Genomic DNA, 115,343 nt, shown 5'->3' with positions numbered 1-115,343 from the left:
CCCTTCACCATCTGCATCTTCGATGGCGAAGAAGTTGTTATCCCGAATTGTCAATCCAGAGCCAGAGTCAACGAGCGTCGGCCAATGTGACACCGCGTCGCCCCTTGGCGCCGGTCGAGGAAGCGGACCGGTCAGGAATCGAGAAGCGGGTGGGAGCGGGCCGCTCCTAGCGTGGCCTCCATGGAGAACAAGGTGGAGGTAGACATGGCGCAGGAGCAGCAGGAGGGCGAGCGTAGGAGCGGGACGCCCGGAGCCTTCTCACGGTGGATGCAGCAGCGGATGAACGCCCGCGTGAACCGCAAGGTGCGGCGGGGCCGAAAGAGGTTCATGGGGATGGACGTGCTGATCCTTAACACGGTCGGGAGCCGGAGCGGGCGGCATCGCGAGACGCCCGTGGCGTGGTTCGCCGATGGGGAGGACGCGCGGCTGATCGTCGCGTCCGGCGGCGGGAGCCGGCACCCGGACTGGTACGTCAACCTGATGGCGCACCCCGACCAGGCGGCGATCGAGCTGCCCGGGCAGGACGCCGTGCCCGTGACGCCGCAGCGGCTTGAGGGCGCGGACCGCGAGCAGGCGTGGCGGCGCATCGCCGCGGCCCAGCCGCGCATCGCGAAGTACCAGAGCAAGTCCGACCGGCGGTACCCGGTGATCCGGCTCGTCCCTCGGTGAGGACCCTCAGCGCCGCGCGTGGCGGATCTTCAGGCGTCCGAAGCCCATGGTGCCGGAGATCAAGATCTTCGGCCCGCCGGGGCGGGAGCGCCGCGGTGGTGTGTAGGCCGAGTCCTTCCACACGGTCTGCAGACCTTCGACGTCGACCTCCGCGTCGCGGGGCACCGTGATCTTCGCCTCGCCGGTGGTGAGCTGCAGCTCGATGTCGACCACCGGATGCTCGATGACAGCCCGGGACAGGTCCAGATGCACCCGGCCGAACGCGGACTCGACCTTCAGCACCCGCGGCACCCGCCATGCGCCGCGCCGCCGGATCCGCCCGCTGACGGCGGCGATCGTGGACGTGGTGGGCGCCTTCTCCGCGGGGAGCGAGGCCAGCGCCGTCACCAGCTCGCCGTGCGTCCCGGCGTCGAACACCCGATTGAGAAGCTCGTCCATCTCCTCATGCGAGATGTGCCCCTGGGTATAGGCCTCCTGCAAGCGCCGCACGGCCGTCTCACGATCGTCTTCGCTGATCCGCGACGACGGGTCTTCCGCCAAGGGGCCCACGACCTCACTCTAACGCCGCCCCGACGACCGTGATCAGCCTGACCTTTGGTGGATCCGGCGATGGGCCCATACGCGCTGGATGCGCCAGGCTCGGTTACTGCAATCTGCGTTCGAAAGGTGACGCTCTGCTCGTAGGCTCGTGCGCGAGGAGGGGAGCAGAGCATGACTGTCATGGTTGATGAGCCCCCAACGCAGGGCGACAGCGGTCTCCTGGACAGATTCCTCGCCCTCGATACCCCCGAGGGTCTCCGAGCCGAGCTGATCGACGGAGAGATCGTCGTGTCACCACCCCCCGGTAGCAGGTACGAGCGGACGATCGCCAGGATCAACCGCCAGGTCATGCTGCACAGTTCGACCGCGTTCGACTTCTCCGGGAACATGGGCCTCGTCCTGCCCAGCGACGGCGGTCTGCCGAACTACGTGATCCCGGACGGGACGTTCGCGCCTCTCGACCTTGATGTCTACGACAACGACGACTCCTGGTCGGAACCGGATGGAATCGCCATGGTCGTTGAGGTGACGTCATCGAGACCGAGAGCGGATCGCGAAGGCAAGCGGCAGGCCTACGCGCGTGCGGAGATCCCGCTCTACCTTCTCGTCGATCGCGACGAGAAGCGGGTGACGCTGTTCAGCAGGCCGGACGGCGAGGACCATGCGCGCACCGATCAGGTGACTGTCGGCAACGGCCTGGCACTCCCGGAGCCGTTCGGGTTCGAGTTGGACACGACCGACTTCGTCTGAGGCATCTCTTCGCGATCTTTGCCGAACACCTGGGGCGCGGGTGGCGTCTGAGGGGGTGTGGAGGCTGAGTGTGAGCGGTGTGGTGGGGCGTTGGTCCCGGTGGAGTACGGCATGCCCGTGGGCGACGAGCTGTATCGGCGGCATGAGCGTCGCGAGATCTACTTCACCGGGTCGTGCATGGGCGGGCCGGAGCCGTGGTGGTGCTGGTCGTGCGAGCGGTTCGCCGACCCCGAGCCGCGGCCTCCGCGGACGCTGACCAGGGAGGGCTACCAGCTGTCGCTGCTGGACGACATGCGCGACATGGCCCCGGGGGCCGTGCTGGAGCCGCCGGCGCCGTATGACGATCCGCCGGCCGGTCTGGTGGAAGAGGCCGGACGGTGGCGGGGCCTGCGCGATCAGAAGATCGCCGATCTGGCGGCGATCCTGGGTGATCCGGTCAGTGGTGGGTCCTCGCGGCACCGGTTCGCGCTTCCGCTCTGGCCCGATTTCTGGCTTGAGCACACGACCCTCGACACCGAGGTCGGCGGATACATCATCGGTCGGAAGTTCGTGCGGCGGTCGGGGACGCCGATGCGGTCGCCGGAGGAGATGCGCCCCTGGGCCGTCCTGCTGTCCGAGGCGCGGGACTTCTTCGGCTTGGGGGTGAACCGGATGCCCAATGCGATCTGCCAGGTCGTGCCCTTCGAAGTCAGGGGGCGGCGGATGGAGGCGGTGTTCGTCTTCGACCTGCTCCAGCACGTCTCGGAGGCCTGAGTGTCCGTTCGGGTCACCGGGGTGGTCATCGAGGACGGGCACGTTCTGCTGCTCGACCAGGACACCGGGGGCGGGCGGTCGTGGTCGCTGCCCGGAGGGAAGGTCGAGGCGGGGGAGACCCTGGCCGGCGCGCTGGTCCGGGAGATGAGGGAGGAGACCGGCGCCGAGGTCGAGGTCGGGCGGCTGCTCTACGTCTGCGACCACGTGCCGGCGGGCGTCGTGCACATCACCTTCGAGGCCCGGCGGGTCGGCGGGGTGCTCGGCGATGTGGCGGGCACTGACACCAGGCCGATCAGGGCCGTGGCGTTCGTCGCTCTCGCGGATCTGCCGGGGCTCGGGTTCGGCGAGCGGTTCGTGGAGCTGGCCCGCGCCGGGTTTCCCGGCGCGGGCTCCTACATGGGGGAGAAGGCCGCCATCGGCCTCTGATCACTGCGCGGTCCAGCCGCCGTCCACGGCGACGAGGGCGCCGGTGATGAAGCTCGACGCGTCCGACGCCAGGAAGGCGACGGTCTCGGCGACCTCCTCGGGGCGGCCGATGCGGCCGATCGGGTGGGCCGGGCCGAAGGAGGCGAGCATCGCGCGGCCGTTCTCGACGACGCCCTCCATGATGTCGGTGTCGATCACGCCGGGGAGGACGGCGTTGGAGCGGATCCCCTTCGGCCCGCCCTCGATGGCGAGCACGCGCGTCATCTGCGCCAGCGCGCCCTTGGACGCGGCGTAGGCCGTCTGCGTCTCGAACGCCACGACCGAGGAGACGGACGCGATCGACACGATCGCGCCGCCGCCGGCCTCCATGGCGCGGAACGCCTCGCGGGCCTGGACGAAGTTGCCGCGCGCGTTGACGCGCAGGATGTCCTCGAAGTCCTCGACCGTGGTCTCGGTGATCGGCTTGTTCAGGGTCCGGCCGGCGTTGTTGACCAGGATGTCGAGGCGCCCGAACCGGTCGAGGGCGAGGCGCGCGGTCGAGCGCGCGAGGTCCTCGTCGGCGACGTCGCCGACCAGGGCCGCCACGGTGTCGGACGCGAGGTCCTCGACGGCGTCGGAGCGGTCGGTGACGACCAGGCGGGCGCCGCGGTCGCGGAGCAGCAGGGCCGTGGCGCGGCCGATGCCGCGGGCGGCGCCGGTGACGACGGCGACGCGGCCGGTGAGGTCCCAGGTGGACGGGAGCGACATGGTGGGTTCCTTCACGGTCGTTGGCGGGACGGGCGGACGACGATCTCGTTGACGTCGACGCCGTCCGGCTGGGAGAGGGCGTAGGAGACCGCCTCGGCGATGGCGTCCGGGGCGATGGCGTTCGCCCGGAAGGTGCGCATGGCCTCCGCGGCTCCGGGGTCGGTGATGGAGCCGGCGAGTTCGGACGTGACCACGCCCGGCGAGACGGTCGTGACGCGGATCGACGGGTCGCACTCCTGGCGCAGCCCCTCGGTGATCGCCCACGCGGCGTACTTGGTGCCGCAGTAGACGGCGCCGGTCGGGACGACCTCGTGCGCGCCGACGCTCGCGACCGTGACGAAGTGCCCGCCGCCCTGTGCGGCGAAGACGGGCAGGGCGGCGGCGATCCCGTGCAGGAGGCCCCGGACGTTCACATCGATCATCCGGTCCCACTCGTCGACGAGGAGGGAGTCCAGCCGCGACAGCGGCATGACCCCGGCGTTGCCGATCAGGACGTCCACCCGCCCGTGCCGGTCGCGGGCGCCTTGGACGAACGCGGCGACGTCCGCGCGGTCGGTCACGTCCAGCCGCACCGGGTCCAGGCCGGCGCCGCAGCGGTCCGCGAGCGCCTGGAGGCGGTCGGTCCGCCGCGCCCCCGCGACCACGCGGTGGCCCTCCTTGACGAGCCGGGCGGCGACGGCCTCGCCGATACCGCTGCTGGCGCCGGTGACCAGGACGACCTTCGATGAATTCGTTGCCATGGCCACCACCGTGGCCGGTCCGCGGGCTATGTGGCAGGTCGCGGGGTTCCTGGGAGTGCCGCACCCAGGAACCCCGGCGCACCGCGACCTACCATGGCGGCATGACGCGCACCGAACTCGGCGCCTACCTCTCCGCCCGGCGGGCCCAGGTGACACCGGACGAGGTGGGTCTTCCCGCCGCCGGGTTCCGCAGGGTCCCCGGGCTGCGGCGCGAGGAGGTCGCGATGCTCGCCGGGGTCAGCGTCGACTACTACGTCCGCCTCGAACAGGGCCGGGAGCGGGCCCCGTCGGCGCAGGTGATCGACGCGCTGGCCGCCGCCCTCCGGCTGGCGGAGGACGGCCGCTCGCACCTGTTCCGCCTGGCCGGGCTCAGCCCGCGCTCGCGCGCAGGCGCGGGCAGCGACCACGTGGATCCGGGCCTGCTCCAGCTCATGGACGCGTGGCCGGACAACCCCGCGATCGTCTACAACCGCGCCTACGACGTGCTCGCGTCGAACGCGATCGCCGACGCGCTGTTCCACGACTGGGCGCACTCGCGCAACCTCATGCACGTGGTCTTCACCGACCCGGCCGCCCGGACGTTCTACCAGGACTGGCACGAGGTCGCCCGCAACAGCGTGGCCGGTTTCCGGCTGGGCCACGGCGAGGCGCCCCACGACCCGCGGGTCCGCCGAGTCCTCGCCGAGATGCTCGAACGCAGCCCCGAGTTCGCCGAGCTGTGGGCGCGGCACGACGCCCGCGGCAAGGCGCTCGAACGCAAGCGGTTCCGGCACCGCGAGGTCGGGCCGCTGACGCTGACCATGCAGACGTTCGACGTCCGGTCGAGCCCCGGGAAGGAACTCGTCGTCTACCACGCGGAGCCGGGGTCGGCGAGCAGCGAGGCCCTGGCCCTTCTCGGGTCCCTCGCCGCCACCGGGCGTCAGCCGTAGCGCTTCATCTCGTGGAAGAAGCCCGGGACGGTGTTCAGCGTGCCGGACGACGACACGTGGTCGTACACATACTTCGCGACGGCCAGGTCCAGGACGCCCAGCCCGAACGGTGAGAACACCACCGGCTTGCCGGCGGGCGGCGTGGTCTTCCCGGTGAGGACGTCGTCAAGCGTCCCGTCGACGAAGTCGCGGTTGCCGACCCGCTGCTCCGCCAGGTGCGGGGACGTGTTCGCCTTCATGCAGTGCTCGACGTCGTCCACGATGTTGCAGGACGCCAGGATGATCTCGGGGGAGAGGTCGCGGAGCGACACGTGCAGGACGAGCGGGTCGTGCGCGAACCAGGCCGGGTCGTGCACGTGCGGCTCGCCGGCGACGGTCGCGAAGACGACCAGGTCGGACGAGCGGATCAGCGACTCCGCCGAATCGTGGATCGTGATCCCGCCCTTCTCCGACCGCTCCAGGTACCCCCGGAAGCCCTCGGCGTGCTCGCGGGAGAGGTCGTGGATCCCGAGCTCGTCGAACGTGAAGCCGTTCCCCGCGAGGTACGTGTGGATGTAGCGGGCGATCAGGCCGACCCCGACGAAGCCGACGCGGCGCGGCCGGGACCCGCGGGCATCGGCGAGGGTGGCGGCGGCGAGGGCGGCGGACGCCGCGGTGCGCGCCGCGGAGATGATCGAGCTCTCCAGGCACGCGAACGGGTAGCCGGTCTCGGCGTCGTTGAGGATCAGCACCGCCGACGCGCGCGGGATGCCGTTCGCGACGTTGCCGGGGAAGCTGGAGATCCACTTGATGCCGTGCACGCCGACGTCGCCGCGCACCGACGCCGGCAGGGCGATGATCCGGTCGGACGGCCGGTCGGGGAACCGCAGGAAGTAGGAGTCGGGGTTGACGGTCCGGCCCTCGCCGTGCAGCCGGTAGGCCGCCTCGACCATCCGGGTGACCTCGCGCTCCCGCCCGGCGACCGCGTCGTGGACCTGCGCGCCGGAGATCACGGCGAACGTGGGGGCCTGCGTCATGGAAACTCCGTGTCGTCTAGATGATCAGTCGCCGAGGATAGCGGCGAGGTCGCCGAAGTGCTCGCGCACCCAGCTCTCCTCGTAGAGGGAGTCCAGGTACCGTTCGCCGAGGTCGGGGGCGATGGCCACCGCGATCGGGTCCTCGCCGGGGTACTTCTCCGCCAGCCAGCGGGACGCGCCCGACACGACGGTGCCGGTGGAGCCGCCGAACAGGAACCCCCGCGCGGCGAGCGCGTGCACGGTCCGGATCGTGTCGGTCTCCGGGACGTGCACCACGTCGTCGATGTAGGCCTCGTCCACCAGCGCGGGCTTGCTGCTGGTGCCGAGGCCGGGCACCATCCGGCGCTCGGGGATGCCGCCGAAGGTGACCGAGCCGACCGCGTCCACCGCCACGATCGTGACCGGGCGCCGGTGCTCCCGGAAGTAGCGGGCGCAGCCCATCAGGGTGCCGGTCGTCCCGGCGCCGACGAAGAGGACCTCCAGGTCAGGGAACTCGCGGTCGATCGATGGAGCGGTCCCGCTGTAGTGCGCCAGCCAGTTGTTCCGGTTGGCGTACTGGTTCAGCCACACGTACCGCGCGTCCTCCGCGCACAGCTCCTGGACGTACCTGATGCGCCCCCCGAGGTAGCCGCCGTTGGCGTCCGTGCCGGACACGACGCGCACCTCCGCGCCGAGCGCCCGCATGACCCGCATCGACGCCGGGTTGCAGCGCGGGTCGGTGACGCAGACGAACCGCAGCCCGCGGCTCGCGGCGATCAGGCTGAGCGCGATCCCGAGGTTGCCCGACGACGACTCGACGATGATCGATTCCGGGGTGATCGCGCCCTCCCGGACGGCCGCCTCCACCATCGCCGCGGCCGCCTTCAGCTTCACCGATCCGGCGAAATTGAAGCCCTCACATTTGAGGTAGAGCGGATGCTCGATGACATGCCGCAGATCGACGTAAAGGTCGTCGACATTGAAATCCTGCGGCGAGGTTATTATCGGCACGCTGCCACCCTGAAATGAAGAAGCAATTCCCTCATCTTCCCCCGAAGTTCGCCGCGGGCTTCACGCCAGAGCCATGGCGGCTCATCACGGTACCTTCGCGCATCTTGCCGCCGCAACCCCCCGATTACCCGCCGGTAGGGCACAATGCGAGGTGCTTCTGCCGGACGCCGGACATAAGCTATGGCCCCGCTTGTATTGCTGTTACAGCGGAGAAGTTCTACATCACGGAGAGTAATGATGAGCGCTCGCGGACCCGCCGTGGACCGGCTGCTCCCCCTGGCCGGGCTGCCCGCCCTGGACGTGTCCGCGGCAGAGGCCCGGCGGGCCCGCGAGCTGGCCGCGCGGCACGGGATGCTGCGCGAGCAGGACGTCGACCTGGCCGATCCCGTCATCGCCCGCGTGGAGCGGTTCGCCGCCGAGCGGGACCGTCCCGCCGTGACCGACGAGTGCCGGTCGCTCTCCTATGGGGAACTGGCCGCCGAGGCCCGGCGCCTGGCCGCGCTCCTGGAACGGGAGGGCGTCGAGCCCGGCACGGTGGTCGGCGTCGGCGGCGAGCGGTGCGCGTCGGTCATCGCCGCGTTCCTCGCGATCGAGCTGGTCGGCGCCCTCTACGTCCCGGCCGACGAGACCTGGCCGGCGGGGCGCGTCCGCGACGTCCTCGACCAGGCGGGAGCGTCCGTGCTGGTCACGGTCGATGCCGGGGCGACCGCCCCCGCCCTGCTGGAGGGCGCCGCCGAGGCCGGCTGCCGCCTCGTGCGCGCCGCCGAGGCGGAGGGCCTCGCCCCCTGGACGGGCGAGCCGCGGCTGACCTCCCCCGACCAGCCCCGGTACGTGCTGTTCACCTCGGGTTCGACGGGGCGCCCCAAGGGCGCGGTCGTCGAGCACCGCGGCATGCTCAACCACCTCTGGGCGAAGAACATCGACCTGGAGCTGACCGGCGCGGACGTCCTCGCGTTCACCGCGCCGCTCGGCTTCGACATCTCGATCTGGCAGATGCTCAGCCCGCTGCTGCTCGGCGGCCGGGTGGACGTCATCGGCGACGGGACGGGCCATGACCCGGAGGCGTTCGCCCGCGCGGTGGACGAGCGGGGCATCACGGTCGTCGAGCTCGTCCCCACCATGGTCAGGCACCTCCTGGACGATCTCGCCCCGGGGTCGGCTCATTCCGGGGGGACGGCCCCCCAGGCCCCCCGGCAACGGCCCTTGCCGCACCTCAGATGGATGATCGCCACCGGCGAGGAGCTGCCGGTCGAGCTGTCCCGCCGCTGGCTGGAGGCGATGCCGCACGCCCGGCTCCTCAACGCCTACGGCCCGACCGAGTGCTCCGACGACGTCACCCACCACGCCGTGACGTCCGGTGACCTGGAGCTTCTGCGCCTGCCGATCGGCACTCCGATCGTCAACGCGCGCCTGTATGTGCTCCGCGCGGAGGACGACGGCACGTGGACGGCGTGCGACGTGGGGGAGACCGGTGAGCTGTTCGTGGGCGGCCTGGTCGTCGGGCGCGGCTACATCGGCAACGACGAGCGGACCCGCGAGGCGTTCTACCGCGACCCGTTCGGCGCGTCCCCGACCGGGCGCCTCTACCGGACGGGCGACGCGGTGAAGCTGCTGCCGGCGGGCGCGGGCGGCGAGGACCGGCCCACCCTGCAGTACCTGGGGCGCGTCGACCGGCAGGTCAAGATCGCCGGGGTGCGGATGGAGCTGGGCGAGATCGAGGCGGTGCTGCAGCGGCATCCGGCGGTGCGGGCCGCGGCGGTCGTGGTGCACGAGTACCCGCCCAGGTAGGGCCCCCGCAATTCACGCTGCGTAATCGGACTGACCGGATTCGGTTGCCAACCTTTGTCATCGGGTGAGCGTCGGGCCCCGCCGCATACGCGCGTCCGACCGGCCGTTTTGTCACTCCTGTTAGCAATGGGACGGGCCAAGTTCTGCTTTTGAGGGGATTGCGAGCCATGTGACAGGCTGGTTGACTGTGACCCCGCTACTCCTGAGTAGAACGTGGGTCGAGGGCGGGTCCGATCGAGTACGGAAAGCGGCGGCGCTCCGTATTGGCGGGAACACAGGGCGTTGACTCCGGGATCGCGCGGGCCGATCGCGTACCCGGAAGGGACTCGGGGTGAAAGGGGACGGGGAAACCCGGTCAGTTCTGTGGTCATTCTCTTTGAATTTCTGCATCCCGGCGCCTTGCCGGTTCCGATGCCAGGCGTAATGCGAACCCCCTGCGACCCCGAAAGTGCCGCTTGATGTCCACCGAGTACGTTCCCCTTTCGGCCGCCCAGAAGAGCGTCTGGTACGCGCAGCAACTGGCGCCAGAGACGCCGATCCACATCGCGCAGTACATCGAGATCGAGGGCCCGGTCGACCATGAGCTGTTCGACCGGGTGGCGCGCAGCGCCGTCCACGAGGTGCCGGCCCTCACCGCCCGGCTGGCCGAGCGGGACGGCCTGCCGCACCAGATCCTGGACCCGGACGCGACCGCGACGATCCCGCTCGTCGACCTGTCCGGCGAGCCCGACCCGGAGGCCGCCGCGCGGGCGTGGGTCAGGGAGCGGATGGCGGCGCCGCTGCCGCTGGACGCCGACCGGCTGTACGTCACGGCCCTGCTGCGCCTGTCCCCGGACCGGCACTGGTGGTTCATCCGCGCGCACCACGTGATCCAGGACGGCCACAGCGGCTCGCTGATCAGCCGCCGCGCCGCCGAGGTGTACACGTCGCTGGCGAACGGCGGCGAGTACGTCCCCGCCGAGCTGGGCGACTACCGGAAGGTCCTGGCCGACGAGGAGGCCTACCGGGCGTCGGAGAGGTTCGAGCGGGACCGCGCCTACTGGACCGAGCGGTTCGCCGACAAGCCGGTCGCGGTATCGCTCGCGGAGGAGATGGCCGAGCCGACCGCCGACTACCTCAGCCTGGTCACCGTCGTCCCGCCGGACGAGACCGCCGGGCTCGCCGCGGGCGCCCGCCGGCTGCGCACCGCCACGCAGGGCCTCGCGATCGCCGCGACCGCCGCGTACGTGGCGCGGATGACGGGCACCGAGGACGTCATCCTCGGCCTCGCCGTCACCGGCCGCACGTCCCAGGTCGCGCTGGACACCCCGGCGATGCTGGCCACGATCCTGCCGCTGCGGGTGCGCGTCCGCCCGGACATGACGGTGGACGACCTCGTCCGCACGGTGACGCGGGCGACCGCGCGGGCCCTGCGCCACCAGCGGTACCGGCGCGAGGACCTGCTGCGCGACCTGAAGCTCCTCGGCGAGCGCCGCCGCCTCCACGGGCCCGTCATCAACGTCATGGCCTTCGACTACCGGCTGGACTTCGCGGGCCTGCCGGCGAGGATGCACGCGATCACGATCGGGCCGATCGACGACCTGTCGATCAACATCTACGACAACTTCGACGGCGCCGGCATGCGCGTCGACTTCGAGGCGCACCCCGACCTCTACACCGAGGACCAGGTCTCCACGCACCTGGACCGCTACGTCCGGTTCCTGCGCACCCTCGGCGACGCCGACCCGTCCACGCCGCTCCGCGAGGTCGAGCTGCTGGACGACGCCGAGCGCTCCCTCGTCCTGGAGAAGTGGAACGACACGGCGGTGCCCGTCGCGCCGGCCGTCGTCCCCGAGCTGGTCGAGGCGCAGGCCGCCCGGACACCGGACGCCACCGCCGTCGTCGACCGCGGCACCCGGCTCACCTACGCCGAGCTGAACGCCCGCGCGAACCGGCTCGCCCGCCACCTGATCGGGCGCGGGGTCGGCGCCGAGGACTTCGTCGCCCTCGCGCTGCCGCGCGGCGCCGGCCTGGTCGTGGCGGCGCTGGCCGTGCTGAAGGCGGGCGCCGGGTACCAGCCGATCGACCTGGCGTACCCGCCCGACCGCATCGCCTACATGCTGGGGGACGCCGCCCCCGCCTGCGTCATCACCACCGGCGACGCCGCACTGCCCGGCGGGACGCCCCGCGTCGAACTCGACGCGCTCTCGCTCGACGGGCTCTCCGGCGAGGACGTCACCGACGCCGAGCGCGTCCGGCCGCTGCGTCCCGCCAACCCGGCGTACATCATCTACACGTCCGGTTCGACGGGCCGCCCCAAGGGCGTCGTCATCTCCCACGCCAACGTCGTGGACTTCTGCGCCGAGTCGATGGAGCGCTACGGGCCCGGCAGCATGCGGCGGGTCCTGTTCTCCACGTCCCTCAACTTCGACGTGTCGGTGTTCGAGTGGCTGGTGCCGCTCACCGCCGGCGGCGAGATCGAGGTCGTCCGCGACCTGCTGGAGATCGCCGAGCGCGGCGGCTGGTCCGGGTCGCTGATCAGCGGCGTCCCGTCGGTGGTCGCGGTGCTGCTGGCGCGCGTCGGCCGGCACGGCGCCGGCGCCGCGGGGGCGTCCTCCCAGGTCCGGCTGGAGGCCGACTACGTGGCGCTCGGCGGGGAGGCGCTGCCGCCGCAGCTCGTCCGGGACCTCCGGACGCTGCTGCCGGACGCGCGGATCTCCAACATCTACGGCCCCACCGAGGCGACGATCTTCGTCACCGGCTGGCACGACGACGGCAACGCCGAGGGGCTCGCGCCGATCGGCCGCCCGATGGCCAACACCCGCGCCTACGTGCTGGACGACCGGCTCAAGCCCGTCCCGGTCGGCGTGCCCGGCGAACTCTACGTCGCGGGCGACGGCCTGGCGCGCGGCTACCTGAGCCGCCCCGGCCTGACCGCGGACCGGTTCGTCGCGTGCCCGTACGGCGGACCCGGCGAGCGCATGTACCGGACGGGCGACCTCGTCCGCTGGAACCGCGCCGGGCACATCGAGTACCTGGGCCGCCTCGACCACCAGGTGAAGGTCCGCGGCTTCCGCATCGAGCTGGGTGAGATCGAGGCCGCGCTGTCGGCCCACCCCGCCGTGGCGCAGAGCGTGGTCGTCGCCCGCCGGGACGCGGTCGGCGACACCGTCCTCGCGGGGTACGTCGTCGGCCCCGCCGGCCCCGCCGAGCTGCGCGCGTTCGTCGCGCGGACGCTGCCGGACTACATGGTGCCGTCCGCGATCGTCGTGCTGGACGCCATGCCGCTCACGCCGAACGGCAAGCTCGACCGGGCCGCGCTGCCCGAACCGGACTTCACCGGCGGCCTCACCGCCCGCGGCCCGCGCGACGCCCGCGAGGAGATCCTCTGCGGGATCTTCGCGAGCGTCCTCGGCCTGGAGCGCGTCGGCGTCGACGACGGGTTCTTCGACCACGGCGGCGACTCCCTGAAGGCGACCCGCGTCGTCGCCCGCGCACGCGCCGCGCTGAACGTGGAGCTCCCGGTCCGGGCCCTGTTCGAGGCGCCGACGGTCGCGGGCCTCGCCGAGTACATCGCGTCCGCCGGCGCCGCGGAACGCCCCGCGCTGCGAACGGCGGAACGCCCCGTCCCGCTGCCGGTGTCGCACGCGCAGGAGCGGCTCTGGTTCCTGAACCGGCTCGAAGGGCCCACCGCCACCTACAACCTGCCGATCCCGCTGCGGCTCACCGGCGCGATCGACCAGGACGCGCTGCGGGACGCGCTGCGCGACGTCGTCGCCCGGCACGAGTCGCTCCGCACCCTGTTCGGCGAGGTCGACGGCGAACCGTGCCAGGTGATCCTTCCGCCGGACGAGGCCGGGCCGCGGCTGGAGGCCGCCGAGCCCGACGACCTCCAGAGCGCGCTGTTCGTGGACGCCACGCGCGGCTTCGACCTCGCGAACGACCTCCCGGTGCGCGCCCACCTCTACCGCCTCGGCCGGGACGAATCGGGCAGGAACGAATCGGGCGGGGACGAGCACCTGCTCCTCATCGTCCTGCACCACATCGCCGGCGACGGCTGGTCGATGGCGCCGCTCGCCCGGGACGTCATCACCGCCTACCTGGCCCGCCGTGACGGCGGCGCCCCCGAGTGGGCGCCGCTCGGCGTCCAGTACGCCGACTACGCGCTCTGGCAGCGCGAGCTGCTCGGCGACGAGACCGACCCGGGCAGCCTCGCCGCGCGCCAGATCGCCTACTGGAAGGACGCCCTCGCCGGGCTGCCCGACCAGATCAGGCTGCCGCACGACCGCCCCCGCCCCGCCCGCGCGTCCTACCGGGGCGGGCAGGTCGCCTTCGAGCTCCCGGCGGAGCTGTCGGAGGGGCTGCGCACGCTCGCCCGCGACCACCAGGTCAGCGTGTTCATGGTCCTGCAGGCCGCGCTCGCCGCCCTGCTCACCCGCCTCGGCGCCGGGACGGACGTGCCGATCGGCTCGCCGATCGCCGGACGCACCGACGAGGCCCTGGACGACCTGGTCGGCGTCTTCGTCAACACGCTGGTGCTGCGGACCGACACCTCCGGCGACCCGTCGTTCGCGGAGCTGCTCGCCCGCGTCCGGGAGACCGACCTCGCCGCCTACGCGCACCAGGACGTCCCGTTCGAGCGGCTCGTCGAGGTGCTCAACCCGGTCCGGTCGCTGGCGCGGCACCCGCTCTTCCAGGTGATGCTGACCCTGCAGAACAACCCCGAGGCGACCGTCGAGCTGCCCGGCCTGAACGTCGCCGTCGAGCCGGTGGACCCCGGCGTCGCCAAGTTCGACCTGGAGTTCCTCCTGGAGGACGCCGCCGACGGCTCGGGCGGGTTCGCGGGAACCCTCGAATACGCGCTCGACCTGTTCGACCGGGGCACGGCCGAGCGTCTCACCGGCCTGTTCCGGCGGACGCTGGAGGCCGCCGTCGCGTCGGGCGGCGCGGTCACCGTCGAGGGGCTGGACCTGCCCGGCGTCGAAGCCGCCGAGGCCGCGGGGGAAGGCCCGGCGGAGAAGCGGCTCGTCGCGTACGTCGTCGCGGCGCCCGGCATGACGCCCGACCCGGAGGAGCTGCGCGCCCACATCCGCGAGAGCCTGCCGGAGTCGATGGTGCCCGCCGCGGTCGTCGTCCTGGACGAGATGCCGCTGACCCCGAACGGCAAGGTCGACGTCAAGGTGCTCCCGAAGCCCGAACTGACGATCGCCCCGGCGACCGCGTACCGCGCACCGGCCGGGGAGACGGAGAGCGCCGTCGCCGCCGTCTTCGCCGACCTGCTCGGCGTGGACCGGGTCGGCGCCGACGACGACTTCTTCGCGCTCGGCGGCAACTCGCTCGTCGCGATGCGGGTCGTCAGCCGGATCCGCCGCGCCCTCGACGTCGAGCTGCCCGTCCGCGCGCTGTTCGAGGCCCCGACCGTGGCGGGCCTCGCCGCGGTGCTCGGCGGCGGCGCCGCACCCGGGCGCCCGCCCCTGAAGCCGCGGGAACGCCCCGAGGTGATCCCGCCGTCGTACGCGCAGCAGCGGCTCTGGTTCCTCAGCCGGTTCGAGGGGCCGTCCGCGACCTACAACATGCCGGTCGCGCTGCGCATCCGCGGGCCGCTGGACGCGGACGCGCTCCGCGCCGCCGTCGGCGACCTCGTCGCCCGGCACGAGTCGCTCCGCACGATCCTGCCCGACGGCGGGGGAGTGCCCCGCCAGCTCATCCTGGACCCGGCCGCCGCCCGGCCCGAGCTGGAGGTCACCGAGACGACCGAGGCGGAGCTGCCGGCGCGGCTGGCCATGGCCGCCGGATACGCCTTCGACATCTCCGCCGAGCCGCCGCTCCGCACCCACCTGTTCCGGGTCGGGCCGCGGGAGCACGTGGCGCTGCTGCTCATGCACCACATCGGCGGCGACGGCTGGTCGATGGCGCCGCTGGCCCGCGACTTCATCACCGCCTACGCCGCGCGGGCCGGGGGCCGTGCGCCCCAGTGGGCGCCGCTACCGGTCCAGTACGCCGACTACACGCTCTGGCAGCAGGAGCTCTTCGGCTCCGAAAACGACCCGGACAGCCTGATCTCCGAGCAGATCGCCTACTGGCGGGACGCCCTGAACGGGCTGCCGGAGGAGCTGGCGCTTCCCAGCGACCGGCCGCGTCCGGCGGAGGCGTCCTACCGGGGCGGGACGGCCCGGTTCCGGCTGGGCGCGGACGTCCACGCCGGCCTGCTGAAGATCGCGCAGGAGACCGGGGCCAGCCCGTTCATGGTCGCCCAGGCCGCGTTCGCCGCCCTGCTCACCCGCCTCGGCGCGGGGACGGACGTGCCGATCGGCTCGCCGATCGCGGGCCGCACCGACGAGGCCCTGGACGACCTGGTCGGCATGTTCGTGAACATGCTCGTCTTCCGGACCGACACCTCCGGCGACCCGACGTTCCGGGAACTTGTCGGGCGGGTCCGGGAGACCGGTCTCGCGGCGTACGCGCACCAGGACGTCCCGTTCGAGCGGCTCGTCGAGGTGCTGAACCCGCCGCGCCACCTGGCCCGCCACCCGCTGTTCCAGGTCGGGCTCACCTTCCAGAACAACCCCGAGGCGCGGCTGGAGATGCCCGGGTTCAGCGCCGAGCCGGAGCCGCTCAGCGCGGGCGTGTCCCGGTTCGACCTGCTGATGATCCTCACCGAGCGGGAGGACGGGCTCGACGGCGAGCTGGAGTACGCGCTCGACCTCTACGACCCGTCCACCGCGCGACGCCTCATCGAACGTTTCGAGCGGTACCTCGCGGCGCTTGTCGCCGACCCGGACGCGCCCATCGGATCCGCCGACGTGCTGGCGCCGGAGGAGCGGTCTCTGATTCTCGGCGAGTGGGCCGGAGGCGACGCGGCAGCCGTGGAGCGGGCGACGATCCCGGCGCTGTTCGAGGCGCAGGCGGCGGTTCGTCCGGGGGCGGTGGCGGTGTCGTTTGAGGGTGTGTCGTGGACGTATGCGGAGGTGAATGCGGGGGCGAATCGTCTTGCGCGGCGGCTGGTCGCGCAGGGTGTGGGGCCGGAGCGGTTCGTCGCGCTGGCTCTGCCGCGTTCGGTGGATCTGGTGGTGGCGATCCTTGCGGTGTTGAAGGCGGGTGCGGCGTATGTGCCGATCGATCCGGACTATCCGGAGGATCGGATCGCCTACATGGTCGAGGACGCCGAGCCGGTCCTGACCCTCGGCCCGGAAGACCTCGATGCGGTCGGGTACGACGAGACGAACCTTGGTCTCGACATTTCGCCGGACCATCCGGCGTATGTGATCTATACGTCGGGTTCGACGGGGCGTCCCAAGGGTGTGGTGGTTCCGCATCAGAATGTGGTGCGGCTGCTGCGCTCCACGGAAGGCTGGTTCGGTTTCGGGTCGGATGATGTGTGGACGTTGTTCCACTCCTACGCCTTCGACTTCTCGGTGTGGGAGCTGTGGGGCTCGCTGCTGTACGGCGGTCGGCTCGTGGTCGTGCCGTACCTGACGTCTCGTTCCCCGGAAGACTTCCTCAGCTTGCTGGAGCGGGAGCGGGTCACGGTTCTGAACCAGACGCCGTCGGCGTTCTACCAGTTGATGGTCGCCGACAAGGAGCGTCCGGGCGTTGATCTGGCGTTGCGGTACGTGGTGTTCGGTGGTGAGGCGCTGGATCTGGGGCGTTTGGAGGAGTGGTACTCCCGGTATGAGGAGGACGCTCCGAGGCTGGTCAACATGTACGGGATCACCGAGACGACCGTGCACGTCTCCTACCTCGCGCTCGACCGTGCCTACGCGGCGACCGCGCCCGGCAGCGTCATCGGTGTCGGCATTCCCGACCTGCGCGTCTACGTCCTGGACGACCGTCTCCAGCCGGTCGCGCCCGGTGTCACCGGTGAGCTGTACGTGTCGGGTGCGGGTCTGGCGCGCGGTTACCTCAACCGTCCTGGCCTCTCGGCCGAGCGGTTCGTCGCTGACCCGTTCGGTGAGTCCGGAACCCGTATGTATCGGACGGGTGACCTCGGGCGGTGGTTGAAGGACGGTCGCCTCGAATATCTGGGGCGCGCTGACCAGCAGGTTCAGTTGCGCGGTTTCCGGATCGAGCCGGGCGAGATCGAGTCGGTCCTGACCAGGCACGAGACCGTCCAGGGCGCTGCCGTGATCGTCCGTGACGACCGGCTCATCGCCTACGTGGTGGGCAACGGGGTCGACACCGCCGAGCTGCGTCGAATTGCCGGACGGTCGTTGCCCGGCCACATGGTTCCCGCGGCCGTCGTCGAACTGGACGCCCTGCCGCTCACCGCGAACGGGAAGCTGGACCGCAGGGCGCTGCCCGATCCCGACTTCACCGCGAAGGTGTCGTCCCGCGCCCCCCGCACCCCGGAGGAAGAGACCCTCGCCGGGTTGTTCGCCGAGGTGCTCAACCTGGAGCGGGTGGGGGTAGACGACGGGTTCTTCGATCTGGGCGGTGACTCGATCATCGCGATCCAACTGGTCTCCCGCGCCCGGCAGGCGGGCCTGGTGATCACGCCGCGCGATGTGTTCCAGCATCAGACCGTCGAGGAGCTGGCCGCGACCGCCACGCCGGTCGGCGAGGGCGAGCGGATCGAGACGGAACCGCCCGGCGCCGGCGTCGGGCCCGTCCCGGTCACCCCGATCGTCGCCTGGCTCCGCGACCGGGTCCGCGGCGACGCGTCGCTGATCCGGGGCTTCCACCAGTCGATGCTGCTGCGCACCCCGCCCGACCTTGGCATCGAGCGGCTCACCGCCGCCCTCCAGACCCTCCTCGACCACCACGACATGCTCCGGCTCCGCCTGGACGTGGACGGCGGGCACTGGCAGCCGGTCGTCCGCCCGCCGGGCTCGTCCGACGCGCGGGACCTGGTCACCCGCGTCGACGTCGCGGGCCTGGACGCCGACAAGCTCACCACCGTCATCACCGAGCAGGCCGCCGCCGCCCGCGACCGCCTCGACCCGTCCTCCGGAACGGTCGCGCAGCTCGTCTGGTTCGACGCGGGCCAGGAGCAGGGCCGCCTCCTCGCCGTCCTCCACCACCTCGTAGTGGACGGAGTGTCCTGGCGGATCCTCCTGCCCGACCTCGTCACCGCCTGGGCCGGGGGAGAGCTCCAGCCCGTGCCGACGTCGTTCCGCCGCTGGGCGCAGAAGCTCGCGGCCGTCGAGCGGAGCGCGGACCAGGTGGAGGACTGGCTCGACATCGTCGACGGCCCGCCCGCGAAGCTCGCGCCCCGCGCGCTCGACCCGCGCAGGGACATCGCGGACCGCGCCCGCTCGCTCACCCTCGACCTGCCCGCCGACGTCACCGGGCCGCTGCTCACCGACGTCCCCGCCGCGTTCCACGGACGGGTCAACGACGTGCTGCTCACCGGCCTCGCCGTCGCCCTCGCCCAATGGCGCAGGCGGCACGGCGGGCGCGGCACCGGCGTTCTCGTCGACCTCGAAGGACACGGCCGCGACGCCGCCGTCCCCGGCGCCGACGTCTCCCGCACGGCCGGGTGGTTCACCTCGCTCCATCCCGTCCGGCTGGACGCGGGCACCGCGACCGGCGGCGCCGCCGTCAAGAAGGTCAAGGAGCAGCTCAGGGCGGTCCCGGACGCCCCCGGCTACGGGCTGCTGCGGTACCTGGACGCCGACGCGGAACTGGCCGAGATCCCGCCCGCGCAGATCGCGTTCAACTACCTCGGCCGCGTCGACGGCGGCGGGGACGGCGGCGACTGGACCCTCGCCGCCGAGGAACTGCCCGCGGGCGAGGACCCGCGCATGCCGATGGCGCACGTCCTGGAGATCAACGCCCTCACCCGCGACCTGCCCGGCGGACCCGTGCTGTCGGCGACCTGGACGTGGCCGGGCGGGCTGCTCGACCCCGGTGACGTCCGGGAGCTGGCCGAGGGCTGGTTCGCGGCGCTGCGCGCCCTGGTCGCGGACGTCACCGACGGTGCGGCCGGCGGCTTCACCCCGTCGGACCTGCTCGTCGACCTGGACCAGGGCGAGATCGACAAGCTGCAGACCGCGTGGAGGCAGAAGTGGTGAACCGGGGTGACCTTGAGGACATCCTGCCGCTGTCACCGCTGCAGCAGGGGTTCTTCTTCCACGCCCTGTTCGACTCCGGCGACGGCGACGTCTACACGGCGCAGATCGTCCTCGACCTTGAGGGGCCGCTGGACGCCGCCGCGCTGCGGACCGCCGCCGGGACGCTGCTGCGCCGGCACGCCAACCTGCGCGCCGCGTTCTGGCACGAGGACCTGTCGCGTCCCGTCCAGGTCGTCCCGCGCACGGTCGGCCTTCCGTGGGAGGAGATCACCGCGTCCGGGGCCGAGGCCGACGCCGTCGTCGCGCGGGAGCGGGCGCGCGGCTTCGACATGACCGCGCCGCCGCTGCTGCGGTTCGTGCTCGTCCGGATGGGGCCGGAGCGGTTCCGGCTCGTCCTCACCAACCACCACATCCTGCTGGACGGCTGGTCCACGCCGATCCTCGCGACCGAGCTGTTCCTGCTCTACATGCAGGGCGGCCACGACACGGGGATGCCGCGCGTCACCCCGTACAAGGACTACCTGGCGTGGCTCGCGCGGCAGGACCGGGCCGCCGCCGAGGACGCGTGGCGCCGCGCCCTCGACGGCGTGGACGGACCGAGCCTCGTCGCCCCCGAGGCCGCCGCCCGTGCCCCCCAACGCCCCGAGCGGACCGTCACCGAGCTGGACGAGCGCACCACGCGCCGCCTCACCCGCGCGGCCCGCCGCCACGGCGTCACGCTGAGCACCGTCCTGCAGGGCGCGTGGGGCCTCGTCCTCGGGCGCCTCCTCGGGACGAACGACGTCGTGTTCGGCGCGACCGTGTCCGGCCGCCCGCCCGAGCTGCCCGGCATCGAGCAGATGATCGGGCTGTTCATCAACACGCTGCCCGTCCGCGTCCGGTACCGCCTGGACGAGCCGCTCGGCACGCTGATGGAACGGCTCCAGGACGAGCAGACCGAGCTCCTCGCCCACCACCATCTCGGCCTCACCGACATCCAGCGCGCGGCGGGCCACGGCGGTGCGCTGTTCGACACGATGACGGTGCTGGAGAACTACCCGTTCGACCCGTCCTCGATGGACGGGTCCCTCAACGGCGTCCGCATCACCGAGGCCGACTCCTACGACGCGACCCACTTCCCGCTGTCGTTCGTGGCCGTGCCCGGTGAGAGGCTGTCGCTCCGCCTGCACTACCGGCCCGACGTCTTCGAACACCCGGTCGTCGAGTCCCTGCTGGCCTGCGTCCGGCGCTTCCTGGAGGCGTTCGCCGAGGACGCCGGGCGCCCGATCGGCGCCGTCGGCCTCGCCGGCGACGCCGAACGCGCGGCCCTCGCCGCCTGGAACGACACCGCCGCCGACGTCCCGGAGGGGAACCTCCCGGCCCTCTTCGAGTCCCAGGCCGCCCGTACCCCGTCCGACGTGGCTCTCGTCTGCGGCGACACGCGCCTGACCTACGCCGACCTGAGCGAGCGCGCGAACCGCCTCGCCCACGAGCTCATCGCCCGGGGCATCGGCCCCGAAGACCGCGTCGCCCTCGTCCTCCCGCGCACCCCCGAGATCGTCGTCGCGATCCTGGGCGTCCTCAAGGCGGGCGCCGCCTACGTGCCGATCGACCCGGAGTACCCGTCCGAGCGCATCGCCTTCATGCTGGACGACTGCCGCCCGGCCCTCGCCATCACGGCCGACGACTTCCCGGACACCACCGGACGGCCCGCGCACGACCCGTCCGACGCGGAGCGGGTGGGGCCCCTACGTGCGGCGAACGGCGCGTACGTCATCTACACGTCGGGGTCCACCGGGCGGCCGAAGGGCGTGACGGTTTCGCACGCGGGACTGCTCAACTACTTCGAGGCGCACCGGGACGCGTTCATCGATCCCGCGATCGAGGCCGCCGGCGGGCACAGGATGCGGTTCGCCCATCTGGCGTCGTTCTCGTTCGACACCTCCTGGATGGGCCTGCTGTGGATGATGTACGGCCACGAGCTGCACCTCATCGACGACGAGACCCGCCGCGACGTGGACGCGTACACGGCGTACGTGGCGCGTGCGCGGATCGACCTGGTGAACACCACCCCGTCGCACTTCACCTCCCTCCGCGAAGCAGGCCTCCTGGACGACGACGGCCGGCACCTCCCGGCACAGCTGCTTCTCGGCGGCGAGGCCATCGGCGAGAGCCTGTGGGCCGAACTCCGCGCGATCCCCGGGATCACCACGCGCAACCTCTACGGGCCGACCGAGTCGACGATCGACACGATGAACCAGGTGGTCGCGCGCAGCGAGCGCCCGGCCGTCGGCGCCCCCCAGCGAAACACCCGCGCGTACGTGCTGGACCCCGCGCTCCAGCCCGTCCCGCCCGGCGTCCCCGGGGAGCTGTACCTGGCCGGGGCCCAGCTCGCCCGCGGGTACCTCGACCGGTCCGGCCTGACCGCCGAGCGGTTCGTCGCCGACCCGTTCGGCGCCCCCGGCGACCGCATGTACCGCACCGGCGACCTGGCCCGATGGCGCCCGGACGGGACGATCGAGTACCTCGGCCGCGCCGACGACCAGGTCAAGATCCGCGGCTACCGGGTGGAGCCGGGCGAGATCGAGAGCGTCCTCGCCGGATGCCCCGGCGTCGCGCAGGCCGCCGTGATCGTCCGCGAGGACCGTCCCGGGGACCGGCGCCTCGCCGCCTACCTCGCCGGGCCGGACGTCGACGTCGCCGCCGTCCGCCGGTACGCGGCCGAGCGGCTGCCCGACTTCATGGTCCCGGCCCTCACCGTCCTGGACGGCCTGCCGCTCACCGTCAACGGCAAGCTGGACCGGTCCGCGCTGCCCGCCCCCGACGCGGGCACGCCCGCCGGCCGCGCGCCGCGCTCGCCGCATGAGGAGATCCTCTGCGGGCTGTTCGCCGAGGTCCTCGGCGTGCCGCGGGTGAGCGTGGACGACGGGTTCTTCGACCTCGGCGGCGACTCGCTCACCGCGACCCGGCTCGTCAGCAGGATCCGGACCGCGCTGGGCGCCGAACTGCCCGTCCGGGCGCTGTTCGAGGCGCCGACCGTCACCGGTCTCGCCGGACGCCTCGCGGACGCGGCCGGCGACGTCCGCCCGCCGCTGGTGCCGGCCGAGCGCCCCGACGTCGTCCCGCTGTCGTACGCCCAGCAGCGGCTCTGGTTCCTCAACCGGTTCGAGGGCGCGTCGGCGACGTTCAACATGCCCGTCGCGCTGCGCCTCAACGGAGCCCTCGACCTGGACGCGCTGCGTTCCGCGCTCGGCGACGTCGTCGCCCGGCACGAGTCGCTCCGCACGATCTTCCCGGACGGGACCGGCAGCGCCCGGCAGCTCGTCCTCGACCCGGCGGACGCCCGCCCCCGCCTCGACGTCACCGAGACCGGCGAGGACGCGCTGCCGGCCGCGCTCGCCGCCGCTGCCGGTCAGGGCTTCGACCTGTCCGTGGAGCCGCCGCTGCGGGCGCGGCTCTTCGCGCTCGGCGCCGACACGCACGTCCTCGTGCTCGTCCTGCACCACATCGCGGCGGACGGCTGGTCGATGGCGCCGCTCGCCCGCGACGTGATCCTCGCCTACGCGGCCCGCGCGGAAGGCCGGGCGCCGCAGTGGGCGCCGCTGCCCGTCCAGTACCCCGACTACACGCTGTGGCAGCGTGAACTGTTCGGGTCGGAGGACGATCCGGACAGCCTGATCTCCAAGCAGATCGCCTACTGGCGGAACGCGCTGGACGGCCTGCCCGAGGAACTGGCGCTTCCCACCGACCGGCCGCGCCCGGCCGAGGCGTCCTACCGGGGCGCGACGCACGCCTTCGAACTGGACGCCGACCTGCACGCCGGGCTGCTGGCCCTGGCCCGCGAGAGCGGCGCGAGCCTTTTCATGGTCATGCAGGCCGCCTACGCCGCCCTGCTCACCCGCCTCGGCGCCGGGACGGACGTGCCGATCGGCGCGCCGATCGCGGGCCGCACCGACGAGGCCCTGGACGACCTGGTCGGCATGTTCGTGAACATGCTCGTCCTGCGCACCGACACCTCCGGCGACCCGACGTTCCGGGAGCTGATCGCACGGGTGAAGGGGGCCGACCTCGCCGCGTACGCGCACCAGGACCTGCCGTTCGAACGGCTCGTGGAGGTCCTCAACCCGGCGCGGTCGATGGCACGGCACCCGCTGTTCCAGGTCGTGCTGTCCTTCCAGAACAACCCCGAGGCGCGGCTGGAAATGGACGGCCTCACCGGCGGCGCCGAACCCCTCACGGCGGGCGTGGCCAAGTACGACCTGTCCCTCTACCTGGAGGAACGGCACGACGACGACGGGACGCCCGGCGGGATCGAGGCCGGTCTCGAATACGCCCTCGACCTCTTCGACCCCGCCACCGCGCAGACGATCGCGGAGCGCTTCGAGCGTCTCGTCCGCGAGCTCGTCGCCGACCCGGACGCGCCGGTCACCGCCGCCGAGATTCTCGACAGGACCGAACGCCGCACCCTCCTGCGCCGCTGGGCCGGCGGCAAGGGCGGCGCCGTGGAGCGGGCGACGATCCCGGCGCTGTTCGAGGCGCAGGCGGCGGTTCGTCCGGGGGCGGTGGCGGTGTCGTTCGAGGGTGTGTCGTGGACGTATGCGGAGGTGAATGCGGGGGCGAATCGTCTTGCGCGGCGGCTGGTCGCGCAGGGCGTCGGGCCCGAGCGGTTCGTCGCGCTGGCTCTGCCGCGTTCGGTGGATCTGGTGGTGGCGATCCTTGCGGTGTTGAAGGCGGGTGCGGCGTATGTGCCGATCGATCCGGATTATCCGGAGGATCGGATCGCCTACATGGTCGAGGACGCCGAGCCGGTCCTGACCTTGCGCCCGAAGGATTTGGACGCGGTCGGGTACGACGAGACGAACCTTGGTCTCGACATCTCCCCGGACCATCCGGCGTATGTGATCTATACGTCGGGTTCGACGGGGCGTCCCAAGGGTGTGGTGGTTCCGCATCAGAATGTGGTGCGGCTGCTGCGTTGCACGGAAGGCTGGTTCGGTTTCGGGTCGGATGATGTGTGGACGTTGTTCCACTCCTACGCGTTCGACTTCTCGGTGTGGGAGCTGTGGGGTTCGTTGCTGTACGGCGGTCGGCTCGTGGTCGTGCCGTACCTGACGTCTCGTTCCCCGGAAGACTTCCTCAGCTTGCTGGAGCGGGAGCGGGTCACGGTTCTGAACCAGACGCCGTCGGCGTTCTACCAGTTGATGGCCGCCAACAAGGAGCGTCCGCGCGCTGATCTGGCGTTGCGGTACGTGGTGTTCGGTGGTGAGGCGCTGGATCTGGGGCGTTTGGAGGAGTGGTACTCCCGGCATGAGGAGGACGCTCCGACGCTGGTCAACATGTACGGGATCACCGAGACGACCGTGCACGTCTCGTATCTGGCGCTTGACCGGGTCCAGGCCGCGACCGCGCCTGGGAGCGTCATCGGTGTCGGGATCCCTGATCTGCGCGTGTACGTCTTGGACGGTCGCCTTCAGCCGGTTCCGCCTGGGGTGGTCGGTGAGCTGTATGTCGCTGGCGCCGGGTTGGCGCGCGGTTACCTCAACCGTCCCGGCCTCTCGGCCGAGCGGTTCGTCGCTGACCCGTTCGGTGAGTCCGGAACCCGTATGTATCGGACGGGTGACCTCGGGCGGTGGTTGAAGGACGGTCGCCTTGAATATCTGGGGCGCGCTGACCAGCAGGTTCAGTTGCGCGGTTTCCGGATCGAGCCGGGCGAGATCGAGTCGGTCCTGACCAGGCACGAGACCGTCCAGGGCGCTACCGTGATCGTCCGTGACGACCGGCTGGTCGCCTACGTGGTGGGCAACGGGGTCGACACCGCCGAGCTGCGCCGTTTCGCGGGCAGGCATCTGCCCGGCTACATGGTCCCGGCGGCCGTCGTCGAACTGGACGCCCTGCCGCTCACCGCGAACGGGAAGCTGGACCGCAGGGCGCTGCCCGATCCCGACTTCACCGCGAAGGTGTCGTCCCGCGCCCCCCGCACCCCGGAGGAAGAGACCCTCGCCGGGTTGTTCGCCGAGGTACTCAGTCTGGAGCGGGTAGGGGTAAACGACGGGTTCTTCGATCTGGGCGGTGACTCGATCATCGCGATCCAGCTCGTCTCCCGCGCCCGCCAGGCCGGTCTGGTCATCACCCCCCGCGATGTGTTCCAGCATCAGACCGTCGAGGAGCTGGCCGCGACCGCCACGCCGGTCGGCGAGGGCGAGCGGATCGAGACGGAACCGCCGGGCGCGGGCATCGGCCGGATCCCGGCCACCCCGATCATGCGCTGGTTCCAGGACCTCCACGGCCCCGTCGCCGGCTACAGCCAGCGGGTCCTGCTCCAGGTCCCGCCGGACCTCGGCACCGGCAGGCTGGCCGCCGCGCTCCAGACCCTCCTGGACCACCACGACATGCTCCGGCTCCGCGTCGACGGCACCGATTTCGAGGTCACCGAGCCGGGCACGGTCGACGCCGCCCCGCTCGTCCGCCGGGTGGACGTCGCGGGCCTCGACGCCGAGGCACTGCGAGTCGTCCTCGCCGACGAGGCGGAGAAGGCACGCCGCCGCCTCGACCCGGCCGCCGGGACGATGGCGCAGCTCGTCTGGTTCGATGCCGGCCCGGCCGCGTCCGGGCGCCTCCTGCTGACCCTCCACCACCTGGCCGTGGACGGCGTGTCCTGGCGCATCCTCCTGCCCGACCTCGTCACCGCCTGGGCCGGGGGAGACCTCGACCCCGTGCCGACCTCGTTCCGCCGCTGGGCGCAGCGCCTCGCCGCCGAGGCGTCCGACCCCGTCCGCACCGCCGAGATGCCGCTCTGGGACGACGTCCTCGCCACCCCAGACCCCGTCCTCGGCGCCCATCCCCTGGATCCCGCGGCCGACACGTTCGGGACGGCGCGGCACCTCACGCTCGACCTGCCCGCCGACGTCACCGCGCCGCTGCTCACCGACGTCCCCGCCGCGTTCCACGGACGGGTCAACGACGTGCTGCTCACCGGCCTCGCCCTGGCCGTCGCCGAATGGCGGCGCGACCGCGGCGTCACCGACGAGACGGCCGTCCTCGTCGACCTCGAAGGGCACGGCCGCGAAGAGATCGTCCCCGGCGTCGACCTGTCCCGCACCGCGGGCTGGTTCACCTCGATCCATCCGGTCCGCCTGGACGCCGGCTGGGTCGACCCCGCCGACGTCCGCGACGGCGGCCAGGCCGTCGGCACCGCGCTCAAGCGGGTGAAGGAGCAGCTCCGCGAGATCCCCGACAACGGCATCGGCCACGGGCTCCTCCGCTACCTCGACCCGGCCGCCCGCGGCGGCCGGCCTCCGCAGATCGCGTTCAACTACCTCGGCCGCACCGCCGCGCCCGAGGCCACCGACTGGGGCCCCGCCGACCAGAACGACAGCGCCGCGCTCGGCCCCGGCCAGGACGCTGCGCTCGGCCTCGTCCACGCCATCGAGGTCAACGCGCACACCCGCGACCTGCCGGACGGCCCCGAGCTGTCCGCGACGTGGACGTGGGCGGGCCGCCTGTTCGACGACGCCGCGGTCGAGGACCTCGCCGGGCGCTGGTACGCGGCGCTGCGCGGCCTGGCCGCGCACGTGACCGAGGGCGCGGCCGAAGGGCCGGTCGGCGGGTTCACCCCGTCCGACCTGTCCCTCGTGGACGTCAGCCAGGAGGAGATCGACGAGCTCGCCGCCGAGCTCGACGGCGAATGGGAGCTGGAGTGAGCACGTCGCAGCTTGAGGACATCCTCCCGCTGTCCCCGCTACAGCAGGGCCTGTTCTTCCACGCCCTCTACGACTCCGGCCACGACGTCTACACCGCCCAGATCGTGTTCGACCTGCGCGGCCCTCTCGACGGGGAGGCGCTGCGCGCCGCCGCCGGTACGCTCCTGCGCCGCCACGCCAACCTGCGGGCCGGTTTCCGGCAGCGCAAGGAGGGCTCGCCCGTCCAGGTCGTCCACCGGACGGTCCGCCTACCGTGGCGGGAGGAGGACCTGTCCGCCCTGCCCGAGGCCGAGCGCGAGACCAGGGCCCGCGACCTGGCCGACGCCGAACGCGCCCGGCCGTTCGACATGGCGAGGCCGCCGCTGCTGCGCTTCCTGCTCCTCAAGCTGTCGGACGGCCTGCACCGCATGGTGTTCACCAACCACCACATCCTGCTGGACGGCTGGTCCACGCCCGTCCTGCAGACCGAGCTGTTCGCGCTGTACCTCGCCAAGGGCGACGACACCGGGATGCCGCGCGTCGCCCCGTACAAGAACTACCTCGCCTGGCTCGCGCGGCAGGACCGCGCCGCCGCGGAGGACGCCTGGCGCCGCGCCCTCGACGGCGTCCACGAGCCCACCCTCGTGGCCCCCGGCGCGGGCGACCCGGTCACCGGCGCCCCGGGGCGTGTCCGGACCCGCCTCACCGAAGAGCTCACCTCGGCGCTCAACGCCCGTGCCCGAGCCCAGGGCGTCACCCTCAACACCGTCCTGCAGCTCGCCTGGGGGACGCTGCTCGGCCGCCTCACCGGCTCGACCGACGTGGTGTTCGGCGCCGCCGTCTCCGGCCGGCCGCCCGAACTCCCGGGCGTCGAGCAGATGATCGGCCTGTTCATCAACACGCTGCCGATCCGGGTCCGCGTCCGTCCCGCCGACACCGTCGCGCAGGCGCTCACCCGCCTCCAGGACGAGCAGGCCGCGCTGATGCAGCACCACCATCTCGGCCTGTCCGACATCCAGCGGCTCACCGGGACCGGGACGCTGTTCGACACGATGACCGTCCTGGAGAACTACCCCTTCGACCCGGACGCCGCGGGAACCGACCTCGGCGGCCTCTCCCTCCACGACGTCGACGGCTACGACGCGTCGCACTACCCGCTGACCTTCGCCGCCGTCCCGGGCCGGGGCCTCTCCCTGCGCATCGACCACCGCACCGACTTCTGCGGCGAGGCCGAAGCGGCCCGCCTGATGCGCCGCCTCACCCGCGTCCTCGACGCCATCGCCTACCACCCCGACCTCCCCCTCGGCCGCATGGACGTGCTGGACGAGGACGAGCGCGCCAAGGTCCTCCGCGACTGGCAGGGCCCGGCCACGGCCCGCCGCCCCGGCACCCTCACGGCCCGCTTCGCCGCCCAGGCGGCGAGGACACCCGACGCCGTCGCCGTCCGCGCCGCCGGCCGGTCGCTCGGCTACGCCGAACTGAACGCGCGCGCCAACCGGCTGGCGCACCTTCTCCTCGGGCTCGGAGTCGGCCCGGAGACGCCCGTCGCGGTCCTGCTGGAGAGATCCGCCGAAACCGTCGTGGCGACGCTGGCGATCCTCAAGGCGGGCGGCGCGTACGCGCCGATCCACCACGGCCACCCGCCCGAGCGGATGGCGTGGGCGGTCGCCGAGGTCGGCGCCCCCGTCCTCCTCGTCGACTCGGTCATGCGCGACCGCGCCGACGGCCTCGGCACGTCCGCGCGGATCGTGGTCGTGGACGACGACCCGCGGATCGCCGCGCAGCCCGGCACCGACCCGGGCGTCGAGTGCCATCCGGAGCAGCTCGCCTGCGTGTTCTTCACCTCCGGCTCGACCGGGACGCCCAAGGGCGTCATGGTCTCGCACCGCGACGCGGTCGACCTCGCCACCGAGGAGCGGCTCGGGAACGGGGCGCACGACCGGGTGCTCGTCCACTCGCCGCACGCCTTCGACGCCTCGACCTACGAGATGTGGACGCCGCTGCTGCGCGGCGGGACGGCCGTCGTCGCCCCGCCCGGGCACCTGGACGGCGAGGCCCTCGAAGAGATCATCACGGCCGAGGACCTCACGGGGCTGTTCATCACAACGACGCTGTTCAACCTCGTCGCGGACGAGCGGCCGCACGCGTTCGCCGGGCTCCGCGAGGTGCTGACCGGCGGGGAGACCGGTTCACCGGCCGCGATGCGCAAGGTCCTCGCCGCGTGCCCGGACACCGAGGTCTGCAACATGTACGGGCCGACCGAGGCGACCACGTACACCACCCTCGCCCCGCAGCGGGCGCCGCTCGCCGACCCGTCCGAGACGACGCCCGCGCTCGGGCGCCCCTTCGACGACATGCGCGTGTACGTGCTCGACCCCGGGCTGCGGCCCGTCCCGCCCGGCGTGGTCGGCGAGGCGTACCTCGCCGGCGCCGGAGTCGGCCGGGGCTACCTGCGGCGGCCGTCGCTCACCGCGGAGCGGTACGTCGCCGACCCGTTCGGCCCGCCCGGCGGCCGCATGTACCGGACCGGCGACCTCGTCCGATGGCGGCCGGACGGCCGCCTCGACTACGTCGACCGCGCCGACTCCCAGGTCAAGGTCCGGGGCTTCCGGATCGAGCTGGGCGAGATCGAGGCCGCCGTCGCCGCCCACCCGGCCGTCGCGAACGTCGCCGTCATCGCCCGCGAGGACACCCCGGGCGTCAAGACCCTCGTCGCCTACGTCATCGCCCCGGACCTGGCCCCCGAGGAGGACGGTCCCCCGCAACCCCCCGCGGCACAGCCCACGGTGGAGGGTCTGCGCGAGTTCGTCGCGCGGAAGCTCCCCGAGTACATGGTGCCCGCCGCGTTCGTCCGGCTGGACACGTTCCCCGTCGGGCCGAACGGCAAGCTCGACCGGCGCGCCCTGCCCGCGCCCGACCACGGCGGGGCCGCCGCCGGACGCGCCCCCCGCACGCCCGCCGAGGAGCGGCTCTGCGCGATCGTCGCGGACGTGCTCGGCCTCGGCCGCGTCGGCGCCGACGTCAGCTTCTTCGACCTCGGCGGCGACAGCATCGCCGCGCTCAAGCTCGCCACCCGCGCCCGGAACGCCGGCATCGAGCTCACCCCGCGCGACGTGTTCACCCACCAGACGGTCGAGGCGCTGGCCAGGGCCGGCGAGCCCGAGGACCGGCTCGGCTTCGAGGTGCTGCTGCCGATCCGCGTGTCCGGGACCCGGCCGCCGATCTTCTTCGTCCATCCCGCCGGCGGGCTGGCCTGGAGCTACCTCCAGCTCCAGCGGCACCTCGGCCCCGGCCAGCCGGCCTACGGGCTCCAGAACCGCGCGTTCACTCGGGCCGAGCCGCCCGGCTCCGTGGAGGAGATGGCGCGCGACTACGTGGAGGAGATCCGGGCCGTCCAGCCGTCCGGCCCGTACCACCTCGCGGGCTGGTCCCTCGGCGGGCTCGTCGCCTACGAGATGGCGGTCCAGCTGCAGTCCGCCGGGGAGCGGGTCGGCCTGCTCGCCGTCATCGACGCCTACCACGGCCAGGACCTCGAATCCGAGCGGCGCGAGATCCTCCCCGAGCTGCTGGAGTCGATCGGCATCGACGCGACGATGGTCGCCGAGGACGGCAACCCGGACATGGCGCAGATCATGGCGGTCCTCGCCGAACGCGACGACGCCCTCGCCACCCTCGGCGAGGACGACCTGGTCAACGTCTACCGCAGCTACGAGAGCGGGCTCCGCCAGGCCGAGGAGTACCGGCCGGGACGGTTCCGCGGCGACGTCCTGTTCTTCACCGCCATGCGGGGCCGCACCGCCGCCGCGCCCACCGGGCGGTCCAACTGGGGGCCGCTCGTGGAGGGCGAGATCGAGGACTACCCGCTCGACGCCGACCACCACCTGCTCATGGAGCCGGGCCCGGCCGCCGAGATGGGCGCCGTCCTGGCCGCCAAGCTCGACAAGCTGCACAGCACGCACTGAAAGGGACGACGCAGATGACGAACCCCTTCGAAGACCCGGACGGCACCTACGTCGTCCTCGTCAACGACGAGAACCAGCACTCGCTGTGGCCGTCCTTCGCCGAGGTCCCGGCCGGATGGACGGTGGCCAAGGACGAGGACACCCGCCAGGCGTGCCTCGACTACATCAACGAGCACTGGACCGACATGCGGCCGAAGAGCCTCATCGAGGCGATGGGTGACTGAAGGGGGCCGGGCCTCGCCTCCGGGAGGCGCCGCTCTGGAGATCCCCGCCGTCGCCGAGTGGGAGATGGAGATGCGGGACGCCGCCGACCTGCGTCCCGCGCCGCTGCCGGGCGTCGAGATGACCTTCACTCTGGCGGGCGTGCCGTCCGCCGACGTCAGCCGCGCCCTGTACGCGGCGGTCGGCGCCCGCGTCTGCTGGACGGACCGCTTCCCCTGGACGTACGCGCGCTGGCGCGCCTGGGTGGACCGCCCCGAGCTGTCCACCTGGATCGCGATGGCCGAGGGGACGATCGCCGGCTTCTTCGAGATCGAGGCGCAGCCGGGCGGCGACACCGAGGTCCACCTGGTCGGGCTCACGCCCGCGTTCGTCGGCCGCGGGTACGGCGGTTACCTCGTCGAGCAGTGCACGCGCCGCGCGTGGCAGCGCGGGGAGCTGTGGGCGGTGGACTCCGGGCCCGCGTCCCGGGTGTGGCTGCGCACCAGCAGCCTCGACCATCCGAACGCGATCGCCAACTACCGGCGCCGGGGCTTTAAGGTGGCGGCGGAGAGCACCGCGCCGAAGCTCGTCCCGGACCCGAGGGTCGCGCCGTGGCCGCTCCCGCACGACCCGCGCGTGGCGTCCCGCCGCCACGAGGAGGAGGAGTTGATCACGTGACCTGGTTCCGCTGCCCCGAGACGCGGCCGTGGGCGTCGCTGCGGCTGTTCTGCCTTCCGCACGCGGGCGGGTCGGCGGTGTTCTACCGGACGTGGGCCAAGGAGGTCAGCCCGGCCGTCGAGATGCACACCGTCCAGTACCCGGGGCGCGCCGACCGGATGGCGGACGCGCTCGTCACCGACGCGCACCAGCTCGCCCGGCTCATCGCGGGGGCGATGGCCCCGCTGATGGACCGTCCCGCCGCGCTGTTCGGGCACAGCATGGGCGCCGTCCTCGCCTACGAGGTGGCGCGGCTGCTGCAGGAGCGGGGCAGCGCGCCCGCGCACGTGTTCGCCTCCGGTGCCCGGCCGCCGCACGACCGCGGCGACGACCGCGTCGCGGACCAGGACGACGACGGCGTCGTCGCCGAGATGATCAAGCTCGGCGGCACCGACGCCGAGGCGCTGCGGGACCCGGAGCTGCGCGAGCTCGTCCTCCCGTACGTCCGCAACGACTTCGCGCTGATCGAGGACTACGCGCACAAGGACGGGACGCGGCTGGCGGTCCCGGTCACCGCGATCATCGGGGACTCCGACCCGCACGTCACCCCCGGCCAGGCCCGCGGCTGGGAGCAGGTCACCGACGGGCGGTTCGCGCTGAAGGTGCTCCCGGGCGGCCACTTCTACCTCGCCGAGCAGCGGCCGGCCGTGATCGGCGAGATCCACCGCGCGCTGGAGGTCCCGGCGCTGGGCTGAACACCCGGGCGGGCCGCCCCCACGGAGTCCGTGTGGGGACGGCCCGCCGCTCATGGGAGCCTCCTTGGTCAGTAGACGCTGAGCCCGTAGCGGTTCAGCACCTCGGTGACGGGCTGGAAGAACGTCGTCCCGCCCGAGGAGCAGTTGCCGCTGCCGCCCGAGGTCAGGCCGAGCGCCGTGGACCCGGCGAACAGCGAGCCGCCGCTGTCGCCCGGCTCCGCGCAGACCGTGGTGCGGATCAGGCCGCTGACGCTGCCCTCCTGGTAGTTCACGGTCTGGTTGAGCGCCGTCACCCGGCCGTTGTGCAGGCCGGTGGTGCTGCCGCTGCGGTACACGGTCTGGCCGACCGTGGCGTTCGCGGAGCCGGTGATGTTGCGGGAGCCGCTGTACAGCTGGACGGCGCCCGCGGTGTCGGTCGGGGTCGAGGTGTACTGCACGACGCCGTAGTCGTTGCCGGGGAAGCTGCTGGCGACGGTGCGGCCGAGCGTCCGCCCGGACCCGTCGGTCCAGGTGGTGCCGATGTTGGTGCAGTGCCCGGCGGTGACGAAGTAGTACGTGCTCCCGCTCCGGACGTTGAAGCCCAGCGAGCAGCGGGCGCCACCGGTGTAGATGGCCTCGCCGCCGAGGGTGAACGTCCGGAACGACCCGGCGACCCTCTCCGTGCGGACGGCCGCGCCCTGCTTGGCGGCGGCGGCCTGCACTTTCTTGAGCTTGGCGCCCTTGACGGTGCCGTCCATGGTGAGGACGACCTGGTTGCTGGCCGGGTCGACGGCCCAGGCGGTGCCCGGGACGGTCGCCTCGCGCTTGAGCGCCGACATGACCTTCTTCAGGTCGGTGCCGCTGCGCGTGACGCTCTTGGGCACGGCGCCGGCGGCGCGGACCGCCTGGGCGGCCTTCGCGTCGGTCACCGTGACCACCAGCGTGCCGCCCTTGAGGTAGGAGCCGGCGGTGCTGGAGCCGAGCTGCTGCGCGAGCTTCGTCGCCACGGTGCCGGGAGCGGGCGGGGCGGCGGGTGCGGCCGGAGCCGCGGACGCGCTGGGAGCGGTGGCGAGGGTGGCGGCCACCAGGCCTGCCGCCGCCGTGGTGACGGCCGCGGCGCCGACGCGCCTGTGACGGATCTTCACTTGTGCCTCCACGGGGGATTGGGCGCACCCGAGTGGTGCACCGGAGGTCATCGACATGGTGTAAGAACCGTCAAGGTGCGCGTAAGACGCAGAAGGTGACCAATTCGGGACGAAGGCATTGGCAGGCTCGGAACGTCCGCCGTGGTCAGTCGGGGGATACCGGCCAGTACGCGCTGGAACAGAACAAGGTTCGGCCCCGGTCCCTCGCCGGGGGCGGTCGAGGGACCGGGGCCGGGCATCGAGGCGTCCCGCCGCCTGGGAGCTCCGGCGGGCCGTCAGGTCACCCTGCGGGGTTCCGGGTCAGTAGATCTCGACCCCGAACTCCGACAGCGGCTCGGTCACGGGCTGGAAGAACGTGACGCCGCCGGACGAGCAGTTGCCGCTGCCGCCGGACGTCAGCCCGAGCGCGCTGGACCCGGCGAACAGCGGGCCACCGCTGTCGCCCGGCTCGGCGCACACCGTCGTCTGGATCAGGCCGCTGACGCTGCCCTCCTGGTAGTTCACCGTCTGGTCCAGCGCGGTGACCTGCCCGTCGTGGACGCCGGTGGTGCTGCCGCTGCGGGTCACGGTCTGCCCGACCGTGGCCTCGGCGGCACCGGTGATGTCCTGGAACTGCCCGTTGACGGTGACGCCGCCCTCGGTGTCGGCCGGGGCGGAGTCGTACTTGACGATGCCGTAGTCGTCGCCGGGGAAGCTGCTGCCGGCGTTGCTGCCGAGCGTCGCTCCCGACTCGTCGGTCCACGTCGAGCCCGCCTCGGTGCAGTGCCCGGCCGTCAGGAAGAAGAACTCGCTCCCCTTCTTGACGTTGAAGCCGAGCGAGCAGCGGGCGCTGCCGGTGTAGATGGGGTCGCCACCGGCGGCGAACATGCGGAACGCGCCCGCGACCCTCTTGGTCCGGACGGCCGCGCCCTGCTTGGCGGCGGCGGCCTGCACCTTCTTGAGCTTGGCGCCCTTGACGGTGCCGTCCATGGTGAGGACGACCTGGTTGGCGGCCGGGTCGACGGCCCAGGCGGTGCCCGGGACGGTCGCCTCGCGCTTGAGCGCCGACATGACCTTCTTCAGGTCGGCACCGCTGCGCGTGACGCTCTTGGGCACGGCGCCGGCGGCGCGGACCGCCTGGGCGGCCTTCGCGTCGGTCACCGTGACCACCAGGTTCTGGGTGGCCTGGTCCACGTAGGCGCCGGCGCTGCGGCCACCGAGCTGCCGCGCCAGCTTCGCGGCCACCCCGCCGGTGTCGGACAGGGTGGTGACGCGCCCGGTGGGCGCGTCGAGGGACGCATCGGCGGGACCGGCGACGAGTGCCGTCGCCAGCAGCCCCGACGCCGCCACGGTGACGGCCGCGGCGGCGCCGCCGATGCGGGTGGAACGGATCTTCACTGTGCCTCCAGGGGGGATTGGGCGCACCCGTGTTGGTGCGCCGGAGGTCACGGGACATGCTGGAAGAATCCTGAACGTCGGCGTAAGGCGAGAAAGTGACTAAACGTCCCGGTACGGCTTGTCACAATGGGTGCGCGATGCGTGCCCGAAACTCGGGCAGGATGACCCGTTTGGCCGGTCCATGACTGGACGGTAGGTCCAATGGGTCTCCCCGGCACGGCCTCCCGGACGTAGGGTCGGAGGCGACGGGGGGCCGGACATATGACGCGGATCCCCCGCCCCCGGTTCCCCCCGGCTCGGGAGTGCCCATGGGTGTCGAGATCCGGGTGGAAGGGCTCAGGAAGTCGTTCGGGCGGCAGGTCATCTGGGAGGACGTGTCCTTCACCATCCCGGCGGGCGAGATCTCCGCCCTGCTCGGGCCGTCCGGAACCGGGAAGTCGGTGTTCCTCAAGAACCTGGTCGGGCTGCTGCGTCCCGACCGGGGCCACGTCTACGTCGGCGGCGGCGACGTCCCGCGGCTGCGCGAGAACGACCTCTACGAGCTGCGCCGCCAGTTCGGGGTGCTGTTCCAGGACGGCGCCCTGTTCGGCTCCATGAACATCTACGACAACATCGCCTTCCCCCTGCGCGAGCACACCAAGAAGGGCGAGGCGGAGATCCGGCGCATCGTGCTGGAGAAGATGGACATGGTCGGGCTCACCGGCGCGGAGGACAAGCTGCCCGGCGAGATCTCCGGCGGGATGAAGAAGCGCGCCGGGCTCGCCCGCGCCCTCGTGCTGGACCCCGAGATCATCCTGGCGGACGAGCCGGACTCCGGGCTGGACCCCGTCCGCACCGCCTACCTCAACCAGCTGTTCGTCGACCTCAACACCGAGCTCGGCGCCACCTTCCTGATCGTCACGCACGACATCGGCACCGCGCGCGTCCTGCCGGACAACCTCGGCCTGCTGTTCCGCCGCGGCCTGGTGATGTTCGGGCCGCGGGAGATGGTGCTGTCCAGCCCGCACCCGGCGGTCGACCAGTTCTTCAACGCCCGCCGCCAGGGGCCGATCGGCATGGCCGAGGAGAAGGACGTCGCCGGCGCCGCCGCCGAGCCGCAGGGGCCGCCGCCGAAGCCGGCGCCGATCCCGCCGCAGCTGATGCCGAGCGACGGGCGGCTGCGGCCCTCGATGCGGCGCCCCGGGGGATGGCTGCGCGAGCACGGGGTCACCCCGCCGCCGGGGTCGTTCGTCGACGACGCGGGCAACGACTGGCTCACCGACTGGGACGCGCTCGTCACCGGTCGCCGGTGACCGCGGTGGTGACGCCGGGCCACCGGAACGGGAGAATGGTCCGGTGACGCTCCTTTTGACCCGTTCCGACCTTGAGGCGCTGCTCGTCCCGGAGGTGTGCCTGGACGCGCTGCGCCGCGGCTTCCGGGCGGTGGACGGCGGCCCGGCCGCCCGCCGCGTGATCGCGAAACTGCCCGGCCAGGGCACGGCGACGGCGCTGATGCCGGGACTGGTCGAGGAGATCCCCGCCTACACGGTCAAGGTGAACGCCAAGTTCCCCGGCAGCCGCCCGGCGCTGCGCGGCGTCGTCTGCCTGCACGACCTCGGCACCGGCGAGCTGCTCGCGCAGCTCGACTCGGCGACCGTCACCGCCTGGCGCACCGGCCTCGCCGCCGCGCTCGGCACGCACGCGCTGGCCCGCCCGGACGCCGGCGAGGTCGCGGTGATCGGCGCGGGGGCGCAGGCTGAGCTGGTCCTGCGCGGGCTGGGCGAGCTCCGGGAGGTGCGCGGCCTCGCCGTCTGCGACCTGGACGCCGGGCGCGCCGCGGACTTCGCCGGGCGGCACGGCGACCGGCTGGGCGTGCCCGCGGCGGTCGCGGCGGACCCGCGCGCCGCCGTCCGGGACGCCGGGATCGTCGTCATGGCGACCTGGGCGCGCCGCCCGCTTCTGCACGCCGCCGACGTGGCGCGCGGGACGCACATCACCTCCCTCGGCGCGGACGAGCCCGGCAAGGCGGAACTGGGCGCCGACCTGCTGGAGGGCGCCCGCGTCGTGGTGGACGACGTCCCGCTCGCCGTCGAGATGGGCGTGCTGGCCGACGCCGGGCTGGACGTCAAGCACGCGGCCGGGACGCTGCGCGACCTCCTGCGCGGCCAGGTGCCCGGACGGGTGAAGGGCGACGAGGTCACCGTGTACGCGCCGGTCGGGCTGCCCTGGCAGGACCTCGCGCTGAGCTGGACGGCCTACCGCGCGGCCCTCGACGCCGGGGCCGGCGTCCGGTTCGACTTCCTCGCCTGACCGGCCCGCCCAACTTATTGAAACACGTTCTACATTCTGCGTAGGCTGTGCGGGCAGTGACGCGACGGACCGGAGGTGACGCCGGTGATCTGGGACCGGTTCCGCATCGAGGGCAGGGTCGCGGTGGTGACCGGCGCCGGGCGCGGCCTCGGCGCGGCCACCGCGGTGGCGCTCGCCGAGGCCGGCGCCGACGTGGTGATCTCCTCCCGGACCGAGGAGCAGCTGCGCAAGGTGGCCGGCGAGATCGAGGCGGCCGGGCGCCGGGCGCTCGTCGTGCCCGCCGACCTCAGCGATCCGGACGCCGCCGCCGGGCTGGCCGACCGCGCCGCCGGCGAGTTCGGCCGGCTCGACATCGTGGTCAACAACATGGGCGGCGCGATGCCCGTCCCCTTCCTGGACACCTCGCCGCGGAGGCTGGAGAACGCGTTCCAGTTCAACGTCAGCACGACGCACGCGCTGACCCGCGCCGCCGTCCCGCACCTGCTCGCGGCGGACGGCGGCAGCGTCGTCAACATCTCCTCGGTGATGGGCCGGATCGCGGGCCGCGGCTACCTCGCCTACGGCACCGCCAAGGCCGCCCTCGCGCACTACACCCGGCTCGCCGCGCTCGACCTGGCCCCGCGCGTCCGCGTCAACGCGATCGCCGTCGGATCCGTCGCGACGTCCGCGCTCGACATCGTCATGACCAGCGACGAGCTGCGCACCGAGATGGAGGAGCGGACGCCGCTGCGGCGCGTCGGCGTCCCCGAGGACATCGCCGCCGCCGTCCTCTACCTCGCCTCGCCCGCCTCGGCCTACGTCACCGGCGGCGTCCTGCGCGTGGACGGCGGCATCGAGACCCCGAACCTCGACCTGCGCCTGGAGGATCTGTGACGTACCGCGTCGTCCAATGGAGCACCGGCAACGTCGGCCGGCACGCGATCGCCGGCATCGACGCCCGGCCCGACCTCGAACTCGCCGGCGTCTGGGTCTCCACCCCGGCCAAGATCGGCCGCGACGCGGGCGATCTCGCCGGCCTCGGCCGCGACCTCGGCGTCACCGCCACCGGCGACGCCGAGGCGCTCCTCGCGGCGCGGCCCGACTGCGTCGTCTACACCGCGATGGCGGACGTCCGGATCATGGAGGCGATCGACGACCTGTGCCGCATCCTGCGCGCCGGCGTGAACGTGGTCTCCAGCAGCCCGGTGTTCCTCCAGTTCCCGGACGGCGTCGTGCCGCCCGAGATGGCGGACCCCGTCCGGGAGGCGGCCGCCGCGGGCGGCGCGTCGATCTTCGTCAACGGCATCGACCCGGGCTTCGCCAACGACGTGCTCCCCCTCGCCGTCACCGGCATCAGCGAGCGCATCGAGCAGGTCCGCTGCATGGAGATCCTGAACTACGCCACCTACGACCAGGGCACCGTGCTGTTCGACATCATGGGCTTCGGCCGTCCCCTCGACGAGACGCCGATGCTGCTGCAGCCGGGCGTCCTCACCATGGCGTGGGGGAGCGTGGTCCGGCAGATCGCCGCCGGGCTCGGCGTGGACCTCGACGGGATCGACGAGGAGCACACCCGGCTGCCGGCGCCCGAGGACTTCGACGTCTCCTCCGGGACGATCGGGAAGGGCACCGCCGCCGCCCTGCGCTTCGAGGTCAAGGGGATGCGCGGCGGCGAGGCCGTCGTCGTTCTGGAGCACGTCACCCGGCTGCGCGACGACCTCGCCCCCGACTGGCCGCAGCCCGCCGGCGCCGGCTGCTACCGCGTCGAGGTGCGCGGCGAGCCGAACTACACGGTCGACCTGCGGCTGCTCGGCACCGACGGCGACCACAACACCGCCGGCCTGAAGGCCACCGCGATGCGCCTGGTCAACGCCGTCCCCGCCGTCGTCGAGGCGCCGCCCGGCCTCCTCACGGCCCTCGACCTCCCGCTGATCCCGGGCCGCGGCCTGCTCTAGAGCTCGAGCGTGTCGAGGAGCGGCACGAGCCGCTCCTCCTCGCGGTCCAGGTGCGCCTCCAGCGTTCCGGTGAGCCGCTCGACCTCGGCGAGCAGCGACGCGGGCTCGCCGGCGTCGAGGACGCGGCGCAGCTCGTCCAGCAGCTCCTTCACCGTCTCGTGCTCGCTCCTCAGCCGCGCCAGCAGCGGTGCGAGCCCCGGATGCAGCCGTTCCAGGACGGGGAACATCTGCGTGTCCTCGCCCAGATGGTGGTTGCCGAGCCCCTGGCACAGCGTCAGGCAGTTGATCCGCAGCTGCGCGCCGATCCCGGCGCCCGACGCGGCGATCTCCTTGCGGATCAGCGCGAGCTCAGCGCGGAACGCGTCGTGCACCGCCAGGAGCATCGCGCCGGGCGTCTCCGGCCCGCCGGGCGGCCCGGAGACGGTCGGGACCAGGGCGACGACGGGCAGCGTCCGCCCCGACTCGCTCTCGTAGCCGGCCCATCCGGGATCGGCCTCCACGGCACGCGCGAAGGCGCGGTCGCGTTCGTCCCCCGCGAGGACGACGGCGTCCGCCTCGTAGGCGAAGGAGCCGCTCTCCACCGTGACCCGCGGGTCGGCGACGAGATTGTGGAACCACGCCGGGTTCTTCGGCGCCCCGCCCGCGGAGGCGATGACGAGGACGCGGCCGAGGCCGTCCGGCAGGTACCCGAGCGGCGTCGTGTGCGGGGCGCCGGTCCGCGCCCCGGTCGTCGTCAGCAGGAGCAGCCGCCCGCCCTCGAACGGGCCGCCGACCCGCCCGCCGTTCGCGCGGAACTCCTCGATGATCCGGGTATTGAAATCCATCTGTCTCCTGAATTGTTTCGGGCATGCTGAACAGAGCCACAGGGATGCCACGCGCCTATGGCTTGGGAAAGGGTTTTGAGGGCATGCCGGAAAAGCGGGCATGCCCGATGACGTCGCGCTCGGCGCGACAGGTGAGAGAGAGGAACGCGAGTGGAAAGGCGGGCCGCGTGCCCGCCCCGGCCTCACTCGGAGGCCGGGAACCTCACTCGCTCATGGCCCAAGGCCGACCCGGCAGTCACGCGTCGAAGAGTACTCAGCGCCCCGGGAAATTGCAAGATCACGGTAATTCAGATGCCTTCGCGGTGGGCGATGGCGGCGGCCTGGGTGCGGCTGGTCGCGTTCAGTTTCGCGAGAATGTTGGAGACGTGGACGCTGGCCGTCTTGGGGGAGATGAACAGGGTCGCCGCTATCTCCCTGTTGTTGTGCCCCTCGGCGACGAGTTTCAGGACCTCGCGCTCGCGGCCGGTCAGCGAGGCCAGGGGGCCGGACGGCTCGGGGCGCGCCGGGCGCCCGGCGGTGAGGCGGGCGCGGGCGCCGAGGTCGCGCAGGGCGGCGAGCAGCGGCCGCGCGCCGAGGCGTTCGGCGGCCTCGACGGCCGCTCGCCACTCCTCGGCGGCGGCCTCGCGGTCGCCGTTCTCGACCAGGGCCTCCGCGAGCCGCCACCGGGAGCGCGCCACCTCGTAGACGAACCCGCCGTCCGGGTCGCCGAAGGTGAACAGGTCCGCGGTCCGGCGCCACAGGCCGACGTCGTGCACCCCGTCCACGCGCCTGCGTTCGGCCTCGGCGCGGGCCAGCCAGCCCTGCCCCTCCCCGCCGATCCAGGTGCGCGGGTGCCCGTGGACGTCGACCGCGACGACGCCGCGCGCCGCCTGGAGCAGCCGGTCACCGGTCTCCGCCGCCGCCCGGACCGCGTCCTCGTCGCCGGCGGCGCGGGCGCGGGCGGCCCGGTCGGCCTCCGCCCACAGCCCCGTCGCGGCGATCCGGATGGCGCCGATCGACTCGCGGTAGACGGTGCCGAGGACGTCGCGGACATGGCCGGCCGCGGTGTCGGGGTCGCCCCGCCACAGGGCGTGCTCGGCGGCGAGCCCGCGTGCGAGGTAGTTGATGAACGGGTCCCGCGGGCACAGCGGCAGGATCCAGCGCAGCCGCTCCTCGACCGTCGGCGTGCCCTGCGCGACGTCGAGGAACAGGGCGTACGCGGACACGTGCCCCCCGGTCGACCGGTCGACCTGGATCGCGAACTCGTCGGCGAGCCGGCCCGCCTCCGTCCAGTCGCCCGAGGTGTAGTGGACGAGGAACCGCAGGGAGCGCAGCACGGTCCCGAACGTGCTCCACGCGATCCCCTTGTCGAGGGCGTACTTCACCCCCTCGTCGGCGGCCCGGACCGCGCCCGCGAGGTCGCCGCGGTCGAACTTGGTCCGCGCGTAGTGGAACGCCGCCCGCATCGCGATCATGGAGTTGTCGTCGTCCGCCGCGGCCAGCTCGTGCGCCCGCGCGAACACCTCGGCGACGCCGGTGTCGGCCTCCCGCGACTCCCGGTGCACGCCGAGCGTGACCAGCAGGCTGGCCTCGGCGCCGGTGGCCCCGGCCGCCCGCGCCGCCTCGATCGCCTTCTCGGCGTACGCGGGCATCTCCCCGTCGCGGTCCCGGTAGAGCAGCGTCCGGGCGTAGGTGGCGAGCGCGTCGGCGCGCTCGACGGTCGGCGGGTCGGCGGGCAGCATCGCGACCGCCTCCCGCGCCACCGCCTGCGACTCCTCGTCCTCGTCGATGTCGCCGAGGTAGGCGGCGAGGTGCTCGCGGATGCGGGAGCCGAGGCGCACGTCGGCGGGGTCGATCACGGTCAGCATGCGGCGCAGCCGGTGCACCGCCCGCCGCAGCTCGCCGGCCCGCGCGGACGCCTGGGCGGCGGTGAGCGACAGCCGCAGCCGGTCCGTCCCGGCGGCGGCCTCCGGCTCCGGGACCGCCTCCCACAGCTCCAGCGCCCGCTCGTAGTGCTCGAACGCCTCGGCGGGGGCACCCAGCCGGTCGGCCTCCCGCCCCGCCCGGACGGACGCGGCGAACGCCGCCGGCAGGTCGTGCGCGGCGAGGCTGTGGTGCGCCAGCTCCGCCGCCGAGCCGCGCGTCCCCTCCGGGAGGTCCGCGAGGAGGCGGGCGAAGTCGGCGTGCAGCCGGGTCCGCTCGCCCGGCAGCAGGTCGGCGTAGACGGCCTCCCGCAGCAGCGCGTGCCGGAACGTGTACCCCGCGCCGGACGGGACGAGCAGCTGGTGCGACACCACCTCGCGCAGCGCCTCGCCGACCGCCGCCTCGTCCAGGCCGGACACCCGCCGGACGAGCTCGTCGTCGACGCGGCGCCCGGCGACCGCCGCGACCCGCACCACGCGCTGGCCGCCGTCGGAGAGCCGCTCCATCCGCGACAGCAGCAGGTCGGCGAGCCCGGACGGCAGCTCCGCCGTCCCGTCGTCGCGGTCGTCCAGGCCGGAGGAGTACAGCTCGGCCGCGTAGAACGGGTTGCCCTCCGAGCGCCGGTGCACCCGCTCGACCACGTCCGCCGTCACCGGCGCGGACCCGCGCGACAGCTCGGCGAGGTACTCGGCGGTCTCGCCCGCGCCGAACGGCCGGACCTCGACGCCGGTCACGTTCGGCAGCCGCAGCAGCTCCGCCACCACCGGCCGCAGCGGATGCCGCCGGTGCAGGTCGTCCGACCGGTAGGTCCCGACGAGGCAGACGCGCTCGCGCTGCAGCACGCGGCTGAGGAACGTCAGCAGGTGCCGCGTCGACCGGTCGGCCCAGTGCAGGTCCTCCAGGACGAGCAGGACGGGCCGGTCGTTGCCCAGCTCGCCGAGCAGCCCGAGGACCGCCCCGAACAGCTGCTGCTGCGCCAGCTCGGACGCCGCGCCGGGACCGCCGTCGCCGTCCGGCAGCAGGCGCCCGAGGACGGGGCGGGCGGCGAGCGCGGCCTTGACGTCGCCCGCCTCGGCCGTGCCGGCCTGCGCGGCCGTCCACAGCGCGTCCGTCAGCGGCAGGTACGGCATGCTCTCGCCCAGCTCGGCGCACTGCCCGACGAGCACGGCGAAGCCCTTGCCGCGGGCGTCCTCGGTGAGCGTGGACACCAGGTGCGTCTTGCCGACCCCGGCGTCCCCGCTGACGAGCACCACGCCGGCGGCGCCCGCGGCGGCGCGGTCCAGCGCCGCGGACAGCTCGGCCAGCTCCGCCGTCCTGCCGATCAGCACCGAACGCCCCTTCCGGTCATCCCGTTGAGTATCCCATCGGCGGGAACGTGAACGGGCCCCGGATTCCGGTGAGGATCCGGGGCCCGCGGGGCGGGGCTCGTCAGCCGGCCAGGGCGGGGGTCCTGTCGGCGTCGTGCTCCGCCGCGTCCTCGGCCTCCGGCTCGGGCTCGGGCTCGGGCTCGGGGACGGGCAGGACCTTCTGGTACGCGCGCAGCGTCTCGGCGGCGACGCGCTCCAGCGAGTAGCGGGAGCGGGCCCGGTCCGCGGCGGCGATCGAGTAGCCGTGCAGGGTGGTCTCCTCCGCCAGCAGGGTGCGGATCGCGCGGCCGACCACGACCGGCCGCCCCGGCGGGACGTGCAGGCCGGTGATGTGGTCGAGGACCTCGTCGGCGTTCGCGCCGGACGGCGTCGCCACGACGGGGACGCCGCAGGCCATCGCCTCCAGCGGCATCGACGGGCACGGCTGGCGCGGGGTCAGGCAGAGCGCGAGGCTCGCTGTCCGCAGCAGCTTCGGCAGGTTCTTGCGGGGGAGCCGGCCGAGGAAGATGACCCGGTCGGCGACGTGCAGCTCCTTGGCGAGCGTCCGGAGGCGGTGCACGGTGGCGTCGCTCTCCAGGTCCTCGCGGGCGGGGCCGCCGGCGACGGCCAGCTCGGCGTCCGGCACGTGCACGAGGGCGCGCATCCCGGTCTCCACGTCCCCGGCCTCCAGGTCGTCGCAGACCATCACGAGGCGGGGCCGGCCGCCGTGCGGCATCGCGGGCCCGACCTGCGCGAACTGCTCGCCGTCCACGCCGTAGGGGACGACGGAGACCGACGGGCGGGGCACGCCCATCCGCACGACCGCGCCGGCCTCCTCCTCGTGCCCGGCGAGCACCACGTCGGCGTCCCGGCCGATGGCCTTCTCCAGCCGGTCGCGGTGCGGGTGCACCTGGCGCCCGGCGCGGCGCTCGGCGGCCGACACGCCGTGGTAGCTCTGCGCGAACGGGATGCCCAGCTCGCGGGCGACGGCGCAGGCGGCGAGGCCGCCGATCCAGCCGTGCGCGTGCACGATGTCGGGACGTCCGGCGCCGGACCAGCGGCGCCGGAGCCCGTCGGCGAAGTCGCGCAGGTGCTGGAGCAGCTCGTCGTCGGACAGGGGGCGCGGGGGGCCCGCGTCGAGGTGGACGAGCGCGGCGCCCGGTGCCAGCCGGACGCGACCGCGCACGGACCGGTCCTGCCGGCGCGTGTAGACCGTGACCTGGTTGGGCTCCCCGTCGGCGATCAGCGGACGGGTGAGCGAACGAGCGAGATCCCGGACGTGGACTGACTGCAGGTGTTCGCCGTCAAGGTCGGAGGCGGACACGAGAGCAATGTTCAAAGGGCGGTGCATGACGGATCCTCCGGGACTACACAGGGGAAGCTCGGAGGTATCTGCGTCGTAGACACCTGCTCGGCCATTGTCATATCCGCCCGCCCTCTCCGTCAAACCTGACGAATCGGATCTCGGGCCGGCCCGCACTCCGCGAAGCACCGCCCACCTGCGGGGATACTGGACCAGATGAATGACGAACCCCTCTGGTATGTGGCGTACGGCTCGAACCTCTTCCGCGAGAGGTTCGCGTGCTACCTGTCCGGCGGCCGTCCGCGCGGCGGCGCCCGCCACCACACCGGCTGCCGCGACCCCCGCCCCGCCCGCGCCGAGCAGTCGATCACGGTGCCGGGCGGCATCTACTTCGCGCACACGTCCCTGACCTGGGGCGGCGGCATGGCCTTCTACGACCCGGCCCTCCCCGGGCGCGCCGCCGCCCGCGCCTACCTGCTCACCCGGCGCCAGTTCTGCGACGTCCTCTCCCAGGAGATGCGCCGCGACACCGGCACCGACCACGACCTCTCGGAGGCCGTCGCGCACGGCCGCCAGCGGATCGGCCCCGGCCGCTACGAGACCGTCCTGAAGGTCGGCGAGCGCGCGGGCCGCCCCATGCTCACCTTCACCTCGCCGGCGCCCGCCCCGCCCAACCCGCCGTCCGCCTCCTACCTGGCGATGCTCGGCCACGGCCTGCGCGAGGCCCACGGCTGGCCCCCCGAACGCGCCGCGTCCTACCTGGCCGCCCGCCCCGGCGCGCACGGCCACTGGACGTCCCGCGACGTCGCCGCCCTCCTCGAACCGAACCGCGTTCCGCTAGGTTCGTCCCATGAACGTCGGTGACGTCGTTGACGACTTCGAACTCCCCGATGAGACGGGCGAGCCCCGCACCCTGAGCGGCCTGCTGGAGCAGGGCCCCGTGGTCCTGTTCTTCTACCCGGCCGCCATGACCCCCGGCTGCACCGCCGAGGCCTGCCACTTCCGCGACCTGGTCGCCGAACTCGCCGAGGTCGGCGCGCACCCCGTCGGCATCAGCGCCGACCCGGTCGCCAAGCAGAAGGAGTTCGCCGACAAGCACTCCTTCGGCTACCCGCTCCTGTCCGACCCCTCCGGCGAGGTCCGCGCCGCCTTCGGCGTCAAGCGCGGCCTGGCCCTCATGCCCACCAAGCGCCAGACCTTCGTCATCGCCCCCGACCGCCGCGTCCTGGCGGTCGTCAAGAGCGAGATCCGCATGAACACCCACGCCGACAAGGCCCTGGCAGCCCTCCGCGCCCAAAAGTAGAGGGTTCAGGGGGTTATGGGGAGGGTGATGGCTGACGGGTGGGCGGGGGTGTGGAAGATCTCCTGGTCGGCGGTGAGCATTTCGGTGGCGGTGCCCATCGGGGCGCCGGTGCCGGGGTTGCGGGCGATGCGGGGGTAGGCGCCGCTGGCGACCTGGACGCGGACGCGGTGGCCGCGGCGGAAGCGGTGGCCCGCGGGCCACAGTTCGACGGCGACGCGGCGGACGCCGTCGGGGCCGGGCTCCGGGGTGCCGGGGACGAGGCGGCGCATGCCCTCGCAGAGGTTCAGCGACTCGCCGTCCGGGGTGACGTCGCAGAGCCGGACGACGAAGTCGGTGTGCTCGCGGTTGGAGCGGATGTGCAGGTCCGCGGTGACCGGGCCGATGATCTCCAGGTCGTCGTCGAGGACGTCGGAGGTGAAGGTCAGCACGTCGCGGCGGCGTTCCAGGCGTTTCTGGTCGGTGGACGGGCGGGTCTCGCCGAGCAGGGTCGGGCCGCCGAGGAACGGGGTCGGGTGGTTCGGGTCGTACCGGTAGGTGTCCGGGGCGGACTCGGGCGGCGCGGCGGGGGACAGGGCGCCCTCGGGCTGGAGGTGCCAGCGTTCCTCCCGCATCCCGGGGACGGGCCAGTCGGGGAACTCCCGCCACTCGTCCGCGCCGGTGATGAAGAGCCGGACGGGGTTGTCGCGCAGCTCGGACGGGTCGTCCAGCAGGTGCGCGCGGAACCACCTGATGGAGTCGGAGACGGAGCCGCGCATCATGCGCTGGTCGGCGTGGAACCAGGGGCCGATGGTGAGGTAGGGGCGCTGCCCGGCGGCGCGGAGCGCGGCGTAGTCCTTGATCTGCCAGGGCAGGAAGATGTCGTACCAGCCGCCCGTCATGTTCACCGGGGCGGTGACCCGGGAGACGGTGGGGCTGAAGTCGCGCTTGTCCCAGAACGGCGTGTCGGGCCCGTTGACCAGGAGGTCCTGGAAGAACCGCTGCTGTGCGCCGGTCGCGAGCCGGTCCAGCTCGGCGAGGGGACGTCCCGACAGGGTGGCGCGGCGGGCGCGGCGCGGCGACATGATGCCGGTGGTGATGCCGGAGAGGGAGTTCTTCATCCGCGCGGTCAGGTCCACCCAGATGAGCGCGGATTCGAGGGCGAAGGTGCCGCCGACGTTGACGGCGTCCCGGAACGTGGAGGCCGTGACCTGCATCGACAGGGCCTTGAGCTCGGGTCCGGCCTCGGCGGCGACGGCCCACTGGACGTAGCCGAGGTAGCTCGGGCCGTGCATGGCGAACGTGCCGCCGAACCAGGGCTGGGACGTGAGCCACTCGATGGTGGCGAGGCCGTCCTCGCGCTCGTCCAGCGCCTCGAAGACGCCGCCCGAGCCGAAGCCGCCGCGGGCGCTCTGCACCACGGCCTGGAACCCGTGCGACGCGAACGCCTGCCCGCACATCAGCCCGAACGGCCCGCGCCGCCCGTAGGGGGAGCGGACGAGCACCGTCGGAGCCCGCTCGACGTCGGCCGGGGCGTACCGGTCGGCCAGCAGCGTCACGCCGTCGGCGGCGGGGACCTCCAGGTCCCGCTCGACCGTCACACGGTGGGGGCCGTTCCGCAGTCCGAGCGCCGTGACCCCGAGCCGGCGCATCATTCCCACGCCTACCACCCGATTGATCGTAACCGGCCGGTAGCCGGGCGCTGAGGCCACATGTCCGTGATGTGCCTCGCACCGGCCCCGGGCTTCACTACGATCGAGGAGCCGTAAACACGCAAATCGGACGGTGCTGAGCCGTGCCGGCGGAGGGAGAGATGCGCGCGTCATGGGTGATCTGGGCGACCTGAGCTTGGAGCGGGTCATCGCCGCGGCCGTCGTTATGGTGGCCGCGATCGCGATCGCGGTGGTGCTGCGGCTGCTGACCGGGCGGCTGTTCCGCCGGGCCGGCGACACCCGGTGGGCATGGGACGACCTTGCCGCCCGCCTCATCCGGGACCTGGCGATGCCGCTCGCCGTGCTGCTCGGCCTGTGGACCTCGGCGAAGGTGCTGGAGCTGCCGCGCGGCACTCTGGACGTCACCGCCAAGGTGCTGACGGCCGTGACGATCCTGGTGATCTCGCTGGCACTGGCCCGGCTGATCGCGGCGCTGGTCACCTCGATCGCGCTGGCCCGGCAGGGCGTCGCCGCGAACGTGACGATCTTCGCCAACATCACCCGGGTCCTGGTGCTCGGCGTCGGCGTCCTGGTGATGCTGCAGAGCGTCGGCGTGTCGATCACGCCGCTGCTCGGCGCCCTGGGCGTCGGCGGTCTCGCCGTCGCGCTCGCCCTCCAGGACACCCTGGCGAACCTGTTCGCGGGCGTGCACGTCCTCGCGTCCAAGACGATCGAGCCCGGCGACTACATCAAGCTGTCCAGCGGCCAGGAGGGGTACGTCGTCGACATCAACTGGCGCAACACCTCCATCCGGACGCTGTCGGACAACATCGAGGTCATCCCGAACCAGCGGTTCTCCGACACGATACTGACCAACTACCACCGCCCCGCGCAGGACATGTCGCTCCTGATCCAGGCCCGGGTCGCCTACGAGAGCGACCTGGAGCGCGTCGAGGACGTCGTGATCGAGGTCGGCCGGGAGGTCATGAGCGAGGTGGAGGGCGGGGTCGAGGACGCCGAGATCCTGGTGCGCTTCCACACGTTCGCCGAGTCGGGGATCGGGTTCACCGCGATTCTGCGGACCGGGGAGTTCGGCGACCAGTTCCGGATCAAGCACGAGTTCGTCAAGCGGCTGCACCGCCGCTTCGCGAAGGAGGGCATCCGGGTCCCCTACCCCCGCCGCGAGATCATCCTGCCCGGCGGCGGGGAGCCCTCCGACCTGGTCAGCGGATGAACCGGACGTCCGGGTGGCGGGGCGACGGCCGGTCCAGGACGGGCCGGTGCCGCCCGCGCAGCGCACGGTCGAAGAACGCGGTGACGTAGGCGCGCACTGACGCCGTCATCCGCTCCGGGTCGACCGTCCCGATGAGGTCGGCGCGGTCCTGGGCGGGGATGTCGAGGGTCTCGTCCAGCGCGGGCAGGACGGCCTGGACGTCGGTGTAGGAGTAGTGGCTCGCGGCCGGCACGTTGAGGTCGCGCTTCCAGCCGGTCGAGTTCCGCCAGAACGACCCCCAGGACGGGGTGGTCAGGTGCGTCTGGGGCGACCCGCCGGTGGCGGCGCCCATCAGCATGAACGGGCGGTCGAGCCCGGTGCGGGCGACCTCCACGTAGTCGTCCTTCGCGTACTGCATGGTGCCGTCCATGTCGATGCCCGCGTCCAGCCGCCGGTCGACGCGCATGGCCTCGGCGGCCTCGATGCCGCCGGCCGAGTGCCCGGCCATTCCGACCCGGGACAGGTCGAGCGCCCGCCCGAGGCCGGGCGGGAGGGCGCGGCCCTCCGCGTCGGGGTTGCGGCCGTCCCGCAGTGCGGCGAGCCGGTCGAGGACGAGCCGCGTGTCCTTGACCCGCGTGTCCAGCGCGGTCTTCAGCCGTTCGGGCCCCGGTCCGGGCAGCCGCTGGTTCTCGACGCGCCCGCCGGGGAACTCCACGGGCGCCGTCTCGTAGGTGTGGTCGACGGTCACGACCACGTACCCGCGGGTGGCCAGCTCCTCCGCGAGCGTGGTGCCGAGCGCGCGCGGGACGCCGAGGCCGGGCGAGTAGAGGACGACGGGCCGCGCGCCGCCGCGGAGATCGGCCGGGGCGGATTCGGCGGCGTGGGTCCGGGCCGCCGCCCAGTCCACGGTCCCGGCCTTGAACACGCCGAGCGCGTCGGCCTGGGAGAGGACCTTCGCGACCCCGGGACGCAGGTAGGGCGCGGACGGGCCGGACCGCCGGGCCGCCGGGTAGAAGACGCTGACCATCAGCTCGCGTGCCCGGCCGGGCACCCAGGGGTCGGGACGTGCCGGGTCGGCGAGGTGCAGCTCGGTCGTGCCGATGGCCCGGTGCGGGCCGGTAGGGGCGGGCAGTTCGAAGGCGGCCGGCGTGCCGGCGGCCGTCCTCGCCGCCTGGGCGGACGTGCCGCACGCGGCCAGCGCCAGGGCGAGGGGCAGGACGAGCGGAAGCCGGAGTACAGGTGATCGCATGCCCGGATCCTCGCGGTCCGGGCGGGTGATCGATCATGGCCGAACGGCCGCGGTGACCCCTGTCCTTCGTCAGGGGGCGTCCGTCAGGGGCGCAGCATCGGCATCAGGATCCCGTCGACGACCGAGACCAGGTAGTCGTCGGTGATCGCGCCGCCCTCGGTGAGGTTGTGGTAGACGATCACGGCCGGTCCGACGTTGGCGACCTGCCGGGTCGCCGCCGCCGGGCGGATCTCCCCCCGCGCGGCGGCGTCCTCCAGGGCCTGGAACAGCAGGTCGCGGACGGGCGTGGACAGCCGCTCGCGGACGACCTCGTGCACCAGCCCCTTGCCGTCGTCGCTCTCCTCCTTCAGCACCCTGAACGCGGCGCCGCGGCAGGCGATGAGGGTGTCGCGCAGCGTTCTGAGGATCTGCAGCATGTCCTCGCGCACCCGGCCGGTCGCGGGCGCGGTCGGGGGCTCCGGCAGGACGTGCTTGAGCGCGTCGGTGATGAGCTCGTCCTTGGACCGCCAGCGCCGGTAGAGCGCGGCCTTGCCGGTGCGGGCTGCCGCCGCGACGCCCTCCATGGTCAGCCTGCGGTAGCCCACGGTCTCCAGCTGGGCGAGCACGGCGTCGAAGATCGCCGCTTCCAGGTCGCCGCCGCGGCGGCGGGTGGCCGGGGTCATGACGCGGTCCCGGAAATAGTGAACGACAGCGTTCTCTTTCGTCTGTATCGGTGATACGTTCCCCGCATAGTGTACTTCGCCGTTCCTTAAGTCTCGGGAAGGTCCGACTTGACCGCATCCAACGGGCGGACGGCCTCACTCCGGAAGATCGCCGCTCCCGGGAAGGCCGCCGCGCCGTCACACCATCATCGTCCAGGAATCGTCCTCGCCGTCATCGTCGGCTGCCAAGCTGATGATCGGCCTCGACACCTCCGTCGTCACCATCGCGCTGCCGGAGGTCGGGCAGGGGCTCGGGCTGTCGACCGGAGGGCTCGCCTGGATCCAGAACTCCTACATGCTCGCATTCGGCGGCCTCCTGCTCCTCGGCGGGCGCGCCGGGGACGTGTTCGGACGCCGCCGCACCTTCACCGCCGGGGTCGTGCTCTTCACCGCCGCGTCCCTGCTCGGCGGGCTCGCGACCGCGGGCTGGGCGCTGCTCGCCGCCCGCACCGCCCAGGGCTTCGCCGCGGCCGTCGCGGCCCCGAGCGCGATGGCGCTCATCGCGACCGCCTTCGAGGGCCGGGCCCGGGTCCGGGCGCTGAGCGTCCTGTCCGCCGTGACCGGCGCGGGCGCCGCCGTCGGCATGATCGTCGGCGGGGTCCTGACCGAGGCCGGCTCGTGGCGGTGGGTGTTCTTCGTCAACCTCCCCGTCGGCCTCGCGCTGGCGCTGGTCGCGCCGCGCGTCCTCGCCGAGACCGAACGCCGGCCCGGCCGGTTCGACGTCGGCGGGGCCGTCGCCTCCACGCTCGGCATGACCGTCCTCGTCTACGCGCTGATCCGCGTCGGGGAGACCGGCTGGGACGACTCCCGCGCGCTCGCGGCGTTCGGCGCCGCGGCCGTCCTGCTCGCCGGGTTCGCCGCCGTCGAGACCCGCGCCGGGCAGCCGATCATGCCGCTGTGGCTGCTGACCGGGCGCGACCGCGCCGCGTCCTATCTCGTCCAGCTGTACCTGACGGCCGCGATGTTCGGCTCGTTCTTCTTCCTCACCCAGTACCTCCAGCAGATCCTCGGGTACGGGCCGCTGCGGGCCGGCGCGGCGTTCCTGCCGATGGTGGGCATGCAGTTCGCGGTCGTCCGGACGGCGCCGCGGTTGATGCGGCGCCTCGGCGCCCGGCCGCTCGTCATCGCCGGGACGGCCTTGGTCGCCGCCGGGCTGCTGTGGCTGTCGCGGCTGTCGCCGGGGGACGGCTACGCCGGCGCGCTGCTCGTCCCGTTCATGCTCATGGGCGCGGGCGGCGGCATGTCGATCATGCCGCTGAACGCGACGATCCTGGCCAGCGTGCGGCCGGAGCAGTCGGGCGCCGCGTCCGGCGTCGCGCAGACCATGCTCTGGTCGGGCGGATCCCTGGGCTCGGCGGTCATGGTCACCGTCCACGGGTCGGCGGCGTCCGGGCATCCCGTGGACGGGATGGGCGCGGCGTTCGCGACCGGCGCGGTCTTCGCCGCGGCGGCGCTGCTGGTGGCGGTGCTGGTCCTGCGCGTGCGCCGCTGAGTCACGCGGGCGGGGGAGCGGCCTCGCCGAACCACGCGAGGAAGTCGGTGTAGCCGAACATGCGGGCGGTGTCGGCGGCGGACGGCGACCCCGCCCGCGGGTCGGCGCCCGCGTCGAGCAGGGCCCGCACCACGTCCGCCTCCTTCCTCAGCACGGCGCCCGCGAGGGGCCGCTGGCCGCGGTCGTTGGCCCGCTCCGGGTCGGCGCCGCGGGACGCGAGGGCCCGCACGGTGCCCGGGTGGCCGTGGTGGGCGGCCAGCATCAGCAGCGTGTCGCCCTTGTCGTCGGACAGGTTCACCGGCGCCCCGGCCTCGACGAAGGCGAGCAGCCGCTCGGTGTCGCCGGCCCGCGCCAGCTCGAACAGCCCGGTGGCGAAGTCCTCGGCCTCCAGGTCGGCGCCGGTCGCCGCCGGCGTTGTCCGGCGCGCCGTGAGCGCTCCGCCGAGGCTGTCCTCGCCGTAGGTCAGCCGCTTCTCCAGCGCGACCAGCGCCCCGTCCTCGGCGAACGAGGAGAACCGGACGTCGTCGGCGAGCGCCCGCATGATCAGCAGCCCGCGGCCGTTGTCCGCCACTGGATCGGGGAGCGGGACCCGCTCGGCGTCGAACCCGCCGCCGGAGTCGATCACCTTGATCATGCAGCGCCGGTCCTGGATGACGGCCCGCACGAGGTAGCCGGCGCCGTGCTCGGCGTGCTTGATCACGTTGGTGCACGCCTCGGTGAGCATGACCTCGATGTCGTCGCGGATCTGGTCCTCCACGCCCAGCGCCGCGAGCGCCGCGTCCAGGAGCCTCCGCGTCGCCGGGACGCTCGCGGCGTCCCGCGGGAGCTGGAGGTCCAGACTGATTTCCACGCAATCTCCGTCCGTCCCCCTGAATCGTGCCCTTTCGGTCACGCTCAAACCTGGAGACGGCCGTTGCCAGGTCGCGGACGCGCCGTGGTCAGCGCGCGCCGTCCGGCCTGGGCGCGTAGTCGTCCACGTACTCCTGGCCCGACAGCCGCTGGATGGCCTCCATGATCTCGTCGGTGACCTGGCGGGCGGCCTTGCCGCGCGGGACCCCCGCGTCCCGTCCCTTGAAGTCCATCGGCGCGCCGATGCGCAGCCCGATCCGGCCGGGCCGGGGGACGGCCTGCCCGCGCGGCTGCACCTTGTCGGTGCCCTCTATCGCCACCGGGACGACGGGCGCGCCGGTCCGCATCGCGAGCCGCGCCACGCCCGTCCGGCCCCGGTAGAGCCGCCCGTCCGGGGACCGGGTGCCCTCGGGGTGGATCGCGAACACGCCGCCGCGCTCCAGCACGGCCGCCGAGGTGTCGAGCGCGTCCAGCGCGGCCCGCCCGCCGGAGCGGTCGACCGCGATGGCGCCCACGCTGTGGAAGAACGTCGCGATGGCGCGGCCCTTCATGCCCGCCCCGGTGAAGTACTCGTGCTTGCCGAGGAAGTGGACCCGTCTCGGCACCATCAGCGGCAGGACGAACGAGTCGAGGAACCCCAGGTGGTTCGCCGCGAGGATCACCGGCCCGATCCGCGGGACGTGCCCCAGGCCGCTCACCCGGGGGAGGAAGGCGACGCGCATCGCGGGTCCCATGACGACGTACTTCAGCAGCGGGTAGATGACGCGTTCGGGGTCCATGTCCGAGGAGGCTATGGCGCGCGCCCGCCCCGCCGCCGCTCGCGCCCGATACAAGTTCGGACCCCCGGAACTTGTAGGAACCCGCACTTGCCGGGTGTTAATTGTGAGCAACTAAATTGGAGGCAACTTAAAGGAGGCAGCATGGACATCCACTACACCGCCGTGGCCACCGCGAACGGGCGCGACGGCAAGGCCGTCACCTCCGACGGACGTCTCGACCTGGCCCTCGCCGTCCCCCGCGAGATGGGCGGCAGCGGCGAGGGCACCAACCCCGAGCAGCTGTTCGCCGCCGGCTACGCGGCCTGCTTCGCCAGCGCGCTCGGCGCCGTCGCCCGCGCCACCCGCCAGGACGTCCGGGACGTCTCCGTCACCGCCGAGGTCGGCATCGGCGGCGACACCGAGAGCGGGTTCGGGCTCGCCGTCGTCCTGCGGATCGAGCTCCCCGACGACCTGGAGAACGGAAAGGACCTGGTGGAACGCGCCCACCAGGTCTGCCCGTACTCCAACGCCACCCGGGGCAACGTCCCGGTGGAGCTGGTCATCGAGTAGAGGGCCCGCGGCTCAGCCGGCGGCGGCCGCCTCCTCCTCGCGGATCAGCCCGCGGACCGCGGCCGGCGCCGGCCCGGTCCGCGCCGTCAGCTCCTCGATCCGCCGCCGGTACCGCCGCCGGTCCGGCTCCGGCAGGACGGACTTCAGCTCGCCCGCCGCCGCCAGCGCCACCGCCGCAGCGTCGTAGCTGTTCACATGGGCCACCGGGCGCCCCCGCAGCGCCGACGACGCCCCGCCCCACAGCGCCTTCACCACCCGCGGATCCTTCACGGTGACCTCGTAGTACGGGAACAGCCCGAGCATCCGGCGCCTGCGCGTGCGGATCCAGCCGTCCCGCACCAGCTCTTCCCGGACCGTCGTGACGATGCCCTTGGCGTCCTTGCACACCCAGTGCCGCCAGCGGCGGGGCCGCGACTCCGCGATCTGCGTCAGCACGCCGTACGGGTCCTCGCCCGGCGTCCCCGGGACCGGCCTGCCCCGTTCCTCGACGAGCCGCCCGTCCAGGAACAGCTCGGTGAGGGCGGCGGCCCGCAGCACGTAGCCGAGCCGCGTGCCGCCGCTGGTCATCTTCCGCTTCCGCAGGTCGTAGGCCAGCAGGAACATCCGCGCCGGCAGCGTTTCCGGAACGTGGGTCATGGTCGGTCCTCGCTCCCGCCGGCCGGCGGGTCGTCCTCGTCGTCGGTGACCTTGCGCGGGCGGCCCCGCCCGCGCATCCGCCGGGCCGTCCCGGGCATCCGCCCCGCGTCGGCCAGCGCCTTCCTCAGCAGGAACTCGATCTGCGCGTTGGTGCTGCGCAGTTCGTCCCCGGCCCACCGCGCCAGCGCGTCGTGGACGGCCGGGTCGAGCCTCAGCAGGATCTTCTTGCGTTCCGTCACTGGTCGCCGGGGATCACTGGTAGAGCGTGCCGGTGTTCACCACCGGCTGGGCGTCCCGGTCGGCGCACAGCACGACCAGCAGGTTGCTCACCATGGCCGCTTTGCGTTCCTCGTCCAGCTCGACCACATTCTCCTCGTCCAGCCGTTCCAGCGCGAGTTGCACCATCCCGACCGCCCCCTCCACGATCCGCTGCCGCGCCGCGACGACCGCGCCCGCCTGCTGCCGGCGCAGCATCGCCTGCGCGATCTCCGGCGCGTACGCCAGCCGCGTGATCCGCGACTCGATGATGTCGACGCCCGCCGACGCCACCCGCTGCGCCAGCTCCTCCGACAGCTGCGCGGTGATCTCGTCGGCGTTGTCGCGCAGCGACGTCCGGTCGTGCGCGTCGTAGGGGAAGCTGCCCGCGATGTGCCGGACGGCCGCCTCGGTCTGGAACGCCACGAACTCCACGAAGTCGTCGACCTCGAAAACGGCCCGCGCGGTGTCGGCGACCTGCCACACCACCACGGCGGAGATCTCGATCGGGTTCCCGTCCAGGTCGTTGACCTTCGCGAGCCCCGTCTCGTGGTTGCGGATCCGCGTGGACACCCGCTGCCGCTGGGTCAGCGGGTTCACCCACCGGAGCCCGTCGGTCCGGACCGTCCCGCTGTACCGCCCGAGCAGTTGCAGCACCCGCGCCTCGCCGGGCGCCACCGGCGTGAGCCCGGCCGCGACCACCAGCCCGGCCAGGAACAGCAGCGATCCGGCGACGACCCCCGTCCCGATGGCGACGCCCCCGCCGGTCGCCACTCCGGCGACGAGGGCCGCGACGGCCAGCAGCATCAGCAGCAGCGCGACCCCGAGCATCCCCCATCCGCCGCGATCCGCCGCCGCCCGCTCCTCGATCTTCGGCTTCGGCATCTCCACCTGCGCCGCCGCGTCCACCATCTCGTCCTCCTCCGTGCTGTTATCGCCAGAATAGCAAAGTGATATCACTTTTCCTAGCTCGGGGGAGTATGTCCTGGTTCGCCCAGGTCAGGGAGTGGTGACGAGGTCGGGGTCCTCCTCGGTGTCGGGGATGACCTTGGGGACGTTGCGGAGGGTGACGAGGGCGAAGACCGCCACGAGTGCGGCGAAGCCGGCGCTGCAGGCGAGGGCGGCGTGCATGCCGTCCACGAACGCCTCCCGCGCGGCCGTGGCGACCTGGGCGGCGAGCGTGCCCGGCAGGTCCGCGGCGGCCTGGAGGGCGGCGCCGAGGGAGTCGCGGGCGGCGGACGCGGCGGGCGCGGGGACGCCCGCGGGCAGGTCCAGGGCGCCCCGGTAGACGGCGTTCAGCACGCTGCCGAGGACCGCCATGCCGAGGGCGCCGCCGAGCTCGGTGGCGGTCTCGGAGATCGCGGACGCGGCGCCGGAGCGGTCCTTCGGCACGGTCGCGAGGACGGTGTCGGAGGTGACCGTCATCGCCATCCCCATCCCGAGGCCGGACAGCAGCATCACCGGGAGCATCGCCCAGTAGGACGTGTGCAGGCCGATCACCAGGTAGAGGGAGAAGCCGCAGGCGGACAGCAGCATGCCGAGCGCGACCACGCGGGCGCGGCCGAGCGCGCCGATCAGCGGCGGGGCGAGCGCGGCGCCGCCGACCATGGCGCCCGCGGCGCCGGGCAGCCCGGCGAGGCCCGCCTTCAGCGGCGACCAGCCGAGCGCCAGCTGGAAGAACAGCGAGAAGATCAGCGACTGGGCGACCAGGGCGAACATCGCGAACATGTTGGTGCCGACCGACCCGGTGAACGCGGCGCGGCGGAACAGCCGGACGTCGATCAGCGGCTCGGCCAGCCGGGTCTGCCGGACCAGGAACGCGGCCAGCGCCAGCGCGCCGATCGCCGCCGACACGTAGATCCGGGGCTCGTCCGGGCCGTGCGCCGCCGCCTCCTTGATCGCGTAGACCAGGCCGAGGACGCCGGCCACCGAGAGCGGCACGCTGAGCAGGTCGAGCCGTCCGGGCACGGGGGCGCGCGACTCCGGCAGCACCACCGCGCCGGCGAGGAGCGCCACCGCCATGATCGGGACGTTGATCATGAAGACGGAGCCCCACCAGAAGTGGTCCAGCAGCGCGCCGCCGGCGACCGGCCCCAGCCCGACCGCGAGCCCGGCGACGCCGGCGAACGCGCCGATCGCCATCGTCCGCTCCTTCGGTTCGGTGAACGCGCGCCGGATCAGCGACAGGCAGGACGGCATCAGCGTGGCCCCGGCGACGCCGAGCACCGCGCGGGCCGCGATCAGCAGCCCGGCGCTCGGCGCGTAGGCGGTCAGCGCGGACGCGGTGGCGAACACCGCCGTCCCGATCAGCAGCAGCCGCTTGTGGCCGATCCGGTCGCCGACGCCGCCCCATGGTGATCAGCAGGCCGGCCAGGGCGAACCCGTAGGCGTCGGCGATCCACAGGATCTGGGTGGACGAGGGGTGCAGGTCCGCGCTCAGGTGCGGGACGGCCTGGTTCAGCGCGGTCAGGTCGATGTTCGGCACGATCGCGACGAGCAGGCAGATCGCGAAGGTGCCCCATTTGCGGGCCGAGGTGTCCATGCCCGCCACGGTCGCGGGCGGCGCTGACCGTCCGCGCACCGTCCGCTGACCGGTCCGGTTTCCTGTGGGGGGACGACCCCCCACACCCCCCGGAAGAGCAGGCCGGTCCGGCTCCCTCCGCTCCGCTGGAGCTCCGCTCCGGGAACCGGTCCGGCGGCGTCCGGTCAGCGGCGGGCGAGCAGCGCGACGGCCCGGTCGCGGGGGAGCGCGGCCCCCTCGGCGTAGGCCTTCTCGTAGGCGGGGCCGCCGAGCAGCGCGCGGGCCGCGGACGCGACGCGCTCGACGTCGGGATCGCCGGTGACCGCGACGCCCCGCAGCACCCGTCCCGCGCCGAGCAGCCGGGCGGCGCGCTCGCCGTCCCCGTCCGCGGCGGCGGCGCCGGCGAGCCCGACGGCGGCGGCGCCCCCGGTAGGCGAAGATCGGATGGTCCAGCGCCATGTCCAGCGCCTCGGCGAACAGCTCCCGGGCCCGCCGGGTGTCGCCGCCCCCGGCCGCGAGCCATCCGAGCCCGACCAGCGCCGAGCCCCGCACGCCGGCGGCGATGAACCGCTCGGACGAGTAGCCGGTCAGCGCCGCCTCGTACATCCGGCGGGCCCGCGCGGCGTCGCCGCCGAGGCGCGCGACCTCGCCGAGCCCGTGGCATCCCGCGGCGATCTTGTCGGGGGTGCCCGCCCGGCGGGCCAGCTCGATGCCCCGCTCGTACTCGGCCCGCGCCGCGTCCAGGTCGCCGGCGCGCAGGCGGACGAGGCCGCGCTGGTAGAGCAGGTCGGCGGTGTCCTCCAGGGCGCCGAGCCGTCCGGTCATCTCCAGCGCCTCGTCCAGGAGCGCGAGCGCCCGTTCCGGGTCGCCGCGCCAGGCGGCGACCTGCGCGAGCGGGTCGAGCGAGTTCGCCATGCCCCACCGGTCGCCGCAGGCCCGGAAGCCGCGCAGCGCCTCGCCGCACGCCCGCTCCACCCCGGCGGCGTCGCCGGCGAGCTGGGCGAGGAACCCATCGCTCATCCGGAGCAGCGCCCGCGACCACGGGTCGTCCCCGACCTGCCTGGCGAAGACGTCGATGTCGGTGCGGTCGGGGCCCGCGGTCAGCGCCCACAGGACGATCACCACCGGGTACCGCACCTGGCGGTCGATGCGGCGCAGCAGCTCCGCGGCCCGGTCGAGCCACTCCACCGCGCGCTCGCCCGTGGCGCCGCCCGCGACGGCGTTGGTCACGCACAGGACGTACTCCTCGTCGAGCCCGTCCGGCGGGGCGTCGCCGATCACCTCCAGCAGGTCGGACGCCAGCGGCGCGCCCTCGACGCGGCCGCGCAGCCACCAGTACCAGGACAGCGAGGCGATCAGCCGGAGCGCGAGCGCCGGATCGCGCCGGACGGACCGCCGCAGCGCCGCGTGCAGGTTCCCGTGGTCGGCGGCGAGCAGCTCCAGCCGTTCGAGCTGCCCGGGGCCGCGCAGGTGAGGGTCCGCGCGTGCGGCGACGCCGGCGAAGTACTCCGCGTGCGCCCGCTCGAAGCGCTCCGTCTCACCGGCCCCGGCGAGGCGCTCGGCGCAGAACGCGCGGACGGTGTCGAGCATCCGGTACCGGAAGCCGTCGCTCTGCAGCAGCGACTTGTCGGCCAGCTCGACGAGCAGCTCGTCGGCGTCGTCGAGGTCGCAGACGCCCGCGGCCGCCTCCAGGGTGAGGCCGCCGGAGAACACGGTGAGGCGCCGCGCGAGGGTCCGCTCCGCCTCGTCCAGCAGGTCCCAGCTCCACTCGACGACCCCGCGGAGCGTCTGGTGGCGCGGCGCCGCGGCGCGGTTCCCGCGCGACAGGAGCCGGAACCGGTCGTCCAGCCGGGTCGCGACCTCGGTGACCGGCAGCGACCGCAGCCGCGCCGCGGCCAGCTCGATCGCGAGCGGCAGCCCGTCCAGCGCCCGGCAGATCCGCAGCACGGCGCCGGCGTTCGCCTCGTCCACCGCGAAGCCGGGACGCACCGCCTCGGCCCGGTCGAGGAACAGCCGGACCGCCGGATACGCCGGCAGCTCCCCGGCCGGCGCGCCCTCCGGCGGCAGCTCCAGCGGCGGCAGCGGCCACACCGCCTCGCCGGTGATCGCGAGGGCCTCCCGGCTGGTGGCCAGCACCCGCAGGCGCGGGCACGCGCTCAGCAGCCGGTGCGCGAGGCCGGCGACGGCCTCCACGACATGCTCGCAGTTGTCCAGGACGAGCAGCGCCCGCCGCCCGTCCAGCGCCGTGACCAGCCGTTCCACCACGCCGGGCGGTCGTTCGCCGGGCGCCGGGCGCATCCCGCCCTCGCGCAGCCCGAGCGCGCCGAGCAGCGCCTTCGGCACCTCGGACGCGACGACCGGCGCCAGGTCGACGAAGTGGACCTCGCCGTCCTCCCGCCCGGCCGCCTCGATCGCCAGCCGCGTCTTCCCCGCGCCGCCGGGCCCGAGCAGCGTGACGAGCCGCCCGCTCGCCAGCATCTTGCCGATGCGCCGCAACTCCTCCTCGCGCCCGACGAAGCTGGTGAGCTGTGCCGGCAGGCCCGCCCGGACGGCCGGCGCCTCGTCGGGCGGCTCGTCCAGCGGATCCCCGCGCAGGATCGCCAGGTGGACGTCCGCCAGCTCCCTCGACGGGTCGGCGCCCAGCTCGTCGGCGAGGACGCGCCGGCCCTCCTCGAACACCGCGAGCGCCTCCGCCTGCCGCCCGCCGCCGTGCAGCGCCCGCATCAGCAGGGCCCGCGCCCGCTCCCGCAGCGGCTGCGCGTCCACCAGGTTCCGCAGCGCCGCGACCACCGCTCCGGGATCGCCCATCCGCAGCCTCGCCTCGGCGTACTGCTCGACGGCCGAGGCCCGCGCCTCCTCCAGCCGCGCGGCCTGGGACCCGGCGAAGGGCGCGCTCACGTCCGCCAGCGCGGGGCCGCGCCACAGGCCGAGCGCCTCTTCGAACAGGGTCGCCGCGGTCGAGTGCCGACCGTCCGCCAGGGCCTGGCCCGCGTCTTGGACGAGCCCCTGGAAGCGGTGGAAGTCGACGTCCTCCCGCGCGGCGGCGATGCGGTACCCCGCCGGCAGCCCCTCGACGAGTCCCGCGTCCCCGAGCCCGCGCCGCAGCCGGGACACCTGCGACTGGAGCGCGTTGGCCGCCCCGCTCGGCGGATCCTCCCCGTACAGCCCGTCGATGAGCCGTTCGGCCGGGACGACGCGTCCGGCGTCCAGGAGCAGCATCGCCAGCAGCGCCCGCACCGTGGGCCCGCCCACCGGGACGGCCGCCCCGCCGTTGACGACCTCGACGGGTCCCAGGATGCCGAAGCGCATGCCCCGATTGTCGCGCACTACGGTGGTCCTCCCGGCTTCTGGAGGACAGCCATGACCGAGATCCAGATCGTCACCGACTTCCTCTCCGCCCTCGAAGACCTCGACGTCGACCGGGCCCTCACCCACGCCGCCCCTGGAATGATCTACCAGAACGTCCCGCTCCCGCCCGCCCGCGGCCGCGCCGCCGTCGGGAAGACCCTGCGCGCCATGACCCGCTACGGCACCGGCTTCGAGGCCCGCGTCCACAACATCGCCGCGTCCGGCCCGGTCGTCCTCACCGAGCGGACCGACGTCCTGGAGCGCGGCGCCTGGCGCGCCGAGTTCTGGGTCTGCGGCACCTTCGAGGTCCACGACGGCAAGATCACGCTGTGGCGCGACTACTTCGACTGGACGACCTTCCTGGCCGCGTCCGCCAAGGGCCTCGCCGGCGTCGTCGCCTCGGCCCTCAACCCCCGCCCCCGCACAACGACCCGCTGACGGCGCATCGGCCGCCCGCGCGGCCGATCTACTCCTGCGGACGGGTGCGGCGGAGGGTGAACGCCGCGGCGGTCACCGCGGACACCGGCAGGGAGAGGAACGCCAGCACGATCACGGTCGACCCCGCGGTCTCGTTCCACAGGTACGCCTGATCGGGCGTCAGGCGGTAGAGGAGGGCGGCGAGCACCGGCCCCGCCGCGCCCGCGGCCACGGACGTCCACCATTCGCGGGTGCGCCGGGCGGTCACACCGGCGACGGCACCCGCCAGGACCAGCACCGCCGCCGCCACCGGGAGCATGGTCGGCAGGTGGTAGCCCATGTTGTACGGCTCGGTCCGCAGCGCGACCAGGAACTCCAGCCCCAACGGCTGCACCATCCCCGCGTACACGACGGTCCGGGGCACCAGCGCTGTGCAGGCGAGGGCCGCGACCCACTGCAGCGCTGCGTAGGCGGCGAGCCCCGTGCCGATGACGGGGACCACGGCGACGGCCAGCGCACCCGCGGCCCCCAGGAGGACGCCCGTCAGCATCGCGGCGGTGACGTCGTCCCGGAGACCTTCGCCGCTGGAGGCGGCCAGGAGCGGCCAGACCGCGAGTGTCCCGGCGGCGGCGGGCAGGACGGACAGCTTCCGCATCCGGGCGTCCACCCCGGGGCGTGCGACGGCGACGGCCACCGCCAGCGGCACCGCCACGGCGCAGTACCAGGCGATCAGCGTGACCTGCACGCCCTGGACACGCTCGGCCCCGGCGGTGAAGTCCCCGCCGAGCGTCGTGATGCCGGTCAGCTCGGCGACCGCGACCTGGGCGAGGCCGAGCGCGGCGGCGGCGCCGGCGGCGACGGCCGCGGTCCGTACCTCGATCATGCGTGCTCCGGGGGGCGTCCGGCCCGGACTGCGGGCGGTGGGCGGCGGAGGGATCGTGTGGTGGGGTGGAGGTGTGACCACGGTAGACGTCCTGGAGCGGGGACGGCGATCGTTCGCCGCGGGCCGGTGGGCGGACGCGTGCGCGCACCTGGCCGACGCGGACCGGGAGGCGCCGCTCGAACCGGCCGACCTCGAACGCTTCGCCGCGGCCGCCTACCTGACCGGCCGGGAGGCCGACAGCGTCGCGCTCTGGGAGCGCGCGCACCATCTGCTCGCCGGGCGGGGCGACGCGGCGCGGGCGGCCCGGTGCGCGTTCTGGCTGGCGTTCCAGCTGCTGAACGGGGGAGACGCCGCGCGCGGCGGCGGCTGGCTCGCGCGCGCCGGGCGGCTGCTGGACGGCGCCGGCCGCGACTGCGCCGAGCACGGCTACCTGCTGGTGGCCGCCGGGCAGCGGCGGGTCGTCGGCGGGGACGCCGAAGAGGGCCGGGCGCTCGCGGCACGAGCCGCCGGAATCGGCGAGCGGTTCGACGACCTCGATCTCGTCGTCCTCGCCCGGCAGATCGAGGGGCGGGCCCTCATCCGGCTCGGCAGGACGGCCGCGGGGGTGTCGCTGCTCGACGAGGTGATGGTCGCCGTCACGGCGGGGGAGGTGTCGCCGATCGTCGCCGGGAACGTCTACTGCAGCCTGATCGAGGCCTGCGGGGAGACGCTGGACGTGCGCCGCGCCACCGAGTGGACGAGGGCGCTGACCCGCTGGTGCGAGTCCCAGCCCGGCCTGGATCCGTTCCGCGGCCAGTGCCTGGTGCACCGGGCCGAGATCATGCAGCTGCACGGCGCGTGGCCGGACGCGGCCGAGGAGCTGCGGCGCGCCCGCACGGTGTTCGAGGGCCGTCCGGGCGACCCGGCGGCGGGGGCGGCCCACTACCGGCATGCCGAGCTGCTCCGGCTCCGCGGCCGGTTCGGCGAGGCCGAGGAGCTGTACCGGACGGCGAGCCGCCTGGGCCGCGAACCGCAGCCGGGCCTCGCCCTGCTCCGGCTCGCGCAGGGCCGGACGGGCGCGGCGTCGGCGGCCGTCCGCCGCGTCGCCGGCGAGGAGTCCGACCCCGGATCGCGCGCCGGGACCCTCACCGCCTGCGTGGAGATCATGCTCGCCGCCGGCGACGTCCCGGCCGCCCGTGCCGCCGCCGACGAGCTGGCGGGCCTCGCCGCCGATCTCGGCGCGCCGCTGCTGCGCGCGGCGGCCGGCCAGGCGCGGGCCGCCGTCCTGCTCGCGGAGGGCGACGCCGGGGCCGCGCTCGCCGAGGCGCGCCGGGCGTGGGCGGGCTGGCGGGAGCTGGACGTCCCGTACGAGTCGGCGCGGGTCCGGGTCCTGATCGGGCTGGCGTGCCGGCGGCTCGGCGACGAGGACGGCGCCGCGATGGAACTGGACGCGGCCCGGTGGATCTTCCAGCAACTGGGCGCCGCGCCGGACATCGCGGCGGTCGACGCGCTGTCGGGCGCCCCCGCCGCGGGCGTGCTGACGGCCCGCGAGACCGAGGTGCTGGCGCTCGTGGCGACCGGCCGGACGAACCGCGCCATCGCAGCCGACCTGTTCCTCAGCGAGAAGACCGTGGCGCGGCACGTCAGCAACATCCTCGGCAAGCTGGGCCTGCCCTCCCGGGCCGCCGCCACGGCCTACGCCTACGAGCACGACCTACACAGATCTGCCCATCCCGGTTCCGGCTGAGTTGCCGAATCCTCCCGACGCGGCGGACGGCCGCCGGTGCCTAACGTCCTGCGTGGAAGCACGTCCACGGGGAGGCCACCATGGAGAAGATCGGCACGCTGGTCATCGGAGCCGGGCAGGCGGGCCTGGCCACCAGCCATCACCTGACCCGCGCCGGCGTCGGCCATCTCGTGGTCGACCGGCGCGACCGGCTCGGCGGCGGCTGGAACGACCGCTGGGACGGCCTCCGCCTGGTCGCCCCGAACTTCACCCTCCTGCTGCCCGGCATGCCCTACGACGGCCCCGACCCGGACGGCTTCATGGCCCGCGCCGACGTCGTCGACCACCTGACCGAGTACGCGTCCGTGATCGACGCGCCGGTGCGGCTGGGCGTGGAGGTCACCCGCCTGTCCGCGCCGGACGGCGGCTTCGTCGCGCACACCCCCTCGGGCCCGATCTCCGCGCGCAACGTCGTCCTGGCGACCGGCCCGTACCAGCGCCCGAAGATCCCGGCCGCCTCGCTGCGGCTCCCTCCCCGCGTCCGGCAACTCCACTCCGCCGACTACCGGAACCCCGGCCAGTTGCCGGACGGAGCCGTGCTCGTCGTCGGCACCGGGCAGTCCGGAACCCAGATCGCGGAGGAACTCCACGACGCCGGACGCGACGTCCACCTGTCGGTCTCCGGCTGCTTCGCCGTCCCGCGCCGCTACCGGGGCCGCGACTCCATCTGGTGGCTGCTGGAGGCCTTCCTGCACGGCTCCGAGGTCGGCGTCCCGTTCCCGACGGTGGCCGACCTGCCGTCCCCGGCCGCCCGCTTCGGCTGCGACCCGCACCTGTCCGGCAAGGACGGCGGCCACGACATCAGCCTCCGCGACTTCGCCCGCCGCGGCATGCGCCTGTACGGCCGCCTGGAGTCCGCGGACGGCGCCGCCGTCCGCTTCACCGGCGACCTCGACAAGCGCCTGGCGTTCGCCGAGACGCACTTCGACGAGGAGTTCCGCCCCCTCTTCGACGCCTACATCGCCGCCGCCGGCATCGACGCGCCTCCCGACGACCGCCCGCCCGCCGACACCTTCACGCCGGACACCGCCACCGAACTCGACCTCGACGCCGCCGGAATCCGCACGGTCGTCTGGGCCACCGGCTTCGGCCTCGACTTCTCCTGGGTGGACGTGCCCGTCTTCGACGAGTGGGGCTATCCGCGCCACGTCCGAGGCGTCACCGAGCACCCCGGCCTCTACGCCGTCGGGCTGCGCTGGCTGCACTCCGAACCGTCGTCGGTCTTCGCCGGCGTGGGCGCGGACGCCGCCCACATCGTCGGCCATATCGCCGCCCGCGCCTGACCTCGCGTCAGAGGACCCTCGTCATGAACACGCTGTGCGGGTCGGGCCGGTAATCCGCGAAAGGCTCGCAGTACCCGAACCCGAACTTCTCATAGAGCCGCCGCGCCGGAAGGAAGAACTCCGCCGATCCGGTCTCCAGGCTCACCCGCGCGAACCCCATGACCCGCGCCTCGCGCAGGATGTGCTCCAGCAGCAGAGACCCGATCCCGCTCCGCTTCCGCGCCGTCGACGTGCGCATCGACTTCAGCTCGGCGTGCTCCACGTCCAGCCTCTTGATCGCACCGCAGCCGACCACCGCGCCGCCGTCCAGCACCGACCAGAACGTCGCCTCGGGCTTCCGCAGCCCGTCGAGGTCGAGCGCGTGCTTGCTCTCCAGAGGCGTGATCGCCCGCATCTCCTCCACATGCTCCCGCAGGAACGCCCCGATCTCCGCCCCGCTCAGATCATCGACAACGATCTCCACGACCCCTCCTTCACCCCGCCGGGACGGTACCGGACGCGGGCGCCGGAGCCGCACCCCTTTTCACGTACCGGGGACGTACGTCAGGCCCGTGATCCCATCGTCCGGTCCCAGATGATCCAAGTGGGGACCGTACGTGGGAGTATCCGTGGGCCCTTCCGGCCCGGGACCCGGTTCGGGGGTGATGCCGAGCGATTCGAGCAGAGGCCACAGCGAGGACGTGGCGGCTTCGGGATCCCGGTAGAAGGCGCTGGCGCGGACGCGCCAGAACCGCCACCCGAGCCGCTCCAGGATGGTCTGCCGGCGCAGGTCGTCCTCCCACTGGTCGGGCCCGTGGAACCTGTCGCCGTCGCATTCGATCGCGAGCCTTTGGCCGCCGCCCCGCACGACGAGGTCGATCCGCAGGTTGCCCACGGGATGCCGGGGCGTGACCAGATAGCCGCGCCCCAGCAGCATCCGCAGGAGCCGCCGCTCGAAGTCGGAGTCGCAGCGGGCCTCCAGGTCGCGGGCGAGGTCGGTGGACCGCTGCCCGTCGGCGGCGTAGCGGATCAGCGCCGCCCGCTGGTCCTCCGGATGCAGCCGGTGCGGCCGGACGCTGTGGAACACCCACATCTGGTCGCGGGCCCGGCTGGCGGCGACGTTGATCCGCTGCTCGAAGCGCCGGGACGTGAACGGCGCGCCCTCCCCGTCCGACACCACGCTGATGAAGACCACATCGCGCTCGTCGCCCTGGAAGCCGTAGGAGTCGCCGCAGCGCAGCAGCCGCCGCTCGTACTCCTCCGGGCCGAGCTTGCCCAGCAGGCGCTCGTCGATGAGCTGCGCCTGGCGGCTCGTCCCGAGCAGGGAGATGACGCCCATCGTGCGGCCGTCGTAGGCGGGGTCGGAGCAGCACTGGACGACCTGGTCGACGACCGCGTCCGCCTCCGCCTCGTTCACGTTGCCGATCGGCAGGTCGCGCCGCACGCCGTCCGGGACGTGCACGGCGCGGACGGCGGGGCCGGGGAGCCGGTCGGCCGACTCCTCCCGCAGCGGCTGGATCTCACCGCCGTAGTAGTGCTGGGACGAGAACTCGATGATGCGGGGCAGGCACCGGAAGTGCTCCCGCAGCCGCACCACACCGGGGAAGAGCCGCGCGGACGCGTCGTACAGGCTCGACTCCATGTCCAGGAGCAGCGAGTTCGGGAACGTCGGCAGATGGGTGCGGATCAGCTCGTCCACGCGGTCGCGGCGGACCCCCACGGCGGACGGGCTGATCTGCTTGTCGTCGCCCACCACGACGACCTTGCGGCCGAGGCCGAGGAGCCCCAGGGCGAACACGTCGCACTGGCTGCTCTCGTCGATGATCACGACGTCGAACGGGTCGGCGACGGCGGGATCGAAGGACTCGGCGACCCGGTAGTACGGCATGATCCACACCGGGACGGCGCCCATCGCCTCCGGCATGAGCCGCTGCGCCTCGGCCCGCCACTTGTTCGCGTTGACGCCGGTGCCCTTGCCGATCTTCCGGAGGGTCTGCAGCCAGCCCACCAGGGCCTGCCGCTGGGTGTGCCCGAGGCCCCGCTTCATGGCGAGCCACGCGGACCGGCGCGTCAGCTCCAGCGTGAGGCGGCGCTGCTCCTCCTGGGCCTCGTCGAGCCGCCGCTGCACCTGCCCGAGGTCGTCGGCGTCGATGATCGCGCGGAGCCACGTCTCCGCCTGCCGCCACCGCCACAGCCCCTCAAGCCGCGCCGGGTCGCCGCAGGCGTCCGCGTCCCCGCCGGTCTCCAGGATCCGCCGCGCCCACCGCGGCGCGGTCGCGGCGAGCCTTCCGCGCAGGTCGTCGAGCCGTGCCACCTGCGGCCGGAGGGCGGCCAGCCGGGACGCGTCCGCGAGCACGGAGTCCCAGGCCGCGGCGTCGCCCCGCTCCAGCGCGGTCGCGAGGTCGGCCCACAGCGGGGCGGCGCCGTCCCGCCGGCGGGCCTCCGCCAGGTGGGCGGCGAGCGAGTCGAAGTCCGCGCGCACCTGCCGCTCCCGGGCGCGCGCCCGCAGCCCGCCGAGGACGGCGGCGAGCCGGTCCAGATTGTCCGGGACGGGCCGTGCCGGGACGGCCTCGGCGGCGAGCACCCGGGCCAGCCGCGCCCGCAGCCCCGGCCAGTGGGCGGTCTCCCAGGCCAGTGCGGTGTGGATCTTCTGGACCTCCGCGTCGATCCAGATCTCCACCGCACCGCCCCCGCCCGGCGGGTCGGGTGCGCCGAGCGCCGCGACCAGCTCGTCCCGCCACAGCCGGACGGCCGTCTTCCGCCGCCGGCCCAGCTCCACGAACGCGGTCATCTTGTCGATGTCGGCGGCGGTCCGCGGCGCCTCGCCGTCCAGGCTCGTGCCCTTGAGGAACTGGGCGAGCCCGCGCTGCACGAGCGGGGACACGCCCCTGCCCTGGGCGAAGCGCGCCCGCGCCTGCTCCAGGAAGCCGAGGGTCTCGCGGCGGGTGACGCCCGCCGGAAGCTCGACCGCCGACCCCGCGATGATCGACCGGAGCCGCGCGCACTCCCCGGTGTCCTCGGCGAGCCGCCGCGCGTGCCCGTCCCACAGCGCGTGCCACCGCGGGTTCTGGGCGACCTGTTCGCGCAGCCGCGCCAGCCACGGCTCCTGGAGCCCTTCGAGCGCGCGCGCCGCCTGCCCGGTGTGCTCGGCCAGCGCGGCGAGTTCCTCCTGCGGGACGCCGTCGACGCGCGTGAGGTCGGCGACGTACACCCGGAGGCCGGCCAGGGCCTCACCGAGCCTGCGCAGCTCGTCCCAGCGGGTGGCGAGGTCGGCCCCGGCGGGAAGCCGCCCGGCGGCCGGCAGATCCATGGTCGCCACAGCCGCGTCGCGCCGTTCGATGGCGCCGGCGAGCGCGTAGAACTCGGCCAGCTCGGACGCGTCCAGCGGGCAGGCGGACGCCGTGGTCAGCGGATCGGGGACGCGGGCGAGCGCCTCCTCGTTCTCGGCGAGCCAGTCGGCGACCTCCGCCGCCGTGCGCCGGAACCCGCCGACCTCCAGGCTCTCCTGCTCGCGCTCCAGCGAGTCGCGGAGCCGCTTGCGCAGCACCGCCACGTCCCCCTGCACCCGGTCGAGCCGCTCGCGGAGCGCGGCCGTCGCCCTCTCCTCGCGCTCCTCGTCGACACCGTCGGCCGCGGCCGTGATCGCCTGGACGGACCGCTGCAGCTCCGTGAGGTCCGCGGACGACGACCCCAGCACCGCCAGCGACAGGTCCCGCAGCTCGGCCGGGATCTTCTCGCGCAGGACGGCGAGCGCCTGGTCCTTGTGCGCGGTGACCAGGACCCGCTTGCCGTGCGCGACCAGATGGGAGACGAGGTTGGCGATCGTGTGGCTCTTGCCGGTGCCGGGCGGGCCCTGCACGGTGACACCGCTGTGCCGGGCGAGCTTGCGCGCGATCTGCTCCTGCTCGTCGTTGGCCGCGAGGGGGAGCAGCAGCTGCTCGGCGACCGGCGCCCAGTCGGCGTCGCCGGCCGCCAGAGCGTCCCGTGCCGCGTCCTCCCCGGCGGCGAGCGCCACCATCGGAGCGGGCAGCCGTTCCCCGTCCGCGACGGCGGCCTTGAGCTGCTCGAAGAAGCGCAGGAACATGACGCGGCGCCTGCGGACGAACAGCCGCCACGTCTCGGCCATGACCGGCGAGGGGCCGGCGTCCGGGAGATCCGGGCCGTCTTCGAGCCGGTCGTCGAGACCGAGCGGCGCGAGGATCCGCCGGTACAGGGCCCGCGTTTCGTCCGGCGCCCAGGGATCGACCGCCGTGTCGCGCACCTCCTCGACGACCGCGTTCAGCCGGTCGATCCCGGGGACGCCGAGCCCCTGCAGGCAGTCCAGCTCCAGCGCCGGTATCCCGTCCGGGACGATCGAGATCTCACCGGACCGCTCGTCGAACGCGATCCGCGCCCGCGTGATCAGCAGCGGATGGCAGACGCGATGCCCGCCGTGCTTCCACCCGAGGACGCCGTGGCCCCACACCAGCTCGTGCGTGGCCTCGTCGGCGCGCATCCGCTGCCGGAGCCGGAACAGCGTCTCGTACAGGCGCCGCGCGGCCATCGCCTCCCGCGCGGCCTCGGCCCAGGGCGTCCACACCTGCTCACGCCACTCTTCGAAGGCCGCACGTACCCGTACCGCCGCGGGATCGTCCTCGGTCAGGGCCCCGACACGCCAGGCGAGATCATCGGGGGCCTCCGGCGCGACGTACGGATCGTCCCGGACCACGTCGCGGAACGGCTCGCGAAGCTCGGCGGGCAGGCCGGGCGGCAGCGGCCTCGCCACCTTGCCGACGCGCAGCCACGCCTCCCCGGCCGCCGCCCCCGCCCGCACGGCCGGATGGGACGGCAGGTCGCCCGGCGACACCGCCACGTCATGATCCCCGACATGCCGGACGGGCTTGGCGTAGACCTCCTGGGCGAGCGCGCTCAGGTAGTCGTACAGATGCCCGATCCGCTCTCGCGTCAGCGTGTCCCCGGCCATCCACACCCCCGCATCACTTTCACCCCGTTTGCCGTCAGAGTGCCAGAAGGCCCGCTCCCCAGAGAATTGCACTCGAAGCGGCCCTCAATGGGACGCGCGACACCGCCCCCCGGTTGCGAAGATGGCGCCATGAGCAGACGTCGGGACGGTCTCTGGACGACCGCCGAAATGCTGGCCGCCACGGTGAGGGCGGCGGGCCTGCTGGCGCAGATCAAGATCGTCGACAAGGCCTGCCGCGTCCCGGCCGAGCCGCCGCCCCTGGCCGGACTGCATGATCATCTCGCTGGCGACCTCAACGCGGCCCTGCAGTGGGAACCGGTCGCGGTGGCCGAGGGCTGGCAGGACGATCCACACGTCCACGCCTGGCTGCGCGATCGTGCCGTCCGCGACCTGCACGGGAACGTGCGGTTGGTGGCAACACGAGAAGTGGCCCACGGCTGGGCGGACGACCCGCGAACCCTCGGCCTCCTGCGCGATCGAGGCATCAGGGACCCGGACTTCCCGGTACGAAAGGCGGCCATCCGGGCGGTCGCCGACGGCTGGCCCGACGACCCGCGGACCCTCGAATTCCTGCGCGCCCGTGCGACTAACGACCGCGAGGAGGCCGTCCGGCGAGAGGCCCTCCGGGCGGTGGCCGAGGGCTGGCGAGACGACCCGAAGGCCTTCGCCTGGCTGCGTAGTCGCGCCGTCAACGACCGCGACGACTTCGTCCGGTGGGAAACCGTGCGGGCCGTGGCCGCCGCCCGCCCGGACGCCCCGCAGACCCTCGCGTGGCTGTGCGCCCGCGCGGCCGACGACGCCCACTGGCGCGTGCGGCAAGGCGCCATGAGGGCGACGACCGACCGTTGGCCGGACGACCCGCAGACGCTCGCCCTACTCCGCGACCGCACCGTCAACGACCCCGACCTCACCATGCGCCGCGACGCACTAGAGGCCCTGGCCGCCGCCCACCCGGCCGACCCGGACACCCAGAGCCTCCTACGAGACCGCGCCCTCAACGACCCAGTCCGGAGCGTACGGGAAGCAGCATCCAAACTGTCGCCCGAGTGACCCGCGTCCCTTGCCGGATGTATCCCAGACCTGCGCCGCGACTCAACAGACTGCCTGAACACCCGGACGCACGGACCGGGCGGCACACGGGCCGCGAAGGCTGTCTCTATGCGCTGCGTCCAGCGCGAGCTTGGTGTTTTCTGCGTGACGACGGCTTCGAGCGCTGTCGGGACGCCGTCCTTGGGCAGTGCGACGATGCGCAGGCTGGAACCCAGGTCGGTGAGCAGCCGCCCAACGGCGCCGGTCCTCGCGCGACTCTCCGGCGGTGGGACGGTTGACCGGAGACCGTGTCCGAATACGGCCAGCCGTGTCAGGCTTCCGGGAAAACACCGCCTCCCGATGCACCCTGACCAGGGAACTTCAGTCCTCTCCCCATCCCGACCTGGGGCGATGCCCAGTCAGGAGGAGCGCCGGTGGGATGCATCGCGAAGGACCCGTTCCCGGGTTCGCACGGTCACCGTTCCGCAACCGTCGGAGAACGGTGTCTCCGCCTCGCGCGCAGATCTATCCTGGCTGCCCGGCCGGTCGTCAGGCAGGACGACCCTGGTCAGTGCCGTCCTGGGGAAGCTGGTGCCGATGAAGCCGCTCGAACCGTCCGATCCGCGGACGATCGGCGGCATCGAGCTGCACGGCCGGCTCGGCGAGGGCGGGATGGGCGCCGTCTACTTCGGGATCACGCCGGACGCGGAGCAGGTCGCCGTCAAGGTGATCCGGGACGGAATGGCGAACCAGCCAACGATGCGCGAGCGGTTCGACCGCGAGGTGCTCGCGATGGGCATGGTTCAGGGGCCGCGCGTCGCGGGTCTGGTGGCCGCCTCCGAGCCGGGCGCCGACAGCCCGTGGCTGGCCATGGACTACGTGCGCGGAGAGACGCTGAGGGACTACCTGTCGGTGCGCCCGGCGCTCACCGCCGAGATGGGGGCGGCGCTGGGCGTGATGCTCGCGGAGGCGCTCGCCGACATCCACGCCGCCCGCGTCCTGCACCGCGACCTCAAGCCCGGCAACATCGTCCTCGGCCCGGACGGTCCTAAGGTCATCGACTTCGGCCTCGTCGCCCTGGAAGAGACGGACGAGAACCTCACCCGGACCGGCACGCGGCTCGGCACGCCCGTTTTCATGCCGCCCGAGCAGGTCGAGTCGGCGAAGGACCTCACGCCGGCGGCCGACGTGTACGCGACGGGCGCCACGCTGCTCTACGCGCTGACCAAGCACTACCCGTACAAACACAAGAACGAGCACGCCCTCTACTACGCGATCATGAACCCCGACCTGAGGCCGGACATGTCGGGCCTGCCCGCGTCGTTGGCGCCGGTGGTCGAGGCGATGCTGGAGCACGCGGCGGAGTCCCGGCCGACCCCGGCGGAGGCGTCCGCCGAGTTCCGCCGCATGCTGGACGCCGCCGGGATGTCGGCGCGCGACGCCCGCATCCATTTCGCGACGCTCACCTACGTCGAGCGGCCGGACGATCCGCCGTCCGACATCGAGCCGCCCCGGCGTCCCGCGCGCTCGCGGCATCGGGAGCGCTCGGTGCCCCGTCCGGTCGTGGCGTCGCTCGCGGACCGGCTGGCCCTCGCCTACGCGCCCGGCTCCAGACTCTGACCGGCGGCCCGCCCCGGCCCACCGTCCGACCCCCGCGAGAACGACCCGTTAGGAGCCAGCCGAGTGACCTCCTCCGCAGAGACAGCGACCCCGTATGCGCCGGGCGCGCGCGTCGAGGTCCGCGACGCGGAGTGGATGGTGCGCACCTGCACCCCCACCCCCCGCGACGGCTTCAAGATCACCGCTGTAGGGGTCTCGGAGTTCGTGCGGGACGAGGACGCGGTCTTCTTCACCGGGATCGACGACATCGTCCAGCTCCGTCCCGAGGACACCCGGCTCGTCGCCGACGAGTCCTCGGCGTTCGCGCGCAGCCGCCTGTACCTGGAGTCGGTGCTGCGCCGCACGCCGCTGCCGCAGTCCGAGCGCGGCCTGGCGCTGGCGGACCGGTTCCTCCTCGACCCGCTCACCTACCAGCAGCGTCCGGCGGAGCTGGCGCTGAAGGGGCTGCGGCCCCGCATCCTGCTCGCGGACGTCGTCGGCCTCGGCAAGACCCTGGAGATCGGACTGATCCTGGCGGAGCTGATCCGCCGGGGACGCGGCGAACGCATCCTCGTCGTGACGCCGCAGCAGGTCCTGGAGCAGTTCCAGCATGAGCTGTGGACGCGGTTCGCGATCCCGCTCGTCCGGCTCGACTCGGTCGGCATCGAGCGGATCCAGCGCGACATCCCCGCCGGGCGGAACCCGTTCCTGTACTACAAGCGCGTCATCATCTCCGTCGACACCCTCAAGAACCAGGGACGGTACGGGCAGCACCTGGAGAACATGCACTGGGACGCCGTCGTCATCGACGAGTCCCACAACCTCATCAACGAGGGCAACCTTCGCAACAAGCTGGCCCGCCTCCTCGCCAAGCACACCGACGCGCTGCTGCTGGCGAGCGCGACCCCGCACAACGGCGACGCCAAGTCGTTCGCCGAGCTGATCGGGTTGCTCGACCCCGCCGCCATCGCCGACCCGAAGCGGTATTCGGCGTCCGACATCGACCACCTCTACATCCGCCGGACGAAGATCAGTGACGAGGTCCGCGACCGGATCCGCGGCCGGTGGCCCGACCGAGGCCCGTCCATCTCGCTGCGCGCGCCCGCCACGCCGAAGGAGGAGGCGATCTTCGCGGAGCTGGCGGAGGTCTGGCTGCCCGGCCCCGACCGCACCGGAAGTTCGGTGGTGGACGCCGACCGGCGCCTGTTCCCCTACACGCTCGCGAAGGCGTTCCTGTCGTCACACGTCGCGCTCGGCGCGACCGTCGCCAAGCGGCTGAAGAACGCGACCGAGGCGCGCGAGATCGAGGCGCTCAACAATCTGGCCTTCCTTGTCGACCAGATGGGCGACCACGACTCCGCCAAGCTCGGGACCCTCGTGGACGAGCTGAAGAACATCGGCGTGAAGGCCAGGGGCACCATGCGCGCGGTCGTCTTCTCCGAGAGCATCCCCACGTTGGAGTGGCTCGCCCGGACGGTCCCCGCTGAACTCGGACTCGCCCCCGACCAGGTGCAGGTCATGCACGGCGGCTTCTCCGACCAGCGGCAGCAGGAGATCGTCGAGGAGTTCTCCCTCTCCGACAGCAAGGTCCGGCTGCTGTTCACCGGGGACGTGGCGTCCGAGGGCGTGAACCTGCACCGCCAGTGCCACCACCTGATTCACTACGACCTGCCGTGGAGCCTGATCCGGATCGAGCAGCGCAACGGCCGCATCGACCGGTACGGGCAGCAGCACGAGCCGCAGTTCCGCGCGATCGTCCTGACCTCTCAGACCGAGGGCGCGCTGGACGACACGACAGTCGCCGAGAAGCTCCTCACGCGGGAGGAGGAGGCGCACCGCAGCATCGGGACGGCGGAGGCCGTCACCCGCGAGTTCACGGCGAAGAAGGAAGAGGACCGGCTCATCAAGGACCTCCTCAGGGGCAAGTCGGTCGAGGAGTCCCTCGCGGAGGCGCCGCCGGTCGACTTCATGGCCGAGCTGTTCGGCGCGGTGGAGCAGGGCGAGGCGCGTGCGGAGGTCAGGCGCGCCCGCGTCCCGAAGCTGTTCGGGTCGACGGAGGATTTCGTCCGGGAGGCTCTGCGCACCGTCTGCCCGGACCTGCGGGTGGACGACGACGGCGGGCTGCTGGCGTTCGAGCCGCCTTCCGACCTGGTGCATCGGCTGTCCGCCCTGCCGACGTCCTACCTGCGCACTCACAAGATCACCGAACGGATGAAGGTCACCTTCGACCGGGACCTCGCGCAGCGCAAGCTGGACGAGGCCCGCCGCACCAAGACCATGTGGCCGGACATCGCGTACCTGTCCGACCTGCATCCGATGGTCGAGTGGCTGGTGGACAAGGTGCAGGTGCAGCTCGTCCGGCGGCAGGCGCCCGTCATTGCGGCCAAGGTGGACGAGCCGACGTTCCTCGTCCAGGGAATCTACTCCAACGCGCTTGGCCAGCCCACGGTGGTCGACTGGATGGCGATCAGCGGCCTGCCCGGCGCGCCGGTCGTCCGCGACATGACCGAGGTCCTCGCCGAGGCCGAGGTCGGGCCCACGATGATCAACACGAACCGGACGCCCGAGGTCGAACGCCTCACGGCCCTCATCGAACCGGCGATCCATGCCGCACGCCGCCACCTGGACGAGCAGCGCGACCGGCACGACGACGAGGTGGCGCGGCCCCTGCGGAAGTACGACGGGCAACTCGAACTGTGGGAGCGGGAGAGCTTGAAGAGTTTGGACGGGACGTCGCACGGCGCGAAGAAGCGGGGAACCGTGACCGACACCGTCGCCGAGCAGAAGCGGCTGCTGCGGAGTTTGGAGACCACGGGAGAGCCGCTGTTGCGCGTCCTCGCCGTACTTGAGGGGGACTCGTGACGTACGACTCGATCGTCAACCGCGGCGACTACTTCTCGGCCCATTACCTGGCCGAGGTCCTCCCCAAAGAACTCAAAAAGAAAGATGGACTGCTCGCCCGCTGGGCCGAGGCCGAGAAGGACGGGAAGCCGACCCCGCGCACCGGCCTGCGCGCCCTCAAGCGCAGCTACTTCAAGGACCGTCCTTTCTTCGCCGAAGCCCTGGAAACCGTCCGCGAGGGCAAGGACATCCCGAAGATCGAGGAGTGGAAGAAGTCCCTCCACGAGCTGCACGGGGATGTCCTTCGCGGTCTGGGCTTCAACGCCGAGCCGCGCGTCCTGACGGTGGAGCGGTCGGACAAGCAGTACGAGGTCGCCGTCGCGCACGCCGAGCCGGCCGACCGTCCCAGCGTCATCGCGATCGAGTGCGGATGGGCCCCGGACGTTGACGCCGCTCTCGACATCAGCGACGCCGGACGGCTCCTCACCCCTATCGAACTCGACCACCCGCACATGCTCCGCACCGGGGACAAGCTTGCGTCGTGGCTGTTCGCCGCCGACGAGCCGCCCCGCTACGTACTGATCCTCGCGGGCGGCGTGATCATCCTGGCCGACCGGATGACGTGGGGCGAGGGACGGTACCTCGCTGTCAGCTTGGACGTCGCGCTCGGTCGCAGCACCGCCGCGAACGCCGAGATCGAGACGATCGCCGCCCTGTTCAGTGCGGACTCGCTGCTCCCGCCAGAGGAGGGCGGATCCGAACCCCTCGCCGAACTCCTCTCGGGCTCCCGCCAGCACGCCGTCGGCGTGTCCAAGGAGCTTCGAGAAGGACTTCGTGAATCCGTCGAGATCATCGCCAATGAGGTTCTCGACCGGATGCGGGAGCAAGGGGTCCGCCCCGAGGACGTCATGGAACCGGCGGCCTTCGCCAAGGAACTCGGCCGCGAAGCCCTCCGCTACCTCTATCGGATCCTGTTCCTGCTGTACGCCGAGGCCCGCCCGGAGCTCGGCATCCTCCCGACCGACGACGAGGCGTACGTCAGGGGCTACAGCATGGCCCGCCTAGGCGACCTCATCGTCCGCGACCTGGTCTCGGAGGAGTCGCGCCGCAGCGTCCACCTCTACGAGTCGCTCGACCTGCTGTTCCGCATGGTCAACGAGGGCCACAACCCGCGCGGCGCAGGTCGCACCCTCGGCTCGGAAGGCGAAGGACTCCGCTTCGAACCCCTCAAGTCGGACCTGTTCAACCCCGAACGCACCCGCTTCATCGGCAAGGCCGCGATCGACCTGGACGAGGACGACCCCGACTCCAAGCCAATCGACACCCGCCTCCGCAACGAGGCGCTCTACAAGGTGCTGCGCCTCCTCATGCTCGCCAAGGGCAAGCGCAAGGAACGCGGCGGCTTCATCTCGTACGCGCAGCTCGGCATCAACCAGCTCGGCGCGGTGTACGAGGGGCTGATGTCGTACACGGGGTTCATCGCGAAGGAGGAGCTGTACGAGGTCGCCAAGAACGGCGACCCCAAGGACGGCTCCTGGATGATCCCCGCCTCCAAGGCCGACGACTATGAGGATGCTGTCTTCGTCCGCCGCGTGGACGAGAACGGCTTCAAGACCGACGAGCGCGTCCGCTACAAGCCCGGCGCCTTTGTCTATCGACTCGCCGGCCGCGACCGCCAGACCAGCGCGTCCTATTACACGCCCGAGTCGCTGACGCAGGTCACCGTGCAGCTCGCGCTTCGCGAACGCCTCGACCAGGACGGGACGGTCACCAAGGCCCGCGAGATCCTCGACTGGACGATCTGCGAACCCGCCCTCGGCTCCGGAGCCTTCCTCAACGAGGCGATCAACCAGGTCGCGGCCGAGTATCTGAAACGGCGGCAGGCTGAGAAGAACCAGAGCCTCGAACCCGACCTCTATGCGGCGGAGCTACAGAAGGTCAAGGCGTACATCGCCCTGCACAACTCATATGGGGTGGACCTCAACGAGACGGCCGTCGAACTGGCCGAGGTCTCGCTGTGGTTGAACGTCATGCACGAGGGGCTTCAAGCTCCATGGTTCGGCCTGCACCTGTGCCGGGGCAACTCGCTCATTGGAGCGGGCCGCCGCCTGTACGAGCCGCACCACCTGAAGAAGAAGGCGTGGCTCACCACCGCGCCGAAGGACCACCCCTTCCGCGACGGCCCGATCCCCGAAGGCCACATTCACCACTTCCTGCTGCCCGCCCAGGGCTGGGGAGCAGTAGCGAGCGAGAAGGAGGCCAAGAACCTCGCGCCTGACGACGCCAAGCGCCTCGCCGACTGGCGCAAGGGGATGCTCAAGGACCCGTCCACCAAGAAAAAACAAGGTCAGAAGCTCACCCAGGTCCAGCGCCTCCAGGGCCTCGCTGGCCGCGCAGAGTACCTGTGGGATCTGGTCATCAAGCGGTTGGAGTTGTCCGAAAGAGACATCAGCCGCCGCATCCAGGTGTGGGGAGCGGACGACCTCCGCGAGCCGGGGGAGGAGATAGTCCTCCGCGAGCAGATCCTTGACGACCTGATGTGGCCGGGCACGCCCTTCTGGCGCCTCAAGACGCTGATGGACGCCTGGTGCGCCCTGTGGTTCTGGCCGCTCGACAAGGCCGGCCTGCTGGACGGCTCGGACGGTATCTATGAGCGTTTGAAGGATGGCGTCCTCGACAGCGCACCGCCCGCACCCGCAGAGGTTGAGGCACCGGACGCCGATCCGACCGGGTTCCCGCAGAACTGGGAGGCGGCGTCGCTCTTCGGGGAGACCCCTGTCCAGATCCAGATCAACCAACCGAAGTCGCGTCCCAAGTCACCCCGCAAGCCCGCCCGCGTCGAGCGCCGCCAGGTGATCCCGCTCGCCGACCTGGACGACTGGCTCGACTTCGCCGAGGCCCTTCTCGGCACCACCCACATCCCGGAAGACTCCCTCGGTGCCCACTTCGCCTCCTTGGGCGAGCTGGGCCAGCACGAAGACCAGCTCCCTGCCTGGATGGGCATGGACAACGAATTCAAGCTCAACGAATGCTTCCCCTGGCTCAACACGGCCGAGGCAATTGCCCGGCAGCAGGGCTTCTTCCACTGGGAACTCCAGTTCGCCCAGGTCTTCGCGAAGGGCGGCTTCGATCTTCAGGTAGGAAACCCGCCGTGGTACCGCCCCCGTTGGGAGGAGGCTCCAGTTCTAGCGGAACTGGAGCCGTGGTTTGAACTGGCCGACAAGCCATCGGTGGCCGACAGAAATTACCACAGGGAGTCGGTGCTGGCAGAGGAACGTACCCGTGCGTACGTCCTGGGTGAACTGGTAAATAATGTCGGCTCGGTGACCTTTCTTGGCTCTCAGGCAACCTACGATCTGCTAGCCGGGACACAGCCAAACCTCTACCGCGCATTCATAATTCGCACTTGGCGTAACCTCGGCCCACGAGGCATCTCTGCACTGATTCATCCTGACAGTCACTTCACCGGAATGCAGGAGGGAAGATTGCGTGCTGCATGCTACCGCCACCTTCGCCTACATGCGCATTTCCAGAACCAGCGCTTGCTTTTCCCGGACATCGACTGGAGTAGGCAATATGGCCTCCAGATCTATGGTGAACTTAGGGAGATCGGGTTCACACACGTGAGCTGGCTTTTCGGCTCGGATCCGCTGACAGAGTCCTTTGATCATGGTGGGGCAGGGGAGCGGCCAGGTATCAAGCACAACGGCTATTGGGATCTCCGGCCACATAGGGACCGACTGGTTACAGTAAATGATCGTGTGCTCGCTGCCTGGCGTTTGCTGACTGGTGAGACGGAACTTCCGATGGAACAGACGAAGCTCCTCTATCCGGTGACTACTGCGGAGCAAGGTGCAATCACGAAGCTCTCCAGGGTGGAACGGCGTCTCGGTGACTTGGGTCCGCAGATTACCCGAGGCCATGACGAGGCGAATGCGAAGAAGGACGGCCTAATCGAGTGGCAAACTGGTCATCCTAATGACTGGTCGGAGGTTATCCTGCGAGGGCCGCAGTTCACGGCGGCCACCCCCTTTGCCAAGCAGCCACCGAACACTGGACGTAACGATAGGCCGGTGGATTTGACGACGCTGGCACCGGACGCGGTGCCCTCGACCGACTACCGGCGGGCGACCGATCTGGAGCGCTACGAGCAGGCGCAGGATCGCTGGCAAGACCCCACTAGTATGAAGCCCCGTCGGGCCACTGAATTCTATCGTCTTTTTTGGCGGGAGATGATTCCGAACAACACTACGCAAAGTCTCTTTGCTGCACTCATGCCCCCCGGGCCCGCCCATATCCACAGTGTCCGGAGTATGGCACTGCAGACGAACAGGGATACGACGCTCGTTGCCGGATTCTGGGCGTCTCTGCCAATCGACTACCTGCTCAGGGTTACTGGACGCTCTCATCTGGACGTGGCAGATGCCAGGACTGTCCCTGCGCCCGACCCCAACCATCTTCTGGCCGATGCTCTTCTACTCCGCACGCTTCGGCTCAACTGTCTCACCGAGGCATATGCGGAACTCTGGTCCGAGCTCTACGATGCCGCCTGGCTTCAAGACTCGTGGGCGGCCGACTGGCCTGGGCTTCCCCGGCTCGGCGAGGTTGGTCCAGTCTGGGATAGGGACACCCCGCTGCGCACCGAGCGCGCCCGCCGGGCAGCCCTCGTCGAGTTGGATGCCCTGGCCGCCGTCATGCTCAGCATCAACGCCGAAGAACTGATCGCACTCTATCGCTCCCGGTTCCCGCAGATGCTTACTTACGAAAGTGCCATCTGGTTTGACGCAAATGGACGGAAGCTCGCGGGCAACTTCAACGCCTTCGGTTACGGGCAGACGAAGGAGCACTTCAAGCAGCTCCAAGACTACCTCGATCCCGAAATCAATGGCACTGTTCCGGACGGTTACCAAGCGCCCTTCTGCAAAGCCAATCGGGAGGCCGAGTATCGGCAGGCGCATACTGATTTCTTGGAGCGGTTGGAGCGGGCAAAGGTTGAGGGGGAACGTCCATTGGTGGGAGATCGTCCGCGTGATGTTTGGCCGTTGCGCTCTTAAGACCTGAGAATAACCTGGGCATGGGCCGGTGCCCAGCTGTGGCGCAACGCCTGGATCGCCTCAAGAGCGCGGGTTGCTACCGCAGGTCGGGGAAATAACCGCGGTCTAGAGCCGAGGTACGTCTAAGACCCTGCCTTTAGAGGCCAGTGCCGCCTGCTAGGGCGATGTAGATGGCTTCGACGGAAGTCAACGTGGCCGGAAAGTGCCATGAGCTAGGAACTATCGTGACATTGTATGGTACCTGGCGCTAGCCTGTCAGCTAGGTTGTCCGCCCATCATCGCTGGTATGTGTCAGGGGGAATCGTGATGAGCTACAGTGCTACGCGGCTGACTTGCTTTGCGTTGATCTCAGCTATAGAGAGCGATCTACGCACGGAGATTGAGGAACAGCTCGGAAGTATGAGCGAGGTAGATCTCTTCACACCAGATATCATAGAAAAGGCGCAAAGGCGTCGAGCGAGAGAGTACGGGAACCAGCCGGCTCGCTCCGTTGCCTCACTGATTCCCTTTCTGGATTTCGCAGACAGCTACGAGATCCTGTTGCGCCACAAGCAGCGCGTACCTAGGCGTACGAGTGGGATGCTTGAAAAGGCTACCGAGATCAGGAATCGAGTAGCTCACTCGCGTCCTATGGAGATCGATGATGTGCCAGTCATCTTGGACCTAGCTAAAGAGCTAAGTAAAGCTTCCGGATCTTCTTGGCGCGCGTTGAGGTCAACCCTTCGAAGGCTCGAAGGGCATCCCTCCTACGTCCTCGGCCTTACAATTAAGCTGCCTATGGACGCGGATGAGGGCCCTCAGCATAACCTACCGGTTCCAGACTTTGACGAAACTGGCTTTTTGGTCGCCGAAGAGAGCTGCAGAGGATCAAAAAGGCGATCAAGGGCGCTTATCCAGTCGTCTCTATCCTGGGCGATGGTGGAATCGGGAAAACATCTATCGCCTTGAAGGCTGCGTATGAACTCTTGGATGATCCGACACAGCCTTTTGAAGCCTTGGTGTGGGTTACAGCTAAGGCTACGGCCTTAACGACTAACGAGATTGAAAGAATTACAAGCGCCATTGAGGACTCGCTCGGCCTGTTTGCCAGGGCGGCTGACGAGCTCGGAGCAGTAAACCCGCAGGAGAATCCGGTCGAGGAGGTGCTCACGTATCTTGAACATTTCAAAGTTCTGCTGATCCTCGACAACCTCGAGACCGTGCTAGATCAGCGGTTGCGAGATTTCCTGCTAGATCTTCCGCTCGGTAGTAAGGTCATCATTACGAGTCGAATCGGACTGGGGATCGAAAACCCAGTAAACCTTGGTCCACTCTCTGATGATGAATCCGTCAGGCTGATACGTGCGCTAGCCGGCACTCGTAATGTCACTTCTTTGGTCAGACTTCCCATTGAGCGGATGCAGACTCTGGCCAGTGCTATGCGTGGCCATCCGGCCTACATTAAATGGTTTGTGGCAGGAGTTCAGGCCGGTAAGCGCCCAGAGGAAATGCTATCTAACAACGCTCTTTTGTTGGACTTCTGTATGTCCAACGTTTACGACTACATTAGCGAAGACGCACAGTCTGTTTTGCGGAGTATGCAAGTACTTCCGGGGGTGCGCAACCAGGCAGAACTCGCCTTTCTCAATGAATTTTCAGCAAATGTCATACAGGGCACTCTTCTGCAACTGATAACTACCAACTTCGTGCAGATGCAAAGCAGTGAATCTGCACAGTATTTCGAGTCGACTTACCAGCTCAGTGACTTCGGCAAGCAATATCTAGACAAGCGCCATCCGGTAGATGCCGGCCAAAGACGCCGACTCGTTGCTCGAAACCGTAGACTCAACGAACTGGGCGCTGACCTTAGAGTGGCGAACAGTACGACTCCGTATGACCCAGAAACTGTGGACATCCGAGGCACTGGCGACTTCAACGTGGCCAGGCTTCTCCGTGACGCCCTCCGGGATGCGTCTAGCGGACACAATGATCGAGCGCTTGCGAGCTGCCGGGAAGCGCAGATTCTCGCGCCGGGATACTATGAGGCATGGAGAGTTGAAGCATACATACAAACAGCAAGATCTGACACAAGTTCTGCGCTCATTGCATACGAGCGGGCTCATGAACTTGCGCCGGAATCGCCCACGCTTAACTACTTCTACGGAACCTTTATGTTGGATCACGGTGGTAATCCTACTGCCGGTCTAGAGCTGCTGCAGAGGGCAGCTCGAATCGAGAACCCGCATCCATCTGTGATTGCAAATATTGGCTGGGCGCACCTACTTCTCCAGAACTACGAAGATTCACTGAGTTCCGGTGCTCATGCGCTTAGCCTAAGGCCGAACTATCGACAGGTTGGAGAGTTTGCGATTTCGGTCGGGCTGCGTTCTTGCGTCTATGGAACTCGCCGAGAGATTGTAGAGTGGAGGCCGTCTGAAGCGGTCGAACTGATTGAAGCAGCGGTAGGCCTCGTTGAGAGTACGTCCCTGGAACTTTTGGATGGGGAACCTGCTGACCGAATAATGCAAATCATCGACATTGCTCGGGATCTCCGTGAGTCAATCGATGAGGATTTTATGCTTCACAAGCTTGACGAATTTTCTTCCCGGTTGCGCGAGAGGCTACGACAGCTCAATGTCGAGTTGCTCGACCGCGAACTCGGCAGGATCAAGAACCTTGTACTGGATAAGTTCTATGGATTCGTCAGTCGGAAGCGGAAGACTTATTTCTTCCATATAAACGATATGATCAATGAAGACGAGTGGGACTATTTGACGGAAGATGTGATGGTCGCCTTTTTCCCGGATGATTTCGAAGCTAAAGGTCCGCGGGCACGTCATCTCCGATGGCTTAATTGAAGTTGCAGAAGCGGTGGACTCGCGGGCGTGGATGGTAGTTACAAATTCGGTGGATAGGTTTGCAGCTCGCGCTTTCTTGCTTTGGGCTGGTGAAAGCGGGGATGGGTAGTTTGTGCTTCGCTGTGAGGTTCCGTTCGCACGATGGCGTGTTGTCATGGGACAAGGGTGTTCTACTGTAGAGAATAAGGGGGCGAGTTTTCCGAGCGGTGAGTTGCGGTGTGTCGCCGTTCTGGCACGTCCCATGAGGGCAACACACCGCAAGTCGGTGGGCTCCGAGTCAGGGCTTGAGGCGGGCCCAGACCCATTTGCCGCCGGACGGGTCGGGGGTGTGGCCGCACTCGGTGGCGAGGGCGGTGACAATCGGGAGGCCCCGGCCGCCGTTGTCGTCCCAGTTCTCCTCCGAGACATCCAGCGTTTCGAGTGTCAACTCGATCAGCGGGTGCACTCGTGGAGGGGTCGGGCTGGCGTCCCAGACGGCGATGAGGACGCCGTCGGTGTCGCGGCTGCACTGGTAGCGGATCAACTTGCCGGGTGTTGCCTCCACGGCGTTAGTGATCAATTCTGAGACGATCAAGAATGCATCGTCCGAAATGTGCGCACAGCCCCATTTGTGCAGACGGGTTTTCGTAAGCGTGCGCGCCAGGCCCGGTGCTGCCTTCGAGGCCAGCATGGGGATCAGCAGGCAGTCCGGTCTCGTCAGCATCGATCGCCCGGTCCTTCCTGGAGTGATTCACGATTCGTGCCTCCAGGATCACGCGCGGTAACTAGGATGGAGTGTATTCGTAAACATCTCAACCCTCGGGAGATGTCGATGAGCGCCGCCGACGAGATCGACCCCACGTCCTCGCTCTACGCCTGGTTGGCCCATGACCTGCGGTTTTATCGTCAGAAGCGAGGTCTCACTGGTGTCCAGGTAGGCAAGATCATTAACTGCGTCCGGTCGCATGTTGCGAACCTGGAAGCTGGGCGGGCCTGCATTGACATGGACCAGGCGAGGGCTCTCGATAAGGCATGGGACACGGGAGGACACTTCCAACGGCTTCTCTTCTTCGCCCGTTCCCTTCACAGCCCTGACTGGTTCCGCCAGAGCACCGAGTACGAGGCGAAGGCCGGAATCCTTCGGATCTACCAGGGGCAGACGATTCCCGTCCCTCTGCAGACGGAGGACTACGCCCGCGCCGTCCTGTCAATGGCTCGCGTTGAAGACACCGAGAAGGCGCTGCTGGGACGCATGGCGCGGCAGGAGCTGATCATTGGCCGGGAAGACCATCCTCTGATCATGGTTCTCCTCGACCAGGACTCGCTGGACCGTCCGACCGGGGGCCCTTCGGTCATGAGGGGTCAGCTTCGGCGACTGCTGGAGCTGGGGGAGCGTCCGACCGTGAGCATTCGAGTCATCGCCCGATCGGCCGGATGGCACTTCGGGTTGAACGGGCCGTTCCAGATCATGAGCCTGGAGCGTAGGGACGTCGCCTACGTCGGTGCGTTCCGTGGGGGCCGCTTGGTCCAGGACGCTGCCGAGGTACGGGAGATGGCCGTAGATTTCGAGTTGATTGGGGCGAAAGCCTCGTCCGAAGGCGAATCCCGGGCCCTGATCGAAAGGCTCATGGAGGGTTTTGATGGAGATCAACTGGCGTAAGAGCTCGTACAGCGGTAGCTCGAACGACGAGATGTGCGTCGAGGTTGCCGAGCTGGCCAGCGGCATCGGGATCAGGGACTCTAGGAATCCGCATGCCGGGCTGCTTGACGTGAGCAGCGCGGAGTTTGCCGTGTTGGTCAGGCAGATCAAGAAGGGTGCGCTCGACCTGGCCTAGCAGGTTTCCGCCAAAGCCTGGGGTGGGCGGTTCAACGCCCACCCCACCTCGGCCAAGGGATGGCGGGGAGTGGCGGGCGGGGAGGGCGCGGAGATCCACTCAGTGGGTGTCGCGGTGGAGGCGGGCGTTGCGGACGGCTGCCCGCAGGCGCTGGGCGCACGGGACGAAAGCCGCCCCAGCAGCGCAGCGACGCCTGACGCCACACGCGTACGACACTTTCAGCGCCGAGTACGCCACCCCTCCACCGCCCGGCGATCACGGCCCACCCCCGTCCGATGGACGCTCTGTGGCCCGCCCCACCGTTCGCCCCTTCACCTACGTCCACGCCGAGTCCACCGCCGCAACGTGATCGTCGGCGCCGGCACGACCACCTTCCTCGACTGGGAACCCACCCTCATGGGTCCCGGGCTTCGGCTGTCCACCTCCAAACAAGATTGACCACCTACCCGGCGGACAGGACGCCCTTATCGCCCGCTGGCACAAGCCATGCCGTCCGGCCAAACCACCGGCCGACAACGGAACCTGGACGCCTACCCCTTCCCCGGAGCACGAGCTCATCGACCCTGGCCACCAGCGGCACCTCCCCGACCCCTTCCACCCCCGAACCATCGAAGGCCCGCCGCCCCCCGAAGACATTCCCCAGCGCACGCCTCGCTCTGGCGCACGACTGCTCCGCCAGCCGCGTGAGGAGAGCGGGGCGCGGACGTCTTTGCTACCGCTTCGCGTGGCCGGTAGAGGACAACTCCACCTTGCCCGAGCCCAGTTCCAAAAGCGTCCATCCCTCTTCTCAAAAGCAGTTCGCCATGCGGCAAGCCGTCTACCAGCGAAAAGGGTCGACCGTCATCTCCGACGCGAATATTTCGGGCGTTCGCGTCACCTTTGTGCACAACTCACCTCCGAAAAGACGTTTTGGACAGACCTTGCCGCCCTGCCGCTGCCGAGAGAAACTTTCTACTAACACCAGCGACCGGAAATGAGTTACAACATGGCCAGGCCGTGGGAAGCCGACCATGGTGCGGGGTTCCATCGGAGGCTGGGGAAGACGGCCGCCGAGGTGGGCGACAGCCGCACTACGCAGGACTGCCCGGAGATCTGGGAGTTAGAGAACGGCGACATCGCCGTGATCGGCCGGGACGCTACCGGTGCCTACAGCGACCGGCTTCCGCCGGGCGTGCGCATCGGCTCTGACGAGCGCCTTGTGATCATCTCCGGTCGCCTGCTAGCCGCCGCCAAACCGGACATTCGCGATGCTTGACGAGATCCATCGGCTCTCGGGGGACGAGCTGGACCACGCCGCCTACCACAGCGACTTCGCCCGCCAGGTCGAAGGTCTGCGGGGTGTGATCTGGAAGCTCGAACGCTCTCAGACCTTCCGGGAAGTGGACGACCCCAGCTGGGAGGCGTTCCGTGCCGGTGACTGGAAGCGATCCCTGGACCTCCTGGAACAAGATCGCGAGGCCGTGCGCACGGAGGCCCGTCACAACAATCGGCAGGGATTGCAGGTCAAGCGTGTCCGAGTGGTCGAATACCCGTTGGCCCCGTACGTCCAATGGGAGTTGTACGCACTGCGGATGCTCGCGGAGGAGGGCTTCGAACTGAGCGTGCTCCCGGCCGCTGAACTCGCATCACTCGAAACCCGCCGCCAGTTGCCCGAGGTCGTGGTCCTCGGGAGGCGGGTCCTCTACGAGGTTCGCTACCTGCCCGACTGGACGCCCGCCGGGGCCAAGCGGGTCAATGGTGAATACGTGATCAGCACGGCCACGGCCGAGATCTCCCGCCTCTTCCAGAAGGGTGAGTCACTGCTCGACTTCTTCGAGCGGGAAGTGGCCCCGCTGCCTGCGCCTGCGGTTTGATCTATCGTTCCTAGATGCCTTCCGTTCGTACAGGTCGCACGAGGCTGGGAACACTCAGCCTCAGCCTCCTCGCCCTTGTGGTCCTCGGTCTGATCGGTGCATCACCGTGGGCCCTGCGAGCTTTCGGGGGGCCCACCGCCCGCTGGGAACGACTGAGCTTCATCGGCCAGACCTACGGCGCCGCGTCGGCGCTCTTAGCCGCTGTGGCGTTGGTGGGGATCGTGGCGACGCTCATCTTTCAGGCGCGCGAGACGAAGATCGCGCGTGAAGAGGCGCGTCGCATAGCGATCGCCGAACTGCTCAAGATGGCCATGGACGATCCCGACCTCGACGAGGCGTGGGGGCCGGTTCCGGCGGGGGAGAGCCGCAAGGCCCGGCGCCAGCTCATGTACATCAACATGATCATCTCGGAATGGCAGATGTCGTACGAGACGAAGGCCCTTCCCGCAAAACGCCTGCGCGCCATCTCCCGCGAGATGTTCAGCGCCCATCCCGGACGCGCCTACTGGCGCGAGGCCCGCCAGGCCCGTCTGAGCACCTCGGAGACCAAGCGAGCCCGCCGCTTTCACCAGATCCTCGACGAGGAGTTCAACCGGGCCCCCACCCCGCCGCCGGACCGCCCCCGCCCCCGCCGTCCCTGGGCACTCATGGCCGGGGCTGCGGCGGGCGTGACTCTGGCGTCCCTTCTCGCCCGCGTCCTGACCCGCCGTACCCGACGAGGCTCAAGCCGCTGAGCACTCCGCTACCGTCAGCCGGTGATGTGGGCCGCACCACGGTTGTCCACGTCCACCGGCTTTGCTTGGGCGGATGCAGACGAGGGCACCCGGCGCGAGCCGGTACAGCGGCCCCGCCCTCCGTTTGACGCCGGTTGCAAGGTCTGAAGATCGCACTGGTCGATCCCGTGCGGGCTCGATCGCTTCCCACAACCGTGAAGTCGGATTCATGACGACGTTCGCGCTGGCGGACGAGCGGGTGCGCGACGGCTTGAGGCGTCATCGTTTGCCCGCGCTTGTCATGACGGCGTAACAGCAATCGAGGCCACACCGGCTACGGCCAGGCCGGAGCGAAGGTAAGCAGCCACCGTGATCATCGAGCCCGCCGCCCGGAACCCGAACTCACCCGGCTCGACACGGGATTCGGGACCGGTCCCGGAGTCTCCGCGCTAATGTGCGGTCACGCAAGGCCGGTCGGTGTCCCCGGTGGGAAGTACTGTCCGTTTCTATCTTTCAGGGGTGGGTCCTGGTGTTGCGGTATGGAAGCGTCATCGCGGCGGCGGTCATGGCGTCGGCCCTGGCAGTAGCGGCTTCCGGCTGCGGGATGAGCGCGGACGCGAAGGCGCGGGACGCGTTCGAGTCGGCGGTGCAGGACGTCGGGCCGAACTCTCGCGGCGGCGTTCCCGGGTATTGCCGGGAACGCCTCGCGATGAGCGAGGGCGAGTGCCTCGACGTGTTCTCCAACGCCGCGGCCTACTGCCCGTGGCCAGACAACAACATGCCCACCATTCTGAAGTCATGGGATGGGGGCGCCGGCCGGACTCTGCGTGTGAGGGGCAAGTATCGTGACGGCACCACCTACACCCGCGATGTGGTCATCGTGAAATACCAGGGAAAGTGGAAGCTCAAGTTTCCGTACTGGCTCGATGGCCGGAGTCAGCCTCCATGTCCTCCCAGTTGAGCAAGTCCAGCTTCGATCGGCTTGGCGGGGTATCGACGGGTGCTGACGGCCGGTGCCGCCACAAGCCTGACGCTGGTATCCGTCCTCACCCGCGCCCTCCTCGCCGTACCTGTTGAACTCGAGCCGCTGAGCCCCGCGCGGACACTTACCCGACCACGCCTCGCTGATATCGGCGCGAGAAGCGCGGAATCGACCCGTCGAGAGCTGTTCGAGCGCGGAGGCCGACGGTGCGTGATGTGCCAGAGATCCCTGGTGATCGAGGCCGCGCCTTCTCTTCCGACCTTGATCGATTCGACGGAGCACGTCGCTCCGATTTTCACTTGCTTGGCTCTAACTGAAGTGAGAGCCTCCTCCGGCCGCGTCGTTCTCGCCACTGCCGATCACGGGCCACGCAACGGACCTCAGCCGCGGAACACCGGGCAATACCGGGTGGTGGGAGCAACCGAATGCCCTCGCTGCAAGAGCCACTACAGCTGGGCCGCGAATGTCGTGGGTATCGCGGACATTCACATCTTTAAGGAGGAGGTTCGTGCTCCATGAGCTGGGCCAGCAGGCTGATGACGCCGCCGCCGGCACCGCCGCCGCTGAGTAGCGCGGCCGGCCAGGCTGCCCCGGCGGCAAGGGCGAGCGCGCAGCAGATGGCTGCGGCAAGAGCCGCAGCCGTGAGAAGGGCGACGGCTTCAAGCGAAATCATCGGCCTTCTCATCTGCCCTCGCTCCGGTGATCAACCACGACCCTCTCCACACAGCAAGGTGGACTGGCGGACGATGGCGCGTTGCTCGGGCACGGCACGGTGGCGTCTTCACGCGTTGCGTGCGGAGGACGTATGCTGAGTTCGACGAACATGAGGACTCCTTGTGTTCGCAGAGGCCGCTCCCTGCTTCCGCCTAGAAGCACCAGGGGGCGGCCTTGGTTCGTTGTTCGATTTTCATACCGCGTCCCTGTTCAGGGTTAGCGCATCGATCACATGGTCGGCTCCTTCTCGATGGATCCGGCGGGTGGTCCTGTAATGAGTGTCGGATGCCGTGCTCAGGACCACAATGAATCCAGACATGAAGGAGCTTTCGCCGGCGTGCCGTGACCGTTCGTGGACGTACGGCTGTGACAGAGCGAAACGATGACGGACAATGAGTGTCACTCGGTGGCGTTCTGTGTCACGACGGGAGAGACATGTCCGGCGATCGTTCGTATGCGTTGCCGTCCGACCCTCGCGAGTGGTTCGCCGCTCAGCTTCGTGAGCTCCGCCGCAGTACCCTGCGCGTGCCGACGGAGGAGACCCTGGCCCGCAAAGCGGGATGCGCACGCTCCACCGTCTCCGCCATCTTGAACGGCCGCCGGTTTCCGAGCTGGGAGCACACGCAGGCTCTGGTCGAGGCTTGCGGGGGCGACCCGGTACTCTGGCGAGAGCGCTGGCTTGACGCCAAGAGGCGGATTGACGAGCAGCGCCAGAACGTGGCCAGGAAAGATCCTCTTCCCGATGCGATCGGTGTTACGGGCACCGCATCTCTCAGCGTGCACTGGTACCGCAACAATCGGGAGTTCTACGAAGCCGCCACCGAACAGGTCGAGCGGGCGCGTTCTGAACTCCGGGTCACCTATACGCGGCGCTATCCGCCGACGTCTTTCGCCACGCGAGCGTCCGCCGAATATTTCGATGCAGTACTGCGGTGGGCCTCCGAGGAGAGTGAGGACGAGCGCAGTGTCCGGCGCATCATCGGTATTCCAGAGCAGCAGGGAGTGCCTGACCCGGACGTCCTAGAGTGGGCCCGGCACCATTATGCCGAAACCAAGAGCATACTTAACTATGAGGCTAACGTGCTGCGATGGACTGCACCGGCCGATCTGATCAACATGGCGCTGATCGACTATGACAGGGTCATTCTTGCCTTCTCCGGTGGTCCCAGACAAAAGCTCAATGGCCTCAGGGTGGAGAATCCCATCTTCTTCAGCTATTTCGCCAGCTACTTCGAGCAACTATGGGCGGTGTTGCAGCCACTGGGCGCCTATCTCGAGGAAATCAGCCGCGACGAATACCGGCGATAGCTGGCTACAAACGGACCGGCAGTGGCGGACCTTGGGACCGCTGCTGCCGCATGGTGAACGACGTGGTCGTCCGCCCACATGACCGCGCCGCAGTGGACACCAGGTCAGGGAGCGGCTGGTCGTTGTGATGAGAGAACGGCTTGGTCCAAGGCCGCGAGGTCAGGGTCTCTTGTCCTGTGACCGGGGAATCGGAGAGCCGCCGTTCATAGTGGCTGACCCGGTCGCCGTGAACCCGCAACCCGAGCAGGCTTAGGCAAGGAGCCGGGCACTCATTCCACGGTGCCGCCCGGAGCGGCGACCCGCGTTCTCTCCGGCTGCGGAGTCCGGCCGGTACGAAACAGGACGTCACTGATGGCGGCAACGCCGAGCCCCTGACCTGTGAGACCAGGTCAGGGGCTGGGCGGGCGGTTGGGCCCTGGACGCTCTGGTCAGTGCCTCGTCAGGGTTCCAGGTCGGCCACGCCCTTGCCGCTCAGCATGTCAATCGGTACGGAGGCCTGGTCGTGCGCGATCAGCCAGTCCTTGTCGATCTTGCGAAAGCCGAAGGTGGCCCGGACCCACGTGCCGCTCGTGGCCGTTCCGTTGCCCAGCGTGCCGCTGAGCCGGCCGAAGCAGTGCCCGTAGGCGACATCGGTGCCCACGGTGAGCGTCAGGTCGCGGACCTCGTACGACACCTCTCGGAAGATCGTGAACGCGTTCGTCCAGTTCTTCAGCTTCGCCGCGATCCCCACGTGCTGCAGCGGCGGCTCGATGTCGAAGGACACGACGTCCGCTGTGTAGACCTGCTCCAGGGCCTTCAGATCCTTGCCCCGGATCCCTTCGACGAGCTTGTCGATCTGCTCCCGGATCTTGGCTTCGTCGACCTCGCGCTGTGCGGGCATGAACACTCCTTCGATCAGTGAGGGGCCTCGGCTTCTCACGCCTATGACGAAGTAGCCCTCTGAAGTGTGATGCCTCGCCACAAAGCCGTCTGGAACGCCATCGGCCCTTCGACCGCCCGTGTTCGCCGGTGGGGGCGCTGCGCCTCCTCGTCCCGGTCGCGCGGTTGGGACCTGTTTAGAAAGTGATCTCGGTGACGGCGTGCGGGTCAAACACCGGCGGGCGCCCTCCGGTGCTTTGCCTTGCGGTTGGCCAGCTGATCGGCCTTCACCGGAATGGTGGCCGCGATCCCACGACGGCGCAGATGAGCGCGGTTGGCCTTGGAGGAATAGGCCTTGTCGGCCAGAACCCGGTCCGGACGGGTGCGCGGCCGCCGCGTCCGGACCGGGCGACCCGGACAGCACCGGCCGGAACTGCGGGCTGTCTGCGCGCTGACCGGCGGTGACCACTACCGCCATCGGTTTGCGGCCCTGCTCGCACGCTAGGTGGATCTTGGTGGTCCGGCCACCGCGCGAGCGCCCCAGCCCGTGATCGGGTGGCTCGTCTCCCGGCGGTTCGACCTGCCCTCCGACATCGTGGCGGGCACCGGCGGCGTGCTGGTGGGCACGGTTTGATTGTCGAGTCCACCGATACACTCCAGACGATCAACCCCGCGGCGTCGGCGAAGGCCATCGGCTTCGCCCAGATGAACGCCCAGATCCCGGCACGCTGCCAGCGGCGGAACAGGTGGTAGACCGACTGCCGGTGCCCGTACCGCTCGGGCACGTCACGCCAGGGCGCCCCGACGCGGGTCCGCCACCGGATGCCGTCTACCTGCTGCCGACGTGACCATTTGGGCGGCCTGCCACGTCGTTCACCACATGGCAGCAGCGGCTCCAGCCTCCGCCACCGCCGGTCCGTCAGATCCTTGCGCGCTCCGATCGATACGTTGGGCACGAGGTCTCCGGTGTTGATGGTCTTCTTGGTCGTTGATCCATCCACCGGAGACCTCACTCGTCTCTGGATCCGACATGCCGCCCACACCGGACATTTCTAAACACGGCCTAGACGAGTGAGTCCGATCTCCGATTAGTGGTCGTAGGCGATCAGTGACCGGGTGATCGGAGCGTTGGTTGCGTGGTTGTGCCAGATCGCGGCGGCCATGGCCAGGACGCGCTGGGCGAGGCGGACGCGGACGTCCTCGGCCGAGCGGCCGCCCTGCTGCTCCAGATCGAGCCGGCCTTTGAGGGTGTCGTTGACCGACTCGATCAGCTGGCGGACCTTCTTGAGCATCGGCTCTCCGTGGCGGGCCCTCTCGTCCTTGCGGGACGGGCGCGGAATGGTGATGCCGTACTCGCCCAGCGGCGTCTCAAAATCCCGGCCGGCCAGGCCCTTGTCACAGATCAGCGGGATGCCCCCGTGCTCGGCCGTCACCTCCACCTCGACCTCCAGCATCGCGGCCGGTACCTCGCGTTCGCCGATCCTGGGGTCGGCCAGGGCCCACAGGATCGGCACCCCCGCCGGTGTGCACACCAGGTACGGCTTCAGCCCCAGTAGAAGCGCGAGTGGCCGGCGCAGTAGCCATAGCCCGCCCATCCGGCAAGATCCGAACGCTTGACCGTCGGCCGTGACATCCCGCACGGCACCGGCGTGGCATCGACGATCCAGCAGTCGTCCAGCCAGAGGTCACTGGAGCGGGCAAGCATCCGGATGGCCCGCTTGACCAGCCCGAGTGCGACCCGCAGCCGCTTGTTGTAGCCCGACTGCCGGGGCCAGATAGGGGAACATGCCGGTCAGGTGCTTGCGGGCATGGCGCAGCGGCACTGCGCCTCGGAGGTGAAGCCCGGCAGCGCCTGGGCGACCGCGACGCAGACCAGCTCGGAGTCGGTCAGCACCGGCGGCCGGCCCGTCCATCGCGGTCCTCCCAACTCGTCGTCGATCTTCACGTACAGTGCCGTGAGAAGGGTCTCGATGTCGTTCGTCACAAAACGATCATTGAGGCCCTTCCCTGCTTCCGCAGGGCTTCGGACTTACTCGTCTAGGCGGTGCCGCCGCGCAGGAAGAGCCGACCGAGGTCGCGCAGGTGGCGGCGGAACTCGGGCGGATGGACGACGTCGAACTCCGCGCCTACGGCGGCCAGGACGAACACAGGCCAGTCGAAGGCGTCCACTTGCAGGCGCAGGCGGCAGGAGTCGTCGTCAACGGGCTCGACCCGGCCACCGGTGACGGCGACTACCGGCTCCACCGCGTCGGCCGGGGCGTGCAGGAGGACGGTGATGTCGTACCGGGTGGGACGGGAGCCGAGCCGCTCGGTGACGAATGCGGCGGCGTCGGTGGCGGGCAGGTCGCGTGGGCGGAAGCGGGCTCCGGTGGCGGCCGGGCCGGTGAGGCGGTCGAGGCGGAAGACGCGCCAGTCGGCGCGGTCGAGGTCCCAGGCGACCAGGTACCAGCGGCGCTTGAGCGAGACGAGCCGGTGCGGTTCGACCAGCCGGGTGGCCGGCTCGCCGGATGGGGTGGCGTAGGTGAAGGTGAGCCGTTCGTCGTCCCGGCATGCCTGGGCGATCACGGTGAGCGTGGTGGCGTCGATCTGGGGGCCGTCCGCCGGGGCGGTGACGGTGTAGGCGCGCAGCGCGTCCACGCGGCGGCGCAGCCGGGGCGGCATCACCTGGACGACCTTGGTCAGTGCGCGTAGCGAGGCCTCCTCGACGCCTTCGACGGCGCTGCCGGCGGCCGTGCGCAGGCCGACGGCGATGGCGACCGCCTCCTCGTCGTCGAGCAGCAGGGGCGGCATCGCGGTGCCGGACCTGAGCTGGTAGCCGCCGGCCGAACCGCGGCCGGAGTGGACCGGGTAGCCGAGTTCGCGCAGCCGGTCGATGTCGCGGCGCAGGGTGCGCTCGCTGACGGCGAGCCGCCCGGCCAGTTCCAGGCCGGGCCAGTGGCGGTGGGTCTGCAGCAGGGACAGCAGCCGCAGCATGCGTGCGCTCGTGTTCGCCATGTTCTCAGGTTCTCCTCCCATCCGGTCAGGAAGTGACCGGAAGGGACTCTAGCGTCGTTCCCGGCAACCACACCGAGAAGGGAACGCCAATGAGGATCCTGGTGACCGGGGCGACGGGGATCGTCGGCCGCCACGTCGTGGACCGGCTCGTGCGGGCGGGCGCGCAGGTGCGGGCGCTGACCCGCAACCCCGCGGCGGCCAAACTGCCGCCTCAGGCGGAGGTGGTCCGAGGCGATCTGACCGAGCCCGCCGGGGTGGCCGCCGCACTGGACGGCGTGGAGCGCATGTACCTGTTCCCCGTGCAGGAGCGCGCCCGCGAAGTCGTCGCGCTGGCCCGTCAGGCCGGCGTACGGCGCATCGTGGTGCTGTCGGCGGCGTCGGTCACCGCCGGCCTGCACACCAGCCCGGTGGAGCAGGCGGTGGAGGAGTCCGGGCTGGAATGGACGCACGTGCGGCCGTGCGGGTTCATGACGAACATGCTGCAACTGTGGGCGCCGTCGATCAGGGCCGAGCGGGTGGTGCGCCACCCCTTCGCGGACGAGCCGATGAACCTGATCCACGAGGCCGACATCGCCGCGGTCGCGGTCACCGCACTGCTGCGCGACGGCCATCACGGTAAGGCCTACACCCTGACCGGGCCCGGCCTGGTCACCGTTCGCGAGCAGGTCGCGGCGATCAGCGCGGCGCTGGGGGAGGAGGTCGGCTACCAGGAGGTCAGCCGCGAGCGCGCCCGTGAGCTGCTGAAAGCGCAAGGGGGATTCGCCGCCGAGTCGGCGGACCTCATGCTGGGCTTCGTCGAGTACGGCGGCGACGACCCGGACGGCGGCGGCTACGCCGACCAGGACTGGTCGGCGCTGATGCGGGTCTGGCCGGACGTGGAACAGGTCACCGGACGCCCCCCGCGAAGCTACGCCGCATGGGCCCGCGATCACGTATCCGACTTCCGCTGACCGTCCCCGCCCATCCTGGGCAACCCCCTCGACCGGGATGCCCGCCTCCACCACCTGGGAACCCCTCAATGACCGGCGCCCTGATACCGACGGCGGCGCCGCTCCCGGCCGCATCCACGCCCTACCGGTGGCGGTGGCCGGCGCTGGCGGTGATCCTCACCGGCTCGGCGATGGAGATGCTGGACTCCACCGTCACCAGCATCGCCGGCCCGGCCATCCGCGCCGACCTCGGCGGCGGAGTCTCCCTGATCCAATGGCTCGGCGTGGGGTGGCCCGCGAAGGCGATCACCGCGAGTCCGGCGGCGCAGATGGCGAACACGGCGGGGCGGTGCCGAACACGCCGCTGTACGGCACATCAAGTAGCCGAGGCGGGGTCGCACAGGACGGAACTACTCCGCGACCCCGCCTATCCCCGAGGGCGTCGATTGGCCATCCTCGGAGTTCGAACGGGAATCAGCGGCGGTTCTCGAACTTCATGTCGCCCACGGTCACGTTGCGGACGTGGTCGCCGGCGAGGAGGGCGTGCGGGAAACCGAGTTCGATCGCGCTGACCTCGTCGAGGTGGGCCAATTGGGAGTCGGTGAGGTCGATCTCCAGGGCGCCCAGATTGTCCTCCAACTGAGCGGGCGTGCGGGCACCGATGATGGGTGCCGTCACGCCCGGACGCCGCAGCGCCCAGGCCAGCCCGATCTGGGCGGGTGTGCAGCCCTGCTGCGCCGCGACCTCCTTGACGACGTCGGCGATGGCCAGGTTCCGTTCGGTGACCGTGCCCAGAGTGGAGGAGTTGAAGCTCTTGCGGGTGCCGTCAGCGGACGCGACGTTGGCCGCGATCAGGTCGTCCCGGCTGTACTTGCCGGTGAGCAGTCCGCCGGCAAGCGGTGAGTACGGAACGACACCCAGCCCCATCTCGCGTGCCATGGGGATCAGGTCGCGTTCCCCGGTGCGCTCGATCAGGTTGTACTCGATCTGCAGCGCGATCAACGGCGACCAGCCGCGCAGGTCGGCGATCGCCTGCATGCGCGACACCTGCCAGGCCGGGGCGTTGGAGATCGCCACGTAGAGGACCTTGCCCTGCCGGACCAGATCGTCCATGCCGCGCAGGATCTCCTCGACCGGAGTCGTGGAATCCCACACGTGCAGGTAGAGCAGGTCGATGTAGTCGGTATTCAAGCGCCGCAGGCTGTTTTCCACCGACGCGGAAAGATTCTTGCGGTGGGCGCCCCTGGCATTCGGGTCGCCGGGCTGGCGCAGCGTCGTGTATTTCGTCGCCAGCACCAAGCTTTCGCGGTTGCCGCGGGTGAATTCGCCCAGCAGACGCTCGGAGCTGCCGTTGCTGTAGGTGTCGGCGGTGTCGATGAAGTTGCCGCCGCGTTCGGCGTAGACGTCGAACAGCTTGCGCGCCTCCTCCGGCTCGGCGCCCCAGCCCGTCTCGGTGCCGAAGGTCGCCGCGCCCAGCGCCAGCGGTGAGACCCGCAGTCCGGACCGGCCCAGCAGCCGGTACGTGTCGAGGGTGAGCGGCATCATGTCCTCCTGTGCTCGTGGTTCGAGGACAAGCCTGCGGTCGCCGCGGGCCAGGGGTAAGGGAAGGCACTTCCTGGGAACACCGGTCCCACCCGGGCTGTTGGACCGGGCATGATCACCCCCGCCGTCGACAAGACACAGGAGCTGGCCGCCTTCCTGCGGACCCGGCGCGAGCGCCTCGATCCGCAGGACGTCGGCCTGCCGCCGCGTCGGCAGGCCCGCCGGACCCCGGGACTGCGCCGCGAAGAGGTCGCCGAACTGGCCGGGGTCAGCATCGACTACGTCGTGCGGCTCGAACAGGCCCGCGGGCTTCGGCCCTCGGCGGACGTGGTCGAGGCCCTCGCCCGGGCGCTGCGGTTGGCCCCCGACGAACGCGCCTACCTCTTCGACCTGGCCGGCCGGCGTCCTCCCAACGCCGGCAAGCCCGCCACCGCCGCGGCACCGCCGCTGGCCAGCCTGGTGGCCGACCTGTCGCCGCTGCCGGCCATGCTGCTGAACCACCGCTTCGACATCCTGGCGTGGAACCGGGAAATGGCGAGGCTGCAACTCGACTTCGACACCCTGCCGCCGTCCCAGCGCAACGCGATGTGGCTGTGCCTGATGCACCCGCAGATACGCGAACACTACGTCGACCGCGAACGCGTCGTCCGCGAGGGAATCGCCCGCCTACGCGCCGCCTGGGCCGCACATCCGGAAGACGAGACGCTGGCCGACCTCATCGCCGAATTCATCACCCATAGCGAGGAATTCGCACGGATGTGGGCCGAGCGAGACGTCAAAGTCAACGGCCGCGGTCACAAGGTGGTACGCCACCCCGAAGTAGGCATGATCACCATGCACTTCGAAGTGCTCATGCCACTGCAGGACCCAGAACAACGCCTGATGATCTGCCGCGCCGCCGACGACGAGAGCCAGGCAGCGTTGGACCGGCTCTTTACACGGTGACGCCGAACCGTCGTCCGCTCAGGCTGTCGGATGCTCCTCACCGGAAGCTGACCGATGGCGGTCAGCGGACCGCTCCTAACGGACGCCCGGGACCCTCGTACCGGCCACTAAGCTGCCGGAACGGAGGATGAAGGGGCGGGGAGAGGTTGCGGCCGACGCTGGCAGCCGACGAAGTTCGGCGGAATCTGACGCAGTACCTCACGACGACGTTCGCGCTGGCGGACGAGCAGGTCCGTGAGGGCTTGGAACGCTTTCTCAACCATCCTGAGCAGGGCATCTTTCGTGGCCCTTACCTACGCATCCGCACCCCCTTCCGTATGGAGGGAGACGGGTGGCGGAGCCTGCTCCAGTGGGCGCCGGCCGGATTCGTCCCGTACCGCCATCAGGCCGCCGCGTTCCGGCGCCTGACGACGTTCGACCACAGGGCGGAGCCGACCCTGATCACGACGGGGACCGGCTCCGGCAAGACCGAGTCCTTCCTCATCCCGGTGCTCGACCACTGCCGAAGGGCACGCGCTCAAGGCAGGACGGGCGTGAAGGCCGTCCTGCTGTACCCGATGAACGCGCTCGCCACCGACCAGGCCCAGCGGCTCGACGACTACCTCCGGCAGCCCGGCCTCGGCGACGTCACCGCGGGCCTCTACATCGGCGACACCCCGGAGACCGGCTACCCGCGCGTGTACACGCACCGGGGCGAGATCCGGCGGTCGCGGCCCGACATCCTCATCACCAACTACAAGATGCTCGACCTCCTCCTCCAGCGCGCCGACGATCTCCCGCTCTGGGAGGACGCCGACCTCGCCTACGTCGTCGTGGACGAGTTCCACACCTACGACGGCGCGCAGGGCACCGATGTGGCGATGCTCCTGCGGCGCCTCGCGGCGGCGCTCGGGCACAGCGAGCCCGGGAGGCCCCTCGGCGGGATCTGCCCGGTCGCGACGAGCGCGACGCTGGGGGAGAGCGGGGACGGAGCCGAGATCCGGCGGGTCGCCGAGGCGGTGTTCGGTACTCCCTTCGGCCCCGACTCGGTGATCGGGGAGGACCGGCAGAGCACCGACGAGTTCATCGAAGACGCCGGGATCGACTACACCCTCCCCCTTCCCGACCCGCAGGAACTCGCGTCCGTTCCCGACCCGCACGGCGATGACGGCGCCATGGCGCAGATCATGCAGGCCGTCACCGGACGGGACTCGCTCACCCCGCAGGAACTCGGCAAGGTCCTCCGGCAGCACATCCTCACCAGCGCCGTCCTGGAGGTCCTCGACGGGAGGCCGCACACGCTCGGGGAGATCCTCGAACTCCTCCCGCGCAAAGGCGCCTACAGCTGGGGCACGGCGATACGGCTGTCCCCCGTGCACGCGGCGACGGCCCTCGCGCGGTTCGTCGCCCTGCTGTCCGAAGCAAGGGATCCAGAGGACGCCGGTCGCCCCTTCCTCCACATCGAAACGCACCTGTGGGTGCGGTCGGTGACGCGGCTGCTCCGCGCGGTCGGCCCCCGGCCCGGGTTCGCCTGGTACGGGGAGGCCCCTCCGCCACTCGACGCGGAGACCACCGTCACCGGCGGCGGACGGGAGATGCTGCCCGCCGTGTACTGCCGCCACTGCGGGCGGTCCGGCTGGGCGGCGATCTCCCCGGAACGCGACCCGCACGACCTCGTCGCCGAACCGGCCCGCATCTACCGGTCCGGCATCTCCGAGAAGCGTCTCGTCCGGCCGCTGATCACCGCGACGCGGCGCGAGGTGGAGGCGCGGGCGGCGGGGGAGCAGGGCGGGCCGAACGTCCTCGTGCTGGCGGCGAACGGCCGGCACGTCCGGCCGCTGGACCCGGAAAAGGACCTGGAGAACTCCGCCAAGGCCGACTTCCGGGACGTGTTCGTCCTCGCCGACCTTTCCCACGGCAAGGAGAGCAACCGGGACGCCGAGAACGACCGCTGCCCCGCCTGCGGCATGGAACAGGGCACACGGTTCCTCGGCTCCGGGCTGGCCGCGCTCGCGTCCGTCGCGGTGACGGAACTGTTCACCGGCGGCCAGCTCCAGAAGCAGGAACGCAAGACCCTCCTGTTCAACGACTCGGTGCAGGACGCCGCGCACCGCGCCGGGTTCGTCGCGAACCGGTCGTTCGGGTTCTCACTTCGATTGCTCCTCGCGTCCCAGCTGGACGACGCCGACGGGCCGAAACCGCTCCACGAGCTGATCTCCGACACCGTCAAGGAGGCCAGCGTCCCCGAATACCTCCCCTCGGTGGTGCCGCCCGACCTGCACGACCGCGACGACGTGGACGCGCTCCTCGCCGGCGAATCCGAAGGGTCCGCGCGGACCTGGACGCTGATCGGGGAGCGGCTCGCGTTCGCGTCCGTCCTGGAGTTCGGGCTCCGCTCCCGGCAGGGTCGCACGCTGGAACTCACCCGGACCGTCGCCGCCGAGGTCGCCGTCCGCGACATCGACCGCATCGCCGGCCTGGCCCGCGACCTCCAGCTCGCCGGACCCGCCGCCCTCACCGGCCTCCCCGGCCACGACACCTACGTCGCGTACGTGCGCGGGCTGCTGGAACGCATGCGGATGCGCGGCGCCGTCCAGCACCACTGGCTCGACGCGTGGATCGACGGCGCCGGAACCAAGCGGTACATGACCATCTGGGGCAAGCGCCCCGACGGGATGCCCGCGTTCCCGCGCGGCCTGTCCGCGCCGCGGTTCGTGCTCGGCGCGCCGAAGAACCGCAGCGAGTTCGACGGCATCACCGGGCGCCACAGCTGGCTCCAGGACTGGACGGCCCGCTGCCTCGGCATCGAACACGGCGCGTCCGGCCACTACCTGTCCCGGCTGCTGAACGTCCTCACCGAGGAGGACGTCATCGCGCGCCGCACCGCCGGGGACGGCGCCACCCCCGTCTTCGGGCTGCGGCCCGGCCACGTCCAGGTCCGCGGACTCGACGACGACCAGGTCGAGAACGCCGGCGTCTACTGCCCCGTCTGCAACTGGCAGCAGACCGTTCACCCCGAAAGCCTGCGCGAATGGGTCGAGGCGCCCTGCCCCCGCTACCGCTGCACCGGACACCTCGACACCGACACGCGCCGCAGCGACCTGTACGAGAACGACTACTACCGCCGCCTCTACCGCAGCGCCCGCCCGTTCAGCGTCATCACCGCCGAGCACACCGGCCAGCTCACCCGGCCGCAGCGCGAGGACGTCGAGCGGAGGTTCCGCGACGGCGCCCGCTACAGCGACCCGAACGTCCTGGCGTGCACGCCGACGCTGGAACTCGGCATCGACATCGGCGACCTGTCCGCCGTCGTCCTCGCGTCGCTGCCGCGCTCACCGGCCGGCTACGTCCAGCGGGTGGGACGCGCCGGACGCAAGACCGGCAACGCCTTCCTGCTGACGCTCATCGGGCGGAACCCCCGCGACCGGTACTACCTGACCGACCCCACCGACATGATCGCGGGCGACATCGTCCCGCCCGGCTGCCACCTGTCCGCCGTCGAGATCCTCCAGCGCCAGTACGTCGCGCACCTCGCCGACCTCGCCGCCCGCGAACGCTTCGACGGGCTGCCCCCGATGCCGCGCCTCGCGTCCGCGCTGTTCGGCGAGTCCGGATGGCTGACCGCGTTCCAGGACGCCGTCCTCGCCGAAGGCGACGCCCTCGCCGGCGGGTTCCTCGCCCTGTTCGCCCAAGGCGACCCCGAGACCGGCGTCACCGAGGAGGCCGCCCGGCGGCTGCGCGACTTCGCCGTCACCGGACTGAAGGAGGGCATCGCCGCCGCGACCCGCGTCTGGGACGAGCGGCTCGCCGACCTGCGCGCCCGCCTGGACGTCATCGACGCCGCCATCGCCGCGATGATCGACTCGGATCTGCAGCAGCGGAACCGCCGCGGCGAGCTGCGCGCCGAACGCCGCGCCGTCCAGGCCCGCATCGCCGAGATCGGACGCGGCGGCGCCCACGGCACCCTCGTCGAACTCGGGCTGCTGCCCAACTACTCGCTCATCGACACCTCCACCGCACTGGAGGCCACCCTCACCTGGGAGGAGCGCGTCGGCGACGAGGCCGGCGAGGCGCCCGCGCCCGCCGACCGGCAGCGGACCGGCGGGCAGCGAACGAACAGGGCGCGCGGCGACCGCCGCTTCTCCAGCGAACTCCGCGAATACGAGCGGTCCGCGTCCACCGCCCTCACCGAACTCGCACCCGGCAACCACTTCTACATCCGCGGCTACCGGCACGAGATCACCGGACTCGACATCGGCACCCCGCAGCGCCCCGCCTACCGGCAGTGGCGCGTCTGCCAGGAATGCGGCTACGTCCGCACCACCGCCGCCGCCGAGGACCACGGCCCCTGCCCCCGCTGCGGCAACGAGCGCATCGGCGACAGAAGCGGCCTGCACACCGTCCTCATCCCCACCCGCGTCACCGCCCACGACCTGCGCGACGACGCCCGCATCCGCGACGACCACGACGACCGGCAGCGCCGCTACTACGAGACCGCCGTCGCCGTCGACATCCCCCGCGACGAGATCGCGCCCGGCGCCTGGCGGCACGCCAGACGCGTGTTCGGCGTCGACTTCACCCGCCGCGCCGTGATCCGCCGCTTCAACCTCGGGTCGCTGCGCATGGACCGCCCCGCCGGCGACCCCTTCGCCGGGGACCTGCGGCGGCTGAACCCGTTCCACGTGTGCCGGACGTGCGGCGGCGCCACCTCCGGCGGCCCGCCCGACGGGGACGGGAGGCCCACCGGCACCACCTCCGGATACGACGCGTCCCGCAGCCACCACCGCCCCTGGTGCCCGCAGCGGCGCGGCGGCGACGTCGAGCACGAACCGCTGATCCTCGCCCATGAGCTGCGCACCGAGGCCCTGCGGATCCTCGTCCCCATCGCCACCACGATGATCCCCGAGCGGACCGTCACGTTCGAGGCCGCGCTGATGGCCGGGATCGCCCGCAGGTACGGCGGTGACCCCGCCCACCTGCGGATCGTCACCGCCACCATGCCCGACCACCTGCACCACAGCGGCCACCGGCGGCGGTTCCTCGTCCTGCACGACACGCTGCCCGGCGGCACCGGCTACCTGCACCGCATGTCCACCGAGGCGGGCTTCCGCGAAGTGCTGCACGAGGCGTACGAGGTCGTGTTCCACTGCCCGTGCGCCAACGAGGAGGGCAAGGCGGCCTGCCACCGCTGCCTGCTCCGCCACGTCCGGGGCGAGGAGTTCGACAAGGCCGACCGCGGCCTCGCCGTCGAGATGCTCGGCGAACTCCTGGAGGACTGGGAGACCGCGTCCGTCGCCAGTACCGACGACATCTCCCTCGTCAACCAGGTCGAAAGCGAACTGGAGGCCCGGTTCCTCGACGCGTTGATGCGGTGGGCGCGCAAGCCCGGCAGCGGCCGCGCCCTCAGCTCCGGCCCCCGGCTCAACGACCGGCGCACCGCCGACCTGCGCATCACCTCCGGGGACGACGTCGTCCACTGGCAGGTCATCCTGCAGAACACCATCAAGGAGACCCGGCCCGACATCTACTTCAAACGGCTGGACGGGGCGCCCCTGGAAGTCGCCGTCTACCTCGACGGCTACAACTACCACGCCGCCCCGCACGCCAACCGGCTCGCCGGCGACGCCGCCAAACGCGCCCGTCTCCGCGCCCACGGCCGCGTCGTCTTCCAGATCACCTGGGACGACGTCGAGCACTGGGAGAGAGGCCTGTTCCCAGAGTCGCCCGCGTGGGTCCCGTACCAGGGCATCGCCCAGGGACGGGCCCGCGAGGGCTACCTCCACGGCGGCGGCGACCCGGCCGAGCTGGCCGACCTGATCTGGGCCAACCCGATCCAGACGCTGCTGGCCTTCCTGTCCGACCCCGACGCCGACCGCTGGCGGCGCCGTGCCGAAGCGGCCGCGACCGGCCTCGTGATGCCCGGCGCCGAGATGCGGCGCGCCTCGCCCGGCGGGATCGGCGACCTGCTCACCGCCGCCGTCCGCGGCGACGACGCCCTGCCCGAACCGCCGCCCGGCGACCTGATGCTCGTCCGCACCGAGGACGCCTCCGGCTGCCCCGTCACCGTCGTCGCGAACGCCCGGACGCGCGCCTGGACTGCCCTCGCCGTCATCGACGACCGGACCGCCGCGATCACCGCCGACGAGGACGCCCACCGCCGCCGCTGGCACGCCTGGCTGTACTGGGGCAACCTCCTGCAGTTCCTGTCGTACGGGGAGGGCGACGGTGTCCAACTCGCCCACACCGACCTCTCCGGGTTCGACCCCGCCGCGCTCGCCGTCACGGGTGGTGCGGGCCTGCTGTCGACGCTCGGCCTGCTGCCGCTCGACCCCGACGACCTGCCGCCCGGCAGCGTCCCGGAAGCACGACCGGAACCCGAACCCACCCGTGCCGACCCGCACCGGGCGAGCGCTCCGCCGTCCTCGGCGGACGCCGAGGCATCCCCGCTCCCGCTCCCGCCACCGCCGCCGTCCCCGGACGTGGCCGCGCCCGACGATGCCTGGGCCGAAGTGCTCGACCTGCTCGACCCCGACGAACCCCGCCTCGCCGACCTCGCGCGCTGCCTGATGGCGCACGCCGTCCCGGCCCCCGAGGTCGGCTACGAACTGGGCGAACAGGCGTGGCAGGCCGAACTGGCCTGGCCGGACGCCAAGGTCGCCGTCGTCCTCGCGGGCAACGACGACGAGGCCACCGGCCGCTACCACGCCTACGCGAGAGCCGGTTGGGAGACCCGCTCGGCGGCCTGGTGGGACTGTGACGAACTGGCGGAACGAATCAAGGCGGCGAACCCATGACCACGCAGGGCGAGGCCACGCTGCGGCTGCTCGACAAGGCCGACAAGGAGATCCAGAAGCTGCCGCGCGTCGTCAAAGGCGCGATCTACGAATTCCAGCACGACTTCCGCAAGAACCCCGACGCGCGCGGCCTGCGGCTCAAGCAGCTCCAGGGCCACGACCGGCTGTACTCCGCCCGGATCAGCGCCGACTACCGGGCGCTGCTCCTGCACGCCGGCAACCGCGACTACATCCTCGTCGCCGTCCGGCACCGCAAGGACGTCTACGACAACCTCGGCCGCTACCAGTACAAGATCAACGATGTGACGGGCGGGATCGAGTTCGTCGACCTCGTCAGCGTCGAGGAGAACGTCTCCACCCCCCGCGCCGCTCCGCCGATCGCGGCGAAGCCCGCGCCACCCGCCGAGGCGCCGCCGCTGTTCGGCGGGTTCACCGACGACCAGCTCCTGCAGCTCGGCGTCGCCGCCGCCCTGCTCCCGCTGATCAGGAAGATCACCACCGAGGAGGAGCTGCTCGGCCTCACCGAGCTCGCCCCGGCGCTCACCGAGGAAGTGCTGCTCGAACTGTACTTCGGCCGGACGTTCGACGAGGTCCTCGACAAGATCACCACGCCGGTCCAGGCCAAGGACGACGTCGACACCGAGGACTACGCCGCCGCCCTCGGCCGTCCCGCCACCCGCGTCACCACGTCCGACACCGAACTGCAGGCCGTCCTCGAAGACGACTTCGGCCGCTGGAAGGTGTTCCTCCACCCGAGCCAGCGCAAGCTCGTCGAGCGCGACCACAAGGGCTCCGCCCGGGTCAGCGGCGGCCCCGGCACCGGCAAGACCATCGTCGCGCTGCACCGCGTCAAGCACCTCGTCGACGGGCTCCCGCCCGGCGGCGGCAAACCCGTCCTGCTCACCACCTACAACAAGAACCTCGCCGCCGACCTCCGCAAACGCCTCCTCGAACTCGGCGGCCCCGAGACCGTGTCCCGTGTCGAGATCGTCAACATCGACAAGCTCGCCGCCGACGTCGTCGCCCGCGCCGAACCCGGCGGCAAACGCCGCTGGATCGACGACGCCAAAGCCGTCCAGGAATGGCGCGACCTGCTGCTGGAACTCGGCGAGACCCGCTGGGACCCCGAGTTCCTGCACGCCGAATGGACCCACGTCATCCTCGGCATGTCCGGCAACTCCCGCGCCGACTACTTCCGCACCCGCCGCCCCGGACGCGGACGCAGCATCGGCCGCGCCCAGCGCGCCGAGATCTGGCGGCTCGTCGAGAAGTTCCGGCTCCGCCTCGACGAGAAGAACCTGTGGACCTACCGGCAGGTCGCCGAGCACGCCGCCCGCCTCGAACAGGAACGCGCCGAGAAGATGCGCCGGCACCGGGAAGGCGGCCTCAACATCCACCGCGAGGACGCCTCCGTCGCCCGGATGCGCCCGCGCTACTCCCACATCGTCGTCGACGAGGCCCAGGACCTCGCCGCCGCGCACTGGAAGATGCTCCGCGCCATGGTCCCCGAAGGCCCCGACGACATCTTCCTCGTCGGCGACGTCCACCAGCGGCTCTACGACAACTACGTCTCGCTGAGCGTCCTCGGCATCAACATCCGGGGGCGCCGCTCCTCCCGGCTCACCCTCAGCTACCGCACCACGCACGAGATCCTCGGCTCCGCCGTCCGGCTCCTCGGCGAGGAGTCCTGGGACGACCTCGACGGCGAGACCGACGAGCTCGGCGGCTACCGCTCCGTCCTGCGCGGCTCCCGGCCCGTCCTGCACGGCGCCCCGACCTGGGAGGACGAGCAGGACTACATCGCCGCCACGGTCAGCGAGCTGATCGACGGGCCCTCGCCGTCCATCGCGATCAGCGTCCCGGAACGCGCCATGGTCGCCGAGATGGAGGCCCGCCTCGCCCGCGCGGGCATCCCCGCCGCCTCCATCGGGCCGGACGGGCCCCGCGTCGACGACGTCGTCCACATCGGCACCATGCACCGCTTCAAGGGCCTCGAATACCAGCACGTGATCGTCGCGGGTGTCTCCGACGGTCTCGTCCCGCAGTCCTACCTGCGCAGATGGGAGCAGTCGGACCCGGCCCGCTACCGGCGGGAACTCCAGCGCGCCCGCTCCCTGCTGTTCGTCGCCGCCACCCGCGCCCGCGACACCCTCCACGTCACCTGGCACGGCGACCCGAGCCCGTTCCTGGGGGACCGGTGAAGATCGGCGGCCGCTACACGCGCGGCAAGCCCCTCGGCGTCGGCGGCATGGGGCAGATCTGGGAGGGCACCGACGACCGCCTCAACCGCCAGGTCGCCATCAAGGTCATCCGCCCCGGCCTGCCCGACCGCTCCGCCGCCCGCCGCCGCTTCTACCGGGAGGCCCGCATCCTCGCCCGCCTCCGCCACCCCGGCATCCCCGCCCTGTACGACTTCGGCGCCCACGACGACGAACTGTTCATCGTCATGGAACTCGTCCCCGGCGCCGTGAGCCTCCGCGACCTCATCGCCGAACGCGGCGACGACCCGCTCCCCGTCCCCTGGGCCGCCGTGATCGGCGCGCAGTTCTGCGCCGCCCTGGCCGCCGCGCACGGGGCAGGGCTGATCCACCGGGACCTCACCCCGTCCAACATCGTCCTCGCGCCCGACGGAACCGTGAGAATCCTCGACTTCGGCGTCGCCACCGCCCTCGACCCCGCCGAGTTCTCCGCGATCACCCGCCCCGGCGAGGCCCCCGGCTCCGCCCGCTACATCGCCCCCGAACTCGACGGCTACGCCGCCGCCGACGCCCGCGCCGACCTGTACTCGGCCGGCTGCGTCCTCCACGAACTCCTCACCGGCCGTCACCCGGCCGAGCGACCCGCGGGATTCCGCGACGACCTCGCCGGATCACTGGCGCACGTCATCGACGCCCTCCTCGCCGAAGACCCGTCCACCCGCCCCTCCAGCGCCGCCGACGTCGTCCACGCCCTACTCCCGCACGCCCGCGACCTCCCCCCGCTCCCGGGCTACTACACCCCCACCCCGAACAACCCGACCCACCTCTACACCAAGGCCCTCTCCACCCTCCCCACCTGACCGCGCGAAAGGTCGGCGATGTCCGAAGGAAGGCCGCTGAGCGACGCGTCGATCGGCGTTGAGGACCCACGGTCGGCGGGACGGGAATCAGGCGTCGGGTGGGCCGTTGAGGCGGAGGACCTGGAGTTGCACCATCATGGCGAATCGCTGGTCGGGGTCGCCGAGATCACACTGGCCGACCTCGGCGATCCGCCGGAGCCGGTAGCGGAAGGTGTTCTGATGGACGGCGACCGATTCGGCGGCCGCGGCCACGTCGCCGAAGGCGTGCAGCCAGGCGCGGAGGGTCTGGACGAGATTGCCGCGGTGCCGGCGGTCGTAGTCGATCAGCCGCGCCAGCGCTCCCGCCGGCTTCTCGCCCCGGGCCCTGGTGAGGTCGCGCAGCTCCGAGATCAGCGCTTCGCCCTGCAGCTCGTCGAAACGGCCGATCCGCCGATGGAGGCGTCCCTCGCGGAGCACCCGCAGAACCCGGTCGACGCAGGATCGGCTGTGGGCCACACCGGACAGGTCGAGCGCCATCGGGCCCACCGCGCTGATCGGCGGCAGCCGGTCGCCCACCCGATCCAGGAAGTCCTGGAGGATCCGCACCGCGCCGGTCTCCGCCTTGTCCGGGGCGCCGGTCAGGGGCACCAGCCCGTAGGTGACCGCGCCGATCGCCGCCGCCGTGGACCGGGGGTGGATCGCGGACAGGTGCAGGGCGAACGCGTCGTTGAGCGACTGCCGGTCGTGGACCACGGTGGCGCTGTCGGTGGAGTGCAGGCCGCGTTCGTCGAGAGTCACGCCCAGGACCAGCAGCGGCTGGCCCGACAGGCCGAGCCGTTCGAGCGCCTCACCCGCGCCGACGCCGCCTTCGAGCGCGGTGCTCAGCAGGTCGGCCCGCATCCGCCGCTGCACGTCGGCGCCGGCGCGGACCCTGAGCATGTGCAGGGCGACCAGCTTGGCCGACTCGCGCAGCGCCTCGTCGCGCTCGTCGCTGAGGGGTTCGGGTATCGCCGCCCAGACGGAACCGAGCACCTCATCGCCCGCACGCACGGAGACGGCGACGCGTGGCAGCGTGTAGCCGCCCGCCCCGTCGGCGATGGGTTCGATGAAGACGGTCTGGTCGCTGCGGAGCAGATCCCGGAAGATCCCGCGCTCGTGCAGGATGCGCGCGTACCGCTCCGGCACCTGGCGGCCGAGGATGGTCTCGACGCGGGAGGGGTCGGCCTCGTCCTGGCGGCCGGAGAAGGCGAGCACGCGGGAGTTGCGGTCCTCGATGGTGACCGGTGCGTCCAGCAGCGCCGCGATGGCGTTGGCGACCGCGAACAGGTCGCCCGCGGGCAGCCCGCCGAGTGACTCCTCCTCGGCGGGACCGGCGGCCGCGCCCTGGTTGAGCAGGGACCGGAGCATCTCGCTGAGGTGGCCCCACGGGGCGCCGCGGCGCAGGCCGAGCACGGCGACCGACGCCTCGTCGGCGGCGGCCCGTACCGCGTCGGTGAGCGGGACCGGCTCGCGGAGGACGAGCGCGGCCGCGTTCTGGCGCCCCAGCGTACGCAGAAGGGCGGCGACGCGGCCGGGAGCCTCGACTCCGACACCGAGCACCAGCGCGTGGGAGGGCAGCACCGGCTGGTCGAGCGGGTCGTGGAACACGACCGCGCTGATCTCTCCCGGACGGTCGGGGTCGCCGTGCACGAGTTCGAGCAGGGTAGCGCCCAGGTCGGCGACGACCCGGCTGAGATTCGCGCGTGGGCCCGCGGTGACCGAGTGCTGCACGATCTCACGGTAGACGCGCCCCACGGCGGTCATCCAGCCTGACCGCTCAACAGGTGATCCGTTCAGTCGCGGTGGTGACCTCGGCGAGCCGGTCCGCCGCCGGCACTAGGCCGAGTCCGGGCCCGGTGGGGACGGCGAGGTGGCCCTCGTCGAGCACGAACGGCCGGGTGATATCGGACGCGTAGTACCGGCCGGAGGCCGAGGTGTCGCCCGGCAGCGTGAACCCGGGCAGCGCGGCGAGCGCGACGTTGGCGGCCCGGCCGAGGCCGGTCTCCAGCATCCCGCCGCACCACACCGGGACGCCGTGCGCCACGCAGACGTCGTGGATCCGGCGGGCCTCCAGGTATCCGCCGACCCGCCCCGGCTTGATGTTCACCACCTGGCAGGCGCCCAGCCGGATCGCGGCCGCGGCGTCGCGGGCCGAGGTGATGGACTCGTCCAGGCAGATCGGTGTCCGGATCCGCCCGGCCAGGTCCACGTGGCCGAGCATGTCCTCCTCGTCCAGCGGCTGCTCGATCAGGAGCAGGTCGAAGGGGTCCAGCCGGGCCAGGTGCCGCGCGTCGGCCAGGGTGTACGCCGTGTTGGCGTCCACCTGGAGCAGCAGGTCGTCGCCGTACCGCTCGCGGACCGCGCGAACCGGTTCGACGTCCCAGCCGGGCTCGATCTTGAGTTTGACGCGGACGTAGCCCTCGGCGAGGTAACCGCCGACGGCGTCGAGGAGCTCGGGAACGCTGTTCATGATCCCGACCGAGACACCGCACGGGACCCGTTCGCGCACGGAGCCGAGCTCCCGGCCGAACGAGCGGCCCTCGGCGCGCAGTTCGGCGTCCAGCACCGCCATCTCGAGCGCCGCCTTGGCCATGCGGTGGCCCTTGAAAGGCACGAGGACCTCCGCGACGGAGTGGGCCGCCGGCGACCCGGCCGCCATCACCGCGGGAACGAGGAACCGGCGCAGCACGTCCGCCGCCGCGTCGACGTACTCGGAGGAGTAGCGGGGACCGGTCATCGCCGCGCACTCGCCCCAGCCTTCGGCGTCTTCAGCGATCGCGCGCACGAGCAGGATGTCGCGGGCGGTCTCGGTGCCGAACGAGGTGCGGAACGGCGCCACCAGGGGCATGGAGATCCGTCGCAGTTCGACGTCGGTGAGTTTCACGATTCACTCCGTACGATGTACCAGCCCGTGCGGTCGAAGCCGTCGATCCGCCCACCGCGCTCGGCCAGGCCGATGAGCGCCCCGCGGACGGCGAGCCGCCAGCGCCGTGCCAGCTCCGGTTCGTTCGCGCGGAGTGCCGTGATGTCCCAGGGCACGGCGACGAGTGAGGTCGCGCCGTCGAGCCTGCCGGGCACCGGGCCGCCGTCCTCGGCGATGTCCAGCGCGACCACGGCGCCCGCCCTCAGCTCGTCCGCGGCCACCTCGCCGGCACCACCCCCGAGACAGGCGACGGCCACCGCGTCGTCGCGGAGCCGCCAGCGCACCAGGAGCCGGTCGGTCTCTCCGTCGCTGTTGATGGCGTCGACCATCGGGCCGTAGAAGTTCGGCAGGTACTCCACCGGCCGCGCGGCCAGCTTCACGAGGTTGAAGTAGGCGTTCCTGGCCACCAGCGGGTCGAACGTCCAGGCGATCTCGTCGACATCGCGCAGCAACGCCCAGGCCCGCTGGTGCTGTTTGAGCGCGAAACCGACACTGCGGCCGGTGGCGTCCGCCGAGACACCGGCGATGTGGCTGTGGAGGACGCCGCCCGCCGGAGCGAAGAAGCCCACGCAGGCGCCGATCAGCCGGTCGCCGTCGAACGCGCCCGCCACGTAGTTGCCGGCTTTGGCGAAGGCGCGCAGCAGTTCGATGGTCACCGGCGGGTTGTCCGACCGGCCCCAGATGGCGGCGAAGAGGCTGACCATGTCGGCGAGCTCGGTGATGTCGGTGAGTTCGCGCACGGAGACGCCGGCCGCACTGGCCGCGGTCTCCGCGGCCAGGGCCGCGGAGACCAGCACCGGCTCCGCGTTCGCGACGCTGATATCGGTCACCGGGTCTCCTTCGCCAGCCCCGTGACCACGGTGCCGGGGCTGTCGGTTCTCTCGCTCCGCTCGGTCACGGCGCTCCTGCTCCTCAGCTCGTCGGCGGTCACGGCCGTGCCGCGGTGGACGTGGCGAGTGGATCCGGTGCGGCGGCCACCAGCCGTTCGACCAGCGCGCGCACCAGCGCGGTCCGCGCGGGCATCTCCTCGACCAGGACGTGCTCGTCGGCGGCATGGGCGCCGCCGCCGACCGCGCCGAGGCCGTCCAGGGTGGGCGTGCCGACGCCGGCGGTGAGGTTCCCGTCGGATGCGCCACCGACGGCGGCCTGGGACGGCCCGGGCAGTCCCAGCTCCCCGGCGATCCGGCACAGCAACCCATAGAGCGGTGCCGAGGCCGCGGCCTCAAGGGGAGGGCGGCTCGGGCCGGGAATCGTCTCGACGCGCGCGCCGGGCACCGTGGGCCCCAGAGCGCGGAGCGCCCGGTCGACCCGTTCCTGTTCCGCCACGGTCCTGGCCCTTACGTCAACGGCGAACGCGCCGTCGGCAGGGACGGTGTTGGCGGTGGTTCCGGCGCGGGCGACGGTGGGCGTGACCGTGGTCCCGGCCTCCCGGTCGGCGAGCACGCTGACGGCCAGCACCTGGTGGGCGAGTTGCACCGTGGCGTTCACGCCCCGCTCCGGCTCGAGCCCGGCGTGGGCGGCACGCCCGGCCACGCGGATCTCGTATCGCGCGGCGCCCTTGCGCTCGGTCTTGAGGGCACCGCCGTCGGCGGACGCCTCGAACACCAGGGCGGCCGTCACCGCCCTGGCCTCTCGCTCGATCAGCGCGCGGGAGCTGGGCGAGCCGATCTCCTCGTCGCCGGTCACGAGCAGCGTCACGCCGTCGAGCCCGGCGGCCGCGCGGAACGCCATGGCCAGGCCGGCCTTCATGTCGAAGCAGCCGGGTCCGCGGAGGATCCCGTCCTCGACGGTGCACGGGTGGCCGGCCAGCGTGCCGAGCGGCCAGACCGTGTCGTGGTGGCCGAGCAGCAGCACGCGGGACGGTCCGGCCCCGAGTCGCCAGCGCAGGTGGGTACATCCGTCCAGCACGATCCGCTCGGGTGCGACGCCGAGGCGGGCGGTGCCGACCCGGGCGACGACCTCGGCCGAGCGTGCGACGGCGGCCGGATCGGTGGAGGGCGACTCGCACTCGATGAGGGCGCGCGCGTCGGCGAGCAGGTCGTGGATCACCGGTCCACCTTCGGGGTGGCGCGTACGCCGAAGTGCAGGTACTGCTCACCGGTCGGCAGCTCGTAGAAGGTGACCGGCACCCAGGTCTCCGCCTCGGGCGACTTGACGGCGAACAAGGTGGGACCGACCGGGACCAGCGGGTGCTCCTCGACCGGGTCGGGTACCAGCTCGGCGAGCGGGCCGGTGATGGTGGTGCGGAGCAGGGGTCCCTGCGGGCGGTTCTCGACGTCCGTCCGCAAGCCGGCCCGCTCGTAGACGCCGACGTAGGGTGTCACGTCCACGGTCACCGGCTCGGGCGATGGCGCGAACGGCTCCGGCATCGTGATGCCGGCGACCTCGGCGAAGATCTCCCGGTACAGGTCCTGGAAGAGGTCGCGGGGGCGGCCGCCGTTGGTGAGCAGGACGACGGCGAGGCCCTGGTCGGGGAGCACTCGCAGGAACGCCGTCTGGCCGAGAGTGTTGCCGTCGTGGCCGATCAGGCGGTGCCCGTCCCAGCCGAACCGGATCCAGCCGAGGCCCCAGGAGTCGCCGAGGACCTGCTTGTCGGGCAGGTCGGCCTGGTGCGCGGCCATGGCCGCGGCACTCTCCTCGCTGAGGATCCGCGTGCCGTCGGCCGCGAGGCCGCCGGTCAGGTGCAGACGCGCGAACGCCAGGACGTCGGCGGCGGTCGAGTCGATCAGCCCTGCCGGGCCGATCGACCGGGGCAGCATCCAGGCGGGCACCGTGTCGAGCCTGCCGTCGCGCTCTTCGTGGCCGACCGCGGTGGAGAAGAGCAGCGCCTCCTCGGGCAGGGTCACCGTGTGCGTCAGGCCCAGCGGGGTGCACAGCCGGTCGCGCAGCGCCTGGTCCCAGGTCTGCCCGGTGACCTTCTCGATCACCCGGCCCAGCAGCACGTAGCCGGAGTTGCAGTAGGAGAAGGTGGCGCCCAGCGGGTGGTTCTGCCCGGCCCCGCCGAGCACGTCCACGTACTTCTCCAGGCAGTCGTCGCCGCGGCCGGTGTCGGTGAACACGTCACCGTCGATGCCGCTGGTGTGGGTGAGCAGATGCCGCAGCGTGACCGACTTCGTGACCTCGGGACTGGCGAGCCGCAGCTCGGGCAGGACCTCGGCGACCGGCGTGTCCAGCGCGAGCAACCCCTCGTCGACCAGGGCCATGGCCACGGTCGCGGTCCAGACCTTGGTGATCGAGCCGATCTGGAACAGCGAGTCGGTGGCGACCGGTGCGCCGGTGCGGACGTGCAGGACGCCGTGCGCGGCCTCGACCAGCTCGTCGTCGTTCTCCCCGATGCGGAGGACGCCGAGTTGCGCGCCGGGTACGTCGTGCCGCTCGGCGAGCCGGGCCAGCCGCCGCTGCCAGTGGGCGCCGTCGATGCGTGCACGCCCCGCCCGGCGGGTGTGCTGTTCGAGCCAGTCCAGTACACGGTGGTTGAAATCGAGCCGCTGCGAGGGCGGGCCGAGGAGGATGAAGACGTGCGATGCGTCCGGGTAGACGACCAGCCGGGTCGGGACGCCTCGCTCGCGCAGCGCGGTGTGCCACTGCTGCGCCTGCCCGAGCGGGCAGGTCAGGTCGGAGGCGCCGTGCAGCAGCAGGGTCGGTGTACGCACGTCGGCCACGTGAGTCAGCGGTGACATCGCGGCGTACTCCGCGGGCTTCTCCCACGGGGCGCCGTCGAGTTCGTACGCGCTGAGGATGTGGCAGTCGTCGCTGGAGCCGCCCATGCTCACCAGGTCGCTGACCGTGCCGCCGGCGACGGCCGCCGCGAACCGGTCGTCGTGACCGGTCAGCCAGCAGGTCATGAAGCCGCCGTAGCTGTAGCCCGCCACCGCGAGCCGGTCCGGATCCGCGAACCCCTCGGCGACGAGCCGGTCGAGCGGTTCGAGGAAGTCGGCCGCGTCCTTGACGCCCCAGCCGCCGCGGACGCCGTCGTAGAACGCCTCGCCGTACCCGTCGCTGCCGCGCGGATTGACCAGCAGCACCGCCCAGCCGCGGGCGACCAGCTCCTGGTGGTAGAAGTGGATCTCGTCC

General features: G+C 71.5%; 77 protein-coding genes and 2 pseudogenes (1 of these 79 running past the window's edge). 42 read left to right on the top strand and 37 right to left on the bottom strand.

Annotation, left to right across the window (positions count from 1 at the left end; translation table 11 throughout):
* Positions 1 to 180 precede the first annotated feature (180 nt).
* Positions 181 to 669, top strand: coding sequence for a nitroreductase family deazaflavin-dependent oxidoreductase (locus K8Z49_RS11495; protein ID WP_412518660.1), 489 nt, complete (start codon positions 181 to 183; stop codon positions 667 to 669).
* Between the two features lie 6 nt (positions 670 to 675).
* Here K8Z49_RS11495 and K8Z49_RS11490 read toward each other — a convergent pair whose 3' ends face one another.
* Positions 676 to 1,218, bottom strand: coding sequence for a DUF1707 SHOCT-like domain-containing protein (locus tag K8Z49_RS11490; RefSeq protein WP_075020440.1), 543 nt, complete (start codon positions 1,216 to 1,218; stop codon positions 676 to 678).
* Between the two features lie 162 nt (positions 1,219 to 1,380).
* On the opposite strand from K8Z49_RS11490, the gene K8Z49_RS11485 reads away from it, so the two are divergent.
* From K8Z49_RS11485 to K8Z49_RS11475, 3 genes are all read left to right on the top strand, one after another.
* Positions 1,381 to 1,959, top strand: a complete 579-nt coding sequence (locus K8Z49_RS11485) for a Uma2 family endonuclease (protein ID WP_412518658.1) — start codon at positions 1,381 to 1,383, stop codon at positions 1,957 to 1,959.
* A gap of 111 nt (positions 1,960 to 2,070) precedes the next feature.
* Positions 2,071 to 2,712 (top strand): hypothetical protein, encoded by a 642-nt coding sequence (locus K8Z49_RS11480; protein ID WP_143118313.1) that lies wholly within the window; start codon positions 2,071 to 2,073, stop codon positions 2,710 to 2,712.
* The gene (locus K8Z49_RS11475; protein ID WP_021592607.1) at positions 2,713 to 3,138 is read left to right on the top strand and encodes an NUDIX domain-containing protein; all 426 of its coding nucleotides are present in this window, start codon (positions 2,713 to 2,715) and stop codon (positions 3,136 to 3,138) included.
* Here K8Z49_RS11475 and K8Z49_RS11470 read toward each other — a convergent pair whose 3' ends face one another.
* Together K8Z49_RS11470 and K8Z49_RS11465 are read right to left on the bottom strand one after the other, a co-directional pair.
* On the bottom strand, positions 3,139 to 3,885 hold the full coding sequence (locus K8Z49_RS11470; protein ID WP_412518655.1) for an SDR family NAD(P)-dependent oxidoreductase: 747 nt from the start codon (positions 3,883 to 3,885) through the stop codon (positions 3,139 to 3,141).
* An 11-nt stretch (positions 3,886 to 3,896) separates the two neighbouring features.
* A complete protein-coding gene (locus K8Z49_RS11465) occupies positions 3,897 to 4,625 on the bottom strand; it encodes an SDR family oxidoreductase (RefSeq protein ID WP_021592609.1) in 729 nt (242 codons plus the stop codon).
* 101 nt (positions 4,626 to 4,726) lie between these two features.
* Between K8Z49_RS11465 and K8Z49_RS11460 the strand changes: the two genes are divergently transcribed.
* Positions 4,727 to 5,554, top strand: a complete 828-nt coding sequence (locus K8Z49_RS11460) for a helix-turn-helix domain-containing protein (protein ID WP_075020443.1) — start codon at positions 4,727 to 4,729, stop codon at positions 5,552 to 5,554.
* Here K8Z49_RS11460 and sbnB read toward each other — a convergent pair.
* Positions 5,545 to 6,570: a 2,3-diaminopropionate biosynthesis protein SbnB gene (sbnB, locus tag K8Z49_RS11455; RefSeq protein WP_021592611.1), complete on the bottom strand. Its 1,026-nt coding sequence runs from the start codon at positions 6,568 to 6,570 to the stop codon at positions 5,545 to 5,547. The genes K8Z49_RS11460 and sbnB overlap by 10 nt on opposite strands.
* A 24-nt stretch (positions 6,571 to 6,594) precedes the next feature.
* On the bottom strand, positions 6,595 to 7,560 hold the full coding sequence (sbnA, locus tag K8Z49_RS11450; RefSeq protein WP_412518652.1) for a 2,3-diaminopropionate biosynthesis protein SbnA: 966 nt from the start codon (positions 7,558 to 7,560) through the stop codon (positions 6,595 to 6,597).
* A gap of 237 nt (positions 7,561 to 7,797) precedes the next feature.
* On the opposite strand from sbnA, the gene K8Z49_RS11445 reads away from it, so the two are divergent.
* The 7 genes from K8Z49_RS11445 (at position 7,798) to K8Z49_RS11415 (ending at position 32,573) form a co-directional block, all read left to right on the top strand.
* Positions 7,798 to 9,348, top strand: coding sequence for an amino acid adenylation domain-containing protein (locus tag K8Z49_RS11445; RefSeq protein ID WP_412518650.1), 1,551 nt, complete (start codon positions 7,798 to 7,800; stop codon positions 9,346 to 9,348).
* A gap of 458 nt (positions 9,349 to 9,806) precedes the next feature.
* Positions 9,807 to 19,340, top strand: a complete 9,534-nt coding sequence (locus K8Z49_RS11440; protein WP_412518648.1) for an amino acid adenylation domain-containing protein — start codon at positions 9,807 to 9,809, stop codon at positions 19,338 to 19,340.
* Entirely contained in the window at positions 19,337 to 27,019 is a 7,683-nt protein-coding gene (locus K8Z49_RS11435) for an amino acid adenylation domain-containing protein (protein ID WP_412521035.1), read from the top strand. The genes K8Z49_RS11440 and K8Z49_RS11435 overlap by 4 nt, the downstream gene beginning before the upstream one ends.
* Positions 27,016 to 30,960: an amino acid adenylation domain-containing protein gene (locus tag K8Z49_RS11430; RefSeq protein ID WP_412518647.1), complete on the top strand. Its 3,945-nt coding sequence runs from the start codon at positions 27,016 to 27,018 to the stop codon at positions 30,958 to 30,960. Before K8Z49_RS11435 ends, K8Z49_RS11430 begins: the two co-directional genes overlap by 4 nt.
* A gap of 14 nt (positions 30,961 to 30,974) precedes the next feature.
* Positions 30,975 to 31,184 carry an MbtH family protein gene (locus K8Z49_RS11425; protein ID WP_021592620.1) on the top strand — a complete coding sequence of 70 codons (210 nt, stop codon included), beginning with the start codon at positions 30,975 to 30,977 and terminating at the stop codon, positions 31,182 to 31,184.
* Positions 31,177 to 31,839 carry a GNAT family N-acetyltransferase gene (locus K8Z49_RS11420; protein ID WP_052357352.1) on the top strand — a complete coding sequence of 221 codons (663 nt, stop codon included), beginning with the start codon at positions 31,177 to 31,179 and terminating at the stop codon, positions 31,837 to 31,839. Before K8Z49_RS11425 ends, K8Z49_RS11420 begins: the two co-directional genes overlap by 8 nt.
* Positions 31,836 to 32,573, top strand: coding sequence for a thioesterase II family protein (locus K8Z49_RS11415; RefSeq protein ID WP_412518644.1), 738 nt, complete (start codon positions 31,836 to 31,838; stop codon positions 32,571 to 32,573). Before K8Z49_RS11420 ends, K8Z49_RS11415 begins: the two co-directional genes overlap by 4 nt.
* Positions 32,574 to 32,641: 68 nt before the next feature.
* Here K8Z49_RS11415 and K8Z49_RS11410 read toward each other — a convergent pair whose 3' ends face one another.
* Both K8Z49_RS11410 and K8Z49_RS11405 read right to left on the bottom strand, forming a co-directional pair.
* Entirely contained in the window at positions 32,642 to 33,697 is a 1,056-nt protein-coding gene (locus K8Z49_RS11410; RefSeq protein WP_412518642.1) for a S1 family peptidase, read from the bottom strand.
* Between the two features lie 300 nt (positions 33,698 to 33,997).
* Entirely contained in the window at positions 33,998 to 35,074 is a 1,077-nt protein-coding gene (locus K8Z49_RS11405; protein ID WP_412518640.1) for a S1 family peptidase, read from the bottom strand.
* 308 nt (positions 35,075 to 35,382) lie between these two features.
* On the opposite strand from K8Z49_RS11405, the gene K8Z49_RS11400 reads away from it, so the two are divergent.
* The 4 genes from K8Z49_RS11400 to K8Z49_RS11385 all read left to right on the top strand — a co-directional run bounded on the left by K8Z49_RS11400 (position 35,383) and on the right by K8Z49_RS11385 (position 39,297).
* Complete coding sequence (locus K8Z49_RS11400) at positions 35,383 to 36,366, top strand: ABC transporter ATP-binding protein (protein ID WP_024934727.1); 984 nt, start codon at positions 35,383 to 35,385, stop codon at positions 36,364 to 36,366.
* 43 nt (positions 36,367 to 36,409) lie between these two features.
* Positions 36,410 to 37,363, top strand: coding sequence for an ornithine cyclodeaminase family protein (locus tag K8Z49_RS11395; RefSeq protein WP_021592626.1), 954 nt, complete (start codon positions 36,410 to 36,412; stop codon positions 37,361 to 37,363).
* 75 nt (positions 37,364 to 37,438) lie between these two features.
* Positions 37,439 to 38,236 (top strand): SDR family oxidoreductase, encoded by a 798-nt coding sequence (locus tag K8Z49_RS11390; protein WP_412518638.1) that lies wholly within the window; start codon positions 37,439 to 37,441, stop codon positions 38,234 to 38,236.
* On the top strand, positions 38,233 to 39,297 hold the full coding sequence (locus tag K8Z49_RS11385; protein ID WP_021592628.1) for a diacylglycerol kinase: 1,065 nt from the start codon (positions 38,233 to 38,235) through the stop codon (positions 39,295 to 39,297). The genes K8Z49_RS11390 and K8Z49_RS11385 overlap by 4 nt, the downstream gene beginning before the upstream one ends.
* Here the strand turns inward: K8Z49_RS11385 and K8Z49_RS11380 are convergent.
* From K8Z49_RS11380 to K8Z49_RS11370, 3 genes are all read right to left on the bottom strand, one after another.
* On the bottom strand, positions 39,294 to 40,121 hold the full coding sequence (locus tag K8Z49_RS11380; protein WP_412518636.1) for a nitroreductase/quinone reductase family protein: 828 nt from the start codon (positions 40,119 to 40,121) through the stop codon (positions 39,294 to 39,296). The genes K8Z49_RS11385 and K8Z49_RS11380 overlap by 4 nt on opposite strands.
* Positions 40,122 to 40,408: 287 nt before the next feature.
* The gene (locus K8Z49_RS11375) at positions 40,409 to 43,351 is read right to left on the bottom strand and encodes a helix-turn-helix transcriptional regulator (protein WP_075020450.1); all 2,943 of its coding nucleotides are present in this window, start codon (positions 43,349 to 43,351) and stop codon (positions 40,409 to 40,411) included.
* Between the two features lie 100 nt (positions 43,352 to 43,451).
* Positions 43,452 to 44,693 carry a glycosyltransferase gene (locus K8Z49_RS11370; RefSeq protein ID WP_412518633.1) on the bottom strand — a complete coding sequence of 414 codons (1,242 nt, stop codon included), beginning with the start codon at positions 44,691 to 44,693 and terminating at the stop codon, positions 43,452 to 43,454.
* A gap of 195 nt (positions 44,694 to 44,888) precedes the next feature.
* Here K8Z49_RS11370 and K8Z49_RS11365 point away from each other — a divergent pair, with 195 nt between their 5' ends.
* A complete protein-coding gene (locus K8Z49_RS11365) occupies positions 44,889 to 45,536 on the top strand; it encodes a hypothetical protein (RefSeq protein WP_024934730.1) in 648 nt (215 codons plus the stop codon).
* A complete protein-coding gene (locus tag K8Z49_RS11360; RefSeq protein ID WP_021597539.1) occupies positions 45,523 to 45,975 on the top strand; it encodes a peroxiredoxin in 453 nt (150 codons plus the stop codon). The genes K8Z49_RS11365 and K8Z49_RS11360 overlap by 14 nt, the downstream gene beginning before the upstream one ends.
* Before the next feature lie 5 nt (positions 45,976 to 45,980).
* Here the strand turns inward: K8Z49_RS11360 and K8Z49_RS11355 are convergent, their stop codons facing one another.
* The gene (locus K8Z49_RS11355) at positions 45,981 to 47,621 is read right to left on the bottom strand and encodes a CocE/NonD family hydrolase (RefSeq protein WP_338059702.1); all 1,641 of its coding nucleotides are present in this window, start codon (positions 47,619 to 47,621) and stop codon (positions 45,981 to 45,983) included.
* Positions 47,622 to 47,775: 154 nt separating this feature from the next.
* On the opposite strand from K8Z49_RS11355, the gene K8Z49_RS11350 reads away from it, so the two are divergent.
* A complete protein-coding gene (locus tag K8Z49_RS11350; protein ID WP_075020452.1) occupies positions 47,776 to 48,837 on the top strand; it encodes a mechanosensitive ion channel family protein in 1,062 nt (353 codons plus the stop codon).
* On the opposite strand, the gene K8Z49_RS11345 is transcribed toward K8Z49_RS11350, so the two are convergent.
* Together K8Z49_RS11345 and K8Z49_RS11340 are read right to left on the bottom strand one after the other, a co-directional pair.
* Positions 48,827 to 50,065 (bottom strand): alpha/beta hydrolase family protein, encoded by a 1,239-nt coding sequence (locus K8Z49_RS11345; RefSeq protein WP_412518629.1) that lies wholly within the window; start codon positions 50,063 to 50,065, stop codon positions 48,827 to 48,829. The two genes, K8Z49_RS11350 and K8Z49_RS11345, sit on opposite strands and share 11 nt — an antisense overlap.
* 83 nt (positions 50,066 to 50,148) lie before the next feature.
* Positions 50,149 to 50,727 carry a TetR-like C-terminal domain-containing protein gene (locus K8Z49_RS11340; protein ID WP_412518627.1) on the bottom strand — a complete coding sequence of 193 codons (579 nt, stop codon included), beginning with the start codon at positions 50,725 to 50,727 and terminating at the stop codon, positions 50,149 to 50,151.
* A gap of 232 nt (positions 50,728 to 50,959) precedes the next feature.
* Here K8Z49_RS11340 and K8Z49_RS11335 point away from each other — a divergent pair, with 232 nt between their 5' ends.
* Positions 50,960 to 52,258, top strand: a complete 1,299-nt coding sequence (locus K8Z49_RS11335) for an MFS transporter (RefSeq protein ID WP_412518625.1) — start codon at positions 50,960 to 50,962, stop codon at positions 52,256 to 52,258.
* 1 nt (position 52,259) lies between these two features.
* Here K8Z49_RS11335 and K8Z49_RS11330 read toward each other — a convergent pair whose 3' ends face one another.
* A complete protein-coding gene (locus tag K8Z49_RS11330; protein ID WP_083597440.1) occupies positions 52,260 to 53,108 on the bottom strand; it encodes an ATP-binding protein in 849 nt (282 codons plus the stop codon).
* Positions 53,109 to 53,196: 88 nt separating this feature from the next.
* Positions 53,197 to 53,886, bottom strand: coding sequence for a lysophospholipid acyltransferase family protein (locus K8Z49_RS11325; protein WP_021597532.1), 690 nt, complete (start codon positions 53,884 to 53,886; stop codon positions 53,197 to 53,199).
* A 141-nt stretch (positions 53,887 to 54,027) separates the two neighbouring features.
* Between K8Z49_RS11325 and K8Z49_RS11320 the strand changes: the two genes are divergently transcribed.
* A complete protein-coding gene (locus tag K8Z49_RS11320; RefSeq protein ID WP_021597531.1) occupies positions 54,028 to 54,435 on the top strand; it encodes an organic hydroperoxide resistance protein in 408 nt (135 codons plus the stop codon).
* Between the two features lie 12 nt (positions 54,436 to 54,447).
* Here K8Z49_RS11320 and K8Z49_RS11315 read toward each other — a convergent pair whose 3' ends face one another.
* The 4 genes from K8Z49_RS11315 to K8Z49_RS11300 all read right to left on the bottom strand — a co-directional run bounded on the left by K8Z49_RS11315 (position 54,448) and on the right by K8Z49_RS11300 (position 57,621).
* A complete protein-coding gene (locus tag K8Z49_RS11315) occupies positions 54,448 to 55,071 on the bottom strand; it encodes a GOLPH3/VPS74 family protein (RefSeq protein WP_021597530.1) in 624 nt (207 codons plus the stop codon).
* The gene (locus K8Z49_RS11310; protein WP_021597529.1) at positions 55,068 to 55,310 is read right to left on the bottom strand and encodes a hypothetical protein; all 243 of its coding nucleotides are present in this window, start codon (positions 55,308 to 55,310) and stop codon (positions 55,068 to 55,070) included. The genes K8Z49_RS11315 and K8Z49_RS11310 overlap by 4 nt, the downstream gene beginning before the upstream one ends.
* 13 nt (positions 55,311 to 55,323) lie before the next feature.
* On the bottom strand, positions 55,324 to 56,238 hold the full coding sequence (locus K8Z49_RS11305; RefSeq protein ID WP_412518622.1) for an SPFH domain-containing protein: 915 nt from the start codon (positions 56,236 to 56,238) through the stop codon (positions 55,324 to 55,326).
* Between the two features lie 87 nt (positions 56,239 to 56,325).
* Positions 56,326 to 57,621: an MFS transporter gene (locus K8Z49_RS11300; protein WP_412518620.1), complete on the bottom strand. Its 1,296-nt coding sequence runs from the start codon at positions 57,619 to 57,621 to the stop codon at positions 56,326 to 56,328.
* A gap of 116 nt (positions 57,622 to 57,737) precedes the next feature.
* Here K8Z49_RS11300 and K8Z49_RS11295 point away from each other — a divergent pair, with 116 nt between their 5' ends.
* The gene (locus K8Z49_RS11295) at positions 57,738 to 57,917 is read left to right on the top strand and encodes a hypothetical protein (protein ID WP_412518618.1); all 180 of its coding nucleotides are present in this window, start codon (positions 57,738 to 57,740) and stop codon (positions 57,915 to 57,917) included.
* Positions 57,918 to 58,032: 115 nt separating this feature from the next.
* Here K8Z49_RS11295 and K8Z49_RS11290 read toward each other — a convergent pair whose 3' ends face one another.
* Together K8Z49_RS11290 and K8Z49_RS11285 are read right to left on the bottom strand one after the other, a co-directional pair.
* Positions 58,033 to 58,188 carry a hypothetical protein gene (locus K8Z49_RS11290; protein ID WP_412518616.1) on the bottom strand — a complete coding sequence of 52 codons (156 nt, stop codon included), beginning with the start codon at positions 58,186 to 58,188 and terminating at the stop codon, positions 58,033 to 58,035.
* A gap of 415 nt (positions 58,189 to 58,603) precedes the next feature.
* Positions 58,604 to 61,066, bottom strand: a pseudogene (locus K8Z49_RS11285) (BTAD domain-containing putative transcriptional regulator); the annotation flags it as partial.
* A 141-nt stretch (positions 61,067 to 61,207) separates the two neighbouring features.
* Here K8Z49_RS11285 and K8Z49_RS11280 point away from each other — a divergent pair.
* Positions 61,208 to 61,633, top strand: coding sequence for a limonene-1,2-epoxide hydrolase family protein (locus tag K8Z49_RS11280; RefSeq protein ID WP_177287648.1), 426 nt, complete (start codon positions 61,208 to 61,210; stop codon positions 61,631 to 61,633).
* Between the two features lie 28 nt (positions 61,634 to 61,661).
* On the opposite strand, the gene K8Z49_RS11275 is transcribed toward K8Z49_RS11280, so the two are convergent.
* Entirely contained in the window at positions 61,662 to 62,495 is an 834-nt protein-coding gene (locus K8Z49_RS11275; protein ID WP_412518614.1) for a hypothetical protein, read from the bottom strand.
* Between the two features lie 73 nt (positions 62,496 to 62,568).
* On the opposite strand from K8Z49_RS11275, the gene K8Z49_RS11270 reads away from it, so the two are divergent.
* Both K8Z49_RS11270 and K8Z49_RS11265 read left to right on the top strand, forming a co-directional pair.
* The gene (locus tag K8Z49_RS11270) at positions 62,569 to 64,221 is read left to right on the top strand and encodes a helix-turn-helix domain-containing protein (protein ID WP_220126659.1); all 1,653 of its coding nucleotides are present in this window, start codon (positions 62,569 to 62,571) and stop codon (positions 64,219 to 64,221) included.
* An 80-nt stretch (positions 64,222 to 64,301) separates the two neighbouring features.
* Complete coding sequence (locus tag K8Z49_RS11265; protein ID WP_412518612.1) at positions 64,302 to 65,543, top strand: flavin-containing monooxygenase; 1,242 nt, start codon at positions 64,302 to 64,304, stop codon at positions 65,541 to 65,543.
* A 7-nt stretch (positions 65,544 to 65,550) separates the two neighbouring features.
* Here the strand turns inward: K8Z49_RS11265 and K8Z49_RS11260 are convergent, their stop codons facing one another.
* Both K8Z49_RS11260 and K8Z49_RS11255 read right to left on the bottom strand, forming a co-directional pair.
* Positions 65,551 to 66,006, bottom strand: a complete 456-nt coding sequence (locus K8Z49_RS11260; RefSeq protein ID WP_412518610.1) for a GNAT family N-acetyltransferase — start codon at positions 66,004 to 66,006, stop codon at positions 65,551 to 65,553.
* A gap of 60 nt (positions 66,007 to 66,066) precedes the next feature.
* Complete coding sequence (locus K8Z49_RS11255; protein ID WP_412518608.1) at positions 66,067 to 70,485, bottom strand: AAA domain-containing protein; 4,419 nt, start codon at positions 70,483 to 70,485, stop codon at positions 66,067 to 66,069.
* 129 nt (positions 70,486 to 70,614) lie between these two features.
* Between K8Z49_RS11255 and K8Z49_RS11250 the strand changes: the two genes are divergently transcribed.
* From K8Z49_RS11250 to K8Z49_RS11230, 5 genes are all read left to right on the top strand, one after another.
* Entirely contained in the window at positions 70,615 to 71,535 is a 921-nt protein-coding gene (locus K8Z49_RS11250) for a HEAT repeat domain-containing protein (protein WP_412518606.1), read from the top strand.
* 576 nt (positions 71,536 to 72,111) lie between these two features.
* Entirely contained in the window at positions 72,112 to 73,134 is a 1,023-nt protein-coding gene (locus K8Z49_RS11245) for a serine/threonine-protein kinase (RefSeq protein ID WP_412518604.1), read from the top strand.
* A 63-nt stretch (positions 73,135 to 73,197) separates the two neighbouring features.
* Positions 73,198 to 75,975, top strand: a complete 2,778-nt coding sequence (locus K8Z49_RS11240; RefSeq protein ID WP_412518602.1) for a helicase-related protein — start codon at positions 73,198 to 73,200, stop codon at positions 75,973 to 75,975.
* The gene (locus K8Z49_RS11235) at positions 75,972 to 81,008 is read left to right on the top strand and encodes a class I SAM-dependent DNA methyltransferase (RefSeq protein WP_412518600.1); all 5,037 of its coding nucleotides are present in this window, start codon (positions 75,972 to 75,974) and stop codon (positions 81,006 to 81,008) included. The genes K8Z49_RS11240 and K8Z49_RS11235 overlap by 4 nt, the downstream gene beginning before the upstream one ends.
* 857 nt (positions 81,009 to 81,865) lie before the next feature.
* Positions 81,866 to 83,845: an NB-ARC domain-containing protein gene (locus tag K8Z49_RS11230; protein WP_412521033.1), complete on the top strand. Its 1,980-nt coding sequence runs from the start codon at positions 81,866 to 81,868 to the stop codon at positions 83,843 to 83,845.
* A 277-nt stretch (positions 83,846 to 84,122) separates the two neighbouring features.
* On the opposite strand, the gene K8Z49_RS11225 is transcribed toward K8Z49_RS11230, so the two are convergent.
* Positions 84,123 to 84,548, bottom strand: a complete 426-nt coding sequence (locus K8Z49_RS11225; protein WP_412518598.1) for an ATP-binding protein — start codon at positions 84,546 to 84,548, stop codon at positions 84,123 to 84,125.
* Positions 84,549 to 84,656: 108 nt separating this feature from the next.
* On the opposite strand from K8Z49_RS11225, the gene K8Z49_RS11220 reads away from it, so the two are divergent.
* The 6 genes from K8Z49_RS11220 (at position 84,657) to K8Z49_RS11195 (ending at position 89,186) form a co-directional block, all read left to right on the top strand.
* Positions 84,657 to 85,484, top strand: coding sequence for a helix-turn-helix domain-containing protein (locus K8Z49_RS11220; RefSeq protein WP_412518596.1), 828 nt, complete (start codon positions 84,657 to 84,659; stop codon positions 85,482 to 85,484).
* Positions 85,465 to 85,659, top strand: a complete 195-nt coding sequence (locus tag K8Z49_RS11215) for a DUF397 domain-containing protein (RefSeq protein ID WP_024934740.1) — start codon at positions 85,465 to 85,467, stop codon at positions 85,657 to 85,659. The genes K8Z49_RS11220 and K8Z49_RS11215 overlap by 20 nt, the downstream gene beginning before the upstream one ends.
* A gap of 973 nt (positions 85,660 to 86,632) precedes the next feature.
* On the top strand, positions 86,633 to 86,914 hold the full coding sequence (locus tag K8Z49_RS11210) for a hypothetical protein (protein ID WP_412518594.1): 282 nt from the start codon (positions 86,633 to 86,635) through the stop codon (positions 86,912 to 86,914).
* Positions 86,907 to 87,512: a DUF6879 family protein gene (locus K8Z49_RS11205; protein WP_412518592.1), complete on the top strand. Its 606-nt coding sequence runs from the start codon at positions 86,907 to 86,909 to the stop codon at positions 87,510 to 87,512. Before K8Z49_RS11210 ends, K8Z49_RS11205 begins: the two co-directional genes overlap by 8 nt.
* A 14-nt stretch (positions 87,513 to 87,526) precedes the next feature.
* Positions 87,527 to 88,246: a DUF6082 family protein gene (locus K8Z49_RS11200; RefSeq protein ID WP_412518590.1), complete on the top strand. Its 720-nt coding sequence runs from the start codon at positions 87,527 to 87,529 to the stop codon at positions 88,244 to 88,246.
* Positions 88,247 to 88,754: 508 nt separating this feature from the next.
* Positions 88,755 to 89,186 (top strand): hypothetical protein, encoded by a 432-nt coding sequence (locus K8Z49_RS11195; RefSeq protein ID WP_412518588.1) that lies wholly within the window; start codon positions 88,755 to 88,757, stop codon positions 89,184 to 89,186.
* A 514-nt stretch (positions 89,187 to 89,700) separates the two neighbouring features.
* On the opposite strand, the gene K8Z49_RS11190 is transcribed toward K8Z49_RS11195, so the two are convergent.
* Positions 89,701 to 89,880 carry a hypothetical protein gene (locus tag K8Z49_RS11190; protein ID WP_412518586.1) on the bottom strand — a complete coding sequence of 60 codons (180 nt, stop codon included), beginning with the start codon at positions 89,878 to 89,880 and terminating at the stop codon, positions 89,701 to 89,703.
* Positions 89,881 to 90,356: 476 nt separating this feature from the next.
* On the opposite strand from K8Z49_RS11190, the gene K8Z49_RS11185 reads away from it, so the two are divergent.
* A complete protein-coding gene (locus tag K8Z49_RS11185) occupies positions 90,357 to 91,229 on the top strand; it encodes a helix-turn-helix domain-containing protein (RefSeq protein WP_412518584.1) in 873 nt (290 codons plus the stop codon).
* A gap of 439 nt (positions 91,230 to 91,668) precedes the next feature.
* On the opposite strand, the gene K8Z49_RS11180 is transcribed toward K8Z49_RS11185, so the two are convergent.
* From K8Z49_RS11180 to K8Z49_RS11165, 4 genes and pseudogenes are all read right to left on the bottom strand, one after another.
* Positions 91,669 to 92,109, bottom strand: coding sequence for a YybH family protein (locus tag K8Z49_RS11180; protein ID WP_412518582.1), 441 nt, complete (start codon positions 92,107 to 92,109; stop codon positions 91,669 to 91,671).
* Between the two features lie 265 nt (positions 92,110 to 92,374).
* Positions 92,375 to 93,043: a transposase gene (locus tag K8Z49_RS11175; RefSeq protein WP_412521031.1), complete on the bottom strand. Its 669-nt coding sequence runs from the start codon at positions 93,041 to 93,043 to the stop codon at positions 92,375 to 92,377.
* 132 nt (positions 93,044 to 93,175) lie between these two features.
* Positions 93,176 to 94,071 (bottom strand): annotated as a pseudogene (locus tag K8Z49_RS11170) (IS982 family transposase).
* Positions 94,072 to 94,124: 53 nt separating this feature from the next.
* Positions 94,125 to 95,081: a helix-turn-helix transcriptional regulator gene (locus tag K8Z49_RS11165; RefSeq protein ID WP_021594072.1), complete on the bottom strand. Its 957-nt coding sequence runs from the start codon at positions 95,079 to 95,081 to the stop codon at positions 94,125 to 94,127.
* Positions 95,082 to 95,170: 89 nt separating this feature from the next.
* On the opposite strand from K8Z49_RS11165, the gene K8Z49_RS11160 reads away from it, so the two are divergent.
* Positions 95,171 to 96,031, top strand: coding sequence for an SDR family oxidoreductase (locus K8Z49_RS11160; protein ID WP_412518579.1), 861 nt, complete (start codon positions 95,171 to 95,173; stop codon positions 96,029 to 96,031).
* 121 nt (positions 96,032 to 96,152) lie between these two features.
* Here the strand turns inward: K8Z49_RS11160 and K8Z49_RS11155 are convergent, their stop codons facing one another.
* Both K8Z49_RS11155 and K8Z49_RS11150 read right to left on the bottom strand, forming a co-directional pair.
* Positions 96,153 to 96,350 (bottom strand): hypothetical protein, encoded by a 198-nt coding sequence (locus tag K8Z49_RS11155; RefSeq protein ID WP_412518577.1) that lies wholly within the window; start codon positions 96,348 to 96,350, stop codon positions 96,153 to 96,155.
* 134 nt (positions 96,351 to 96,484) lie between these two features.
* A complete protein-coding gene (locus K8Z49_RS11150) occupies positions 96,485 to 97,555 on the bottom strand; it encodes an aldo/keto reductase (protein ID WP_412518575.1) in 1,071 nt (356 codons plus the stop codon).
* Positions 97,556 to 97,663: 108 nt separating this feature from the next.
* On the opposite strand from K8Z49_RS11150, the gene K8Z49_RS11145 reads away from it, so the two are divergent.
* The 4 genes from K8Z49_RS11145 to K8Z49_RS11130 all read left to right on the top strand — a co-directional run bounded on the left by K8Z49_RS11145 (position 97,664) and on the right by K8Z49_RS11130 (position 108,328).
* On the top strand, positions 97,664 to 98,497 hold the full coding sequence (locus K8Z49_RS11145; protein WP_412518573.1) for a helix-turn-helix transcriptional regulator: 834 nt from the start codon (positions 97,664 to 97,666) through the stop codon (positions 98,495 to 98,497).
* 317 nt (positions 98,498 to 98,814) lie between these two features.
* Positions 98,815 to 105,270, top strand: coding sequence for a DEAD/DEAH box helicase (locus K8Z49_RS11140; protein ID WP_412518571.1), 6,456 nt, complete (start codon positions 98,815 to 98,817; stop codon positions 105,268 to 105,270).
* Entirely contained in the window at positions 105,267 to 107,471 is a 2,205-nt protein-coding gene (locus tag K8Z49_RS11135) for a UvrD-helicase domain-containing protein (RefSeq protein WP_412518569.1), read from the top strand. The genes K8Z49_RS11140 and K8Z49_RS11135 overlap by 4 nt, the downstream gene beginning before the upstream one ends.
* The gene (locus K8Z49_RS11130) at positions 107,468 to 108,328 is read left to right on the top strand and encodes a serine/threonine-protein kinase (RefSeq protein WP_412518567.1); all 861 of its coding nucleotides are present in this window, start codon (positions 107,468 to 107,470) and stop codon (positions 108,326 to 108,328) included. The genes K8Z49_RS11135 and K8Z49_RS11130 overlap by 4 nt, the downstream gene beginning before the upstream one ends.
* Positions 108,329 to 108,415: 87 nt before the next feature.
* Here K8Z49_RS11130 and K8Z49_RS11125 read toward each other — a convergent pair whose 3' ends face one another.
* The 5 genes from K8Z49_RS11125 to K8Z49_RS11105 all read right to left on the bottom strand — a co-directional run.
* Positions 108,416 to 110,110 (bottom strand): helix-turn-helix domain-containing protein, encoded by a 1,695-nt coding sequence (locus K8Z49_RS11125; RefSeq protein ID WP_412518565.1) that lies wholly within the window; start codon positions 110,108 to 110,110, stop codon positions 108,416 to 108,418.
* A gap of 13 nt (positions 110,111 to 110,123) precedes the next feature.
* Positions 110,124 to 111,230, bottom strand: coding sequence for an o-succinylbenzoate synthase (gene menC, locus K8Z49_RS11120; RefSeq protein ID WP_412518563.1), 1,107 nt, complete (start codon positions 111,228 to 111,230; stop codon positions 110,124 to 110,126).
* Positions 111,227 to 112,099, bottom strand: a complete 873-nt coding sequence (locus K8Z49_RS11115) for a hypothetical protein (RefSeq protein ID WP_021592499.1) — start codon at positions 112,097 to 112,099, stop codon at positions 111,227 to 111,229. The genes menC and K8Z49_RS11115 overlap by 4 nt, the downstream gene beginning before the upstream one ends.
* A 97-nt stretch (positions 112,100 to 112,196) precedes the next feature.
* Positions 112,197 to 113,318, bottom strand: coding sequence for a M20/M25/M40 family metallo-hydrolase (locus K8Z49_RS11110; protein ID WP_075020473.1), 1,122 nt, complete (start codon positions 113,316 to 113,318; stop codon positions 112,197 to 112,199).
* Positions 113,315 to 115,343, bottom strand: the 3' portion of a protein-coding gene (locus tag K8Z49_RS11105) for a serine hydrolase (protein ID WP_412518560.1). 1,268 nt of this gene lie beyond the right edge of the window; the window shows 2,029 of its 3,297 coding nt (coding positions 1,269-3,297); the start codon falls outside the window, past its right edge; the stop codon is at positions 113,315 to 113,317. The genes K8Z49_RS11110 and K8Z49_RS11105 overlap by 4 nt, the downstream gene beginning before the upstream one ends.

The sequence above is a fragment of the Actinomadura madurae genome, from assembly GCF_047130825.1.
GTDB classification, from domain to species: domain Bacteria; phylum Actinomycetota; class Actinomycetes; order Streptosporangiales; family Streptosporangiaceae; genus Spirillospora; species Spirillospora madurae.
This window is presented reverse-complemented; position numbering and strand designations above follow the sequence as displayed.

Excerpts from the sequence above, each read along its gene's own strand:
- K8Z49_RS11495 (WP_412518660.1), top strand. The coding sequence starts at position 181 with ATGGAGAACAAGGTGGAGGTAGACATGGCGCAGGAGCAGCAGGAGGGC.
- K8Z49_RS11485 (WP_412518658.1), top strand. The coding sequence starts at position 1,381 with ATGACTGTCATGGTTGATGAGCCCCCAACGCAGGGCGACAGCGGTCTC.
- K8Z49_RS11480 (WP_143118313.1), top strand. The coding sequence starts at position 2,071 with ATGCCCGTGGGCGACGAGCTGTATCGGCGGCATGAGCGTCGCGAGATC.
- K8Z49_RS11470 (WP_412518655.1), bottom strand. The coding sequence starts at position 3,885 with ATGTCGCTCCCGTCCACCTGGGACCTCACCGGCCGCGTCGCCGTCGTC.
- K8Z49_RS11465 (WP_021592609.1), bottom strand. The coding sequence starts at position 4,625 with ATGGCAACGAATTCATCGAAGGTCGTCCTGGTCACCGGCGCCAGCAGC.
- K8Z49_RS11460 (WP_075020443.1), top strand. The coding sequence starts at position 4,727 with ATGACGCGCACCGAACTCGGCGCCTACCTCTCCGCCCGGCGGGCCCAG.
- sbnB (WP_021592611.1), bottom strand. The coding sequence starts at position 6,570 with ATGACGCAGGCCCCCACGTTCGCCGTGATCTCCGGCGCGCAGGTCCAC.
- K8Z49_RS11445 (WP_412518650.1), top strand. The coding sequence starts at position 7,798 with ATGAGCGCTCGCGGACCCGCCGTGGACCGGCTGCTCCCCCTGGCCGGG.
- K8Z49_RS11440 (WP_412518648.1), top strand. The coding sequence starts at position 9,807 with ATGTCCACCGAGTACGTTCCCCTTTCGGCCGCCCAGAAGAGCGTCTGG.
- K8Z49_RS11425 (WP_021592620.1), top strand. The coding sequence starts at position 30,975 with ATGACGAACCCCTTCGAAGACCCGGACGGCACCTACGTCGTCCTCGTC.
- K8Z49_RS11400 (WP_024934727.1), top strand. The coding sequence starts at position 35,383 with ATGGGTGTCGAGATCCGGGTGGAAGGGCTCAGGAAGTCGTTCGGGCGG.
- K8Z49_RS11380 (WP_412518636.1), bottom strand. The coding sequence starts at position 40,121 with ATGGATTTCAATACCCGGATCATCGAGGAGTTCCGCGCGAACGGCGGG.
- K8Z49_RS11365 (WP_024934730.1), top strand. The coding sequence starts at position 44,889 with ATGAATGACGAACCCCTCTGGTATGTGGCGTACGGCTCGAACCTCTTC.
- K8Z49_RS11360 (WP_021597539.1), top strand. The coding sequence starts at position 45,523 with ATGAACGTCGGTGACGTCGTTGACGACTTCGAACTCCCCGATGAGACG.
- K8Z49_RS11350 (WP_075020452.1), top strand. The coding sequence starts at position 47,776 with ATGGGTGATCTGGGCGACCTGAGCTTGGAGCGGGTCATCGCCGCGGCC.
- K8Z49_RS11345 (WP_412518629.1), bottom strand. The coding sequence starts at position 50,065 with ATGCGATCACCTGTACTCCGGCTTCCGCTCGTCCTGCCCCTCGCCCTG.
- K8Z49_RS11340 (WP_412518627.1), bottom strand. The coding sequence starts at position 50,727 with ATGACCCCGGCCACCCGCCGCCGCGGCGGCGACCTGGAAGCGGCGATC.
- K8Z49_RS11335 (WP_412518625.1), top strand. The coding sequence starts at position 50,960 with ATGATCGGCCTCGACACCTCCGTCGTCACCATCGCGCTGCCGGAGGTC.
- K8Z49_RS11325 (WP_021597532.1), bottom strand. The coding sequence starts at position 53,886 with ATGGACCCCGAACGCGTCATCTACCCGCTGCTGAAGTACGTCGTCATG.
- K8Z49_RS11320 (WP_021597531.1), top strand. The coding sequence starts at position 54,028 with ATGGACATCCACTACACCGCCGTGGCCACCGCGAACGGGCGCGACGGC.
- K8Z49_RS11315 (WP_021597530.1), bottom strand. The coding sequence starts at position 55,071 with ATGACCCACGTTCCGGAAACGCTGCCGGCGCGGATGTTCCTGCTGGCC.
- K8Z49_RS11305 (WP_412518622.1), bottom strand. The coding sequence starts at position 56,238 with ATGGTGGACGCGGCGGCGCAGGTGGAGATGCCGAAGCCGAAGATCGAG.
- K8Z49_RS11280 (WP_177287648.1), top strand. The coding sequence starts at position 61,208 with ATGACCGAGATCCAGATCGTCACCGACTTCCTCTCCGCCCTCGAAGAC.
- K8Z49_RS11275 (WP_412518614.1), bottom strand. The coding sequence starts at position 62,495 with ATGATCGAGGTACGGACCGCGGCCGTCGCCGCCGGCGCCGCCGCCGCG.
- K8Z49_RS11265 (WP_412518612.1), top strand. The coding sequence starts at position 64,302 with ATGGAGAAGATCGGCACGCTGGTCATCGGAGCCGGGCAGGCGGGCCTG.
- K8Z49_RS11255 (WP_412518608.1), bottom strand. The coding sequence starts at position 70,485 with ATGGCCGGGGACACGCTGACGCGAGAGCGGATCGGGCATCTGTACGAC.
- K8Z49_RS11250 (WP_412518606.1), top strand. The coding sequence starts at position 70,615 with ATGAGCAGACGTCGGGACGGTCTCTGGACGACCGCCGAAATGCTGGCC.
- K8Z49_RS11245 (WP_412518604.1), top strand. The coding sequence starts at position 72,112 with ATGAAGCCGCTCGAACCGTCCGATCCGCGGACGATCGGCGGCATCGAG.
- K8Z49_RS11225 (WP_412518598.1), bottom strand. The coding sequence starts at position 84,548 with ATGCTGACGAGACCGGACTGCCTGCTGATCCCCATGCTGGCCTCGAAG.
- K8Z49_RS11220 (WP_412518596.1), top strand. The coding sequence starts at position 84,657 with ATGAGCGCCGCCGACGAGATCGACCCCACGTCCTCGCTCTACGCCTGG.
- K8Z49_RS11215 (WP_024934740.1), top strand. The coding sequence starts at position 85,465 with ATGGAGATCAACTGGCGTAAGAGCTCGTACAGCGGTAGCTCGAACGAC.
- K8Z49_RS11210 (WP_412518594.1), top strand. The coding sequence starts at position 86,633 with ATGAGTTACAACATGGCCAGGCCGTGGGAAGCCGACCATGGTGCGGGG.
- K8Z49_RS11205 (WP_412518592.1), top strand. The coding sequence starts at position 86,907 with ATGCTTGACGAGATCCATCGGCTCTCGGGGGACGAGCTGGACCACGCC.
- K8Z49_RS11200 (WP_412518590.1), top strand. The coding sequence starts at position 87,527 with ATGCCTTCCGTTCGTACAGGTCGCACGAGGCTGGGAACACTCAGCCTC.
- K8Z49_RS11190 (WP_412518586.1), bottom strand. The coding sequence starts at position 89,880 with ATGATTTCGCTTGAAGCCGTCGCCCTTCTCACGGCTGCGGCTCTTGCC.
- K8Z49_RS11185 (WP_412518584.1), top strand. The coding sequence starts at position 90,357 with ATGTCCGGCGATCGTTCGTATGCGTTGCCGTCCGACCCTCGCGAGTGG.
- K8Z49_RS11180 (WP_412518582.1), bottom strand. The coding sequence starts at position 92,109 with ATGCCCGCACAGCGCGAGGTCGACGAAGCCAAGATCCGGGAGCAGATC.
- K8Z49_RS11165 (WP_021594072.1), bottom strand. The coding sequence starts at position 95,081 with ATGGCGAACACGAGCGCACGCATGCTGCGGCTGCTGTCCCTGCTGCAG.
- K8Z49_RS11160 (WP_412518579.1), top strand. The coding sequence starts at position 95,171 with ATGAGGATCCTGGTGACCGGGGCGACGGGGATCGTCGGCCGCCACGTC.
- K8Z49_RS11150 (WP_412518575.1), bottom strand. The coding sequence starts at position 97,555 with ATGATGCCGCTCACCCTCGACACGTACCGGCTGCTGGGCCGGTCCGGA.
- K8Z49_RS11145 (WP_412518573.1), top strand. The coding sequence starts at position 97,664 with ATGATCACCCCCGCCGTCGACAAGACACAGGAGCTGGCCGCCTTCCTG.
- K8Z49_RS11140 (WP_412518571.1), top strand. The coding sequence starts at position 98,815 with ATGGAGGGAGACGGGTGGCGGAGCCTGCTCCAGTGGGCGCCGGCCGGA.
- K8Z49_RS11135 (WP_412518569.1), top strand. The coding sequence starts at position 105,267 with ATGACCACGCAGGGCGAGGCCACGCTGCGGCTGCTCGACAAGGCCGAC.
- K8Z49_RS11125 (WP_412518565.1), bottom strand. The coding sequence starts at position 110,110 with ATGACCGCCGTGGGGCGCGTCTACCGTGAGATCGTGCAGCACTCGGTC.